Raw genomic sequence first — 115,343 nt, 5'->3', positions numbered from 1 at the left:
TATGTGAAGCCGGGGTGTCTGGCAGCCAGGGGGGCGGTGCGATGGACGAGGGTGGTGGCCGGGGAAAGTGGCCGGGGGAACTTGCCGGGGAATTGGCTTGGGGAGACGGTCGGGGAAGACCGCAGGAAGAGGTAGGGGGCGCGGGGAGGGGTGGGCGCAGCAGGGCACCGGCACGGAGCCGGTGCCCGGGGGGATCAGCGCTTGAGCGCCTGCCAGATGGCGGCGCAGGGGCCGGCCTGGTTCATGGTGTAGAAGTGGATGCCGGGGGCACCGCCGGCCAGCAGCCGGTCGCACAGGTCCACGACCACGTCATGGCCGAAGGCGCGCAGCGAGTCCATGTCGTCGTGGAAGGCGGCCAGGCGCAGGCGGATCCAGCGCGGAATTTCGGCACCGCAGTTGTCCGAGAAGCGCGACAGCTGGGTGTAGTTGAGGATGGGCATGATGCCGGGCACGATGGGGATGGTGACACCGGCGGCACGGGCCCGCTCGACGAAGCTGAAGTAGGCGTCGGCGTTGTAGAAGTACTGGGTGATGGCGGAGTCTGCACCGGCCGCCACTTTCTCGGCGAAGTGCGCCAGGTCGGTGTCGGGCGAGGTGGCCTGGGGGTGCATCTCGGGGTAGGCCGCCACTTCGATGGTGAACCAGTCGCCGCTGTGCTCGCGCACGAAACGCACCAGGTCGGAGGCGTGCTGGAAGTCGCCCAGGGACATGGTGCCGGAGGGCAGGTCGCCACGCAGGGCCACCAGGCGCTTGACGCCCTGGGCGCGGTAGCCGTCCAGCAGTTCACGGATGCTGTCGCGGGTGGCGCCCACGCAGGTCAGGTGCGGGGCCACTTCCGAGCCGGCCGCCGTCAGGTTGGTGACGGCTTCGGCGGTGCGGGCCTGGGTGCTGCCGCCAGCGCCGAAGGTGACGCTGAAGTATTCGGGCTGCAGGGCCTGCAGGGCGCGGTGGGTTTCGAGCAGCTTCTGGGCGCCGGCATCGGTGGTAGGCGGGAAGAACTCGAAGCTGAGCGAGGGGGCTTGTCGGGTCATGGTGTGAGGAGAAGGCGGGGTTCAGGGCCGGCGGGTGGCGATCAGAAAGTACTCCTGGTTGCCGTCGCCGCCAACGAGGGCGCAGCGTTGCCAGTCGTTGACCTGCCAGCCGGCGTCTTCTGCACGCTGGATGACGTCACGGCGCAGGCCGTTCAGGTCGGCGTCGGCCCGGACGATGCCCTGGCGGTTGCGGGCCTGGGGGCCCAGTTCGAACTGGGGCTTGATGAGGCAGGTCAGTCGGCCGCCCGGTGCGGCCAGCGTGGCCAGCTTGTTCAGCAGGTGGCTGGCGGCAATGAAGGAGAGGTCGACGACGATGAGTGCGAAGCCCTGGGCGGGGGCGCTGCCGTCGGGCAGCCGCAGGTCGGCCAGGTGCACGTCGCGGATGTGGGTGTGCTCCAGGCAGAGCACCCGGGGATCGGCGGCCAGGACAGGATCGAGCTGGCCATGGCCGACTTCGATGCCCAGTACCTGCCGTGCGCCACGCGCCAGCAGGCAGTGGGTGAAGCCGCCGGTGGACATGCCGACATCCAGGGCATCGAGGCCGGTGCAGTCGATGCCGGCAGCCTGCAGGGCGGCATCCAGCTTGTTGCCACCCCGCGAGACGAAACGGGTCGTTTCGGATTCCAGGACGCGCAGGGGCTGGTCGGGGAAGATGGGCTGGGCGGCGCGTGTCACGGGGACTTCGCCGCCCGGGCCGTCGGTGAGGACGGCGCCCGCCTCGATCAGCCGTCGTGCCAGCGTGCGGGACCTGACCAGGCCCCGCTCGACCAGCGCGACATCCGCGCGCGTGGACATCAGTAGCGGTAGGTGTCGGGCTTGTAGGGGCCTTCGACCGGCACGCCGATGTAGGCGGCCTGTTCCGGCGTGAGCTTGCTCAGCTGGGCGTTGAGGCGGTCGAGCTGCAGGCGGGCGACCTTCTCGTCCAGGTGCTTGGGCAGCACGTAGACCTTGCCGGGCTGGTAGTAGTCGGGCCGGGTGAAGAGTTCGATCTGCGCCAGCGTCTGGTTGGCGAAGGAGGAGCTCATCACGTAGGACGGGTGGCCGGTGGCGCAACCCAGGTTGACCAGGCGACCCTGGGCCAGCAGGATGATGCGCTTGCCGTCCGGGAAGATGATGTGGTCGACCTGGGGCTTGATGTTTTCCCAGGTGTACTTGGACAGCGAGGCGACATCGATCTCGTTGTCGAAGTGGCCGATGTTGCAGACGATGGCCTCGTCCTTCATGGCCACCATGTGCTCGTGACGGATGACATCCTTGTTGCCGGTGGTGGTGACGAAGATGTCGGCCTTGTCGGCGGCGTATTCCATGGTGACGACGCGATAGCCTTCCATGGCGGCCTGCAGGGCGCAGATCGGGTCGATCTCGGTGACCCAGACCTGGGCGGACAGGGCACGCAGGGCCTGGGCCGAGCCTTTGCCCACGTCACCGTAGCCGGCCACCACGGCGATCTTGCCGGCCACCATCACGTCGGTGGCGCGCTTGATGCCGTCGACCAGCGATTCACGGCAGCCGTACAGGTTGTCGAACTTGGACTTGGTGACCGAGTCGTTGACATTGATGGCGCGCAGTTTCAGCTCGCCGCGCTCGGACATCTGCTGCAGGCGATGCACGCCGGTGGTGGTCTCTTCGGTCACGCCGATGATGGCGTCCAGGTTGCGCTGATAGAACGTGGGGTCGGTCTTCAGGCGCTCCTTGATGGTGGCGAAGAGGATCTTCTCTTCTTCGCTGCCGGGGTTGGCCAGCACCGACGGATCCTTGGCGGCGCGGGCACCCAGGTGCAGCAGCAGCGTGGCGTCGCCGCCGTCGTCCAGGATCATGTTGGAGGGCTTGCCGTCGGCCCACTCGAAGATGGCGTGGGTGTAGCGCCAGTAGTCTTCCAGCGATTCACCCTTCACGGCGAAGGTGGGGATGCCGGCGGCCACCATGGCCGCAGCGGCGTGGTCCTGCGTGGAGAAGATGTTGCACGAGGCCCAGCGCAGTTCGGCGCCCAGGGCCACGAGGGTTTCCATCAGCACGGCGGTCTGGATGGTCATGTGCAGCGAGCCGGTGATGCGTGCGCCCTTGAGCGGCTGGGCGGCAGCGTATTCGCGGCGGATGGCCATCAGGCCGGGCATCTCGGTCTCGGCGATCTTGATTTCCTTGCGGCCCCAGTCGGCCAGGGAGAGATCGGCGATGCTGTAGTCTTTGGCAGCAGGTGCGTTCATGTGGGCTCCGGTATAGGGATGGCACCCGTGGCGGAATGGCTGGGGTGCCGCTGCAGGCAAAAAAAAGACGCCTGCAGCCGTGGGATGGGATGCAAGCGTCGTTTCGTTCTGATCAGGTCGAGCCTGGCCAGGAGGGAATTCCTGGTCGCAACGCTTCTCGACATGACGGGATGGCGGGCATTATAGGCTGCCATCCGCAATTTGGGGACGGCCGCCCCGATCTGTTGCACGGTGATGCCATGTGGCGACTGCGCAACGGCAGGTCGGGGCGGCCGGATGGCCGATCAGAGACCGGCGTCGGCACGCAGGGCGGCCGCCTTGTCGGTGGCTTCCCAGGTGAACTCGGGCTCCTCGCGGCCGAAGTGGCCGTAGGCGGCCGTCTTGCCGTAGATGGGGCGCAGCAGGTCCAGCATCTGGACGATGCCCTTCGGACGCAGGTCGAAGTGCTTGCGCACCAGGGCAGTGAGCTTCTCGTCGGAGACCTTGCCGGTACCGTGGGTATCGACCAGGATGGACGTGGGCTTGGCCACACCGATGGCGTAGCTGATCTGCACCGTGCAGCGCTTGGCCAGGCCGGCAGCCACGATGTTCTTGGCCACGTAGCGGGCGGCATAGGCGGCCGAACGGTCGACCTTGGAGGGGTCCTTGCCGGAGAAGGCGCCACCGCCGTGCGGTGCGGCACCGCCGTAGGTGTCGACGATGATCTTGCGGCCGGTGAGGCCGCAGTCGCCCTGCGGGCCACCGATGACGAAGCGGCCGGTGGGGTTGATCAGGTACTTGATGTCACCCTTGACCAGGTCGGCCGGCAGCACCGGCTTGACGATTTCCTCGATGACCGCCTCTTTCAGGTCCTTCTGGGCGATGTCGGGGTGGTGCTGGGTGGACAGCACGATGGTGTCGATGGAGTGCGGGCGGCCGTCGACGTAGCGCAGCGTGACCTGCGACTTGGCGTCGGGGCGCAGCCAGGGCAGACGGCCGTCGCGGCGCAGGCTGGCCTGACGCTCGACGATGCGGTGTGCGTAGTAGATGGCAGCCGGCATCAGCACCGGGGTCTCGTCGCAGGCGTAGCCAAACATCAGGCCCTGGTCGCCAGCGCCCTGGTCGAGGTTGTCATCTTCGGCACGGTCGACGCCCTGGGCGATGTCGGGGCTCTGCTTGTCGTAGGCAACCTGGACCGAGCAGCCCTTGTAGTCGATGCCGTATTCGGTGTTGTCGTAGCCGATGCGCGCGATGGTGTCACGGGCCACGCCGATGTAGTCGATGTTGGCCTTGGAGGTGATTTCACCGGCCAGCAGCACCAGACCGGTGGTGCACAGGGTTTCGGCAGCCACGCGCGACTTGGGGTCCTGGGCCAGCAGGGCGTCCAGGATGGCGTCGGAGATCTGGTCGGCGACCTTGTCGGGGTGACCTTCGGAGACGGACTCGGAGGTGAAGAGGTATTCGCTCATGATGGGGGCTTTCCCGCAAGAATTTGGATTGGGCCTTGGGTCCGGAATGGCCGGCAGGTGTTGCAACCTGTCGTTTTTCCGGCGTTGCCAGCTTCCTGGGAAGCCGCGACGCTTTAGCGGAACGCAGTAATTTGCTTCAATACGGTCTAGGGCATCCGCCCGGACCGTCGGCCACCCCGCAAGTTGTCCCAATTAACTCGGTGGCCGCGGTGCAAATTATAGCGACGGTGCCTTGCCACGCCATGGAAATCGATCACACCTGCCGCATTTCTGCCGCTCTGGTCCGGACGGTGAAGGGTCTGGGGCGTCTCCCTTTGCCGCTGTTGCATGCCGTGGGAGGTTGCCTGGGGCGGCTGGCCTATGTTTGTAGCGCCGGCCTGCGTCGCAAGACTCGCAATAACCTGAAGACGGCAGGGTTATACAGCCGCCGGCTGGCCTGGGGCAGTGCTGCGGCAGCCGGCAAGGCTGCCATCGAGAGCGCCTATGTGTGGTTCCGACCCGACGCCGACCTGCTGGCGCGCCGTGGTCATGAGGCCATGACCCGTCTGGCCCAGGAGACCCTGGCGCGCCAGGCCGCAGGCGACAACCGCGGTCTGATCATCCTGACGCCGCACATCGGCTGTTTCGAGATGGGGGCGCGGGCCTATGGCCTGACGGCACCCATTACCGTGCTGTACAAGGCGCCGCGCCATCCGGCCATGCACCGGCTGCTGCGGGTGGGACGGTCTCAGACCGGGGTGACGCCGGTGCCGGCGGACACGTCGGGCGTGCGGGCGCTGCTGCGGGCCCTGAAGCGCGGGGAGGCGGTGGGCATCCTGCCCGATCAGGTGCCCTCGGCCGGTGATGGTCTCTGGGCCGATTTCTTTGGCCGGCCGGCCTTCACCATGACGCTGCCGCTTCGGCTGGCGCAAAAGACCGGGGCCCGTGTATGCTTGATGGCAGTGTGGCGCCAGGCCGACGGTCAGGGCTGGGAAGTGGAGGTCGAGGACCTGGAAGGCCTTCCGGATCCGGCCACGATCAATGCCCGCATCGAGGCACTGGTGCGGCGGCGTCCCGAGCAGTATGTCTGGAACTACAACCGTTACAAGGTGCCGGCCGGCATGACGCCGCCGACCCGAAACCCCGAGGTGAACATGGTCATGGGCTGCATCCCGCCCGTTCATCCCGAATCTGGAGGATAGCAACCGGTGAACGTGTCGCGCATTCTGCTGGCAGTATTCCGCATGCTGGCAGCGCTGCCGTATTCCTGGCTGCGTCGTCTGGGCAATCTGGCGGGGGTGGTGCTGTACCACGGGGTACGGCGGCGCACCCACATTGCCCGGGTGAACCTGCGACTGTGTTTTCCGCAGATGCCCGAGCACGAGCGTGAGGCGCTCATCCTGGCGCACTGCAAGTTCTTTGCGCGCAGCTTTCTGGACCGTTTCATGCTGTGGTACCGGCCGGAAGCGTACCTGCGCAAGCTGGTGCAGCTGGAGAATGTCCATCTGATCGATGAGCTGGAGGGCAAGCCGCTCATCCTGCTGGCACCCCATTTCCTGGGGATGGATGCGGGCGGCACGCGCCTGTCCATGGACCGCACCATGTTCACCATGTTCGCCAACCAGAAGAACAAGGTGTTCAACGAGGAAATGCGCAAGGGCCGGGCCCGCTTCAGCGGCGCGATGGTGCTGTCCCGTCAGGACGGGCTGCGCGGCGCGATCCGCAAGATCCGCGAAGGGGTGCCTTTCTATTTCCTGCCCGACATGGACCTGGGCGCGCGCGATTCGGTCTTCGTGCCGTTCTTCGGCGTGCCGGCGGCAACGGTGACCTCGGTGGCGCGGCTGGCGCAGATGACCGGAGCCCGCGTGCTGCCCTGCGTGACGCTGATGACCGACACCGGCTACCGCACGACCTTCTATCCTGCCTGGGAGAATTTCCCTGGGGATGATCTGGAAGCGGCCACGCGGCGGATGAACGAATTCATCGAGGCGCGGGTGCTGGAAGCGCCGGCGCAGTACCTCTGGACGCACAAGCGCTTCAAGACACGGCCGCCGGGCGAGCCGGATCCGTACCGGGTGGATGGTCAGCCCATGCCCGATACCGAGATCGAGGAGGTGCCGCTGGAGGACAATGGCCCGGCCACCGAGGGGAGATCGGCATGAAGCTGCGGCTCACCAAGATGCACGGCGCCGGCAACGATTTCGTGGTGATCGATGCCACCCGTGGCATGCCGCCGGTGTCGCTGGCGCAGTGGCGCTGGCTGGCCGATCGCCATGTGGGGGTGGGGGCCGACCAGATCCTGATCGTCGAGCGTCCGACGGCAGAACAGGTGGCTGCGGCCGGGCCCGAGGGGCTGGATTTTGTCTACCGGATCATCAATGCCGACGGCATCGAGGTGGAGCAGTGCGGCAACGGCGCGCGCTGCTTCGTGCGCTTCGTGCACGAGCAGGGACTGACCGACCGTGACCGGATCCGCGTGCTGACGCGCGGCGGCATCATCTCGCCCCGGTTGCTGCCTGACGGTGGCGTGGAAGTGAACATGGGCGAGCCCTCGTTCGATCCGGGCAGGCTGCCGTTCTCCACACGCGGTCTGGTGCCCCGGCAGCAGGGGCAGGCCATGCTGTGGCCGCTGGCGCTGGAGGCGTCGCCCGGCGAGGTCTTCACGCGCGAGGTGGCGCTGGTGTCCATGGGCAACCCGCACGCGGTGCAGGTGGTCGAGGACGTGAAGCAGGCGCCCGTGCAGACCGAGGGGCGCCTGATCGAACTGCATCCGCGCTTTCCGGCGCGCGTGAACGCCGGTTTCATGCAGGTGCTGTCGCGCGGCGAGATTGCGCTGCGGGTGTTCGAGCGCGGTGCGGGCGAGACGCTGGCCTGCGGGACCGGAGCCTGTGCGGCCGCCGTGGCGGGCATGCAACAGGGGCTGCTGGATCATGAGGTCCGGGTCCGGGCGCTGGGTGGAACGCTTACCATCCGTTGGGAAGGGCCGGGCTCCCCGGTCTTTCTGGCAGGTCCGGCCGTGACGGTGTTCTCCACCGAGGTCGAGCTGCCCGATGACCCGCCCGGGGCGGACGGGGAGGCCTTGCGCTGACGCGGGGTGCCCCAGGCTGGCACGGCCCCGTTCGGATGGGCCGTGTGGCGCCGATGTCTTTGCAGGATTCACGATGAGTTTCACGTCATTGCCGGGGGGCTCTCCCCGAGAGGCCGACGAGCGCCGGCGCGTCGATGCGCTGAGCGCCGACGAGGTGGCTGCCTGGTTGCAGCGCAATCCCGAGTTCTTCGAGTCGCACCACGACATGCTGAGCCAGCTCAAGCTGCGCCATCCGCATGGGGGACGCGCCATTTCGCTGATCGAGCGCCAGGTGACGGTGTTGCGCGATGCCAATCGCATGCTGGAAAAGCGCCTGGCCGATTTCCTGCGCATTGGCCGCGAGAATGATGCGCTGTCGATGAAGATGCAGGGGCTGGCGCATGCGCTGCTCGGCGAGCGCGATCCGGCGCGGCTGCCGGGACTGCTGTGCGCGGGCCTGCGGCGCGGTTTTGACGTGCCCTTCGTGGTGGTGCGGCTATGGGCGGAGGTGAATCTGCCCGAAGCTTCGCAGGGGCCGGTGTCGGCCAGTCTGCAGCAGTGGGCCGACCGGCTGGAGCAGCCCTATTGCGGTCCGGCCACGCAGGACGAGATCCTGGGCTGGTTCCCTGAGCGTGGTCAGGAAGTGGCCTCGATGGCCGCCATGGCCCTGCGCGCGGGCAACGAGATCCGCAGCTTCGGACTGCTGGTCATTGGCAGTCATGATCCCAACCGCTTCCAGGCGGGGATGGGCACCGTGGTGCTGGAGCAGCTGGCCGACATGGCGGGTGCCTCGCTGTCCCGGGCGCTGCCGCCGAAGGAATCGGCCTGAACATCCGCGCCGACATCGACGCCTGGCTGCGGCGGCTGGAGACCGAGCGCGGCTACTCGGCGCATACGCTGGATGCCTATCGGCGCGATCTGGCGACTCTCGTGGTGGGCATGGGGGAACGCACCGACTGGGCAGCCGTGAAGGAGGCTGACATCCGGCGCTGGGTGGCGGCCGCGGCGCGTGACGGGCTCTCGCCGGCCTCGCTGGCCCGGCGGCTGTCGGCATGGCGTGGTTTCTTCGATGCGCTGGCCGAGGATGGGCGGATCCTGGCCAACCCCGTGCAGGGAGTGCGGCCGCCCAAGCGGCCCCGCCGTCTGCCCAAGGCGCTGCCGGTGGACCAGGCCGTGCAGCTGGTCGATGGTCCGGTGGAGGCCGAGCAGGCTTTCACCGCCAGCCGCGATCGGGCCATGGCCGAACTCTTCTATTCCAGCGGGTTGCGTCTGTCGGAACTGACGGCGCTGGACCACCGTTGGTTGCAGGCATCAGGGGACGGAGCCCGTTCGTCGGCCTGGCTGGACCGTCCGGCGGCCGAGGTGCAGGTGCTGGGCAAGGGCGGAAAACGTCGCACGGTGCCGGTTGGCCGTGCGGCACTGGCTGCGCTGGATGCCTGGCTGGAGATTCGTGGCGAGTGGCTGGCGGCGCATCCGGCAGCCGATACCGCGCCGCTTTTCCTGTCGCTGCAGGGGCGGCGGCTGAGCAACCGTTCGGTACAACTGCGGATGGATGCGCTGGCCCAGCGACGGGGCCTGCCACAGCACGTCCATCCGCACGTGCTGCGACATTCGTTTGCCAGCCACATGCTGCAGTCCTCGGGCGACCTGCGGGCCGTGCAGGAGCTGCTGGGACACGCCAGCATCGGCACCACGCAGGTGTACACGGCCCTGGATTTCCAGCACCTGGCGGCCGTCTATGACGCCGCGCATCCGCGTGCGCGGCGGCAGGGTGCGGTGCCCGACGGGACCACAGCCGGTGCTGGCGGGCGGGCAGCCGGCGAAGCCGGCGCGGAAGGCAGCGCAGGAGACGGTGACAGCGCCGGAGACGGCGCGGGAGACGGTGGCCTGGCCGGAAGGCCGGATGTACGCGCACAGGACGCCTTGAAAAAGCCCTGAGCCGCCCCCACAAGAGGCGGCATGCCCGACACGCAGGGTTCGGGCTGAAATACACGCAGGTGTTGCCGGTTTTGCACGGCAGCATGGCCCGTCCGTGAGCAGTTTGCCAAAGCTGTTGCCGATCGCCCCTGTTGTGTCGAATATGAAAAATAAAGTTACTTATCAGGCGTGAAACTGCGCGTACAATCCGCGCTCCTTGGGGGCCTCTCAAACAGTCTTTACAGTCGTTTTCAGGCTCCCGGCACTGCCAAGGAAGGTGTGAAATGGCAAACGATCTCATTCCAACCACGATCCTGACCGGCTTCCTGGGAAGCGGCAAGACCACGTTGCTCAACAAGATCCTCAAGGACGATCACGGTCTGAAAATCGCCGTCATCGAGAACGAGTTCGGCGAGGAGGGCATCGACAACGATCTGCTGCTGCAGGGTGACGAGCAGATCGTCGAGATGAACAACGGCTGCATCTGCTGCACCGTGCGGGGCGACCTGGTGCGCATCCTGCTGGACCTGAAGGCCCGGCGTGATGCGGGCGAGATCCATTTCGACCGGGTGGTGATCGAGACCACCGGTCTGGCCGACCCGGGCCCGGTGGCGCAGACCTTCTTCATGGATGACGAGGTGGCGCAGAGCTACATGCTGGACGCCATCATCACCGTGGTGGATGCCCTGCACGGGAACCAGCAGCTGGACGAGACCAAGGAAGCCCAGGCACAGGTGGGCTTTGCCGATCGCATCCTGATTTCCAAGACCGATCTGGCCAACGAGGAAACGGTGGAGGCGCTGCGCCGGCGTCTGGTCCAGATGAACCCGCGCGCGCAGATCCGCACCATTCAGTTCGGTAACGTGGATGTGGCCGAAGTGCTGGACATCAAGGGGTTCAACCTGAATGCCGTGCTGGAGGTGGACCCGGACTTTCTGGAAAGTGACGAGCACACGCACAGCGATGCGGTCTCGTCCTTTGTCTTCAAGTCGAAGAAGCCTTTCGACGGTACCAAACTGGAGGAATTCCTGGGTGGCATGATCCAGGTCTTCGGCCCCGACCTGCTACGCTACAAGGGCGTGCTCTACATCAAGGGAACGCCGCGTCGCATGGTGTTCCAGGGCGTCCACATGATGATGGGCGCCGACGTGGGAAGAAAGTGGGAACCCCACGAAACGCCGTCCAGCAAGATGGTGTTCATCGGCCGCAATCTGCCGAAGGACACTTTCATCGCCGGACTGAAACAGTGCCTTGCCTGAAAGTACAAGGAGCTCCTATGACAACCGCGAACCAGGCCGTTCTGACCGAAGACGCCATCCTCAAGATGTCCGAGGATGACTACATGAACGACGTGCAGCTGGAATTCTTCCGTGACAGGCTGCGCCAGATGGAAAGAGACATCCGCAACAATGCCGGTGAAACCACCGAGCATCTGCGCGAGACCGTCATCGTTCCTGATCCGGCTGACCGTGCCACGATCGAGGAAGAGCATGCGCTGGAGCTGCGTACCCGCGACCGCGAGCGCAAGCTGCTGAAGAAGATCGAGCAGGCACTGGCCCAGATCGACAGTGGCGACTACGGCTACTGCGAGGAAACCGGTGATCCCATCGGCATTCCGCGCCTGCTGGCACGTCCCACCGCCACGCTGTCGCTGGAAGCACAGCAGCGCCGTGAGCTGCGCCAGAAACTGTACGGTGACTGAGCACCATCCTGTGGCGCAAAGGCCGACGACATGATGTGGTCGGCACACTTTCGCAGAGAAAGGGGGCAATCGCCCCCTTTTTTCTTGTGGGATTCTGCAGGGCGGACGGTCGGGTACAGCTGACTGGCGGTGCTTGAAAGGCCCTTTAACAGGTGTTCCGGCTGGCTGGATACTCTGGCCCGACTGGCGGGGCGCCGATGGGGTGGTCGGCACGGCAGCCGGTGCTACACTGAAAAACGAGCCAGTCAGGGGGCATACGTCCGTGGGATTCTTTTCTTTTTTCAGCAGGAAAAAAAACCGGAACAAGAGCGAAGCCGCTCCGTCGCCGGAATCGACCAGCGGGTTGAGCGCTCGTGAAATCGCCCGTCGCACCGCCGAGAAGATCGACGAGATCGAATCGCAGATGGTGCAGGAGGGGGTTTCGGTTGCCAATCCGGCGTTGATGCAGCAGGAGGCGAAGGCCGGGCAGGCTCAGGCTCCGGCTGCTGCGGCGGAATCGGCCGAGCAGGCTGCCAACGATGTGTCGGGCCGGCCTTCCGTGCTGGCGCGTCCGCGTGAAGGCGCCATCGAGATCCAGAGTTCCGGCCTGCTGCCGGTGCTGGAAGAAGTGTCGGTGCTGTTTGCCAATGGCCAGGTGAGCGAAGCAACGCAGAACCTGCGCCAGGCCATTGATCAGAAGCAGCTGGGCGAGCATACCCGCCTGGGCTGGAAGATGCTGCTGGAGCTTTATCAGGCCAGCGGGCACCGGACCGAATTCGAGAACCTGGCGGTGGAATACGCCTCGTCCTTCGAACTGTCGCCGCCCGCCTGGGTGGACGAACTGGTGCTGCCCAATCAGCAGGAAGAGCAGGCTGCGGTCCTGTCGTCCACGGTGCTGTTCCCGCCGGTGATCGATGCCCAGGTGGTGAAGCAGACCGAGCAGATGACACGTGCCATCCAGCGCAAGCGCCAGCTGCGCGTCGACTTCAGCCGCGTCACCAGCATCGACATGATCGGTGCGGATCTGCTGCTGCGCACGTTCCGTGATTTCCGCAAGGCGCGCCATGAGCTGACGATCTGCGGTGTGGAAGCCCTGGAGAAGGCGCTGTCGGTGATGACCGAGAGTGGCCGCCGTGATCCGGACGAGCACTGCTGGCAGCTGCGGCTGATGGCCCTGCGCATGCTGGGCCGCCAGCAGGAATTCGAGGACCTGGCCATTGAGTATTGCGTGACCTACGAGGTCTCCCCGCCGTCGTGGGAGCCGCTGCCGGATTCCGTGCATGTGCTGCTGGCTGACAGCGAGCCCGAAGAGGAAACCAGCGAGACGCTGCAACCCTACGTGGGCGAGATGTTCGCGCTGTCGGGCGTGCTGACCGGCCGTGCCGAGACCATGTTCCGTCGGCTGCGTGCCTGGGCCGAAGACCGCCGCGAAGTGACGCTGGACTGCCGTCAGCTGGTGCGCATCGACTTTGCCTGCGCCAGCGAGCTGCTCAACGAAGTGGTGTCGCTGCAGGCCGGTGGCAAGCCCGTCACCATCCGCCAGCCCAGCTATCTGGTGGCCTATCTGATGATCGTGATGGGCCTGGGCGACCTGGCCGAGCTGCAGCTGCGTCACGCCTGATGCAGACCCTGGCCGCATGCGGCCAGGCCGAAAAGGGGCCCGGAAGGGCCCCTTGCCATTGAAATCGACCGATGGCCCCCCATATGTCCTGAAACCCCTCCGGCTCCCTCCTGGCGCCGGAACTCTTTCAGGACCATCATGACAACCATCGTATCTGTCAGAAGAGGCGACAGCGTCGCCCTGGGGGGGGACGGTCAGGTCACCCTCGGCAACATCGTGGTCAAGGGCACCGCGCGCAAGGTGCGCCGCCTGGGGGGCAACAAGGTGCTGGCCGGCTTTGCCGGCGGAACGGCAGACGCCTTCACGCTCTTCGACCGTTTCGAGGCACAACTGGAGCGCTATCCGGCCAACCTGATGAAGGCGGCCGTGGAGCTGGCCAAGGAATGGCGCACCGACCGCGTGCTGCGTCGCCTGGAGGCCATGCTGGCCGTGGCCGACAAGCAGCATTCCCTCATCATCACCGGCAACGGTGACGTGCTGGAGCCCGAGCACGGGCTGGTGGCCATCGGGTCGGGCGGCGCGTATGCGCAGTCGGCTGCGCTGGCGCTTCTGGAGAACACCGAGCTTTCTCCGACCGAGATCGTGCAGAAATCGCTGAAGATTGCGGGTGATCTGTGCATCTACACCAACCAGAACCACACGATCGAGACACTATGACGCAGATGACGCCGCAGGAGATCGTCTCCGAACTGGACAAGCACATCATCGGCCAGGACAAGGCCAAGCGCGCGGTGGCCATTGCACTGCGCAACCGCTGGCGTCGCCAGCAGGTGGCCGAGCCGCTGCGCCACGAGATCGTGCCCAAGAACATCCTGATGATCGGTCCCACCGGCGTGGGCAAGACCGAGATTGCCCGCCGCCTGGCCCGGCTGGCCAACGCGCCGTTCATCAAGATCGAGGCCACCAAGTTCACCGAGGTGGGCTACGTGGGCAAGGACGTGGATTCGATCATCCGCGACCTGATGGAAGCCGCCATCAAGGAAGAGCGCGACCGCGCCAAGCAGCGCGTGGATGCACGTGCCCGCGACCTGGCCGAGGAGCGTGTGCTGGATGCGCTGCTGCCGTCGTCGGCCCATCAGCGTGCCCCCACGGACTACCGTGACCTGGAAAAGCCCATCTCCACCGCCGACGATTCGGTGGCCCGCCAGAAGTTCCGCAAGCGCCTGCGCGAAGGCGATCTCGATGACAAGGAAATCGAGATCGACGTGGCGCAGCCGATGCCGAACATCGGCATCATGGGGCCGGCCGGCATGGAGGAACTGACCAACCAGCTGCAGGGCATGATGCAGGGGCTGCCCGGCAAGACGCGTCAACGCAAGATGCGCATTGCCGAAGCCATGAAACTGCTGGTGGACGAAGAGGCCGGCAAGCTGGTCAACGACGAGGAGATCAAGCTCACCGCGCTGGCCAACGTCGAGCAGAACGGTATCGTCTTCCTGGACGAGATCGACAAGATTGCCGTGCGCAGCGGCGTGCAGGGTGGCGACGTTTCCCGTCAGGGCGTGCAGCGTGACCTGCTGCCACTGGTGGAGGGCACGGCCGTCAACACGCGCTATGGTGTGGTCAAGACCGACCACATCCTGTTCATCGCGTCGGGGGCGTTCCATCTGTCCAAGCCGTCCGACCTGGTGCCGGAACTGCAGGGGCGCTTCCCCATCCGCGTGGAACTCAGCTCGCTGTCGGTGGAGGATTTCCGTCGCATTCTGACCGAGACCGATGCCAGCCTCACCAAGCAGTATCAGGCGCTGCTGGCCACCGAGGGCATCACGCTGGACTTCCGCGAGGACGGCATCAACAAGCTGGCCGAGACCGCCTTCCGCGTGAACGAGGGGACCGAGAACATCGGCGCCCGTCGGCTGCAGACGGTCATGGAACGGCTGCTGGAAGAGGTGTCGTTCCAGGGCGATCGCCGCTCGGGCGAGACGGTGGTGATCGATGCCGCCTTTGTCGAGGAGCGTCTGGGCGACATCGCTCGCGACGAGGACCTGTCGCGCTACGTGCTGTGATGCAGCACCGGCCACCCGCCGTTGATGGCGTCGTGGCTGTCCGTCCGGCTGGTGGTGGTTCGCCGTGACATTTCCCCTTGTTTAGATTGCCGATCGGGAGCCGTGTTCATGACACGTCCCGGTCGGGGTCGGGCGTGCATGGCTGTCCAGGGGGCGGCGCGTGCTGCCGGCCGATCGTCGCGGACAGTGTTCCGCGGCCCATCAAGCGAGGTCGGACGGGCAGATGAATTCTGCAGCGCAGCGTTTCGGGTCGGGCAGGGCGGGCGGCAACGTCATGCGCGCGCTCGCCGTGCTGGGCATCGTGGCCTTGCTGGCGGCACCCACGGCCTACTTCCATTACGCCTGGACGTCCGCTGAACACGAGATGCTGGAGACGGCCCGTGCGGATGCCGAGTTCCTGCGCGAGCGCCTGTTGCAGCAGGATGTCAGGGCGCGAAGCAGTTCGGCGGATGCCGTGGATGCAGAGGAAGGCGGATCGTCAACCGCACGCAGCATCAGTGCCTTGCTGCAGCAATTGCCTCCCATGGAATTCGAGGGGCGGCAGATGGTGCGCGATGCCAACGGCGTCATTCTGGCGCAGCGGGGTGGTGTACCCCATGGGCCGGTGTTTTCCGTGACGACGCCGCTGCGTGGCGTTCCGGCGCTGCGGGCCGATATCGAGATCATCCGCAGCAGCAAGCCGCTGCTGTGGCACATGCTGGGTGTGGGTTCACTGGTGCTGGTGGTGGGCGCCTGCATCGCGCTGGTGGCCGTGCAGGGATACCGCCGCACGCGCGGGCAGGGGCGTGAGGTGGCTCGCGTCTCAGGGTTGGCAGAGCAGGGCGTGCTGGATCGCAATGCCTTCATCGAGGGTGTGCGGGATGCGCTGGTGCGTTCGGAACGCGATGGCACCGAATGCACGCTGTTTCATCTGGACCTTGATCATTTCAAGATGGTCAACGGTGCCGTAGGGCAGAGCTGTGCCGACCTGCTGCTGGAGCAGGTGGCCAAGGTGATTCGTGTCCGAATAGATGCACTGGCGCGCGAGGCCGATCTGCCGCCGGTGCTGATGGGCACGCCGGGTGGCGATGTCTTTCTGCTGCTGGTGGAGGCCATGCCCCGTTCGGCCCCGGTGACGGAGGCCTTTGCCCGCGGCGTGCTGGATGCGTTGGGCAACGCCTTCGAGGTGGGGCCCTATCAGCTGTATCTGTCGGCCAGCGTGGGGGCCAGCCATCGGGCGGGCCGTGCCATCACGGCCGAGAAGCTGATCCGCGAGGCGGAGCTGGCCAAGATCTTTGCCAAGAACCAGGGCTCGGGCAGCTATGCCATTCATGACCAGAACATGGATATGCAGGCCGAGGCGCGTGACGAGCTGGGTCAGGCGCTGCGTCGGGCGCTGGCCAACGAGGAATTCCTGCTGTACTACCAGCCCAAGGTGCATACCGTGACGGGCGTGGTGACGGGCGTGGAGGCGCTGCTGCGCTGGCAGCCCGAAGGCAAGCCCATGGTGATGCCGGATCAGTTCATTCCGGCGCTGGAAGAGACTGGCCTGATCGTGCCGGCCGGCGCCTGGGTGCTGCGTGAAGCCTGCAACCAGGTGATGACCTGGCGTGCGCGCGGGTTGCCGCCGGTGAGTGTGGCCGTGAACGTCTCGGCGCGGCAGCTGCAGCAGCGCGGCTTCGTGGACACGGTGGCCGGCATCCTGAAGGAAACGGGCCTGGAGGCGCGCTACCTGGAGCTGGAGCTGACCGAGACCATCTTTGTGGACAACGCCGGCGACAACGTGCGCATGTTGCGCCGCCTGGCGGACATGGGGGTGAGCCTGGCCATCGACGATTTCGGTACCGGCCACTCGTCGCTGAGCTATCTGAGCAACTTCAGCCCGCGCACACTGAAGATCGACCGCTCGTTCCTGTCGGAGGCTGGCGACGGGTCCGACAACATCGCCATTGCCCGCGCCATCATCGCGCTGGGTCATGGCATGGGCATGTATGTGGTGGCCGAGGGGGTCGAGACCGAGGCGCAGGTCGATTTCCTGCGTGGCTATGGCTGTGATCAGATGCAGGGTTACCTGTTGAGCAAGCCGCTGCCGGCGGACCAGCTGGAGCAGTGGCTGCGGGCCCGCATCCAGAGCCAGCTGAGTCTGAACGCGGCACGGCGCGCGGCGCTGGTCTGAGGGGGCTGCCCGGTTTCTTCGATACCGTTCCCCAAAAGGTCTGACGATCTGACGCAGGTGGCGCTCGCATGGCTGGCAGGGGACGGCCGTGTGGTGGCCCGGGCATGTCCGGGGTGCTGGCGGCGGTGATGGCCGCTATCATCGCGGGTGGACGTGGCGCGGCGGCATCCGGCCGCAGGGTGGCGCGTCCCTTCACAGGAGACCCCCGGTCATGACCGACGACAGCCTTTCTCCCGGCGTCAAGGCGCAGATTCTGTCCGAAGCGCTGCCCTACCTTCGTCGCTTCCACGGCAAGACCGTGGTGATCAAGTACGGCGGCAACGCCATGACCGACGAGCGCCTCAAGCGCAGCTTCGCGCATGACGTGGTGATGCTGAAGCTGGTGGGCATCAATCCGGTGGTGGTACATGGCGGCGGTCCGCAGATCGAGCAGGCGCTGACCCGGATGGGCAAGGAAGGCCGCTTCATCCAGGGCATGCGCGTGACCGACGAGGAAACCATGTCCATCGTGGAGATGGTGCTGGCCGGTCAGGTGAACAAGGAGATTGTCGAGCTGATCAACACGGCCGGCGGCCAGGCCGTGGGGCTGACCGGGCAGGACGGCAACCTGATCCGTGCGAAGAAGCTGCTGCTGCCCAGTCAGGAAACGCCCGGCCAGATGGTCGACATCGGCCTGGTGGGCGACATCGAGCAGTGCGACCCCGCCATCATCCGCACGCTGACCAGCCACAGCTTCATTCCCGTGGTGGCGCCCATCGGTTCGGGTGAGACGGGCGAGACCTACAACATCAACGCCGACGTGGTGGCCGGAAAGATCGCCGAAGTGCTGCAGGCCGAGAAGCTGGTGCTGCTGACCAACACCGCCGGCGTGCTGGACAAGTCCGGCAGGCTGCTGACCGGGCTGACGGCTGCCCAGGTGGACGCGCTCTTTGCAGACGGCACGATCTCGGGCGGGATGCTGCCCAAGATCTCGTCGGCGCTGGATGCCGCCAGGTCGGGCGTGAAGGCCGTCCACATCATCGACGGTCGGGTGGACCACTGCCTGCTGCTGGAGCTGCTCACCGACCAGGGCGTGGGCACGATGATCAGCTGCAACTGAGTCGGCCGCACCCGGTTGGCTCGGCAGGCTGCCGGTGTTGCTTTCAGGCCGCACCCGTGCGGATGTCGGGCGGCCTGCCGGACGTGAAAGCCGGCGTTGCAGCCTTTCACGGTCGATCCGGGTGCCGGCTGCGGGCAGGCCCGGCTACAATGGAAGACGCCCGCGGGCACCCTCAGCCTGCCGACCCCCATACCCGCGTCCGCTGTCGTTCTGACTGGCGGACCTTTCGAATGCCCCAGGGCCGTGGCCCTCTGCACCGTCCGTTCGCGCATGACCGATCCCGTCGACTCCCAGTTCCCTGAATCCTCCGGTTCCGCCGTGGGCGGGGCTGCCGCGCTTGCCTCGACACCGGACATGGCTGCTGCCGCGCCGGAAGGGCAGGGGGCGGGCGTGGCGGCGAGCGCGGACGCGAGCGCTGCCGCGTCGCAGGGCGCTGCGCCGGCGCAGGCGTCGGCGGATTCGTCGGGTGAGGAGATCGATGTGCGCCGCCGCGTGCGCAAGCGCCCCAAGCCCGGTGAGCGCCGCCTGCAGATCCTGCAGGCGCTGGCCGAGATGCTGGAGCAGCCCAAGGGCGAGCGCGTCACCACGGCGGCGCTGGCCGCCAAGCTTTCGGTCTCGGAAGCGGCGCTTTATCGGCACTTTGCCAGCAAGGCCCAAATGTTCGAGGGGCTGATCGAATTCATCGAATCGACGCTGTTCGGGCTGATCAATCAGATCACCCGCGAGGAAGAGCACGGTCTGGCCCAGGTGCAGCAGATCACCAACCTGCTGCTGACCTTCTCCGAGCGCAACCCCGGCATGACCCGCGTGCTGGTGGGCGACGCGCTGATCAACGAGGACGACCGCCTGCAGGTGCGCATCAATCAGCTGACCGACCGGCTGGAGCTGTCGCTGAAGCAGTGCTTCCGTACCGCCATGGTGCAGGAACAATTGCCGGCCGACACCGATGCCGGTGCCCGGGCAGATCTGGTGCTGTCCTATGTGCTGGGTCGCTGGGCGCGTTATGCCAAGGGCGGCTTCAAGCGCATGCCCACTGAAAATGTCAGTATACAGATCGGGTATTTTGTGAGCTGACGGAAGATAATCCGTCCCTGCTTCCGTACCAGCATTTGATTTCCCCATGGACGGCGCGATCCATCACGGGCTGCACGCATGGCCTGCCAGATGGGCTGATGGCCGAAGAATGGCTTGCTGTCAGGGTTTTCGGGAGGGATGGCAATATTTTCGGTACGGCATGACACATCCTTCCGTATTGTCGTGTGCTGTCGTAATGAGCGCATGAATTCGATGCGCCATGTATGCAGGCTGTAAATCGCCGTCAGTCACTGTTAATGTGGTGGCAGGATATTTGTAGTGTCTGCCGACATGCCGGGCTAGACTGGCCGTCCCTTTCCTTGTGAATTATCAATGGGACGTTTTCATGTTTCTGAACCGAGATGACTGCCACCTGCGCGCGGTATCCGTATCTTCCAGTCAGGGCCGGCGACCGCTGGCCGCCGTCATTGCAGCGCTGATGCTGCCGTGCGTCGTGGGCAGCGCCCATGCCACCAATATCCCTGCATCGCAGGAGACTACCTCTGTACAGGCCAAGGCAGGCGAAACCGGGACTGCCCAGGCCTCTGGCAGCAGCCAGGGCTCCACCACCCAGGCTCAGGCCGATTCCAGCACGTCGAGCGCCGCCCAGGCGCAAGCTGGTGAACAGGACAGCGGCACCCAGGACACCCCCTCGACCCGGCCGGCCACGTCGGCGGATGGCCAGAGCGCGGATTCCAGCGCAGCGGCCGCAGGCTCGTCGGCTGCGGGTCAGGCGGCCACGACCGGGCAGGCCGGCAGCGCCACCTCGGATACCGCCAGCAACGGAAGCTCGACGGCCGCCAGTGGCGGAACCTCGGCAACCACCGGCGCTGGTGCCTCGACCACGGCCGACAGCGGCAGTTCCACGGCGACCGGCAGCGGCGCCTCCACCGGAAGCAGCAGCACGGGCTCCTCCACGACGCAGGCTTCCTCCGGTAGCGACGCGTCCACGCAGGCCGCCTCGGGTTCGGAACAGACCTCTTCAGCGACCCAGGCGGCTGGCAGCAGCCAGACCACGGGCTCCAGCGATGGCAGTGCCGCCACCACGGGCGGTGCGTCGACCTCGACGGGGGCTGCAGGCTCGACCAGCAGCAATACCGCATCGACCAGCGGCGCGGCCTCGGGCAGCGATGCTGCGACGACCGCTGGTACTGCCTCCGGCAGCGACACCGCGTCCAGCGGCGCCACGACCTCGGCGGCTGACACTGCCTCCGGCAGCAGCACCACGGGCACCACGTCCGGCAGCGACACCTCGTCCACGGGTGGCAGCACGTCCGGCAGCAGCACCGCCTCGACCGGTGACACGGCGTCCGGCAGTGGCAGCACGTCCGCAGCTGGCACCACGGCCGCCAACGACTCGTCGTCCGGCACTGGCACCGCGTCGTCCGGCGACTCCTCCGCCACCAGCAGCAGCACTTCCGGCAGCGGTAGTACGTCCACGGGTGACAGTGCATCCAGCAGCAGCACGGGCCAGTCGGCCGCAGATGGCAGCAGCCAGGCGTCGACCACCGACAGCACCACGCAGTCCGGCGGGCAGTCCAATGTCCAGGGCCAGACTTCGGGCGCCACCAGCGACCAGACCCAGGACCAGGACGCCACCTCGCCCAGCAACAGCAAGACCGAAGGCCAGGGCCAGCAGGAAGCACAGAACCAGTCCCAGACGCAGGGCCAGACCGCCGGCACCACCCAGGATGCCGCCGAAGCCCAGGCCGGCCAGAGCCAGGCCCAGGCTGCCGGGTTCGTTGACCACGGCATTCCCACCCCGGTGGCACAGACCCGGGGCGTGGTGTCCACCGTGGACCAGAGCGGCCAGGACGTGATCCTGACCTGGCTGCAGGACTGGCGCGGCGGTTATGCCATTCTGATGGTGAATGCCGAGACGGGCGCCTCGCAGCAGTTCGATGTGCCGTTCAAGCCGGACGGTGACGAGCCCTCGGCCATCTACCTGTCGTCGAAGAACCGCCTGTACACGCTGTTCAACAGCCAGTTCGTCGAGTTCGACGTGGCCAGCAAGCGCTTCACCTTCCACGGCAAGGTCAACGGCAAGACCGCCATGAGCCTGACCGAGGACAAGGATGGCCGGATCTGGGCGGCCACCTACCCGAACAACCAGCTGGTGAGTTTCAATCCGCAGAATTCATCATTGCAGAATCATGGCCAGCTGGCGAAGGAGTCGTGGACGCAGTATCCGCGCTCCATCGCGGTGGATGCCCATGGTTGGGTCTACGTGGGATCGGGTCTGGCGGCTTCGCAGATCTACGCCTACAACATCCAGAGCCACGCCACCCAGGCGCTGCTGTCGTCCTCGCAGCGTGTTTCGGGCACCGCCGTGGTGACGCAGTCCCAGAGCAACGTTGTCTATGCCCGCAACGGCCAGCAGCAGTTCATGCTGACCAACGGCAAGGCCAGCGGCCTGGGTGCGGGGGCGCGGGTGGCCGAATCCAACCTGAAGGGCGGGGCGCAGAATCTGGTGGACCGCGAGTTCCCGTCGGGTCGTCGCCTGGTGTCGGTGGACATGCACGACCGTACCCTGGTCACGCGTGATGCGTCGGGCCAGCAGAAGACGGTGAAGTTCAACTACACCACCCAGGGCGCTGCGCTGACCTTCGTCTGCGCCACCGGCGACAACAAGGTGTGCGGCGGCACGCGCTTCCCGATGCACACCTTCTACTACAGCGCGGGTGACAACAAGTTCGACAGCAAGCAGCTGCCGCGCCAGCCGAACGTGATGGCCGCACTGGGCTCGCGCCTGTACGTGGCCGCCTATCCGGACGGCAAGCTGTTCCAGGAGAATGAGAACGGCAAGAACGAGTTCTCGGAAGTGCTGAACGCCTACCCGTCCATCAACCGGCCGCACGCCATGCTGATCATGGGGGGCGGTTCGCAGATCGCGCTGGCCGGCACGCCGGAATACGGCACGACCGGCGGCGGCATGATGTTCTGGAACCGTTCCAGCGGTCAGAAGAGCCGGATCGATCATTGGCACCTGGTGCCCAACCACTCGGTGCAGGCGATGGTCGAGCTGTCCAACGGCATGCTGCTGGGCGGCACGACCGTGGCGCCGGGCACGGGCGGTGTCACCAAAGCCACCGATTCGAGCGAGCTCTTCCTGATGGATGCGAACACCCATGAGGTGCGCTGGCGCGGTGCGCCGGTGCCGGGCGCCAAGACCATCACCGACCTGATGGTGGGTGCCGATGGCCTGGTCTATGGCCTGGCCGACAGCGTGGACCTGTTCGTCTTCAACCCGAACAACCGCCAGGTGGTCTCGGTCAACCGCTTCTCGAAGGACCTGGGACCCTCCGTGTACGCCCAGGGTACCCGTGCCTTCGTGAAGGGTGCCGATGGCAGCATCTACGTCCTGCTCTACAACGGCATCGGCAAGGTCGATACCAAGGCCCATACCGTCAGCCGTGTGGTCTCCTCGCCGGTGCGCATCACCGTGGGGGGCGCCGCAGCCAACGGCCGGATCTACTTCGGCTCCAACAACCACCTGTACAGCTGGAAGGCCCAGTGACGGTGAGGGGGCGACCCAGGCATGACCGGCAACCGCCGGCGCTGACCTGAGCCGGTCCCGAGACCGATGTACCCCGGGGCCGGATCGTCTCTTCTCCGCGAGGAGGCGATCCGGCCTTTTTTCACGCCTGAATTACGTAATAAGGAATAATGAATCACTAAAGGGGTTTTACAAATGCGTTGTTGAGAAGCAACACTTGGCAAGTCCATGTTTTTGCGCGCGAAACCTGGACATAGTTGGCACATGGAGGGGCTTTCGTGTTGACTCATAAAACAGGGCAGCTATATTCATAACGGTTCCGTCAGTTTTAGAGATTCGTTACAAACATGTCCAAGACACGCATCTTCTCGGTTGTCGGCGCACGACCCCAGTTCGTGAAGGCCGCCATTGTCAGTCAGGCCCTGGAAAAGTATCCGGACGTCGAGCACGCCATCGTGCACACTGGCCAGCACTACGACCAGAACATGTCCGATGTGTTCTTTGAAGAACTGGGCATGCCGGCGCCGGCCTTCAACCTGCACATCTCGGCCAGCGGGCACGGCGCCATGACCGGCCGCATGCTGGAGGCCCTGGAAAAGCTCTACATCGACGAGAAACCCGATGTCGTCGTTGTCTACGGTGACACCAACAGCACGCTGGCCGGTGCGCTGGCTGCGGCCAAGATCCACCTGCCGCTGGCCCACGTCGAGGCCGGCCTGCGCTCGTTCAACCGCATGCCGGAAGAGATCAACCGGGTGCTGACCGACCACATCACCGACGTGCACTTCTCGGTGACGGACGTCTCCACCGCCAACCTGCTGCGCGAAGGCATCAGCGGCCCGCGCGTCGAGCAGGTGGGTGACGTGATGTATGACTGCGCCCTGCAGATGGCCGAAGTGGCCGAGCGCCGCTCGCACGCGCTGGAAACCTTCGGCGTCGAGCCCGGCAAGTTCGTGCTGTGCACCGTGCACCGCGCCAACAACACTGACGATCCCAAGCGTCTGCAGTGCCTGATGGAAGGTCTGGACCTGCTGGCCCAGCACCTGCCCGTGGTGCTGCCGCTGCACCCGCGCACCCGTTCGCGCGTCGAGGCCCTGGGCTTCAAGCCCAAGTCGCCCAACTTCAAGATCGTCGACCCCATCGGCTACATCGACATCGTGCGCCTGGAGCGTGCCGCGGCCGTCATCGTCACCGACTCGGGCGGCGTGCAGCGCGAGGCCTTCTTCCACAAGGTGCCCTGCGTCACCTTCCGCGACGAGACCGAATGGACCGAACTGGTCGATTCCGGCTGGAACGTGCTGGCCCCGCTGGATGATCCCGAGAAGTTCAAGGACATCTGCCTGTCGCGGGTGGGCACGCGCGGCACCCCGAAAGAGCACTACGGCAACGGCGATGCCGGCGTGAAGATCGCCGCCACGCTGGTGAAGATGCCGCAGATGACGTTCAAGCGCTGAACTGCTCCCGCTGATCATGGAAACCCGTCGTTTGAATATCCTCTTCCTGACGGACAACTTTCCGCCCGAGCGCAACGTGCCCGCCATGCGTACCTGGGAGCACGTTTCGCGCTGGGTGAAGGATGGCCACCAGGTCACCGTCATCACCACCGCCCCCAACTTCCCCCAGGGCAAGCCGCTGGCCGGCTACAAGAACCACTGGTACTTCAAGGAAGACATGGGGGGGGTGAAGGTCATCCGCGTCAAGAGCTACATCGCGGCCAACGAGGGCTTCCTCAAGCGCATCCTGGACTATGTCTCCTTCATGGTGACGGGCGGCATTGCCGCCATGTTCCAGCGCCGCCCCGACATCCTCATCTCCACCTCGCCCCAGTTCTTCTGTGCGGTGGCAGGCTGGATCGTGTCGCGGCTGCGCCGCCTGCCCTGGATCTTCGAGCTGCGTGACCTGTGGCCGGCCTCCATCGTGGCCGTGGGTGCCATGAAGGAAGGCCTGCTCATCCGCATGCTGTACTGGATCGAGATGAGCATGTACCGGGCATCCGACCGGGTGATTGCCGTGACCAAGGGGCTGCGCCAGGACCTGGTGGACCGGGGCATTCCGGGTGACAAGGTGGTGGTGGTGCGCAACGGCGCCGACACCAACCGCTTCACCCCGCGGCCCAAGGATCCGGCTCTGGTGGAGAAGCTCGGCCTGCAGGGCAAGTTCGTGGTGGGTTACTACGGCACCATCGGCATGGGCGCGGGCGTGCAGACCGCCGTCGATGCCGGGGCGCTGCTGCGTGACCGCGACGACATCGTGATCATGCTGGCTGGTGCGGGCGCCGAGTATGCCGAGGTGGAGAAATCCATCAAGGACCAGGGCCTAACCAACGTGAAGCTGCTGCCGCCCTTTGACCAGTCCGAGATGCCGGCGGTCTGGAGCCTGCTCGACGCCGCCATCGTGATGATGAAGGATCGGCCTCTCTTCAAGGCCACCATCTCGTCCAAGACGTTCGAGGCGCTGGCCATGGGCATGCCCGTCATCATGAGCCTGCCGGCCGGTGAGGCCACCGGGCTGGTGGACGAATACGGTTTCGGCATCAATGTGCGCCCCGAGAACCCGCAGGACATGGCGGCTGCCATCCAGCGGCTGGCGGACAATCCGGAACTGAAGGCCGAACTGGGTCGCAAGGCGCTGGAAGCCTCCAAGGACTTCTCGCGCGAGCGCTCTGCCGGCCTGGTGATGGACGTGGTGCAGGACGTGATGGCCAGCCGTGGCAAGTGAGATCGCAGCCCTTCAGGGCGCGTGATACGGAAGCCGTCCCGCAGTCATGACCGGACCGGTGCGCCGCAAGGCGTGCCGGTCCCACCAAGAATCACAACAATGAACATCGACAAGCTTTTTTCGGCCGGGGGTTCCGGCAACGTGCTGGTACTTGCCCCGCACACCGATGATGCCGAGCTGGGCTGCGGCGGCACCATCGCCCGCCTGGTCCGCAGTGGCCACCGCGTCATCACCGTGGCCTTCTCGGCCGCCGAGGACTCCGTGCCCAAGGGCTTTCCGCGTGACGTGCTGCGTACCGAGAACCGCAATGCGGCCCAGAAGCTGGGCGTGAAGCCCGAGGATGCGCTGGTGCTGGACTTTCAGGTGCGCACCTTCCCCGAGCATCGGCAGCGCGTGCTGGACACGATGATCCGCCTGAACCGCGAGTATCGGCCTTCGCTGGTCTTCGTGCCCAGTGCCACCGATACCCATCAGGATCACAAGACGGTGGCCGACGAGGGCTTCCGCGCCTTCAAGCGCACCACCATCCTGGCCTACGAGCTGTCGTGGAACACGCTGGAATTTTCCAACCGCTGCTTCGTGACGCTCGAGGAAGAGGACATCCAGAAGAAGATTGCCGCGCTGTACGAGTACAACTCGCAGCAGGCCTGTCGCACCTATGTGAACGAGGCCTACGTGCGGGCGCTGGCGCTGGTGCGCGGTACCCAGATCCAGAAGCCGCTGGCCGAGGTCTTCGACGTTCCGCGGCTGATTCTGGACTGAGGTCGCGCTGACTCACTCCTGGTGCAGGACCACCGGCCAGTTGGAGTCTGTGCCGCCGTTGCTGTAGTGGTTGAAGTGGTAGGCGTTGATCCAGTTGCCGTTCACGCGGTGCTGGGCGTTGGATTCGGTGAACGCCACCGGCGAGCTGAAGCCGTGGTGCGAACCGTTGCGGAAATCAGCAAACTTCCACTGGCTGCCGCCTTCGGGCAGGAACTCCACATCGTAGGTCTGGCCGGCCTGCAGCGTGATGGCGCCGAACGAGGCGTCATACCAGTAAACCTTGCCCACCCGCGCGGACTTGAGCTGCAGCCCGTAGTAGTTGGCACCCGAGCTGATGCGGCCGCTGGCCAGTTCGCGGTTGCCCTGCACGATACGCCAGCGCAGCGATCCGCCCACCGAGGCTGCCGTGGCAAACGACAGTCCCGAGACCCGTTTGGTGCTGTACGGGCGGAAACGCTCACGCACCGGGTGGCTGGCCGTGGCCGTGAAGATGCGCTGCGGGTCCACGGCACCGCTTTCCATGGCCGACGAGCCCTGCTTCTGGCCATTGCGGGTGGTCAGCTGCAGGATGGGTACATAGTAGTTGCCGCCGGCGGGGCTCTGCGTCATGTCGTTCCACGAGAATCCCCCACCCGACCACGCGTTCCGGGTGCCCAGCAGCGTGGCCCAGTCGGTGGGCGAGACCCAGCGCGAAGGCCGGCCATTGCCCGAATGGGTGATGGTGTTGTTGCTGCTGATGTAGTTCTGGTGCGGCGCCGGGTGGATGTTGTCCAGCACCAGGTGATAGATGCGGCCGGCCACCAGAGGCTGCTGGCTGCTGAAATAGGCATCGTTGAAGATGGGATTGCCGCGGTAGGCTGCCGAACCCGGCGTGAAATAGGCCGTGGCCAGCGGTGTGGCCGACATGTTGGGGCGGTGTGCGCCGCTGCCGTCATCGGGCATCAGCCGCAGGCGGATATTGCCGCCGTTACCGGCCGAATAGCCGCGACCCGGCTGCCAGTAGAGGCGGGCGGTGCTGAGGTGGCCGTTGATGGTGGCCCGGAAGCGGTTGGAGATGATCTGCTCACGCCGGCCGTTGATGCCGACGATGGTGTTGGCCAGCGCATCCTGCCGGAAGACACCCGGACCGTAGAGCCGGCGCACTTCATACGAGGTCAGCGCGTGGTTGCCGCTGCCGGCAGATACCACGGCCTTGGTCTGGCGACGGCCTGGGGCCTGCGTGGTCTTCGCCGGGGTGCTGTCGCTCTGCGTGGCCAGGGTGTTCGGGGCGTGGGAAGAGACGGCCTTGGTGTTCAGATGGGCCGTGTCATCGTCCGAATGCACGCCGCAAGCTGCCAGGGGAATGGCCAGGGCGACGATGCCTTTGCGCAACGAGTTGTATATATATGAATGACTATGAGGTTTTTTGCTGACGTTTATATTGCAATTTGTCATTGAGTTATTCCTAAGTTTGACGGGCGTAATGGTATGTGCCCTTGTCGGTAAAGTAAACAAAAACCCCTGACTGTCGAGTCCCCATTTATTGGGGGATATGACGATTCTGCGCGGATGGACCTATTTCGGCGGAGATGGGCGCCAGATATCGTCATGATGCGCGCCAGCAGAGCGGAATGAATGGCCGCGCCGTGTGCCGGATACGGGAGATGAATTCCGGGCGCAATAGGGGCGAGTTTATGGATAATGTCCGGATAATAAGGTCGGCATGGCGTCAATGATGGTGTGCGACAGATGTGAGGCCGTTATTCGGGGACCAGTGGCCGCTTTGCGGGTACGGAAGGGCAGTACGCGCGGATTGGGCGCGTACCCGTCGTTGGCGTATTCCGGCCGCATAAAGACCCGAAAAATGCTCCTGAACGGATCAAAAACGACCGCCCGGCCCTCATTTCTGAAGGGGCCCCGGTGGTGCATTCCGGCACGAAAGCGGCCGAAATTCCGTGTCAATTTTCTCTTGCAGAGTGTGGCCTGACAGGTACACGAAATCGTTGTACCCGACCCGGACCGCCGGCGAAAGGCTGGCGATCCGGGGATTGGCGGGGGCGCGTGTGCGTTCCGGAACCCTGGCGGGCGTCAGGGCGCCATGTGCAGGACCACGGGCCAGTTGGCCTCGACCTTGCCGGCACGGGTGTGGTTGAAGTGGTCGACGTTGATCCACTGACCATTCACGCGGTGCTGGGCATTGGATTCGGTGAAGGCCGCTGGCCAGCTGAAGCCGTGCAGCGAGCCGTTGTAGAAGTCGGCCACCTTCCACTGGCTCTGGCCCTGGGGCTGGAACTCCACGTCGTAGGTCTGGCCGGCGGCCAGCGTCACGCCCTGGCCGCCATTGATCTCGGCGTCATGCCAGAAGACCTTGCCGACCCGGTTGGCGTTGGCCTGCAGCGCGGTGTAGTTGGGCGCGTCTGTCGTGAACTGCCCGCTGGCCAGCACGTTGCTGCCCTGCAGGATGCGCCACTGCAGCGTGCCCGCAACCGATGCCGCCGTGGCAAACGACAGGCCCGTCACGCGCCGCTCGCGCGTGGGGCGGAAACGTTCCCGGATGGGTTGATCGGCCCCGATGGTGAAGATGCGACCCGGATCGACGGCGCCACTTTCCATGTTGGCCATGCCCTGGCGCTGGCCGTCTGCCGTGGTGAGCTGCAGGATGGGCACATAGTAGTTGCCGTTGGAGGCGCTGCGCGTGTAGTCGGACCACGTGAAGGCATCCGAGGAACCCGCCGCACGCGAGCCCCGCAGCGTGCCCCAGTCAATGGAGGAGACCCAGCGGGAGGGGCGGTCGTTCTGTTCGTGGGTGATGGCGTTGTTGCTGCTGATGTAGTTCTCGCGCGGATCCGGAGCCACGTTGTCCATCACCAGATGGTAGATCTGGCCGGCCACCAGCGGCTGCTGGCTGGTGAACGTGCTGTCGGCAAAGATGGCGCGATCCCCTTGGGCGGCCGAACCCGGCGTGAACTCTGCCGTGGCCAGCGGCGTGGCCGACATGTCGGGTGCATGGGCGTCCGAACCGTCGTCGGGCAGCAGGCGCAGACGGATGACGCCGCCGTTGCCCCGCGAATAGCCCGTTCCCGGTTGCCAGTACAGCCGTGCCGAGGCCAGGTTGCCGCTGATGGTGGCCCGGAAGCGGTTGGAGACGATTCTCTCCTGGCTGCCGTTGATGCCGATCATGGTGTTGCCCAGGGCATCCTGCCGGAACACGCCGGGGCCGTAGAGCCGGCCGATCTCGGCCGAGTTGAGTGCGTAACCTTCGCTGCCGGGCTGGCTGACAATGGCCTTGGTCTGCTGGACAGGAACGTCCGAAGCGCCAGAACCACCGCCGCCACCGCCGCATCCAGACAACACTGCCCCGGCCAGAAGGGCGCTAAATAGCAAAATATTGTTACGCGAAGTGCGTTTATGTACGGTATTAGCAACGTTGCTATTGCTAATTTTCATGAATTCCTCTCCGGATCGGTATCCCGGGATATTAGGGGCAAGCGCCGGGAAAGTAAACACGGTATTTGGGAATAAATTCGGTGGCGAGTTTTATCGGGAGGGAATATATGCGCCGTGCCTGGTGTCGGAATTGCTGCTTTTTACGGTGATATTGACGTTTGGTCCGGATAAGGGCCAAAAATGAACAGTGTATTTACGTCCATCGGGACTTATTGCCATGCTCGGGCTGTCTGGAGACAGCTTTCCCTGCCATTGCAAGCCCCACCATTTTTGGGGGCTGGTGGAGCGGCGGATGGTTGCAAAGGGGAAGCAGGCCTGTGGTGCGTCCTGGCCCGTGGTGTTGCACCTTGCACCATGAGACCGGTTGAAGGCGCTTGAGGCATCGGATGGGGGCGCCAGATGCCTCGGATGGCTGGGTGGGGGAGCTTCTTCCTGCCAAGGGAGGGGCTATCGCGATGTGTATGCAGTTTGTTCTTGAACGTTGTTTGCCTAGTGGGAGGAGGTGCCGGAACGCTATCTGCTTGGTATATAAGCAAAAAATTTCACAATACGAATTGTGTTTACTAATTCGACGTTGTGACATAAAATTACAAATGTCGCAACTGGAGACAAACGCGATGAACACCAAACAGGTAAACCTCGGTAGCAAGCACAGCAATTCCGTATTTGGCCATGGCGCGTTGCGCAGGAGCATTCTTGCTCTTGTCATTCCGCTTGCCGCATGCGGTGCAGATACCCATGAACCCACTGCCGGTCAGGCAGCCAAAGCACTGCCGGTACTGGGCCAGCAGGCCGCCCAGCGTCGTGCCAAGGCGGGTCCCATCGTCCCCGCTGGCAGTGGCAACCTCTCGTTGACCTCAGCCGAGGCCCGCCGACTCTATGGTCCCGGCATTTTCCGGCAGGATGCTCTGAGCAATACCATCCCGGGCATTGTCAACAATCGGGAGCAGGTGGTGTCGAACCGCTTCCGGGCTACCATCAATGGCCATCTGAGTACTGCCCGTCTCTATTGGCAGCCGGGCAAAGGGTATTCGTCCGGCAACGGCGGAACCATCCGCCTCCGGTTGATGCCTGATGACGGCAGTGGTGCTCATCGTCCGAATCTCTCGGCATCTCCGCTGGCCACGGCCTATTTCACCCCTGGTCAGGCGACCTATCAAGGCAAGCCCATCTTTGGTGATGCGCACTTCAGTAGCCAGCAGCCTCTGGTGGCCGGGCATCTCTATCATCTGGTGTTGGACAACGTCGATGGCGCGCCACATCGGAATTACATCAGCAGCAACAATGCCATCAGCAATGCAGGTAATGGGCGTCCGTCACGGTGGATCTCGACGACGGACTGGGCCACGCTGCTGGGCAAGCGTGCGGCCTGGTCAGGAGCTACTTTCTCATGGGAGGATCTGACTCAGAACGCCTCCAGCGGCAATTACTACATTCCTATCCTGCAGTTGACCACTCGGGACGGTCAAAGACAGGGGTCGACGATCATGGAAAGCGGATCGGTTGCACCCAAACGAATCTTCCCGGCCACCAGCAACAGCCCGGTGCGTGAACAGTTCAATCCCCGCAGCAACAAGCGGGTCACAGGCCTGTCATTTGCGACGGCTGCCGCAGTGGGAGGTTCGTTGCGCTGGCGTATCATGCATGGCAGCCAGGAACTGGCCAGTGGCCGGATCAGCTCCGGGGCAAATTACCGTGCTCTGTCGACCAACAACACGTACCAGGTTGGCAAGGTGTATTGGTATGACGCCTCGTTCGGCGCCATCACGTTGCAGGCCGGTCAGACCTATGACGTGGAGTTTCACCCTGAAGGCGGCAGTCGGTGGATGTTCGCCGATTTCCGCAATGGCTCCAGGCATGGGTTTAGCTGGCCCGCATCGTTTACGGAGTCACATGCGCAGCATCGGCTGAATGGACGCTGGATCAACTTCAACCACTTCAATCACAACAGCTCGGGCGACCCCGATTCCAATTGGCCCGTGGTGTTGCACCTTGCACCATGAGACCGGTTGAAGGCACCTGAAGCATCGGATGGAAACCTCTGATGCAGAACGGCCAGCCGCTGCAAGGCGTGCTGGCCGTTTTTCTTCGACTTTCCGGGCAGCGATTGCTCTGGGCGGAAAGCCGGTGACAGGGAGGTGGATGAATCAGGGTGCCAGGTGCAGGACGACAGGCCAGTTGGAGCCGCGCCGTGACTGGGTGTAGCTCCAGTGGTAGGTGTCGAGCCAGCTGCCGTTTTGGAAGTGCTGCGCCTGAGATTCCGTGAAGGCTGCAGGCCACCGGAAACCGTAGCTGGAACCGTTGCGGTGGCCGCCGAATTTCCACTGGCTGCTGCCTTGCGGACGGAATTCCAGGTCGTAGGTCTGGCCGGCACGCAGACGGATGTCCTTGGGCAGCGCGATGTCGTACCAGGTGGTGCCCCCCATTGACAGGCTGGTGTTGGTGCGGATCAGGTGATAGTTGGGGCGCAGGGCTTCGATGGTGCCATTGGCCAGGACCGTCTGCCCTTGAAGGATGCGCCACTCAAGCCGTCCGCCTACCGATGCTGCCGTGGAGAAGGAAATGCCGGAGATGGTCTTGTCCGAGCCAGGCGTGAAGCGTTCACGCACCGGTGTGGCCTGGGTGGCGGTGAAGATCGTCTTCGGATCGACGCTGCCACCTTCCATGTCGGAAACGCCCTGGATCTGGCCGTTGGTCATCGTCAGCTGCAGAATGGGCGAGAAGTAGTTGTTGGTGGTGCCTTTCTCGGTGAGGTTGAGCCAAGTATAGGCATTGCGCGAGCCGCGCGGACGTTTTGCCAGCAGGGTGGACCAGTCCAGGGTGTTCAGCCAGCGCGCCGGACGACCGGTGCCGATGTAGGTGATGGCGTTGTTGCTGCTGATGAAGTTGTCGTTGGGGTGGGCGTCGATGTTGTCCATCACCAGGTGATAGATCCTGCCGGCCTGCAGCGGCTGATTGCCACGCGACACCGGGATGTCCTGGAAGATGGATTTCTTGTCTTCGCCCGGTTTGAGGCCGGGGCGATAGACAGCCTGGGCCAGCGGCTCGCCCTTCATGTCGGGCAGGTGTGCGCTGGAGCCGTCATCGGGGTAGACGCGCAGACGAATGGTGCCGCCCGTGCCGCCTGCATAGCCCAGACCGGTCTGCCAGTAGAGCTTCACGCTGGCCAGATAGCCGCTGTTGAGCGCCATGAAGCGGTTGGAGACGACGGTTTCCAGATTGCGATAGGAGCCGACGATGGTGTTGGCCAGTGCATACTGGTTGAATACGCCAGGGCCGTAGAGACGGTTGAATTCGGGGGAGTTCAGCCGGTATCCATCGCTTGTGACGCTGACCAGACGGTCCTTGGCAGCAGACGGATTCTGGCTGGCGGCGCTGTTATTGCTGGCGCTGTTGCTGCCCGGATTGCCATTGGCGGCGCTGCTGCCGGCCGACGGTTTGGGCTGGCTGGCGTTGCTGTTCTGTGCGGGCTGCTCGTTGCGGCTGGGCTTGTCCCAGTCCCGGGCCCACTCAGGCAGGTTGGGGTCGTTCAGGCGATGCAGGTTGGTGGGGCGCGGATGCTTGGGCTGCAGCGTGCCATGCACGGCGTCCGGATGATCGGCGTCGTTGGCTGTGGCCGCTTCGGCGCTGGCGACCAGCATGCCGGATGCGAGGTCCATCAGTCCGGCCGTCGGTTTGCCGATGCGCTCCATGGCCCAGGCAAGATCATTGGCGAACTCGTCCTTGGGCGCCGAGTCCAGAATGTCGGGCGTTTCTCCGGGTTTCTGGTCGAAGATGAAGGCGGCTTCCGAGGTGATGCTGGGGCCGTCCACCGTGATGGGGGCAGCGGCGATTTCCTGATGCGTCTCGTCCTGGCCCGTGCCACCGCAACCGGCCAGTGTCAGGGATAGGGCAAGACAGGTACTCAGCATGGTCGGATGGCCTGGAAAGCGGCTATGCGGCTTGAAGAGGAAAGACGGAAGGGCAGGGCACATGACTGAAACCCCCACTGGTGGGGGAGGACCGTGGTGGACGAACAGCCGTTTTCCTGTTGTCAAGGAAAACGATCACGGTTTCAGTCTAGGTGTATTGTTGCACAAAAACATCAGTCGGGCGTATCGACGGCGAGGATGCGGCGATCGATGGCAATGCGCACCGGGCGGGGATATGGCAGCTCCCCGCCCTCGTCCGACTGAGGCAGGTGCCCTCAGCTCTTCAGGATCTCTTCGTACAACGCTTCCAGACGCTTGGCCTGGGTATTCCAGTTGTACTGTTCCATGACGGCCTTCTGGCCGTTGCGACCCATCTGGGCACGTCGTTCCGGATCATCACGCAGGGTGACGATGGCCTTGGCGATGGCGTCCACATCCATCGGGTCAACACACAGGCCGATGTCGTGCTTCTCGACGAACTCCACCCAGTCGGGGATGTCGGAAACGATGGAGGGAATGCCGGCCGCCATGTATTCAAGCAGCTTGATCGGTTCGGCGCTGACGTGGTTCGGGGTCGGGTGCAGGGTGCAGAGACCGGCGAAGCTGCGTTGCAGGGCAGCGCGGATGCCGTCACGCTCGACCCATCCCAGTTCGTCGACACGGGACCAGCCGCTCATGGCTGCAGCCTGGTCGCGTTCGGCCTTGGTCTTGAAGGTGCCTGCCAGCACCAGGCCGACGTCGGCCTTTTCCACGGCCGCGACGGCCTCGTAGATGCCGCGGATGCGCGAGATGCCGCCCACGTAGGCCACGTGGGTGGCCGGAGGCAGTTTCTTGACCAGTTCCGACAGTGGCAGGTTGGCCTCTTCCTCGGTGGGAGGGCTGGCCAGTTCCGACAGCAGCGGGTAGTTGTGCACCACCATCAGTCGGCGTGCCACGTCCTCGAAGAAGGGTCCGAGCTTGGAGGCGGCCACGACCGTGCCATCCAGCCGTCGGGCGGCAATGCGTTCCATGCCACGCGCCAGCCGGGAGACCACCTTGCGGATGGGGGCCGGGATCCAGTGCTTGGTCAGGATCTGGTTGGCCAGATCTTCATGCACGTCGATGACGACCTTGCGCCCGCTCAGCTTGAGCAGAAGGCCGAGTGGGATCAGTTCGGGATCGTGGAAGTGGTAGAGCTGGGCGTCGACCGCGCGACATTGGCGCCAGGCGTCGTACATCTTGCGCGTCATGCGCGAGACGCGGCCGGCGCCGGGGCGCTCCTGGAGCGGATGAATGGTGACGCCGAGCTTGGCCGCTTCGGCCACCTCTTCGGGGGTGGCGGCGATGACGGCATGGGCGTCATAGCCGGCGGCAGCCAGTGAGGCCAGTTCCTTGCGGACGATGCGGATTTCGACGCCACGGTGGACCGTGGAGAAATGACAGATGCGGATCGGCTTCATGTCCATCCTTTGCCGAAGCGGAAGCTCAGGGCCTCGCGGATACGGCAGGTCAGTTCAGAAAAGTTCGACGGCCAGTGTGCACGCCAGGATTTCGGGTGCGTGAGAATGCCCAGCGGGGTGACGCCCTGCTCGATCAGCGCGAAGGGTTCGCCCCGCACCCAGTAGTGAGGCGGGTTGCTGTCGGACAGGTAGCAGGCAAAGGGTTTCATGACGTTGTCGTCATAGCATTCACTGCGGATGCCCAGCCGCTCGCGCAGGGCCTGATCCTGCAGTAGCACGTGGTTGGGCATCTTGAGGAAGCGGTTCATCCAGTCGCCATGGGAGCAGACGACGTCCATCGGCACGTTGAAGCGCGTGCGCAGCGTCTGCAGGTTCTGGGCGAACAGCTCGTGGATGGCCGGCATGGCCGCCTGCACGGCTGCCGGTGAACGCAGCCGATGCTGCTTGGCGTATTCGGCCAGTTCCTCGAAGTGGTAGCTGACATGAACACCATCCCGGGCCAGCTGCTGGATGACATCCGCATCCATCGTGCTCTGCCGGAAGTAATAGCTGGCGCGGCAGCCCAGTTCCTGCTCGATCCGGTGCCAGGCCAGCGACAGCTTCGGGTCGGTGTCGATGTCGTGGCGCATCACGAGGACCCGCTCATCGGGGGCCATCGAGCCTTCCAGCTGAAGGGTCAGCCACTGGGCGTTGTCGATGACGCGGTACCCGTGGTCCCGGGCATGCTTCAGAAGCCGCCGGTACTCGTCCTGCCGGTTGGGCAGGATCAGTTCCTCGTAGAGCCGCCAGCCAAGCTTGCGAACGCGGGCGGCCAGGCCCGACTGGCGCTGCATGAGGCCGGGCATGGCGGGCTCAGCCTGAGGGGCCAGGCCCGCCGGGACGTGGTCAACGGAAGGCGATGGGTTCATGGGGCGATGCATCCGGAGAGGTTGCCGTCAGGAAGAGGAACCAGGAGGGAAGAACTTGGTGTGATCCTGGTACTTGGGATGATCCTGGTATTGGTGCCTGCGCACAAACCGAGTGTCGGGTGAAAGCTGCGTCTGGGGCGCGAACTGGGAGTTTGCGAACTGGTTGGGGGCGAACTGGCTGTGCACAAACTGCGAGTCGGGCGAGAACTGCGTGTTGAACTGCGTGTTGAGCTGGTCGGCACGGTGACGGCGGACGACCTGACCAAAACGGGCCTGTTCCAGGGCTGCGGAGGCAAAGCCCACGCAGAAGAACAGCGCCACGAAGGTGACGTTTCGCGCCAGGCACCAGGACAGGACGACGAAGACCAGCAGGGGAGCGGTCTCCTTGGCAATGCGCGGCCAGCGCTCGAAACCGGTCATCAGTGCGACCAGCAGGGCGCCCCAGATGGCCAGGAACAGCAGGAAGGAGATCAGGCCCGTCTGTGCCCAGATGTCCAGGATGTTGTGGATGTAGAGACCGGCGAACTTCATCTCGCCAAGCTGGAACGCCCATTCACCGGTGAATGGCCGGCTGGTGAGCACGTTCATGCCGTGATTCATGATTTCCTGGCGGGTGCTCCAGGAGCCGTCTTCGCTGCCGGGGGTGAACGCAATCTGGAAGCGCGTACCCTCGAACAGCTGGGCGAACAGCCCGGTCTCGTAGCCCAGGCCAATGGCCACCACCAGGCCGATCACCACCACGCGCGTGAAGAACCCGCCGAACAGCACGATGACGGTGAGCAGCGAGGCCGTGCCGAAGAACGCGGCACTGCGGGACGGGATGATGAACATGAGGCCGATGGCGGCCGCAATGAAGAGCCAGCGCTGCGGCGCCTGGCGAATGCGGGCAGCCAGGATGGTGCTGCAGATGGCGAACGAGTCACCCAGCTGCTGATAGGTGAGCTTGTTGCCGGTCTCGGTGGCTGTCTGGTAGAGGTTCTCGACGGAGAAGTTCTTGGCGTTGAGCAGGACATAGCACGCCATCAGCAACCACGTCATCCAGATCGTCCGGTAGATGCGGTGGCTGCGGGCGGCTGCGCCGGTCAGATAGAGCGCCAGGCCCAGCAGCATGATGGGCAGCGTCTGCAGCAGCATGGTCTCGCGTTCGCCGCTGTACTGGCCCCAGGCCTTGTAGCTGATCCAGCCAAAGATGGGATAGGCGAACAGGAACGTGATGGTGCAGATGGAGACCTTGCGGCTGGTGATGCTGCTGTGTCGCGCGGCCAGGGCAGCCAGACAGAGCAGGCCGGTCGAGGTACCGGTCCAGACGATGCTGGGCACGCTGGTAGCCACGTTCCACAGGATGGGCAACAGGCCGAAATGGAAGAAGAAGGCCGCACTGACCAGCATCGTGCTGAACGACGAAGGACGCTGGGGCCGACTTCCGTAGCCGAAGGTATCGAAGAGGGTCGGTTGGTGCGACCGTGTTTTCTTGAGAAGGTGAGCCGCCATGTGGGTTCCTTGGGCCGTTCCGGTTCGTTGCCCGGCCAGGGCGGCGGGGCAAGAGGCTCGATCAGGCGCTGGGTGGGGTATGGCGATTGCCTTGGCCCCCAGCCGCACGCCATTGTAGTAGCAGATATACCACATAGAGTGCGGTATATCCCACAGAGAACCACTTGATGGCCGTCATTGCCTCCTGGGGCAGGGTGAAGGCGGCCAGGCTCACGGCCAGCAGCCCGATCTGCCAGTACAGGTCCAGCTTGGCCTGCCGGGTGATGAGCAGCGTGTAGCCCAGCGGGCTGGCAAAGAAGCGGATGAACAGCAGCGGCGCGAAGACCTGGGCGATCTCGCCGGCGGCGCGGAATTTCTCGCCAAAGACCAGGGCAAACAGCGGCGGCCCCCAGAACAGCAGCACGGCCGACGGGAAGATGCCCAGGAAGGCCAGCAGCCGCAGGGTCTGCTTGTAGGCGGCCCGGCACTGGCCGGTGCGGTTGAACTCCTCGGCGGCCTTGTTCTTGAAGACGTCCTGGGCCGAGTTGGAAATGATGGACATGGGCGCCGAGATGGTGCGCCATGCCGTGCCCAGCAGGCCGGCGGCGTGCTCGCCGAAGCGGGTGCCGGTAAGCAGCAGCGGGATCTGCTGGGCCACCGTGTTGATGAGGGCGGCGGGCAGGGCGATCATCGGCGTCTTGCCGTGGGTGCGCATCAGCTCGCCGTAGGTCTGGCAGGGCTTGTGGCGGCCGCTCGGATCGGGCAGGTCATGCGCCAGCAGGAATTCCTTCAGGCCCAGCCAGGCGGCCCAGCTGCCCATGCTGGTGCCGATGACGAAGCCCAGCATCAGCATCATGCCGTTGGGCCAGAACAGGACCAGCACCACCTGCAGCAGCGCCGTGAGGCCGGCCGAGGTGATGCGGATGCGGTTGACCACACCAAAGGCGCCGGAGGTGACGGCCATGGCCAGCCACAGCGTCTGCATGGCCAGCGCCCAGGTGCCCAGCCCCACCAGGACCGAGGCCGAGAGGGGCCAGCCGGGCAGGCGCTGTTCGATGAAGCCGTGTGCCAGCACCGCCACCAGTGACAGCAGCAGGCCCACGCCGATGCTGCTGAACAGCCCGATGCGGAAGGCCTTGCGGCGGTCGCTGGCCAGCGGCAGTGCCACCAGCAGGATTTCCATGCGGGCCGTGGCCGGCACGATGGCGATGTAGATGACGGCCTGCCAGATGGCATAGACCCCCAGCGCCTCGACGCTGACCAGGCGGGCCAGCAGCAGCATGACCAGCAGCGGGATGGCCTGGGCGGCCGCACTGCCGGTCAGCACCTTCAGGACGGTGCGGATGTAGGAGGACTGGCGCGGTGCGGCCGCAGCCGGCGGGGTGGCCGGCGCGGTGGGCGCCGGGGACGCGGAATGGTTGTCCGCGTCCGGGGCGGGGCTGGGGGTGGACTCGCTCACGGCAGGATCAGAGCGTGCTTTCGACGGCGGCGACCAGGTGATCGATGATCTGGGCCTGCAGGGCGTGGTCGATGTCCGGGTACATGGGCAGGCTCAGCACTTCGTCGGCAGCCTTCTCGGCGTGCGGGAAGCTCTGGGCGGCCAGCGGGGTGCTGGCATAGACCGGCTGCTTGTGCAGGCACATGGGATAGTGCACGGCGGTGGGCACGCCGTTGGCCTTGAGCACCTCGATGACCCGGGCGCGGTTGGGCACGCGCACGGTGTACTGGGCGTAGACGCTGGTGTTGCCTTCGGCCACCGTCACGGGGCGGATCTGCGGGTGGGCGGCGTTGGCCAGCAGGCGGGCATAGCGGGCGCCCGCATCCGCGCGCAGCTTCACGTCCTCGTCGAAGTGATCCAGCTTGACCAGCAGCACGGCGGCCTGCAGGGTGTCCAGCCGGCCGTTGACGCCAATGGCCGAGTGCACGTAGCGCTTGGACTGGCCATGCAGGCGGATCTGCGACATCTTGCGGCCCAGCTCGTCGTCGTTGGTGAAGCAGGCGCCGCCGTCACCGTAGCAGCCCAGCGGCTTGCTGGGGAAGAAGCTGGTGCAGCCAATGGTGGACAGACTGCCCGAGCGTTTGCCGTGACGGGTGGCGCCAAAGCTCTGGGCGCCGTCCTCGATGACCGGCAGGCCATGGCGGGCGGCAATGGCGTTGATGGCTTCCATGTCGGCGCACTGGCCGTACAGGCTGACCGGGATGATGGCGCGGGTGCGCGGCGTGATGGCCGCTTCCAGCAGGTTGGCGTCCAGGTTGCAGGTGTCGGGATCGATGTCGACGAACACCGGCGTGGCGCCCAGCAGGCTGATGGTCTCGGCCGTGGCGATGAAGGTGAACGGGGTGGTGATGACTTCGTCACCGGGGCCGATGCCCAGGGCCATCATGGCCACCTGCAGCGCCGTGGTGCCGTCGCTGATGCCGATGGCATGGCGCACGCCCACGTATTCGGCCAGGCGCTTCTCAAGCTCGGCCACTTCCGGCCCCATGATGTACTGGCCATGGTTGAGCACGGCCTGCATCCGCTCGTCAATGGCGGGTTTCAGGCGGCGGTACTGTTGCTTGAGGTCGATGAAATCGATGTGTTGCAGGGGGGCGAGCATGATGGCTTCTTCTTGCGGCTTGGACTGGCGCCTTGCTGGCGCCCAGGGGCGGTGCCGGGCTTGCGGCAGGGCACCGCCGTGACGGGGTTGGAAATCAGGCCTCGGGCTGGGTGGGCTCGCAGGCGTGTGGTGTGATGTTATAGCCGGTGTGGCACTCGGGGCAGTGAACGATGGCACTGTCCTGACCATGCGACAGGTTGGGCAGCTTGACGCCGCACTGACAGACCCAGCCGGTGCGGCGTGCGGGCACGCCGACCATCAGGGCGTGGTCGGGCACATTGCGCGAGACCACGGCGCCGGCGCCGATGAAGGCGTAGCGGCCGATGGTGGTGCCACAGACCACGGTGGCGTTGGCGCCGATGCTGGCACCCTTGCGCACCAGGGTGTTGCGGTATTCGTGCTTGCGCGAGACATGGGCGCGGGGGTTGAGCACGTTGGTGAAGACCATGCTGGGGCCGCAGAACACGTCGTCTTCCAGGGTGACGTTGTCGTAGATGGAGACGTTGTTCTGCACCCGGACGTTGTTGCCCAGGACGACGCGGTTGCCCACGTAGACGTTCTGGCCCAGCGAGCAGCGCTCGCCCAGGACGGCGCCGCTGCTGACGTGAGTCCAGTGCCAGACCTTCGTGCCTTCACCGATCTGTGCGCCTTCGTCGACGAGGGCGCTGGGGTGAATGGTGGTGGGAGCGGTTTTGGTCTTTTCCATGTTCTTGGCCTGTTGTCGGTGGTGGGGGCCTTCGTTACATCTACAGAGAATGATAGCGGTGGCCGCCATTCACCGGAAGGCAGGAATGAGCACTGGTGAGGAATTGGACACTGAGCTGGCACATTGTGCGTATCTCTTGTGTCTTAACATGACGAAAAGCTTCAGGCCTTTGTGAATGTAGGTATTTGGCCGTGGGGTATCCGGGACGCTGATAAAATCCCCGACGCCGCTGGCACATACCTTAACCTGATTCATTTGGCGATACAGTCTTGAAGCGTGCTCTTCTCATTGGTGCAATGGCCGAATCCCTGATCGAGTTTCGCGCCGATCTCATCCGGGACCTGGTGGCCAGGGGCTACAAGGTGACGGGCGCTGCCGCCGCGCCGCTCACGCCTGAAGTGCTGGACCAGATCCATGCGCTGGGGGCCGATTTCGTGCCGCTGCCGCTGCACCGTACCGGCATCAACCCGCTGCGCGACATGGTCACGATGCTGGCCATCCGCAAGCTGCTGCGGCGGGTCCGCCCCAACGTGCTGATCTGCTACACCATCAAGCCGGTGGTCTATGGCGGGCTGGCCGTGCGCACGGCGGGGGTCCGGAATCTGCGCTTTGTGCCGATGATCACCGGGCTGGGCTTTGCCTTTCATGGCGGCAGCGCCAAGCGCAATGCGCTCAAGGGCCTGGCTTCGCAGCTTTATCGCCAGGCCATGGTGCCGGTGCACAATGCCATTTTCCAGAATCCCGATGATCGGGCGCTCTTCGTGAAAAAGGGCCTTGTGCCCATGAAGAAGACCCGCATCGTCAACGGCTCGGGCGTGAACCTGACGCAGTTTGCGCGGGTGCCGCTGCCCCCGGGGCCGGAAGTGACCTTCCTGCTGGCCGCCCGGCTGCTGAAGGCCAAGGGCATCCGCGAGTACGTGGAAGCGGCCACCCAGGTGAAGCAGAAGTACCCGAATGCGCGCTTCATCATCATCGGCTACAAGGACTCGTCGCCCGATGCCATCCCCGAGTCGATGATCGAGAGCTGGGCCACGTCCGACGTGATCAGCTACGAGGGGGGGGTGAAGGATGTGCGTCCCTTCGTGACGCGTGCCAGCGTCTGCGTGCTGCCGTCGTATTCCGAAGGGCTGCCGCGTACCGTGCTGGAGGCCCTGGCCATGGGCCGGCCCGTCATCACCACCGATGTGCCGGGTTGCCGCGAGACGGTGACGCAGGACGTGAACGGCTGCCTGATTCCGGCGCGCAATGTGCCGGCCCTGGTGGCTGCCATGGAACGTTATCTGACCGAGCCGGGGCTGATGGAGCGCCACGGCGAAGCCAGCTACCAGCTGGCACTTGAAAAATTTGACGTCAGAAAAGTAAACGTCGATATTCTTGCCGCTACAGAGTAACTCCGGTCACGTTCTCTGATTTTATCTGGCGCCTGTCCGATTCTGGTGGTTGAATCGGGGGTTTGCCATTTTCCCTCAGTGAGGAACAGCCAGATGGCTGCTCAGAATAACGCCAGATCGGCATGGCTGCCGATCTGTTTCCGTTGGTCCTTCGTCATATTGCTGTTCCTGACGATGGTCGTGCCCAACTCCATCAAGCCGGTGTCGGTGAGCTTTCTGGCGCTTACCGCTGCGCTGGGCTGGCCGCTGACCAATTTCTCGCCCGCCTTCATGCGGGTGGTCTGGATGCATGCGGCCTCGTCGGCCGTCACGCTGCTGTATCTGGTGGTGGGGCTGGTCAACGGCGCCAGCAACGAGGCGCTGCTGCAGACGCTTTTCATCTACATCGTGTCGCCTGCGCTCTGGATCCTGGTGGCCGGCGGCGTGCTGGCCACCTTCGAGAGCGACTCGCTCGAGAAGATGATGGAGAACAACGCCATCTTCGGCGCGGCCAGCGTGGGCCTGTTCTTCTACCTGTTCCTGAACGGTGGCCCTGAGGCAGTCAGCTTCTTCATCGAGCCCGAGAACGCCAACGTCAACCTGGTTGACGGCTATTCGGGCGCCACGATGCACGTCTATGGCACGCTGCTCTTCATGTCCAGCGCGATGTTTGCCATGCTGGCCGTCGGCGAGATGGGCACCAAGCTGCTGATCACGCTGGGCATCCTGGTGGTGGTGGCGGTCACCTCCGGCCGTTCGGCCCTCATGCTGTCGGTGCCCGTGGGGCTGGTGCTGGGGGCGCTGCTGCGCCCCGGCATCCACGGCCAGCGCGCCGGCACCATTGCCTGGGCGCTGGGCAAGCAGGTGGGCATTGCCGTGCTGGCGGGTATCGTCTTCATCATCCTGCTCAGCAGCTTCACCGAGGTGGACGTGCTCTACATCATTGGCGGTTTCTGGGAAGAGCTGTCCGGCGGTGGCGGCTCCGAACGTACCAACCAGGCCAATGCGCTGTTCGATGGCATCATCTCCTCCTTCGGCATTGGTGCCGGGCACGGCATCGGGGTCAATTACATCCGTAGCGAGATGTATCCCTGGCGTTATGAGATCGTGCTGCTGGCAACCATCTATCGCGTCGGTTTTGCGGGTGCGCTTGTCTATGCCTGGCCGTTCATCCGCTATGGCTGGGGCGTTTTCGAGACCTGGAAGCACAAGCGGCTGACCAATTTCGATGTCTTCCTGTTTGCAGGTTGTGCCAGTGCGTTCATTGCTGCCGCCACCAACCCGTACATCGAGGCCTACACTTTCCACTGGATGTATGTACTTCCGGTGACGATCTTCCTGGTGCGCCATCCGGGCACGTCGATGTTTGACGCACGGGTGCGGCGCCGGGGCTCGCGCGTGGTGCGCGGCCCGATGCCGGCTCCCGTCATGCCGGGTGCCATGGCGGCGCGGCAGGGCGCGGCCGCCGGTCAGCGCGGGATGCAGCAGTACCCCGCCGGCAAGCGTGGCATGCAGCAGTACCCCGCCGGCCAGCGCGGCGTGCAGCAGTACCCGGCGGGGCAGCGACCGGTGCAGCAATACCCGGCCGGCCAGCGCCCGATGGGACAGTACCCGGCCGGCCAACGTCCGGCGGGACAGGTCTACCCGGCCGGCCAACGGCCCGCCGGTCAGCGGGCTGCTGGTCAGCAGGCCATGGGCCCGCGCCCCGTGCGGGGCAACCCGGGGCGGCTGCGCTGAGGGCCTTGCGGCAGGCGCCGTGCCCAGCATGATCCGGCACGGCAGCCTTGTGCGGACGTTCCTGCAGCCTTGCGGGACGCCCGGGCTCCGGGGAAGGTCGACCGATCTGGCGGGCGGGCCGTTGCTCGATGAGTGGGCGGATCGATCACCGCGAACCTCGGAGGAAAAATGAGAAGGGAGTTTCTGAAGACGCTGGGGGCCGGTGCCGCCACGTTCCTGATGGCCCAGCAGCTGCGGGCCGCCACGCCCACGGGGCCCGGTCGCCTGGATCGGGTCGTCTCGCCGCTGGAGTACGGGGCAAAGGCCAACGGACGCGATGACGACACGCTGGCGGTGATCCGCGCTGCCCAGGCGGCCGCGCGGCAGGGCATCTGGCTGGTGTTTCCGGCCGGTGAATACGTCATTACCGACCAGGTGAGCTTCTCGGGCGCCATGGCGGGCGTCAAGGGTGAGAAGGGCAGCCTTATCCGCTTGCAGAGCAGCTCGAAACGGGCGGGCTTTCTGGTGCGGGAGCTGGCCGAGCGGGACCCGATCAAGGATCCTTTCTTGGTCTCCGGCCTGTCCATCGAGTGCCAGGTGACCTACCCGGACCAGGCGGCCGCCATCTACCTGATCGACACCCAGGGTGTGCATGTGGTGGACAACCGGATCCGCCATGTGCAGGTGGGTCACGGCATCTATGTGCGGGGCATGAGCAACGGCATCAACAGCACGCGTGCCGTGGCCTACAACGTGTTCCGCAACAACGTCATCGAGGTGGAGCCTCTGCCCGACCACGACTGCTTCGGCATCGAGATCGAGGCCGAGCGGTTGCTGCCGGCGGGGGAAAGTTCCCCGCGCGAGAGCTGGCTGCGGCGCTTCGTGCTGCCGGACATTCCGGTGCCGGCGCACGACAACCTGCTGGAGGGCAACCAGATCAGTGGTGCCTACTACGGCATTTCGTTCCTGGGCGTGCGACGCAGCCTGGTGCAGGACAACAAGCTGCAGGGCCAGATCCGCTGCATGTCGATCCAGCACCAGTCCCACTACAACGTCATTACCGGCAACGAGCTGACGGATTCGCTGTCCTCGTCCATCCATCTGGCCTACGGCTCATCGTTCAACACGGTCAGCTACAACCGCATCCGCAACAACCGGGCGCGGGGCGAGGGGCTGCTGCAGGCCTATGTGGGGGCGTCGAAGAACGACTTCTACATGAACGAGGTGGAAGTGGGCAGCGAGGGGTTGCCCAAGTACATGATCTACTGCGCGGTGGTGGCCAACGAGAACTCCTTCTGGGGCAACCGGCTGTCCGGGCCGGCAGGCCGCGCCTACATTGCGGTGGAGTCGGCCTTCAACAGCAAGTTGCGGCGCAAGAGCCACCGGGGCTATGGGCTGCGCGGGGCTGACGACCATTTCACCGATCGCGGCATGTACGGTGTGCGCATCGTGGGCAACGAGATCCGGGCCACGTCGATGAACGTGCCGGTGTACGTGCTGGCTCAGGTGGGCGACGATCGGGGGCAGTATCCGCTGCTGATGTGCGAGCTGTCCGGCAATCAGGTGCAATGGACCGGCCGGGGGCCGCTGCTGGAGTTGTCGGAAAGTCAGGCGGGGTTGCTGCGGCAGATCAAGCTGGTGGGCAACGAGTTTGCGCCGGTGCCGCGCCGTGACCAGCTGGTGCTGCCCCGGGGGGGCAAGCACTTCAGCGAGATGGTGGACCGCGCCATCATCCCGCAGATCGAAGGGATCTGAACGTCCCCAGGGGGAAGGAGCCGGGGCGGCGTGCCCCGGCATGCGGCGTCAGGTGGCCGCGGAGACCGGTGTGCTGGCCGGCCGGCGCGAGACCCAGGCCAGGGCCACGGCGTCGAAGATGGCGCGTGCCACCCAGCAGATGGCGGCGCCCTGCAGGCCGAAGAAGCGGGCCGACAGGTACAGGGCCGGAATGTAGACGGCCAGTTCAATGAGCTGGATGGTGGCGCAGGCGCGCACCCGGCTCTGGGCGTGCAGGTACGATGTGTAGATGACCGAGACGGTGTAGAAGAAGGCGCCCAGGCAGATGATGCGGCCCAGCGTGGCGGATTCCGGTCCCACCTTGTCGCCCATCCAGAACTGCAGGATGGTGGGGAAGGCCAGGCACAGCACGATGTACATGGCGGCCGAGATGAGCAGCAGCCGGTTGCGCCACATGACGAAGATGCGGTGGCCTTCGCCGGCGTCATGCTGCAGGCGCGCGGTCAGCATCGGGAACATCACGTTGGTGATGGCCGAGGCGATCATGGTGCTCTGCAGGATGATCTCGTTGGGGATGTAGTAGGCCGTGACGGCCGCCGCCGAGATGGCCGAAGCGATGATGAAGCGGTCGGACTGCATCAGCAGCGGATGGGCGATGTTGCTGACCGTCATCCATTTGCCGAAGCGGTTGAGCTGCACGCGGATGCTGCGTCGCTGGGCCGGCGTGCTGGCCTGGAGGGCCTGGCTGCCCAGATTGGTCCGCAGGGCGTGCATCTTCTTGCGCACGTTGAAGTACAGCATGAACAGCCCGACGGCGCGGCTGATCAGGATGGAGGCCACCAGCGGCACCAGCGACTGGCTGAAGAGCGACACCAGCATGGGTGCCACGAAATTGGCCACGCCCAGGTACATGCGCACGATGCTGGGGACGCGGAAGTCCTCGAAGGCCTCGATGATGCCGCGATAGAGCGCGCTGAGCACCTGCACCGGCAGCGTGAAGATGAGGATGATGGTGGCGATCTTCAGTTCCTGCGCGCCGATGTTGCGGTAGGTGATGAGGCTTTCCACGTCGAAGCCGACCGCCACCAGGAAGAGCGCCACGCCGATGGCACTGTAGGTGATGGACAGGCGCCAGGCCACGTCGATGGCCGGCGGGATCTGGGCCAGGTCTCCCTTGCCGCGCAGGGCGGACACGTACTGGGTGGTGGCCCGGCCGATGCCGAGGTCCAGCGCCGAGGCGTAGCTGAGCAGCGTCCAGGCCAGGGCGATCATCCCGAAGCGCTCGTTGTCGATGCGCGAGAGCAGCAGCGGAATGAAGAAGAAGGCCGCAAGCGGCGTGGAGAAGAGGCCGGCGAGCGACCACAGGATCTTGGATCGGTACATGCTTGTCTGTCGAGGGCTGCAGGCGGGTCAGGCGGTGCGCGCGGCGGCAGGGCCGGCGGCCTGCTTGAGCAGCTGCACCAGCTGCGGACCCACGGCGGCGATGCTGTAGGTGCTCTCGGCGGCCTTGCGACCTGCGGCACCCATCCGCGAACGCAGCTCCGGTGAGGCGGCCAGTGTCTCGATGGACTGCGTCCATTCCTCGGGGCCGCTGACCAGAAAGCCGTGGACGCCGGACTGCACGATGTCGATGTTCATGCCGACCCGACTGCCGATGACCGGCAGGCCGGCCGCCATGTACTGGATGAGCTTGAAGCCGCACTTGCCCTGTTCCCAAGGCGTGTCTTCCAGCGGCATGATGCCCAGATGGGACTGGTTGAGTTCCCTGGCCTCGGTGTCGCTGGCCCAGGGGATGTGCACGCTCTGCACGCCGGGCCACTGCCGTGCCTCGGCGCCGATGACGCGCAGCTCCAGCGGGTAGCGGCTGGTGAGCTGCTCCAGCACCGGGCGGATGATTTCCAGATACTTGGAGGTGGAGGGCGAGCCGATCCAGACGATGCGTAGTGGATGGTCGGCCGAGATGACCGGTTGCTGCGGCGCTGGCAGGGGGCGGTACTTCTCGAAGTCGATGGTGCTGGGCAGGATCTCGACCCACGGAGCGCCGGCATTGCGGGCGCGTGCGGCCAGATAGCCGTTGCCGCACATGACCAGGCGGGCCCCCGCCATCAGGCGGTCGATCTTGTGGCCCAGCAGACGCCGCACCAGGGGATTTCCGGACTGGTCGTAGTTGTGGAAGATGGCGTCATCGAAATCCAGCACGTAGGGCACGCCATTGTCCAGCAGCCACTTTTCCAGTCCGAAGGGCAGGTAGGGCAGCAGCTCCTTCTCGATCCAGAGCAGGTCGAAGCGCCCGCTGCCGGTGATGGAGGGCATCTTCAGGATGCGCCGGGCCAGCAGCTGCAGGCGCTGCAGATTGATGCTCTGCCCGCCATACATGCGTTTCAGGTAGTCGTTGTCGAACAGCGGGAAGTGTTCGGTCTCGATGCCGGCCTGATGCAGCACGGGCAGGTACTGAAGGGTCCTGACGCGGGAGGAGGCTCCCTGGGTGTCGTAACGGGTCAGCAGCGCAATTCTGGGCATGGGAAACGCGGTCTCTCCGGCCTGGCGATCCGTGCGGAGGGCATGCGGCACGGATTGTCGTGAAGCGACGCCAGAGGAACCGGAAGAGAAAGATGTGTCGGTTCTTTTACTATGAAAGCATACCCTACGGATGTGCAGGGGCAACGACATGATGTATAGGATCTGTTACCCGGAATGACAATTCTGAAATGCCGGGTTGCATGTGTGTCACCCCATGAAAAACGCCCCTCGCGGGGCGCTTTTCATGGGGCGCATGGCAGTGTGATGCGGCCTGCCATGCGCGCCGGGTGCCAGGCAGTGACCTTCCGGGAAGGTCACTGCCTGAGCGGGCTGAAGGATCAGCCCTGGTGGCCTTCGCCGTAGAAGCCCTGGCCGTAGGTCTCGCCGTAGGTGTTGTACTCGCCGTAGTAGCGGCCGGCCTTCTCGAAGTCGTGGTTGTTGAGGATGACGCCGAGAATGCGGACGTTGGCGGCGGCGATGCGCTCCAGACCACGACGTGCCATGGGGATGAGCGTGGAGTTGGCCTTGACCACGTAGATGAGGCCCGTGGCGTTGGCCCCGATGGGCAGCGCGTCGGACACCAGCTCCAGCGGCGGGGTGTCGATGACGATCAGCTCGAAGTGCTCCTTCAGCTGCTCCAGCACGTCGGTGAAGCGCGGGCTCATGACCAGGTCATGCGCATTGCGGGCGCGGGTACCGGCCACCAGCACCGAGATGTCCAGGTCGTTGAGCGGCAGCACGCAGTTCTCCATGGGCTCGCCATGGAACAGGTCGCTCAGGCCCTTGGTGTTCTCGGGGATGTTGAGCATGCGGCGCACGGCGGGCTTGCGCATGTCGCAGTCGATCAGCAGCGTGCGCTTGGTGCGGCCCTGCTCGATGGCGAAGCTGGCCGCCATGGTGGACTTGCCCTCGCCCGGCAGGGTGGAGGTGAAGGCCACCACCGGCCGCTCGACGTTCATGAGGGACAGGCGCACGCCGGTGAGGGCAGAACGCACCGACTCGGAGAACAGCGACTGGGGCTGCAGGTGCTGCAGCATGGGCAGCTGCTTGGCATCTTCGCCGGTCAGCTTGGGCACGGCCACCAGCAGCGGGGCGCCCAGTTTTTCCTGGACTTCGTCACTGGAGCGGATGACGGCGTTCTTCTGCTCGCGGCTGATGGCCAGCATGGCGCCCAGCAGCGTGCCGATGAGCGCGGCCAGCAGGATGAGCTGCGGCTTGGGCGGCTTGGCGGCCAGCAGCGGCGGCACGGCCGGGTCGACCACGCGGGCAATCGGGTTCTGGAAGTCGGCCGTGGCGTCGGTTTCCTTCACCTTGGCCAGGAAGGTCTGGTAGATCTGCTGGTTCGTGGCCACTTCACGCTGCAGCACGTTCAGCTTGCCTTCCTTGCGGTTGATCTCCTGGATGTTGCCCTTGGAGGAAGCCACTTCCTGTTCCAGCGCACGCTCGGTCTCGCGGGCCACTTCATAGGCCTTGGAGATGCTGGAGATGACGGCCTCGGACTGCTTGCGCAGGCTGCTGCGGGCCAGTTCCAGTTCGCTCTGGGCCTGCTTGTAGGCCGGGTGCGAGGCACCCATGGAGCCGGCCACCTCGGCCATGCGCTTCTCGGCGTTGGCTTCGGCTGCACGGGCGGCCACCACGGCCGGGTTGTTGAAGACCTCGGGCACCTCGTAGCGGTTGCGGGAACCGCGCTGGACCTGGTGATAGACCTGTTCAAGGCGCTGGCGCTCGACGCGGGCCGCGATCAGGCGGTCGGAGGAGTTGTCGAGCTGACGCTCGTTGCCGCCCAGGGCCGACGTGGGCGTGGCCACCAGGCCGATCTCTTCACGATAGGCCTGCAGGTTGGCTTCGGCGTTTTCCAGGTCGGTGCGCAGCTGGTTCAGACGGTCGTTCAGCCAGCGGCTGGCGGTCTGCTGCATGTCGAAGCGCGCGTCCAGGTCGGCCGTGATGTAGGACTCGGCCGTCTGGTTGGCGATCTTGGCGGCCAGCACCGGATCCGGGGACTCGAAGCGGATCTCGACCAGCTGGCTGTTCTTGATGGGCGAGATGTCCAGGCCCGCCTTGTAGCGCATGAGGACCTGCTCTTCCAGGGCTTCCTGGGACAGTTCCTTCACGTTGCCCTCGGCGGCCTGTTCCTTGCCTTCGGGGGTGAGTTCGGGATTGAAGTAGGGGTTGTTCTCAAGGCCCAGTGCCTTGATGACGCGGATGCCCACTTCGCGCGAACGCATGAACTCGGCCTGCGTCTGGAAGAACTCGCGGCTGCCGGCGGGCACGCCATAGATCTCTTCCAGCGGCACCACGCTGCGCTTGTTGTTCTCGATGAGGATGGTGGCGCTGGCCTGATAGATGGGCGTCATCAGGTTGACGGCCACGGTGGCCAGCACCGTGACGACGGCCGCCGTGCCGAGCACCAGCCATTTACGTTCCCGGACGATGCTCAGATAGGTGCCGAAGGTGGGCGCCGCGCTGCGGACGAGTGCGACTCCGGGCCGTTGTGCGACCCCGACCGGCTCGGCCATGGGCAGGTCGTCGTCAACGGGAAACGGATTGGACATGTTCATAGTGGAAGGTTGCCGCGGTTCGATGGATATCGGAGGCAGACCGCTACGAGCGGACTGCGGGCTGTTTGTCTGGGGGTTGGCAGGGGCTCCGGGGGGACGTGAGGTCCATGGCGGGGCTCTTCCGGATGCCTGCGCGGGGCAGGCAGAGCCCCCGACGGGCGGGCGCCGGCCACGAGGGCTGACCCGGTAGACGGGCAGCATAGGCGCAAGCCCCTGTTTCTGCCAACACGGAATTATGCCGTCATTGACAAAAGTCTGTTGGAGATCGGCTTTGTCAGCGGGGTTATATAACCTTGCCGTGACATGGGTCACGCGCAGCGGTCCGGTGTGTTCCGGAAAGTGATGTCTGTCGGGCGGTCATTTCGGAGGTGCAGGCGGTCGAAGTGGAAAGTTTTCTGTCGTTTTCTTGGCCATCGCCACTATTTGAAACGTATGTGTAACCGAAACATGCGGATGGTTGGCACTTTTGAAAGAACCTATGTAACCTGCCGACACATGGCCACGTGGAGGCAGCGTGCATCATGTAGGGGTTCCGCGGCGACGGATTGCTGCTTGAAGCTATTGCATGGTGTTTTCGTTAGTGGCTGACTATGGTGAGATGCTCATCACCCTGGCTGTTGGGTGATCTGTGCGTTTCTTGGTCCCTGGCATGACGCGAACTGGCTATGCTTGGCTTTCCCGCGATGTTGAGCGGATGGTTTCCGACGGAGGGACCCGGTGCAAGGTGCAGCCAGAAGCTGCGCGGCCTGCCGGGCCTGTCCGGAATCGTTGGCAGCAACCCGCGAGCAATGGCCGATGTGCATCGATGTTCGCAGCACAACGCCGAGTGTTCGTGAAGGAGTCTTACCCTTGGTCTCAAATACCGTAAAAGTCCCAGACAGCCGCAAGATCCGCTTCGCGCTGGTGGGCTGTGGCCGCATTTCGGCCAATCACTTCGATGCGCTGGAAAAACACGCCGACCAGGCAGAACTGGTGGATGTCTGTGACATCGATCCGGAAGCCCTGCAGAAGGCGGTGGCGCGTACCGGCGCCCGGGGTCATGCCTCGCTGACCGACATGCTGAAGGAAACCACGGCCGACATCGTGGTGCTGACCACGCCTTCGGGCCTGCACTCGGAGCAGGCCATCGAGGTGGCGCGCAGCGGGCGTCATGTCATCAGCGAAAAGCCCATGGCCACCCGCTGGAAGGACGGCCTGGCCATGTACGCCGCCTGTCAGAAGGCCGGCGTGTACCTGTTCGTGGTGAAGCAGAACCGCAAGAACGCCACGCTGCAGGCGCTGCGCAATGCCATCCGTCAGGGCCGCTTCGGCAAGATCTACATGGCGGTGATCAACGTCTTCTGGACGCGGCCGCAATCGTACTACGACGCCGCCCCCTGGCGCGGCACCTGGGCGCTGGACGGTGGTGCCTTCATGAACCAGGCCAGCCACTACGTGGACCTGCTGGACTGGATGATCGGCCCCGTCGACCGGGTGCATGCCTACACGGCCACGCTGGCACGTGACATTGAGGCCGAGGACACCGGCGTGATGAGCGTGCGCTGGAAGAACGGTGCGCTGGGCAGCATCAACGTCACCATGCTGACCTATCCGAAGAACATGGAAGGCAGCATCGTGGTGCTGGGCGAGAAGGGCACCGTGAAGGTGGGCGGTGTGGCCGTCAACAAGATCGAGCACTGGGAGTTCGAGGACAAGCGTCCCGAGGACGAGCAGATCCTCAATTCGAACTACGAGACGGCTTCGGTGTATGGTTTCGGCCATCCGTTGTACTATCACAACGTCATCGAGGTGCTGCGCGGACGCGCCACGCCGGATACCGACGGCTCGCAGGGCCTGCGCTCGCTGGCACTGCTGTCGGCAGGCTATCGGTCGGCCTGGGAAGGCCGCGAGGTGGCCATCGATGAATTCAGGCAGGATGCCGTGGGCTCGGTCTGAGCGCTGCCCCGGCATGGCCGGGCCGGGCGCTCTGAGCCCGGCCGCCTGAACGCATGAGGAACCGGCCATCTGGCCGGTTTCGTTCTTTGGGCCGGGCTGGGTGCCGGGGGCCGGTGTTGCAACCGGGCCAGGCACGGGGCACGGCATAGGGTTTGGGCCGGCACAGGCCGGGAAGGCTGTCGGCCCCAGGCCGGCACGAACTGAGGACGGGATGATGATCGATCTGCATTGCCATTTGCTGCCGGGCGTGGATGACGGGTCACGGACGATGGAGGACGCGCTGGAGCTGGCGCGTGCGGCCGTGGCCAACGGCATCCATACGTCGGTGCTGACGCCTCATGTCTACCCCGGCGTGTTCGACAACCAGCGCTCGTCGCTGCTGCCCGTGTTTGCCGAGTACCGGCAGGCGCTGTGGGAAGCTGGCATTCCGCTGGACGTGCGGCTGGGCGGCGAGGTTCACCTGCATCCGGACGTGTTCGACATGTTCGCCCGGGGCGAGCTGCCCATGATCGGCGGGCTCAACGGCAAGAAGATGATGCTGCTGGAGTTTCCGGATGGGGCCATTCCGCACGGTTCGGATGTGGCCTGCCGGATGTTCGCCGATCAGGGGGTGCACTGGCTCATTGCCCACCCCGAGCGCAACAAGGCGGTGATGCGCAACCCGGACATCATCAAGCCCTTCGTGGACATGGGCTGCATGCTGCAGCTGACGGCGGCCTCGGTGGTTGGCGCCTTCGGGCGTTCGGCGGGGCAGACGGCGCACACGCTGCTGACGCGCGGGCTGGCGCATGTGGTGGCCAGCGATGCGCACAATCTGGCGCATCGGCCGCCGCGCATGGGCGAGGCACGCCGCTATCTGTCCCAGCATTTCGGCATGGGCATTGCCTACCGGCTGACGGAAGAAAACCCGGCGCGCATTCTGGCCGAACGGGTGGCCGAGCCGGGTGAGGAGCTGCCGCTGGCGCAGCCTCAACAGGCCACGCCGGCGGCTGCGCCGCAGGGCGTCATCCCGCAGCGCATGTACGCGAACTGAGCCCCCGTCAGGCCGCGCCCGGCTCCGCTTCAGGGGCCGGGGGCTGGGCCTGGAAGTGCTGAAGCCAGGCGGCCATGCCGCGGATGAGGTGCCGACGGGCCTCGATGCGGGTGAAGACGTGGTCGGTGTGGGGCACCATCTCGACGGCGAAGTGCGCCGGCTGGCCCAGGCGGCTGAAGATGTGGTGGTGATGGTGGCGCAGGTCGTAGCGGCCCATCAGCGTGTTGGCGTAGACCAGCCGGATGTTGACGCCGCGCTTGAGCAGGACCTCCAGGTCGTGCGCAAAGCGTGCGGGTGAAGGGGCCTGGCGCACGGTTTCCTCGGGAGCCGGCAGCGGCAGGGCGCTGGACTCGTTGGAGGCGTGTGGGGCACCCGCAATGCCCAATTTCTGGGCAATGCGGATCACGGCCCGGCGCAGGCCGTATTCGCGCAGCCGGCGCAGGGTGCGGAACATGCGCGAGAAGCGGTTGGGGAAGTAGTAGGGCTCCATCATGAAGAGCCCGACGATGCGCGGATCGTTCTGGGCCATCTGGAAGCCCGCGTCTGCGCCGGAGCACAGGCCAGCAATGAGAAAGCGGTCGGGCGCAAAGGGCGTGGTGGCCAGCAATGCCATGGCGTCCTCGATGGCAGCGCGGGTCTGGTCCTCGTGCGAGAGGCGGCTGCTGGTGAAGCCGCTGTCCCCCAGGCCGGGCAGGTCGAAGCGGATGGCGGTGAGTCCCTGGGCGGCGGCGGTGCGCGCCAGTTCGACGTTGAGCCGGTGGGGGCCCACGCGCGGCAGCATGCCGGCGTTGAGCAGGATGAGGCCGGGCTGGCTGCCGGGCCGGGCCGGCCTGTCGGCGGGCTGGGTGATGGTGCCGATCAGGCGCGCCTCGGGCCCGAAGCAGAGGGTTTCTTCACGATAGGGAATGACGGATGCATCCATGCCGGTCTCTCCGTGTTGGGAACTACTGCGCCTGGGGCGGGGCGGCCAGGGAGCTTTCCTTGGCCGGGGTGCCGGCGGGCTGGCTGCAGATTTCCAGCAGGGCAGCAATGGCTTCGTCGGGCACCCACTGGCTGTCCAGGGCGGTGTTGGAGGTCCATTCGACGGTGCTTTCGAGCAGGAGGTCCTGGAGCGGCGCGTCGTGGCTGCGGCAGTGGCCGATGAAGGTGTTGCGGCCCGGCAGGTCCTTGGTGCCCAGCAGGTCCAGCATGCTGCCGGCCGGAAGGGGAAGACCGTTCGGCCGGATGGCCTCAAGGTGCCGGCGGATGCGGGTGGTGAGGGCAAAGCCCAGGGCTTCGCTGGTGACGTTGCGCTGGCGGGTCCAGAACTCGTTCATCCGGGCCAGGTGTCCCAGGTACTGTTCGCCGTCCAGGACGGGTTCCCACAGGATGATGCGGCGCGGCCGGGGCAGGTCGCCGATGAGTTCGGCCGCCTGCAGGGCCAGGGTGGCGCCCAGGCGCAGTCCCATCCAGATGGTGGTCTGGCAGCCGCTGAGCTGGCGCAGGTGGACATCGGCCAGCAGGATGTCCTGCCGCCAGCGGGTGAGATGGCCGCTGCCGTCCTCGCCGGGGGAGTCTCCGGTACCGAAGTAGTCGAAGCGCAGCGAGGGCACACCCTGCCGGGACAGCCGTTCGGCCACCACGCGCAGCGAGCGCTGGGCGCGGATGGCTTCCTGGCCGAAGGGGTTGCAGATGAGCACGGCGGTCTCGGGCCGGGGCTCGGCAACGGGCTGGTAGATGCCGGCCAGCGCGCCGGCGTCACGTCCGATGCGCACCGGCCGGATGAAGGGCGGGCGCTGTCGTCGGGGCGCACCTGTGCCCGTACGGGGTGGGGTGGCAGGGGCGGGCGTGGCGGGCAGGCTGTCCGGCGGGGTCATCTCATTGGGCAAACAGGGGAGAGTCGACGATCACATCGAGGATGCGTTCGGCAGCGCGTCCGTCCCACAGCAGCGGACGCTTGCCCGAGGCTGGCTGCGAAAGGGCAGCACGAGCCACTTCCAGGATGTGGGCGGGGTTGGTTCCGGCCAGAACATTGGTTCCGTCGGTGATGGTGACGGGGCGCTCGGTGCTGTCACGCAGGGTGACGCAGCGCACGCCCACGGCGCTGGATTCCTCCTGCAGGCCGCCACTGTCGGTGAGGATGATCTGCGCATCCTTCCAGAGGCTGAGGAATTCCATGTAGGACAGCGGCGGTGTGGTGCGGATGTTCGGGCCGAGTTCGATGCGGTGCCTTTCCAGGCTGGCGCGGGTGCGCGGGTGCACCGGGAAGACCAGCGGCAGGTCCTTGGCCAGCGTGCGCAGCACGCCCACCATGCCGGCCAGCTTCTCGGGATGGTCGACGTTGGAGGGGCGGTGCAGTGTGACGACGCCATAGGGCGTGCTGCCCAGTTCGGCACGCAGGGCGGCGCCCCGGCCGCCGCTGGCAGGGTTGGCCTCCAGCCGCTGGATCTGATGGAAGAGGTTGTCGATCATCACGTTGCCGACGAAGTGGATGCGATCGGCGGGGTGCCCCTCGCGCAGCAGGGCCTCGTGGCCGGAGGGCTCGGTGACGAAGAACAGGTCGGTGATGGCGTCGGTGGCCAGCCGGTTGATTTCTTCAGGCATGCCGCGGTCGCCGCTGCGCAGGCCGGCCTCGACGTGGATGAGCACGCGCTGCAGCTTCTTGGCGGTGATGGCGGCGGCCAGCGTGGAGTTGACATCGCCCACCACCAGCACGCCGTGGGCGGGATGCTCGGTGAGTTCCCGCTCCATGGCCACCATGACCCGGGCGGTGACCTCGGCGTGGGTGCTGCCGCCGGCTTCGAGGCGGGTGTCGGGTTCGGGGATGCCCAGTTCCTCGAAGAAGATGCGGTTCATGCCCGGGTCGCTGTGCTGGCCGGTGTCGACCAGTCGGTGGCGCACCTTCCCGGCCCGCTTGCCGAATGCACGGATGAGCGGGGCGATCTTCATGAAGTTGGGCCGTGCGCCGGCAACCAGGGTGATGTCGATGGGGGTCATGTTGGACGGAGCGTGAACGGGAGCGTGAGCGTGTGGCGGTGGTGGACAGGGCTTCCGGCAGGGCCCGGGGGCGGAACCCGTGGGGCAGCCTGCCGGCGTCAGGGATGGCGTCAGCCGGTGAGGGTGGAGGGCGAATGGGCGCTGCCATGGCCACCGGTGAGGGTGGGGGAGGCAGGCACGTTGCCGGTGCCGCTGCTGCCGTCATGGCGCTGGGACGGAGCCATCTTCAGGCGCATGACGAGGCTCAGGTAGCGAGGCAGTGCCATCTGGCGGCGCCACCGCTTGGGGTTCTCCATGAGGCGGTAGAACCATTCCAGGCCCAGGTTGCGCCAGAAGGGGGGCGCGCGTCTGGCCACGCCGGAGAGCACGTCGATGGTGCCGCCCACGCCCTGGAAGAGGCCTACCGGCAGGTGGGTGCCGATGTCGGCCATCCAGCGTTCCTGGCGCGGGCTGCCCAGGCCCACGAACACGATGTCGGGGCGGGCCGCGGCAATGCGGGCAGCCACGGTGTCGGCGGCCTCGGGGCTGTAGAGGCGCGAGAGGTCTTCGAGGGTGCCGGGCGGCATGAAGCCGTGGCTGGCACCGGCAATGCGCAGGCGGGGCCAGGTGGCGCGGATGGTCTTGAGGGCGCCCGCGTTGGATTCGGGCGAGGCACCGTACAGGTAGATGGACAGGCCTTCGCGCTCGGCGCGGGTACAGAGTTCGGGCATGAGTTCCGAACCGGGCACGCGCTTGATGCGCACGCCGTTGAGGATGCGGGCACCGATGCAGGTGCCAATGCCGTCGGGGATGAGCACATCGGACTGCTGCAGCAGCTGGCGAATGACAGGATCCCGGTGCGACTGCATGGATTTCTCGGGATTCATGGCAAAGACCAGCGCCGGGCGACGGCCCGTGCTGCGGCATGTCTCGACCAGGTCGATACAGTGGTCGGCGATCTGCTCCATGGGCTGGATGATGACGTCCTGATGGAACAGCCGTGTGGTTCGGGGTTTGCTGGGCATCGGTTTCTCTGGCGGAAGCTGAAACGCCCTTGGGAAGGCCTGGACGGATACCGCCCCTTGCGTCCCGCCAGAGGACGCACCGGCTTGCGGGACGTTTTCAGGCCTTTCCTGGCAGCGGGCGCCGGACTTTCGGATTGCCCCAATCTCTCATGTTTGCCCCGGCCGGATCATCCCCAGATGTAAGTGTCTTCTCGCGGGTCTGTAAGTGAATATGGCTGTCTTTGTAAGGGATCGGCCCGAGAGACTGTCCCGTAGACAAACTTTTTCAAACCCGATGGAGACTGTTAGTTTGTAAGAAAGTTCCGAATAAATAGTGTGAGCTATTTCCTTGTGTGCTCAAGCTCTTGCGGTTTGATTCTGTTTGATGCTGGCGGCACGTGTTTCCAGCACCAGCAGCATGCCGATGAGCATGTTCTGGAACGAGTAGTCCATGGCCTGCAGGCTGCCGAAGACGCATAGCGCCACCAGGCAGGCCAGCCCGGCCGGATAGCCCAATCGGGCGTTTCGCCAGGCCAGTCGATAGGCCATGAAGAGGGTGATCATCAGCGACATGAAGCCGACGATGCCGTAGGCGCTGAGTTCATCGACGAAGGCGCTGTGGGCAATGAGGTGGCTGCCGTTCAGGCGCAGGTTGTTGTTCTTGGTGCCCTCGCGGCCCACGCCGAAGATGAGTTGCAGGGGCTCGCTTTCGGCCCAGCCTTGCAGGGCGCCGGCCTGCAGCGTGAGGCGGCCGCTGGTGAGGGTGTCGGCACTCGGGCCGCGGGTGTAGAGCGTCTGGCCGGTGAGCCGGTTCTGCACCATCTGGATCATCTCGGGCTTGACCATGGCGGTGACGAGCAGCGCCACGAAAACCAGGGCGACCGGGGCGGCCAGCAGCTTCAGCTTGCGGGTGAAGATGGCCACCAGGATGAGGCCGAGGATCATGCCCAGCAGGCCGGCGCGGGCCGTGGTGAGCACGCACAGGGCCAGGCAGCCCATGGCCAGTGCCAGGTAGAAGAGCGAGCGCTTGCCGGGAAAGCGCGCGGCCAGGGTGAAGGCGCTGATGCCGGCAATGGCGTGGGCGAGCGAAGCCGAGTGCTGGTTCTGGAAGACGCTGTTGTAGGCGGTGAGATCGATGCCCGAGACGGCCGCCAGCGACCACTGCAGGCCCACCGGCGGCAGGATGCCGGCCAGCAGCGGAATGGAGATGAGGCACAGAAAGAGCGGGAACACCCGCACGGCCAGATCGGCGACGGGGTACCAGCGCAGGGCCATCAGCGCCATCAGCATGACGGGCACGAACATGCGGTTGGACGACAGGTTGACCGAGTAGGCGACGTCGGGGATGCCCAGCGCGATGCCCCAGATGGGTCCGAAGCAGAAGAACAGATAGGCCCAGAAGAGCGAGGCCAGCGCCCGCGCCCCCATGGGCAGCGGGTGGGTCCAGATGATGAAGAGGGCCGGCAGGAAGACGGCGCTGCGCCAGAGCACCGCATACTTCACGCCCCCTACGCTCTGGGTCTCGAAGTAGGTCAGGAAGAAGTACAGGACCACCCAGAAGGCCCACGGCAGCCAGCCCTGCACGCGCTGCGGCGTGCGCAGGGACAGACCGGGGGCGACGATGAGGTCGGGGGTGGCTGCAGTGGATGCCATGGATTCGGTTCGGGGTGTGTGGGTGCCGCAAGCGCCCCGGTGTCCGCGTTGGCCGGACGGGGCGAGGTCCGGGCCGATGCAGGGTCAGCGGGGCGCAGGTTCAGGCAGGCATGGGTCCGGGCAGGTTGTCACTGGGGGGCGTCAGCAGCCTCGGCCACGGCTTCGGTCACCGCGACGGCTTCAGCCTCGGCTTCCCGGGCGTTGGCCGGGGCCGGCGGCCTGCCGATGCCGTACAGCTCGGCCGCGCGGCGGCGCAGTTCGTTCAGGTCGAAGACGATGAGCGTGAGATAGCCGATGTAGGCGCCGGCGCTGATCCAGGTGTAGTGCTCGTGGTGGGCGGCCCAGCTGGCCACCACCACGCCCAGCCCGAAGGCCGTGACGGCCTTGGTGACGTGGTAGGTCTTGGTGGCGCGGATGAGCAGCGGGGCCTGCAGGATGGCCTGGGCAAAGACCAGCGGCAGCAGGCCGGCGGCAATGCGCAGGTAGGTGGCCGAATCGGCGTACCGCTCACCGTAGATGCCCGTCATGAGCGGGTTGGCGATGAGATCGAGCATCAGCGTGAGCGCCAGGCCGATGCCGGCCGCAAACAGGGTGATGCCGATGTGATGGTTGCGGTTGATGAGGCCAGGCTTGAAGAGCGTCTTGGCGCCCACCACCACGGCCAGCATGGCGGCAAAGGCAAAGGCCGCTTCCAGCAGCGTCATGGCGGCGGCGTACTGCGACAGCACGTCGGCCGGCATGGTCTTGCCCAGCGTGACCCGGTCGATGCGCGACAGCGCCACCGAGGCGCTGGAGGCCACGGCCAGCGCCGCCCCCTGGGCGAACAGGCCGCGCATGAGCTTCCAGTCCACGAGGCTGGGGCGGATGCGCGCGTCGGAGAGCCAGTTGCGGCACAAGAGCGCACTCATGACGAGCATCTCGATGATCCAGCCCCAGACCACCCAGGTGACGGGACCGTTGACCCACATGACGATCATCACGATGCCCAGCCGCGAGAACATGGCCAGGATGCGGGCAATCTGCGGGAAGCGGAAGTTCTCGTGGGCATAGTATTCATGGACGGCCAGCGACACCGGCTGCCCGATGACCAGCTGCACGGCCCACAGGATGGCCAGCTGCAGGATGGTGGGATCGGGCATGGTGGCGCACCACAGCACCAGCGGCACGGCCGTGAGCAGGCCGCTGATGAGCTTGGCCGCCAGTGCGGTGTTCCAGAGCCGGGGCATGGTCTCGGCCGGCTCGGCGCAGATGCGCGGCAGCAGCACGCGTTCGCCCGAGATGCTGCCGATGGTGCCGAACACCAGCCACAGCGACATGGCAATCTGCCAGTTTGCGAAGGTGGCGTGGTCGAAGCGGCGGGCGATGTGGCTGGCAATCCAGAGGCCGATGAACATCTGGAGCACGCGCTCGGCCGCCAGCATGACGAAGGTGTAGAGCGAGGACTGGTGGGTGCGGTAGAAACTCTGCAGCTTGGTTTTCAGGCGCGCCATGGAGGAGGTGGCACGGACCGGCCGTGGCCGGCAGGGTGCCTGGCAAGAGTGAGGGAACGATGGCATGCGGCAGGTGACGGACCGGCATGCAACAGGCATGAAGGCTCCGGGCTGTGCACGATGTGAAAGCACGATACGGGCAGGGCGGAGTCCGGGCCGCAGTGCGGCACATGCGGGAAAGCGCCCGAGTATTGCTGAACGCCAGTCAGATGGGCAGGCAGGAAATCACCCGAGAACGTTGATATTAAGGGGGCTCCCTGTTAACGAGGGCGCGACGGTGTAAGAAGTGCTGCAATCTGCAAAATTGATGTGAACTCTGTCCTGCGAGGCTGCACGCGTCCGGCCGGGGCTCGCCTACAATCTTTATCCTTCATGTCGTGCTCTGAATGCCCATTTTCAGGGCATGGCGTAAAATTGTTCGACGCGCGGTAACGGGGTATCTTCTGCGCGTGCGCGTTCTCCTCACTTCCCAGTCACAGTTGCACTTCGTTCCGGTGTCCTTCCATGCCTGATCTTGACCTGGGGGCCTTCCTGGCCTCGTTTCCCTGGACGACATTCCTGGTCGGAGCGTTGCTGTCCCTGTTCCTGATGCTGGCGCTCAAGCCGGTGGCTCGCCGCACCGGCTGGGTGGACAAGCCCAACTTCCGCAAGGCCCACAAGGGCGAGATCCCGCTCATCGGCGGCTGGTCCATCCTGGCCGTGGCCGTGCTGCTGCAGCTGGCGGCGCCGGCCGGACAGCGCGCCCCGCTGGGCTACTGGGTGGGCGGCATCCTGCTCTTCGTGGTGGCCATGCTCGACGACCGCAACCCCATCCGGGCGCGCTATCGCGCCATGGTGCAGCTGGGGGCGGCACTGGCCGGCGTGACGCTGGGCGGACAGATCCTGCCCTCGGTGGGCGACGTGCTGGGCATCGGCAACGTGTCGGCCTGGTGGATCATGTTCCCCGTCAGCATCATCGGCACGGTGGCGGTCATCAATGCTGTCAACTTTACCGACGGCGCGGACGGCCTGTGCGGCGGTCTGGGCTTCATCAGCCTGTTCTGGTTCATGGTGGCGCTGATGATCTCCTCGCGCCATGCCGCCATGCTGAGCGTGGAGCCGACGCCCTACGCGGGCAGCATGATCCCGCTGGCCGCGGCGCTGCTGGGCGGCATTGCGGGCTTCCTGTGGTTCAACCTGCGCAGCCCCTTCCGGCGCAAGGCCGCCGCCTTCCTGGGCGACAGCGGCAGCATGCTGCTGGGCTTCACGCTGGCCTGGTATGCCATTCACGTCACCTCGGCCTACGGTGCCGCCAGCGTCAAGCCGGTGGTGTGCCTGTGGGTGGTGGCCGTGCCGCTGGCCGACTCGGCTTCCTGCATCATCCGCCGCATCCTGGCCGGCGTCACTCCCATGACGCCCGACATGAAGCACCTGCACCACCTGGTGCAGCGGCTGGGCTGCACGGCCGGTCAGGCGGTGTTCGTCATCCACGTGGCGGCCTTCTGCTGCGGCTTGGTGGGTGTGACCGGCTGGGCGCTGGGCGTGTCCGAACCGGTGCTGTTCGGCACCTTTGTGGCGGCGCTGCTGGCCTTCATCGGCTGGACCAACTGGATCTGGCGGCGCATCGACCGCGAGGATGAAGCCGCGGGCCGCCCCGTCAGCGGCCGGCCCACGACGACGCAACCGGCGGCTGCTGGCGCCGACACGCCGGCACAGGCCGCTTCCGACAAGAAGGCAGGTGTGCTCTGAAAGGTAGACCTGCCCCGGACGCGGGCCAGCCTCGCGTTGCCGTCATCGGTGGCGGAACCGGCCTGCCGGTGATCCTGCGCGGGCTGAAGACGCTGGACGTGGACATCTCGGCCATCGTGACGGTGGCCGATGACGGCGGCAGCAGCGGCATCATCCGCGACTACATCGACGTGGTGCCGCCGGGCGACATCCGCAACTGCATCTGCGCGCTGGCCGATCTGGACCCGCTGATGCTGGAGCTGTTCCAGTATCGCTTCGACACCGACGATGCCTTCCTGTCGGGCCATGCCATCGGCAACCTGCTCATTGCCGCGCTGAAGGAGATGCGCGGCTCCATTTCCGAGGCGCTGGCGCTGCTGTCGGCCTGGATGCAGGTCAAGGGACGGATCCTGCCGGCTGCGCCCGAGCCGCTGGTGCTGCATGCCACCTTCGCCGATGGCAGCTGCGTCAGCGGTGAATCGAAGATCGGGCTGTGCCGCAAGCCCATCCGCCAGGTGGCGCTGACCACCATGCAGGGCGAACCCGCCCGCAACGCTTCGCCCCAGGTGGCGGAGGCCATCCTGAATGCCGACCTGGTGGTGCTGGGGCCGGGCAGTCTTTATACGAGCATCCTGCCCAATCTGCTGGTGGAAGAGATTGGCGAGGCCATCTGCCGTACGACGGCCGAGGTGGTCTATATATGTAACATAATGACCCAGTTGGGCGAGACTGAGAATTTTACCGACGCCGATCATGTTAACGTGTTGCATGAACATTTGAAGCGTCCGTTCATCGATACGGTATTGGTGAATATCGGCGAAGTTCCGCCCGATTACCTGGGCAATCAGCCCAATGATGAAAGCTGGCGACAGGTCGCTCATGATCCCGATGCGCTGCGTCACGCCGGATGTCGGGTGGTTGCCGGCAATTTCTTACGCATGCAGGACGGCGGCGCTTATCACGACACGCATCGGGTGCTGCAAGAGTTACGTCATTTACTAGAAGCGACAAACGGGTTTCGAAAAATCCAGTAAAACTATCCCGTTCGGGGCTCCTTGTGGCCCCTGTCCCACAATTAGGGGAAGACCTGAAAGCGTTCGGGCCTTCCCCTGATGCTTTTTCCGATGGGGGCCGTGCCGTGGCAGCGGCCCGATTCCGTCATTCCGTCACACGGTGCCGTGCAGGCGGCGCTGCGCTTCGCACAGAGGGAGTTTCATGGCAGATTCGCCATCCATCGTGGTTTCCACCGGGCCCGCGCGCGGCCTGGTGGGCGGGGTTGCGCGTCACATGCTGATTCTGGAAGAAATCGCGCAGCATCTGCCGGTCCGGCTGGATTATTTCCAGATCGGACGGCGCCCCGAAGAAAAGGGTGCCTGGGCGCAATTGCGTCGGCTGGTGGTCGATTACCTCGAATTTGCACGCCGCCTGAAAAAGGCCAAGGCCGAAGGCGGCCCGGTGGTGGCGCACGTCAACAGTTCGGTGCGCCCGGTCTGCGTGGTGCGTGACGGCGGATTCGTGCTGCTGTCGCGTCTTCTGCGCGTGCCCGTCATTTATCAGGTGCATGGCTGCATGCTGCATGGCCCCGATGACGGCCGCACCTGGCTGCGGCGCATCACCCGCTGGGTGCTGAACCTTTCTGACCGGGTGGTGGTGCTGAGCCCGGCCCAGTCCCGGGCCATTGGTGGGCGGGCGGCCATGGCCGCCGTGGCTGTCAATAATGCCGTCTTCATGGAACCGGTGCCCGAGCGCACGCCCGGCGGGCATGATCCCTTCCGCATCCTGTACCTGGCCCGCTTCGTGCCTGAAAAGGGCGTCATGCAGTGTCTGGACGCCATGAAGATCCTGCGGGATCGTGGCGTGCAGGTGCGTCTGCAGCTCTGTGGCGCCGGTCCGCTGGAATCCGAGATTCCCGGGCGCATTGCCGCGCTGGGGCTTCAGGACTGCGTGGAGCTGGTGGGCCGGGTGCCGGCCGAGCAGACCCGTGCGAAGCTGGCTGAAAACGACCTGCTGTGGCTGCCGTCGCAGCACCCGGAAGGGCAGCCCTATGTGCTGATGGAGGCCCTGGAGGCCGGCATGCCGGCCATGATCTCCCGGGCCGGCGAAGTGGTGGGCGACATGATTGACGGTGCTGCGAAGCGCGGCGGCGCGCTCATCGAGGCGCAGCCCACCGGCGCATCGTTTGCCGAGCTGACCGAGGCGCTGGTGCGCGACCGCGCCCGCTATCAGGCGCTGGTCGAGGCTGCGCGGCGCGAGGCCGAGGCCACCTACTCGATGGAGGCCGTGCTGCCCAAATGGCAGCAGGTCTGGAACATGGCGCAACCGGTGGGCGCCGCGCCCGCCCGCGCCTGAGGGCCATGCGTTCGGCCCTCGAAGGCATCACATCGGCATCGGGCACTCCACCGGGGGCGCTCGGCGTCCGCATCACCCGGTCCTGGGCCGGGCCTGGCCGGCGCAGGGGCAGCGCCGCCGCTGGATGACCCTGATACTCATTTGGAGCGGCCCCAGCCGCATCGACTGACTGTGAACAATCCTGATCGCAACCAGATGGTGCCGGTGGCACCTTCCTTTCTTTCCCCCTTCGACGTGGCCCCGTCAACCACCCATGTGGTGCCCGAGGCCGCCAACAGCACGCCCGTCATCGTCGACTACTGGCGGCTGATCGTGCGCGAGCGCCGCCACCTGCTGGTGCCGGTGCTGCTGGCGGCCCTCATCGCCCTGGTGGTGGGCCTGCGCACCACGCCGGTCTATGAGGCGACCTCGTCCGTCACCTTCGAGTCCACCAAGGGCCCCGTGTCCATTCAGGATGTGGGCGGCGGCCTGGCCAACGTGTCGGTGGAAGATGGCGCGTCCGAGTTCCTGGAGACCTCGGATGTGGCGCTGCGCGTCATCCGTGACCTGAACCTCACGTCGCGCCCCGAGTTCGTGGCCTCCGGCCCGCTGCAGAACCTCATTGCCGACATCCGTGCGGCCTGGTCGGCCAAGGAGCCGACCACCGAGAACCAGCTGGAAGAGCGGGCGCTCAACTACTTCCACGACCACCTGAAGGTGGTGAAGGTGCACCAGCGGCCGCTGGTGAAGGTCTCGTTCCAGTCGCAGGACCCGCAACTGGCGGCGGCCATCGTCAACCAGGTGCCGGCAGCCTTCATCCGCGCCGACATGGATGCCCGCTATTCCGCCACCCGTGAGGCCGACCAGTGGCTGAACGAGCGGCTGGCGCAGCTCAAGGCCAATCTGGACCGCTCCGAGCAGGCGCTGGCCGAGTACCGGCGCGTCAACGGCATCGTGGCACGGGACAGCGACGAGGGTTCCGATCGGCAGATCTCCATCCTGAACCAGCGGCTGATCGATGCGCGCGGCCGGCTGGCAGCCGCCCAGGATGCCCAGAAGCAGGCTTCCAGCAGTGACTGGGGGCGCGTGATGGGCACGCCGGCCATTGCCAACAATCCGGCCGTGGCCCGTGCCCGCGAGCTTCAGAGCGGTGCCGAGGCGCGCCTGGCCGAGCTGCGCAGCCAGATGGGCGAGGCGCACCCGCAGTACCGCAAGGCGGCCTCCGAGCTGACCCAGGCCCAGGACGACCTGCGCCGGCAGGTGGAAGCGGCCCGACGCGAGATCGGTGGCGAGCTGGAAGCGGCACGTGCCAACGAGCGCCAGATTGCGGCCAGCCTGGCCGCGGCCCGCCAGACCTACCAGAACCTGGGCAGCAAGGAGATTGCCGCCCGCCAGATGGAGCAGGAGGTCCAGACCAACCGCCAGCTGTACCAGACCTTCCTGGGACGCCTGCGCGAGGTGACGGCCGCCGGCGACTTCGTGAAGCCGCCGGCACGGCTGGTGGACCCGGCCCAGGTGCCCACCTCACCGGTCAAGCCGCAGCTGGTGCTGATGACCGCCATCGGCGCGCTGCTGGGCCTGCTGGTGGGCTTCTTCGCCATCGTGCTGATGGACCAGATCCGCAACACGCTGCGCCGCACCGATGATGTGGAGACCAAGCTGGGCCGGCCGCTGCTCACCGCCATTCCGAAGCTCTCGGGGGCGAGCACGAGAAAGATCGCCCGCATGCAGACGCTGATGCCCGATTCCCTCTATGCCGAGGCCATCCGCACGCTGGCCACCTCGGTGGCACTGGCCGGCATGGAAAAGGACATGAAGGTCGTGGCCATCAGTTCGGCCATGGACGACGAGGGCAAGACGGCGGTGGCCTGCAACCTGGCCGCGGCCCTGGCGACCACGCGGCGAGTGCTGCTGCTGGATGCCGACCTGCGGCGTCCGTCGGTGAGTGCAGCCATGGGGCTGCCCCCGGGCACGCCGGGTCTGGTGCAGCTGCTGACGCGCCGCGCATCGCTGGATCAGTGCATCAAGAGCGTGCGCAGTTCACCGCTGCGGGTGCTGCCGGCAGGCCGCGCTGCCAGCAATGCGCTGGACCTGCTGATGAGCTCCCGCTTCGACAAGCTGATCGCCGAGCTGAAGAAGCACTTCGACACCATCATCATCGACTGCCCGCCCGTGCAGTTGGTTTCTGACACACTTGTACTGGGCCGTGCAGCCTCCAGCATGATCTTTGTTGCTCGTTCTGACAGTACGCCGCTGCAAGTTACGCGTCGTGCGTTGCATCGCATAGACAAAGCCGGTATACCAGTACTGGGGGTTGCGCTCAACGCTCACGACTTCGCTCAGGCCGACCGTTTCTACGGTGAAAGCTCGGGTTACGGTCACGATTACGCCTATGCCTATGGGCGTAGCGGGGAAAGGCGGCGCAGCAGCGGTAGCAGGTCTTCTTCGGTTCCAACAGTCACTCAGGTTGCCCCCGATACCCAGACAACCTGATGGCGGACAGGTATGAAGGGTGATAGATGTACATTGCCATTATCTGCCGGCGGTCGATGATGGTGCACAGGACTGGCAGAGCGCGCTCCGGCTGATTCGCCGGGCGCGTGCTGAAGGTGTCACGCAGATGGTTCTCACCCCGCACATCCGTGCCGGGCAGTGGAACAATTCATTGGGGTATCTGCGGCCCCGTTTCGAGGCCTTTCAGCGGCTGGTGGCGTCCAAGGCCATTGATGTCAAGCTGTACCTGGGGTCGGAGGTCAGCCTGCAGCCTGAATCGCTCAAGCTGCTGTCCGAAGGGCAGATTCCCTTCGTGGGGGGCTGGGACGGCATGAAGGTGATGCTGCTGGATTTTCCCGATACCCGCATTCCGCCCAATGCCATTGGTGCCGTGCGCTATCTGGTGCGCCAGGGGGTGCTGCCCATGGTGGCCCACCCCGAGCGCAACGAGGCCGTGATACGCAAGGTGGATGCGCTGGTGCCCTTCGTGGAGGAGGGGTGCCTGTTTCAGCTCACGGCGGCTGCCGTCATTGGCGAGTTCGGTCGTCGGGCCTTTCGCACCGCCCAGGCCATCCTGGAGCGGGGCTGGGACAGCGTGGTGGCTTCGGATGCGCATGACACGCACCTGCGGCCCTCGCGGATGCGCGAGGCCTTCAAGTTCCTGAAAGCACATTACGGCCGGCAGACGGCCGAGCGGCTGATGGTGCAGGGCCCCGAGCGCCTGCTGGCCGAGCGCGCGATGCTGCGGCTGGATGGAGGATGGCTGCTGGCGCATTGAGCGCGCAGCCGCACGAGAAGACTTATCGGGCCTGATGGGCCCGATGCGCGCACACCGGGCAATCCGGGTCGCGCGGCACGCGGATCTCGGTGAAATGCAGCGTGCGGCCGTCCAGCAGGTGCAGGCGGGCCACGCTGGGCGTGCCGAACTGGCCGGCCAGCTTCAGGGCCTCGCTGGCCTGCATGGTGCCGATGATGCCGGTGAGCGGCGCAAAGACGCCCATCTGCGAGCAGCGCACTTCTTCCACGTTCTCGCCGTCCGGAAACAGGCAGTGATAGCAGGGGGAGGTGGGCTGGCGCGTGTCGAAGACGGCCAGCTGGCCGTCGAAACGGATGGCGGCCCCCGAGACCAGCGGCTTGCCATGGCGCACGCAGGCGCGATTGACAGCGTGGCGGGTGGCGAAGTTGTCGCTGCCGTCCAGCACCACGTCGGCCTGCGAGACGGCTTCATCCAGCGCCGCGTCGGTGTCCAGCCGGGGCAGCGGCACGAACTGCACGTCCGGATTCAGCGACGCGAGCGTGAGCCGGGCGGATTCCGTCTTGGCCATGCCGATGCGATCCTGGCGGTGCAGGATCTGCCGCTGCAGGTTGGTGAGGTCCACCGTGTCGTCGTCGGCCAGCATCAGCGTGCCCACGCCGGCAGCGGCCAGGTACAGGGCGGCGGGCGACCCCAGGCCGCCCGCGCCGACCACCAGCATGCGCGAGGCCAGGAGGCGTTCCTGGGCCTCGATGCCGATCTCATCCAGCAGGATGTGACGGCTGTAGCGCAGCAGCTGGTCGTCGTTCAACGGCTTACTTCCTGGCCGGAGCCTTGTCCGTCTGGGGGGCGCTGGCCTTGGGGTCGGCAGCCTGTCCCTTGGCGTCCTTGCCGGCGGCATCCTTCGCGTCGACCGACTTGCCGTCGACCACGCCCTGCACCGGCGGTGCCTTCTGGATGGTCTTGCCGTTCAGGTAGTTCAGCGCCTGCTGCAGCTGGAAGTCGTTGGCCGGCACGCCCAGCTCGATGGGCTTGTAGTTCTTCAGCCGTTCCTGGTCGGCCGACGACGGCGCCGAGGACTTCACTTCCGGCGTGGTGTCGCGGTCGTTGCTCAGGTGGCGCTGCAGATCGGCCTCGCGGATGCGGAAGCCGTTGATGTCGCCGTCAGCCGACTCCTCGACCACATAGTCGGGCACGATGCCCCGGGCCTGGATGGAGCGGCCGTTGGGCGTGTAGTAGCGGGCCGTGGTGAGCTTGATGGCCGTCTTCTGGCCGGCCAGCGGCAGGATGGTCTGCACCGAGCCCTTGCCGAAGGTCTGCGTGCCCAGCACGACGGCGCGCTTGTGGTCCTGCAGCGCGCCAGCCACGATCTCGGAGGCCGAGGCCGAACCTGCGTTGACCAGCACCACCATCTTGGCGGTCTTGGTCCAGGCCGGCAGCGAGGAGATGCGGTCGGTCTTGCCGCTGCCCGTCATGTAGTCCTGCGGGCTGGCGTAGAAGCTGCGTTTGGCGTCGTCGGTGCGGCCGTCGGTGGAGGTGACTTCCATGCCGGGCTGCAGGAAGGCGGCCGAGACGCCGATGGCGCCGTGCAGCAGGCCTCCCGGGTCATTGCGCAGGTCCAGCACCACGGACTTGAGCGCGCCGTTGTTCTGCTTGGCCAGCTGCTCAAGGTGATTCACCAGGTTGTTGACGGTGTGTTCCTGGAACTGCGAGATGCGGATGTAGCCCACGCCCGGTTCCAGCAGCTTGCTGCGAACCGACTGCACCTGGATGATGTCGCGCACGATGGTGAGCACGATGGGCTCGGGCACGCCCTTGCGCTGCAGCGTCAGGGTGATGGGGCTCTTGGGCTTGCCGCGCATCATCTTGACGGCTTCTTCCAGCCGCATGTCCTTGGTGGGGGTGTCGCCGATCTTGATGATCAGGTCGCCGGCCTTGACGCCGGCCTTGGAGGCCGGGGTGCCCTCGATGGGCGAGACCACCTTGATGAAGCCGTCTTCGGTGCCGATCTCGATGCCCAGGCCGCCGAACTCACCCTGGGTGTTGACCTGCAGTTCCTTGAAGGCGTTCTCGTCCAGATAGGCCGAGTGCGGATCCAGCCCGGTGAGCATGCCGCTGATGGCGTCGGTGATCAGCTTGTTGTCCTTGACGGGCTCGACGTAGTAGGCCTTGATGGTGCCGAAGACTTCGCTGAACTGGCGAAGCTCGTCCAGCGGAAGGACGTTGCGGCCGGTGTTGCCGCGTTCGGCCAGTGCGGAAAGGCCCAGGCTGAGCGCAATGCCGGCGATGGCACCGATGCCGACGAGGCGGGCAGATCTGAGATTGGACATGAAGGATGAGATCCTTTTGGCAGGCGATGCTGCAGGAACGCTGCAGGCCACCCGGCGGAAGCTTCCCACCAGGACAGCAGAAACGGGCAGACCCGGCAGGCCAGGGCTGCATGCTCGTCACCGGTCGGGAGAAAGGACTGGACGCAGGAGGGCCTGGGCTTTCCCCAAAGCGGCGCCGATGAATCTTTCAGTATACCGGCGCAGAATGCAAAACGACACCACCGGTTGCAACCGATGGTGTCGAATTCCTGACTGAAGGCAGGGCCGGGGCCGTCACGGGACGGCCCGGGGAAGGGGATCAGCAGGGGATCAGCCCTTCTTGGCGCTGCCCTGCTTGGCCACGGCGGCCATGGCGGCCTCGATCTCGGCCTGGTTGCCCAGGTAGTAGTGGCGGATGGGCTTCAGGTTGTCGTCCAGCTCATAGACCAGCGGGCGGGCCGTCGGGATGTTCAGCTCGACGATGTCGTCGTCGGAGATGCCGTCCAGGTGCTTGACCAGGGCGCGCAGCGAGTTGCCGTGCGCGGCGATGATCACGCGCTTGCCGGCCTTGATGGACGGGGCGATGGTCTCGTTCCAGAAGGGCAGCACGCGGGCTACCGTGTCCTTCAGGCACTCGGTGCGGGGCAGCTCGGCGCGCGGCACGCCGGCATAGCGCGGGTTGTTGAGCTGCTCGACCAGACGGGGATCGTCCTCGGCCAGCGGCGGGGGAGCGATGGCGTAGGCGCGACGCCAAATCTTCACCTGATCCTCACCGTATTTCTCGGCGGTCTCGGCCTTGTTCCAGCCCTGCAGGTTGCCGTAGTGGCGCTCGTTCAGGCGCCAGCTGTGCGTGACGGGCAGCCACATCCGGTCCATTTCACCCAGCACCGTCCAGAGGGTGCCGATGGCGCGACGCAGCACGGACGTATAGCACAGGTCGAAATCGTAGCCTTCCTGCTTCAGCAGCTGGCCGGCACGGATGGCTTCCTGGCGACCATTGTCGGTCAGATCGACGTCGGTCCAGCCGGTGAAGCGGTTTTCCAGGTTCCACTGGCTTTCGCCGTGGCGGATGAGCACGAGTTTGTGGGTCATGGCGTGACTCCGAGGCGGGAAAGCTATAATTCTCGCCTATTTTTCAGAGGCGGACCCCGTGAACTTCATCAGCCAGAATGTCTTTCTGATCATCATCGCCCTGGCATCGGGCGGCATGCTGCTCTGGCAGGCCATCCGCGGGGGCGGCGGCACGGCCCTGGGCGCACTTGCAGCCACCCAGCTCATCAACCAGAAGGGGGCCCAGGTGGCCGATCTGCGTGATGACCGCGACTTCCGCGCCGGCCATCTGCCGGGCGCCCGCCACGTCATGCCCGACAAGGTGCAGACCTTCGCTGCCGGCGTGGACGCCAGCAAGCCCATCCTGCTGGTCTGCGCCAACGGCGTGCAGTCGGCCAAGGCTTCCAAGGCCCTGAAGGCCTCGGGCCGCTCCGAAGTCTACAGCCTGGAAGGCGGCATCGATGCCTGGCAGCAGGCCGGCCTGCCGCTGGTCAACCCCAAGGACAAGGCCTGAGCCCCTGTCGCTGATGCGGCAAACCGACGAAACACCGCCCGGCTGGCCGGGCGGTTGCGTGGTCGGGCGCTGGATGGTTCACAATCAGCGCTGAAGAATCCTTTCCCATGCTTTTCCGGGCAGGCTTCGGGGCAGGCCTGCCGCCTGTCTCGCCCGCCCGGATCCCTTCCCGAAGAACGGAGAAACGAGATGGCCGCACATGTCGTGATGTATGCCAAGCGCACCTGCCCCTACTGCCACCGCGCCGAGCGCCTGCTGCGCGAGCGGGGCGTGAACGATCTGGAACTGATCTTCATCGACCAGGATCCCTCCCGCCGCCCCGAGATGATCGAGCGCGCCAACGGTCGCACCACCGTGCCGCAGATCTTCATCGGCGGCCAGCACGTGGGGGGCAGCGACGACCTGGCCGCCCTGGACCGGGCCGGCAAACTGTCGCCAATGCTGGCATGATTCAGGATATGGGGCGCTGAGCCCCTTCCCATTTCCCTACACCAACCACCGAGCCCAGCATGGCAGAAGAAAACAGCAACCCGGTCTTCCAGATCCAGCGCATGTACCTGAAGGATCTGTCCCTGGAGATCCCGCACGCCCCGCACATCTTCCTGGAACAGGCCCAGCCCACGGTCGAAGTGGCCATCGACAACGGCCACGAGAAGCTGGCTGACGGCATCTACGAGGTCACCATCACCGTCACCGTCACCACCCGCATCGACGAGGAGCGTGTGGTGTTCCTGGTCGAGGGCAAGCAGGCCGGCATCTTCGAGATCCGCAACATCCCCGAAGACCAGATGGACGTGGTGCTGAACATCGTGTGCCCCAACACGGTGTACCCGTACCTGCGCGCCAACATCGCCGACGTGATCCAGCGCTCCGGCTTCCCGCCGATCCACCTGGCCGAGATCAACTTCGAAGTGCTCTACCAGCAGCGCCTGGCCGCTGCCCAGCAGCAGGATGGTGCCGCCAACCAGGACGGCGCTGCCCAGCTGGAGAAGGCCGAGAACCCCTCGGGCACCACGCACTGAGCACGCACTGAGCGGCAGGCTGCCCCGCAGGGCAGTCGCTTCATGCCGGGGTACGGTTCCCTGACCGTACCTTGCCCGACGGTGTGGGGTTGCCGCGTGCCGGGCGGCAGACCGGACGGTGGCTTGCCCCCCGTCCGCCAGAAGCTTCCGGCGCTTCGGGCAGAAACGATTCGGCTGGCCGCGCCGGGCGCGTCTGGCCGCTACAGAGCAGGCAGATGAAGACGAGACAGACACGAAGCGCAGCCGCCCTGGCCGGGCTGCCATCGACCGGAGGGGCAGCCGCCCGCCAGGCCCATGATGCTCAAGGCCGACTGGCCGGGACCGCCGCCGGTCATTCATGCCCGGATGCGCATGGCACGCGCCAGCAGAGCCTGTGGAAGGTGTCTGGTACGCTGTGGGCCGGCATGAGTGCCGCGGTGCTGAGTGCCAGCCTGCTGCTGGCCGCCTCGCCTGCCACTGCCGCCGACAAGGCCGGCGCCAAGGCTGCGCCCATCAAGGCCGCCACCCGTGCGGCCGCCGGCAGCGCCGCTGCCCAGGGGCCCATGAACCCCAGCGAGACCCTGGGGCCGGCCAGCGATGATGACAAGGCCAGCAACAACGCCCCGAAGAGCACCAAGGCGCCGCCCCCCTCGCGCATTCCGGGCATGGCCCGCTTTCGTTCCATCGGCACCGACGACACGGTGATGTACGACGCCCCGTCCGACAAGGCCAAGAAGCTGTATCAGGCGCCGCGCGGCATGCCGGTGGAGGTGATTGCCGTGCTGCAGGGCTGGGTGAAGGTGCGTGACATGGAAGGCGATATCGCCTGGGTGCTGCGCGATGACCTGTCCGATCGTCGCACCGTGGTGGCTTCCACCACCGTTCCGCTCTACCAGGAACCCAACGCCGACGCGCCCCAGTGGTTCGAGGCCGCCCGTGGCGTGGTCTTCGAGCTGGAAGACGACAAGCCCGACGATGCCGGCTTCGTGCGTGTGCGTCACGCCGACGGCCAGTCCGGCTATGTCGAGCTGGGACAGGTCTGGGGCATCTGAGTTGCCATGAAGATCGCCATTCTGGGAGCCGGCGCCTGGGGAACGGCCTTGGCCATCCATGCCGCACAGCGGCACGACGTCACGCTGTGGTCGCGCAATGCCCAGGTGCTGGAGTCGCTGCGCACCGCCGGCACCAACCAGCGCTACCTGCCCGACGTGAAGGTACCGTCCTCCATGGGCTTCACCGACCGGCTGGATGAGGCCGTCCGCGACGCCGACCTGCTGGTCATGGCCACCTCGGTGGCCGGTCTGGAACCGGTGGCGCAGGCCGTTCAGGCCCTGCAACCGGGGGACGGATCTGCGCTGCCCGGCGTGGTCTGCCTGGCCAAGGGCCTGCAGGCCAGCACCGGCCGCCTGCCGCACCAGGTGCTGGGCGACGCCCTGCCGGGCCGCGCCGTGGGGTGCCTGAGTGGCCCCAGCTTTGCCCAGGAAGTGGCCGCCGGCCTGCCCGTGGCGCTCACCGCCGCCTCGACCGATGAAGCCCTGTCGCACCGCATGGTGCAGGCCTTCCACCACGGCGCCATGCGCGCCTACCGCAGCGCCGACCTGGTGGGCGTGGAGATCGGCGGCGCCCTGAAGAACATCATGGCCGTGGCCACCGGCACCTGCGACGGCCTGGGACTGGGCCTGAATGCGCGCTCCGCGCTGCTGACCCGCGGCCTGGCCGAAATCACCCGCTTCGGGATGGCGCAGGGCGCGCAGGCCGAAACCTTCCTGGGCCTGGCCGGCGTGGGCGACCTCGTGCTCACCTGCACGGGCGACCTGTCCCGCAACCGGCGTGTGGGCCTTTTGCTGGCCAAGGGCCAGTCCCTGACCGACATCCTGGCCACCCTGGGCCACGTCGCCGAAGGCGTGGCCTGCTGCCCCGCCGTCGTGGCCCGCGCCCAGGCGCTGGGCGTGGACCTGCCCATCAGCCGCGCCGTGCTGGCCGTCATCGAAGGCCGCCTCTCGCCGCGCGAGGCCGTGGCGGCGCTATTGGCGCGGGAGCCTCGGGCGGAGTAGGGGGCGATGCCTACGGTCTTCAGGTACAAGGGGATTCGGTTCCTCTTCTACTCGAACGAAGGCAGTCCTCGGGAGCCGCTCCATATTCATGCTCGGGGTAATGGTGGTGATGCAAAGATCTGGCTGTTTCCCGATGCTCGTATAGCCTCTAGTGATGGCTTCAGCAGATCGGAGCAGCTGGAGATCATTCGAGTCGTTGAAGAACACCGAGATGAAATCAGGAGGGCATGGCATGAACACTTCGGCCAGGACGGTGCGGTTTGATGACGTCACGATGTGGGTCGACCTTTCGGATGGACGGACGCTGGGTGTACCGCTAGCTTGGTTTCCCCGCTTGTTGAACGCAACGCCAGCGCAGCGCGAAAGTGTGGAGATAGGGCGTCATGGGTTGCACTGGGAGTCCATCGACGAAGACATTTCTATTGAAGGGTTGTTGGCCGGGCGGGGAGACATGACGCGGCAGGGGATGGCCGCATTGCTTCCAGCCTGATACTAGGCTGTGCGTCGGCCGCTAGTCTTGTTATTGATACGGCCGCGTACGTCATAGCGCCGCCCCCTCAAACCCCTGCTGCCGCCATGCCTCGAAGACGGTCACGGCCACTGCGTTGGACAGGTTCAGGCTGCGGTTGTGGGGGCGCATGGGCAGGCGCAGCAGGTGGTCGGTGCCCAGGCTGTCCTGCACGTCGTCGGGCAGGCCGGAGGTCTCGCGGCCAAAGACCAGGCAGTCTCCGGGCAGGAAGCGATGGTCGTAGGGGCTTTTGTGGCCGCTGGTGCTCAGGCCGTACAGGCGGCCGGAGAAGGGGATTTGTCGCGCGTTGCTGTGGGGTGTCTGGCTGGGCGCGGCCTGCGGGTAAGAGCCGGATGCTGCGGCCATGGAAGCCCGCATGCTGTCCAGGAAGGCTGCCCAGTTCTTGTGCACGGTTATGGCCGTGAATTCATGATAATCCAGCCCCGCGCGGCGCATCTTGGCGTGGTCGATGGGAAAGCCCAGCGGTTCGATGAGGTGCAGGGCGCAGCCGGTGTTGGCGCACAGGCGGATGACGTTGCCGGTGTTGGGCGGGATTTCGGGCTGGACAAGGACGACGTGGAACACGGTGGCTGGGTCTGAAGGATGGATGGTGTTGGGGGCCGGTTCTGGGGCTGGGGTGCTTTTGGTGCTGTTTCGGCACCGTAATTTCACAGCGATTAGGGCCGAAACGGGTCTTGGGCCGTCATATTTGAAGCGATCAGAATTCATGATTCTGAATAATGACGCTGTTTCGGGTTTCTTCGCTCAGAAGTTTCGGTCGGTTCAGCGCCTCAGGCGCTTCACCGCCCCCTCATGCAGGATGATAGGTCGGATTCGGCGCGTGTCGCCCGTCATGGGCCGGCGTGTCCCGGGGCTACGGCGCGCGTCGCCCCCTCATGGGACAGCATGCGTTGGCCTACCACCTACCACCTACCACCTACCACCTACCACCTACCGCCTACCACCTACCGCCTACCACCTACCGCCAACCGCCAACCGCCAACCGCCAACCGCCAACCGCCCACCGCCAACGGCCTACGGCGTGCGCGCCACCACCAGCGCCATGACCGAGGCTGCGCCGGCGGCCAGCAGGGTCTGGGCGGCTTCGTTCAGTGTGTTGCCGCTGGTCATCACGTCATCCACCAGGGCCAGGTGCTGGCCGGACACGCGCTTGGGGTCCGGCACGCTGAAGGCGCCGCGCAGGTTCTTCTGACGTTGGGCGCGGGGCAGGCTGGACTGGCGGGCGGTGTCGCGCATGCGCAGCAGCCAGTCGGTGCGGATGGGTGGGCAGGTGCTGGGGGCGTGGGCGCGCATGCCGCGGGCCAGTTGCAGGCTCTGGTTGAAGCCGCGTTCGGCCAGGCGCGGGCCGGACAGTGGAATCGGCACCAGCGCGTCCACCTGTTGCAGCGGCTGGGCGGGATTAGCCAGCAGGTGCTCCATCAGCAGCCCGCCCAGGGGGCGAGCCAGTTGCAGTTGCTGGCCGAATTTCAGGGCGACCAGCGTCCGGTCCAGCGGCGGCAGATAATCGGCCAGCGCAAAGGTGGCGGTCAGCGCCAGCGGGTGTTGCTGGCACTGGGGGCATGGCAGGGCGGGGCTGGTTGAATCTGCTGAAAGGGGCCGCGCAGAAAGGGGCAGCGCACAGCGCGGGCACCGCAGGCGCCCACGCCCCGGCAGCGCCTCCCGGCAGTGCGCGCACAGCGGCTGGTCCAGGCAGGGTGCTTCGCACAGCAGGCAGGCGCGGGGCAGCAGCCGGGCGGTCAGCTGGCCCAGCCAGTGGCGGCCTTGCTGCCAGATCACGGCATGAGGAGAGGCTGGCATGTCCATTGAGAAGGCAAGGATGGAATGACACCGGGGGCTCTTGGTTCCATCCTATCCAAACGCCCCCCATCCGCCGCGCATCCTCTTCTATACTCGCCGACATGCTTAAGCCAGTCGGTCTGGACCGTGCCGCCTTGCGCCGGTCGTTCAATGAAAAGCGTTCGGGCGCCCAGCGGGCAGATTTTCTGCTGGCCGAGGTGGAGCGTCGGCTGGACGAGCGGCTGGAGCCGATGCGTCTGGACGGCGTGGAGACGGTGCTGGATCTGGGCTGCGGTCTGGGCCGGTCGCTGCCGGTTCTGGCCCGGCGTTTTCCGGAGGCGCAGGTGCTGGCGCTGGACATGGCCGAGCAGCCGCTCATCGAGCAGCACCGGCTGGACATGCGGGCGCGGCGCGGCCTGCAGGGGCTGCTGGCGCGCATCCGGGTGCGCGAGAAGCCCCAGACCCGTCCGCCGCACTGGATCGCGGCCGATGCGCATCGGCTGCCGCTGCCGGCCAACAGTGTGCAGGTGGTCTGGTCGAACCTGGTGTTCCACTGGTTCGACGATCCGCTGGCGGTGCTGAAGGAGTGCTATCGGGTGCTGAAGCCGCATGGGCTTCTGGTGTTCTCGGCCCTGGGGGTGGATACCTGCCGCGAGCTGCGTGCGCTGGTGCCGGATTCGTCGGCACAGAATCTGGGGCAGCACGGGGCGCAAGGGCAGTGGCCGTCGCTGCAGGACATGCACGACTGGGGCGATGCCATGGTGGAGACCGGCTTCGATGCGCCGGTGATGGACACCGAACACATCCAGCTGGCCTATGAATCCACGGCTTCGCTGCAGGCGGATCTGGCCGGAATGGGTTTTCCGGCGGCGCCGGAGGCGGGCGTGCCTGCGCTCACGGTGGAGCTGGTGTTCGGTCATGCCTGGGTGCCGGCGCAGAAGGCGCGGGCCGACGGGCTGGCGCCCATCAACATCCTTCGCCGGGGCGCCCATCCCGGCTGAGGAGGCGTCGCGCCCCGTGGGCAGGCGCGCTGCCTGCAACGCGGTCTTCACAATTTCCGTGGTGACCGCCTTCCTGCGTTAATATTTGTCGCTTGCAGCGTCGAGGTGGCCGGCGGTTCGCATCCGGCCCCTGTTCCGCGATGTCGACAGGGCCCGCATCATGCCGGCATGGGCGCGTGTCCATGCCCGGGCATCCCTCTCCTTCGCAAGCCGCCTGGTCACCCTCCATGGTCATGAAATCACCTGAGTCCTCTCCCGGTCGTCTTCCCCTATCCGTCGATCACGCCTTGGGCACGCCGCACCTGTCGCGGCGGCGTGTGCTGTCGTCCGTGCCGGCCGCAGCCCTGTGGCTGGGGGGCGGCGCCCTGATGGGCAGTCTGGCTGCCTGCTCGAAAGAGAAGGGCATGACGTTCAAGTCCACCGACCTGGGCGGCGCCGACTACGGCAACGAGCTGTCGCTGACCGATGTCAGCACCGGCAAGCCCGTGACGCTGGCCAGCTTCAAGGACCACGTGGTGCTGCTGTTCTTCGGCTTCACGCAGTGCCCGGACATCTGCCCCACCACGCTGCTGAAGGCCAAGGAAATCAGGGACGCACTGGGCCCGGACGGCAAGCGGCTGGACGTGGTGTTCGTCACGCTGGATCCCGAGCGCGACACGGCCGAGGTGCTGCCGGCCTACGTGCATTCCTTCGACCCGTCCTTCATCGCCCTGCGCGGCGACATGGCGGCCACCAAGAAGGTGGCGCGCGAATTCCGCGTCTTCTTCCAGAAGGTGCCCAATCAGGACGGTTCCAGCTACACGCTCGATCATACGGCCGCGTCCTATGTCATCGACAAGACCGGCAAGCTGCGCCTGCTGGTGCGCTACACTGACCCCGTCGATAACGTGGTCAGCGACCTGAAGCAGTTGCTGGCGGCCTGATGCCGGCGTCCTCTCGACCGTTTCGTTTCCACCTGAAGCCCGTGCCACACGCATCGCACGGGTCCGGAGGCTCTTTCGCATGAACGCACTGGGTTGGCTCGTCCTTGGTCTGCTGATCGGCTGGGCCATCGAATTCGCCATCGACTTCCTGTACTGGCGCAAGAAGGCGCAAGAAGAGGCCGAGGCCCTGGCCCAGCAGGAAAGCGTGCTGCTGGCCCAGCAGACCGAGCTGGGTCATCGCCAGGCCACGCTGCGCCTGCGTGAAAAGGAAATGGCCGATCTGCAGGCCTCGCTGGCCAGCCGTGATGCCGAGCTGCTGCAGCAGGCTCGCCGTGTGGAAGAGCGCTCCGACGATCTGTCCCGCGTGGAGCAGGCCATCGAGAAGCGCCGTGCCGACCTGGACCGCATGGGCCTGACGCTGAACGAGCGCGAAAAGGAAATCGCGGCCCGTGGCGAGCAGCTGCGTTCCAAGGAAGTGAATTACAACCGCCGCCTGGACACGCTGGAAAGCACCGAGGCCGAGCTGGCACGCCGCGTGGCGGTGGTCAGCAACCGCGAGGAAGCCATGCAGAGCTGGGAAGGGCGCATCCTGTCCCGCGAGCATGATGTGGCCGACCGCGAGGCTTCCGTCAATTACCACGCCAACCGCATTGCCAATGACGCGGCCGGCTACGAGGCCGTCAAGCACCTGCTGAAGCAGCACTATCGCACCGCCGAAGGGCGTGACCGTCTGCAGGCGCTGGTGGGCATCGATGACCGCACCGTCGAGCTGCTCAACCAGGCCGGCATCCGCACCTTCGAGCGCTTGGCCGAGACCTCCATGGGTGAACTTACCCGCCTGATGGAAGCTGCTGGTCCGCGCTATGCACTGGCCAACCCGCTCAGCTGGGCCGAGCAGGCCGGCCTGTTCCTGGCCGAGGACTGGGTGGCACTGGACGAGCTGCAGGCCGAGCTGAAGGGCGAGAAGCGCGAGAACGTGGCCGCAGGGCTGCTGGCTGCCATGCGCCGCCGGCCGGGTGCCCCCCAGGCCAACGATACGCAGGAAGCTGCCCAGCAGGCAGCTGAGATGCCTGCCGCCGAAACGCCGGTGGCGGAAACGGCTGCCGCCGGGGTGGCTGCAGCCGCGGGTGTCGCCGTAGGCACGGTGGCTGCCATGGGCGCCACGGCGCAGGACACGTCGGCCGATGAGGCCTCCGAGACCGTTTCGACGGAAGCTGCTGAAGCCACGGTGCAGTCGGGTGACGATGCAGCCGCCGGCGAGGCGCAGACCGCGCATGATGCGCACGCTGCCGACGACGAAGGCGCCGAGACCGCCGAGTCCACGCTGGACCAGGAAGCCATGGTCTGGGGATCGGACGCCGGTGATGAATACGAGGCTGAAGCCGACGAGGGACTGGCTTCCGTCTTCGTCAACCCGCGCCGCGAGCGGACGGTCGAGCACGTCGTGGCCGAAGTGGTCGACGCGGAGCAGCACGAGCAGGGCTGGCGCTCTGGAGGCGATGTCTCCGACGCCCACGTGCTGTCCGAGCATGCGTCCGGCTCCTCCGGACACACAGCCGCGGCCGACCCTGCCGGCACCCCGCCGGAAAGCCACCCCTACGGCCAGGCCCACAGGCCCTGACCGCTCCGATCTGTCCGCCCTCGACTCGCCCCTGACGCAGGAACGCCATGCCATCACCTTCGCCACTGCATCCGCCCGAGTCCGTGCGCCGCTTCACCTCGCTGAAAGTGGGCGTCCTGTTGCTGTTCGTCCTGCTGCTGACGCTGTTCGGCGTGCAGGAGGGCGAGGGCGATGCCCAGCACGAGGCGCAGCAGCAGCTTGCCTCCGCCTCCGGCAACACGCATACGGAATCCATCGAGCTGCCTCTGGGCAGGCAGGCTGCCCAGGCAGCCGGATCGGCGCAGGGCCAGGATGGGCAGGGCGCAGGGCGGCAGGCCAATGTCCAGGGCGCCGGCCCGTCGGATGACCGCCGGGCGGCCCCTGTCTCGAAGGACAATGCTCCGCAGGACAAGGCTGCCGCATTGTCGGCCGGCGTTGCCGCCACGAACGGGACACCGGCCGATGCCATGGCCGACAGCCAGGCAGGCCCGGCCGTTCCCGCTGGGGAATCGGTGATGGCCCCCGAGGACGATGATCAGCCACCCAGGCCCGCCACGGGCGACGCGATGATTGAGCTGCCCGGTCCGCCGAGCTTCTCGCTGGCGCACGATCCGGCAGGTGGCATCCGCCTGGCGGGCGAAGTGCCCGACGACGACACCCGCAACCAGTGGATGAATGCCATTCGCCTGGGCGCCCGGGGCGAGCCCGTCGAGGGCAGTCTGCGCCTGCGCCACATCGATGGTCATGCCGCTGCCCGCTGGGAGCCGCAGCTGACCGCCCTGGTGGCCCTGGTCCGTGAACGCAACATCAGCGAACTGCGTGTGCGCAGCGACGTGGTGGAAGTGTTTGGCGGTGCCCAGACGCCCGCCCAGGGCCGCGAAACGCTGGAGCTGATCCGCGCCCAAGTCCCCAACGGTTACCGCGTGCTGGCCCGTGATGAGGCAGGCGCTGCCGGAGCATCCCGTCTGGCTGCCGCCGGTGCAGCAGCCCAGGGTGCCCAGCGTCTGGCCGATGCCAACCGCCTGGCAGGACGGGACGCCCGTGCCCAGGCCGACGCGCAGAAGGCTGCCGATGCACGCAATGCTGCCACCAAGGCACGAGATGCCCGCAACAGCCGCGACAGCCGCAACGCGCGCGATACCCGCCAGGCCGCTACCGACAGCCGCAACCTGCGCACCGTTGCAGCCGGAAGCTGCCCGCGGTCGCTGAAGCAACTGTCCGCGCCGATCTTCTTCAAGTCGGGCAGTTCCAGCCTGTCGCCGGCCGAGACGCGCCGCCTGCAGCAGCTGGGCGCCTGCCTGGGCCGCACCGCCTGGGTGCGTGTCACCGGCTACGCCGATCCGCGCTACTCCGCCGCCTACAACAAGACCCTGTCCGAGCGCCGTGCGCGTGCCGTGGCAGGCGCCATCAGCGAAGGGGGCTTCTCCTCGGCCCGCATCACGGTGGTGGGTGCCGGCAAGACCTCCCCCCGCACCAAGGTCCGCGCCGACAAGGCCACGCTGCAGCGCGCCCGCCGGGTGGACATTCTGGTGGGTTGAGACAGGAAGGTCAGGGGCGGCGGGCGACGCCCTGAACCCGCGCACGACACGCTGAACGCAAAAGCCCCCCGCCCGTTGCTACCGGGCGGGGGGCTTTTTTCCGGGCTTTTCAGGGCCTTCAGAGCGCAGGGTGCGTCGTTTCCCACGGCTGCTGGGTGCCCAGCAGCGTGTTCACCGTGGCCGTGCTGCTCAGTGCGGTGGCGCTGGACTCCACGGCCGTCGCCACGTCCGTAGCGGCCGCTGCGGCGGGGGGCGTCCCCGTGCCTGCCGTGCTGCCGGCAGCCGATGTGGCGGCATTCGACCCGGCGCTGGATGCCTCACCCGGCAGCGACAGCGTCTCGCTCTGGTCCAGCAGCTCGTTCAGAGACAGGCGGCTGCCCTGATGGCTGGGCAGCGCCTTGGCCGTGGCCAGCGATTTGCCCAGGGTATCCCCCGCGGCGATGCCGAGGGCGGACGGCTGCGCTGCCGGGGTAGTGGGCTGGGCGGCCGCATCCGCTGCGGGCGCCGCTGCAGGTGTGGTGGGTGTGGCCGGTTGCGCCGCGGCACCGCCTGCCGCGTCGGCATCTGCGTCCGGAGTGGCGGGCGTGAGTGCCGCCGTTGTGACGGCGGCGGGCACCGGCGTTGCCGGCTTCAGGGCGGGGCCTTGCACCTCGATCCGTTCGGCCCAGCTTTGCGGCTTATTGCCGGCGGCATCGGCCACCGTCACGGTGACCGAATAGGGCTGCGAGCCACCCGGGGTGACGGCTGGGGCCGGCAGCGTGGCCGAGAAGTGCCCGGCAGCGTCGACGTCTGCCGGCCGAGTGGTTGTGCCCAGCTGGACCTGCACCTTCGATCCCGGTGCTACATCGCCCGTGACGGTGACGCCATCGGTGGCTTCCGCCCCTGTGATGACCTTGCTGGCGTGGCCGTCGAACTGCAGGTTGGTGGGTTTGGCCGGTGGGGTCTTGGCCAGCGTGACCGTGTGGGTGCCCACGGATGTCGAGGTGCTGCCAGGCTGGGAGGCGGTGGCCTCGATGGTATGTTGGCCATCCTGCAGACCAGTGAAGTTCAGGGCCGCTTTCCAGAGGCCATCGGCGCCGGACCGGACGGTGGTCGCAACCTTCGTGCCCGGCACCTGCACGCGGATGTCGGAGTTGGGCTCGGCCGTGCCCGACACTTCCACGCCATTGGCTTCCACGGCGTTGATCACGTCGTCATTTGCGACCTTGCCGTTCACGGTGGTCTGGCGCGTGACGGCCGGTGCACCCTGGATCGTCACGTCCAGCGTGGTCTCGGCCGTGTTGCCGGCCTTGTCGGTGGAAGTCACGACCAGCGCGGCTTTGGCCGTGCCATTGGCGGGCGCGGGGGGAATGTCGGCGGCAGGAACCGTGACCCTCCAGAATGAACCCACCGTGTGGCTGATGGGGACGGGCTTGCCGTTCCAGGTGGCCGACAGCGTGGTGTTAGCCTCCCCCGACGAGCCACGGAAGGTCAAGTCGCCCTTCGCAGCTTCAGGTGCGATGGTCTGAGTCTTTGCGAAACCGGAGAAATGCAAACTGGGCGGTGTCTTGTCGACCGTGAACTCGTGGTTGGCGGGAGCCGACGTCGTGCCCCCCGGAGCAGTGGCGGTTGCCGACATGATGTACTTGCCGTCGGGCAGCCCACTCATGTTGAGGCCCTCAATGATCCACTTGCCCTGGCCATCGGCCGTCACGGACTGAGGGGGCCGAGTGCCGATGACCACTTGGAGCGTGGCGTTGGGCGCCGCCGTACCCGAGATGTTCACGCTACCCGCCTCGGCCTTATTGACGATATCGTCCTGGGCGACGGGGTCGAATGTCGGGGCCAAGGATGGCAAGGCGCTGTTCTGCACCGTGATGGTCTGCTTGGCGGTGGTGCTGTTGTTGCCCGCCTTGTCGTGGGCCACCACAGTCACGTCGGCCGTGGTGCTGGCCTGGCCGGCCGGTACCGAGGGCACCGAATCGAAGTCCACGCTCCATTTGCCGTTGGTGACGGTGCCCGGTTTCGACACTCCGTTCCAGGTCACGGTCACCGTATCGGCATTCTGGGCGCCGGTCGGCGTATCGCCCGTGAAGGTGATCTTGCCGGTCTTGGCCTCTTCAGCGCTGATGGTGGTGTCGCCACCGTTGGTCTTGATGTTGGTGGGCTGACCCGGAGCGGTCTTGTCGAGGGTGACCTTGTGCGCGGCGGCGACCGAGTTTGCGCGCCCTGGCTGCGAGGCGACTGCCGTCACGTCGTAGCTGCCGTCGGGTACCTTGGACAGGTTCGTCAACTGGGCGGTCCAGGCGCCATTGATGCCGGCCGTGACCGTGTCCGTGCTGCTGCCCAGCTTGACATGGACGATCGAGCCCGCGTCGGCAATGCCGGATACCGATACGGCACCTTGGGCCTCGGCGGCGTTGATGATGTCATCGCCGGCAATCGTGCTGATGAGGGGGGTGGACAGCGGTCTCAGCGGGCCCTGCAGCGTCACGTTCTGGGTGGCAACGGCACTGTCGTTGCCGGCCTTGTCCTGCAGCACCACGTTGAAGGCCGTGTTGGTGCTGTTCCCCTGGCCGGGCATGGGCAGATCGCCTTCCTTGAATTCCACCTTCCAGCCGCCGTTGGCGCCCACCGTGGCGGTCTGCGTCTTGCCGCCACCGATGGAGACCGTCACCTTGGTGCCGGCTTCGCCCGTGCCGCTCAGGCTCACGCCGTTCTTGGCTTCGAGGCTGGTGATGGTGGTGTCGTTTCCTTCCAGCTTCAGGTTGGCAGCCGGTGCGGGCGGCGTCTTGTCCAGCGTGAACTCGGCCTTGCTGGTGGCGGTGTTGCCCTGGGCGTTGGTGGTGGTGACCGACAGCGCATGCTTGCCGTCGGCAAGCCCTGCCGGTAGCGGCACGCCCGCTTCCCACTTGCCGTTGGCATCAGCCTGGACCTCGGCCAGCGGGTTCTTCTCGTCGGTCAGCCACAGCGCAACCTTGCTGTTGGGCGCGGCCGTACCCATCACCTTCACCGGCGCAGCCGCTTCCTTGGCGTTGACGTAGCCGTCTTCGCTGATGGTGCCGATGATGGCGGCGGTGCCGGTGGTGTTCATGATGACCTTGCTGGTCACTTCCGGCGCGCGGTTGCCGGCGGCATCAATGGCGGTCGCGCTCAGCGTGTAGGAGCCATCGGCAGCGGGCAGGTCATCGGCTTGCAGCGTGGTGCTCCAGTTGCCGTTGGCGTCCACGGCCACCAGGCGGGTCACCGTGCCCAGCTTGAGTTCCACCGAACCGTTGGCCTCGGCCGTGCCACTGATGGCAACGCCTGCGGCCTTTTCCGGGGCAGTGATGATGTTGTCACCGGCCACGGACGCCACTTCGGCGCTGGCCGGCGGCGTGTCGTCGAAGTGCAGCGTGGTCAGCGGCAGGGTGCTCTGCACGCCCTTGTTGGAACCCACCACTTCCAGGCTGTTGGTGTCCGACAGGCCGGTGGCGGGCAGCGTGCCGCTGCTGGGCGTGGCGGTCTTCAGGTCTACCGCCCAGTTGCCGTTTTCGTCGGCCTTGGTGGTGTAGGTGACGTTGGCGTGCTGGTCGCCATCAGTGTCGATGCGCACCTGCACTTCGGAGCCGGGTTCGGCCGTGCCGTTCAGCACGGGGAAGCGCGTGTTGAAGTAGGTGGCGGATTTGAGCGTGAGCGAGATGTTGCCCTGGGGCGCCTGACCATCGCCGCCGCCCCCGCCACCACCACCGGCTGCGGCCAGGCCCAGCACGGCCGCGCCGCCCAGGCCGTACAGCAGCGGCTTGGTGGGCACGTCACCCAGCACGGGCAGGATGGGGGCCTCGAACTTGGGGTCATACAGCACGAAGGTGCCGTCGTTCAGCGCGCCCAGCGGCTTGGTGTTCACGTCGGCCAGCAGTACGGCGCCCCCGGCACCTTCTGCCGCGTCCGGAATGCTCACAGTCTCGTCGCCACCGGCCGTCACGGCACACTGGTCCGAGGCGCTGCAGATGCGGTAGTAGCCTTCCAGAATCACTGAGGCGGTGCCGGCATCGCCGTCCAGCGGCACGTTCTCGATCACCAGATCGCTGTCCACCTGCAGGACTCGCAGCTGTTCGGCGTCCAGGTTGGAATCCTGTAGCCGGAACTGTCGCCCGGGCAGCACCCGAACCCGGTTCTCGCCGGGCCTGAGCCGCAGCTGTTCCACACCGCCGTCCTGCGTCCGATAGATCTCGAATCGTGCTGCCATGATGCTCGTTCCGTAGGGATGTATCCTTATCTTGCAAGCCTATCAAAACGGTTTACATCCGCCCACATGTCCTACGCGCCGACAGGGATAGATTGCGAGTTCAAGTGTCAGGTAAAGCGGCAGTCGTTGTTTTTTACAGACGATCTCACCTGTCGGGTGAGCCATCGGGCTGAGCGGGCTGGCCAGTCATCATCGGCGGGATGCCAGACAGCGGGATGGCAGACAGAAAAAAGCCCGCCATGAGGCGGGCCTGGTGAGACGGCGGGGGAACGGCCTGGGCCGTTCCCGTTGGCGTCATACCGTGGGGTGATGATCCCAGGGCTGCGTGCCCACCAGCGAATCCACGGTGGCCGTGGTGCTGACTGGTGCCGGCGGCGGCGCCGTCGGCGTGGGGGCGGCTGCGGGGGCGCTGGAAAGCGACTCCTCGGCGCTGCTGCTGGTCAGATCGTCCAGGGTCAGGCTCTTTTGCGACGTGCTCGACGTGTCCGTGGAATCATCCGTGTCGGTCAGCGACTTGGTGGCCAGCGAGCGTGTCGGGGCACTGCTGCTGGCGGCAGCACCAGCGGCCGGGGAGCCTGCCGGGGTCGCTGCGGGGGCTGCTGGCGGGCTGGTCGTGGTTGTCGTCGTGGTCGTGGTCGACGAGTTGGTCGCGTCGGTGGCCGCGTCGGCAGCCGGTGCTGCGGCGCCTGCAGTCGCGCCGGTCGTGGTCCCGTCGGTCGGGGTCACGGTGTCGTTGGCGCCGGTCGCACCCGGCGTCGCAGGTGGGGCCGAGGGCGATGCAGCTGGCGGGGTGGCGGCTGGCGGCGTCGCGGGATCAGGCGTGTCGGCGGTTGGCGGCGTGGTGGGCGCAGGGTTGGCCGCGGGTGGAGCGGTGGGCGATGGGTTGGCGGGGGCAGGCGTCGTGGTGTCACCCGTGCCCGGATTCGCAGGCGTGGAGGGCGCTGGAGCGGGTGACGGATTGGCGGGTGCCGGTGCCGTGGTATCGCCTGCGCCTGGATTGGCAGGCGCTGGGGCAGGTGACGGGTTGGTGGCTGGCGGTGCCGAGGTGTCGCCCGTGTTGGTGTCCGGATTGGTGGGTGTGGCCGGTGCCGGGCTGGGCGAGGCAGGGGGCTGTGCGGGTGTGGTTGGCGCCGCGGGAGCTGGCGTGGCCGGCGCAGGTGCGGACGGCGACGGCGCGATGGTCGGTGCCGGGGCACCCTGCACCGTCACGGCGTGGCTATCTGCCCCGCTGGTGTTGCCGGCAGCGTCCGTCACCGTCACCTGGTAGGTGCTGCTGGCGGTGGCACCGGCGGCGGGCTTGGGCAGCTCGGAGGGCACGAACTGCACGTCCCAGCTGCCGTTGCTGCCGACAGTACCGGTGTGGGTGTGGCCGTTCCAGGTCACCGAGACCTTGGAGCCCGCTTCGGCGTTGCCGGTGAAGTGCACGCCGTCCCGTGCCTCGGCGGCGGTGATGACGTTGTCGCCACCGTCCAGCTTGATGTTGGTGGCCTTGGCCGGTGCCGTCTTGTCCACGGTGAAGGCGCGGGTGGCCGAAGCCGTGCCGCCGGCTGGCGAGGTCACGGCGGCCGTCAGCGTGTACTTGCCGTCGGCGATGCCGGTGGCTGGTGCCGTCACTTCCCAGTGGCCGTTGGCGTCGGCGGTGGCTGCCACCTTGTTGGTGCCGAAGGTCAGCTCCACTTTCGAGCCGGCCTCGGCCGAACCCTGCAGCTTCACGCCGGCAGCCGCCTCGGCGGCATTGATGATGTCATCGCTGGCAATGCTGCCGATGACGGGGGCCTTGCTGTTGGTGTGCAGCGTGACCGAGGAGGTGGCGGCCGGACCGCGGTTGCCGGCTGCGTCGATGGCCGTGGCCGTCAGCGGGTACTGGCCGTCGGCGGCCGGCAGTTCGGCGGCAGACAGCGTGGTGTTCCACTTGCCCTCGGCATCCACGGCCACCAGCTTGGTGGTGCCGCCGATCTTGAGTTCGACCGTGCCGTTGGCTTCGGCCGTGCCGGAAACCGCCACGCCGGCCGTCTTCTCGGCGGCGGTGATGATGTTGTCACCGCTCACTGCGGCGATCTCGGCGCTGGCCGGCGGGGTGTTGTCATAGGTGAGCGTCACCACGGGCAGCGCGGCACCCTGCACGCCATCCAGCGCGCCCGACACTTCCAGCGTGTTGCTGTCCGACAGGCCGGTGGCCGGCAGGTTGCCGGTAGCGGGCTTGGCGGACTGCAGGTTCACGCTCCAGTTGCCGTTGGCGTCGGCCGTGGCGGAGTAGGTGACGTTCTCGCGCTGGTCGTTGTCGGTGTCCAGGCGCAGGGTCACCACGGTACCGGGCTTGGCCGTGCCGGAAATGGTGGGGAAGCGGTTGTTGAACGAGGTGGCCGACTTCAGCGCCAGTGGCACGTCGCCCAGGTTGGGGGCGCCGGAGGGATCACCGCCGCCGCCACCACCACCGGCGGCCAGGGCCACCACGGCCAGACCGCCTGCACCGTACAGCACGGGACGGATGGGGAAATCCTCGGTGGCTGGTTGCTCGGGGGCCTGGAAGCCGGTGTCGTACAGCACGAAGGTGCCGTCCGAGAGCGCGCCCAGGGGCTTGGTGCTCACGTCTGCCAGCACCGTGGCCTGGCTGTTCTCGGTGGTGCCCAGATTCTCCTGGCCTTCGGCACCCTGGGCGACGGCGGCGTCTTCACCGCCCACGCTGACCGTGCAACGGTCAGTGGCGCTGCACACCTGGTAGTAGCCTTCCAGTGTCACCGAGGCCGTTTCGGTGCTGCCTTCCACCGGGATGTTCTCGATGATCAGGTCGTTGTCCACCTGCAGCACGCGAAGCTGGGACGGATCAATCGGCTGGCCGTCCGGATCCTGCAGGTTGAAGGTGCGCCCGGGCACGACCCTGAGCTTGTTGTTGCCGGGCTTGAGCTGGAGCTGCTCGACCCCGCCGTCACCCGTGCGCTGGATGTTCAGTCTTGCTGCCATGATCCTGTCTTCCGTCCTGTGGTCTGACGAAGGCCGGGCCGGGCGGTTCCGACATGGCCGCCTGGCACCCGTTCATGAGGTGCCCAGGGGGCGAATACATGGCCCGGTGTCGCCGAGTGTCATGCAAACCGACGCTTCAATGAGACATCGGATGCAGTCCGGCGGCCGGATTCGACCATTCGTCAAAAAAAGGTGTATTGAAACAGGTCATTGTGGCATGCACAAACCGCATTTTTTGTGTGCGTCTCGTGACGGCTTGTTACGTGTGCGCACCTGCGGGCCGGACCACGGTCTCCTTTTACGTCCCGCCATGTGCCCCACCGCCCGGCGGAAGAAACCGCCGGGCATCAGGGTTCAGAGGTGCGCTAGCCCCTGCTGCAGCTCGTCCTGCGAAAGCAGCAAGGAGAGCTGCTGCGCGCTGCTGGGCGCGATTGACGATGCAGCACTGGCGGTGGCCGGCAGCGGCGTCGAAGAGGGCTCGGTCTGTGCCAGTGGTAACGAGAGCGCATCACCGGTCGAGGCCTGGGCCTTCTGGATGGCGTCGCCTTCCGATCCGGTCGTCAGTGCCTTCAGGGACAGCGTGTTGCTGCCCGCTGGAGCCGTTCCGAACGGGAAGCTCTGCGACATGATCGCGAAGGTGTGATCCACGGCAGAGACGTTGCCGGCCTTGTCGGTGGCCGTGATGTGGATCGTGGTCTGCTTGGCGCCGATGGGGTTGCCCTGCGCCACGATCGGTGTCGGCAGGGTCCAGTTGGCCGAGTCCGGGCCGGTGTCGGTCACCACGGCCGTCTGGACCTGCTTGCTGCCGTCGGCCAGCGTGAACTCCACCTGCACCGAGGCACCAGCTTCGGTCTTGCCCGTGATCAGGAAGGGGACCCCGCTCAGCACGCGATCCGTGCCGCCGGCGTGCGTGTCGGTCAGCACCGGGGGCTTGGTGTCCACCACCATGGGCGTTCCGGCGCTGGGTGCGGAGGCGTTGCCTGCCTTGTCGGTGGCCACGGCCGTCACCAGATGGGTGCCGTCAGCCGGCAGTTCGGCACCGGCAAAGGCCACGCTCCACTTGCCGTCGGCGCCGGCCTTGGCGTCATGCGATACGGTGCCGACCGTCACCTTCACCGTGCTGTCGGCTTCGGCCGTGCCGGCCAGCGTCACGCCGGCAGCCTTCTCGGCGGCGTTCACATAGTTGTCGGTGCCGCCGGTGAACTGGATCGTCGGTGCCGGGGGCGGCGTGGTGTCGACGGTCAGCGTCTGCGTGGTGGCGGTGGAGACGTTGCCGGCCAGGTCGCTGGCCGTGACTGACAGGGTGGCGTTGCCCGTGGCGGGCAGGGCATTGGCCGGCAGCGTCACCGCCCAGGTGCCGTCCGCGCCCACCACCGTTTCCAGGCTCTGCGCGCCCAGCGTCAGCTTGATCAGGCTGTTGGCCTCACCGTGGCCCGAGACCGCCAGCGGCTTGCCGACAGCAGCGGCGCCCAGCAGGCCATCCGTACCGACCGGCGAGATCGTGGGGGCCGTCGGGGGCGTGTCGTCGGCCGTCAGCTTGAAATCGGGCATCGTGGCCGTCTTGCCGTTCACCGTCTCGGTCAGCGACAGGCTGGTGGCCGTGCTCAGCCCGCCCGCGGGCAGGGCGCCCGTGGTGGGCTTCAGCGTGGCCAGGTTGGCCGACCACTTGCCGTCAGCCCCTACCGGCACGGTATAGCTGGCGTCCACCGCTGCGCCGCCGCCGGCATGCACGTCGATCTTCACCGTGCCGCCGGCGGTGCCCGTGCCCGTCAGCGTGGGCACCTTGCCCTTGGCCACCGACGAATGCGTCACCGTGAAGCTGGGGTCCGTGACCGACGGCGGTACCGTCGGCGTGGTGGGTGCCGCAGGGGCGGCGGGTGTTGCGGGTGTGGTGGGCGGCAGGGCAGGGGTCGCAGTCGTATTGGCAACCGGGGCTTCACCGCCCCCGCCACCACCGCCGCCCCCGCCAGCCAGTGCCAGGCCCAGCACGGCTGCGCCGCCCAGGCCATAGATCACCGGGCGGGCAGATTCGGACAGCAGGGGGCCGGATTCGGCGGCATGATCTGCGCCCGCTGCGACTGCGGGGGTGGCACCCTCCAGCCCCTTCGTGGCGGCTGCGCCTGCGGCCGCACCGCTGGTCTGGGCCAGATCCACCAGCACGAACGAGCCGTCCGACAGTGCGCCAATGGCGCCCGTGGCCGGGGTGATGTCCACCGTGCCGGACGTCGTTTCGGGAAGTTCCAGATGGCAGGGCGAGCTGACGCTGCACGAGCTGTAGAAGCCCAGCAGTTCCACGGCCTGCGGTTGATCGGCCCCCTGGGCGCCGTCGGCCAGGTTGTCGACGAGAATGCTGTTGTCCAGCTGCTTGACCACGGCCTTGGCAGGCGCCTTGCCGGTGTCCTCGTCATAGAGCCGGAAAGTGTCGCCCGGCCGCACGACGACGCGGGTGGTGCCAGCCCGGAGATGGGTGCGCGAGACGGACCCGTGCGAGGAACGGGTTTCGATGACGAGAGCCATGGGATATGCGGTATGCGCCGTTCAGCGGCGATGACAGAGCGTCCGTCGGGCCGACGTTGCCAGACTGGGACTGTCTTATTATCGCCGCGCTGTGGCTGACGCGCCACTGTCGGCACACCCATCAATCCCGGCGTGCGTGCCGGGGCCCGGGGCCCCGGCGAGGGCGCGTCAGGCGTAGCTGGCCAGCGCCGCCTTCATCTTCTTCATGGCCTGCGCCTCGATCTGGCGGATGCGCTCGGCCGACACGCCATACTCGTTGGCCAGGTCCTGCAGCGTGCGCGACCCGCCTTCGTCCTCATCACGCAGCCAGCGCGACTGCACAATGTTGCGGCTGCGCTCGTCGAGCGTGGCCAGCGCGTTGGACAGGCCTTCGGTCTGCAGCCAGTCGCGCTGCCGATCCTCGATGATCTCGGTGGGCTCGCTGCCGGGGGCGGCCAGGTAGGCGGCCGGACCGAAGCCCGCGCCTTCCTCGTCGTCACCCTGCGGCTCCAGCGCGATCTCGTGGCCGGTCATCCGCGTTTCCATCTCGGTCACGTCCTTCTCGCGGACGTTGAGCTGTTCGGCGATGTCGGTCACGGCCTCGGGCGTCAGCGTGTCCAGGTCCTTCTTCATCGAGCGCAGGTTGAAGAACAGCTTGCGCTGGGCCTTGGTGGTGGCCACCTTCACCAGCCGCCAGTTCTTCAGGATGTACTCGTGGATCTCGGCCTTGATCCAGTGCAGCGCGAATGACACCAGACGCACCGAGCGATCGGGGTCGAAACGCTTGACCGCTTTCATCAGGCCGATGTTGCCTTCCTGGATGAGGTCGGCATGCGGCAGACCGTAGCCCAGGTACTGGCGAGCCACCGACACGACCAGCCGCAGGTGGGAAGTCACCAGCGTGCGGGCAGCGTCGACGTCCTGATGCTCCTTGAAACGCCGCGCAAGGCTGGACTCCTCCTCGGCGGACAGCATGGGCATGCGATTGACCGCAGAGATGTAGGCGTCCAGGTTGCCCAGTGACGGAACGGCAGGCGCAACGACACCGGTCTGGCGAGTGGCAAGTGCAACGGAGTGAGTCGTCATCGTGGCAGTTGTTTCCTGTAAATGACTAGCGGGTTAGATACTAGCACTTCACCGTGGGGAGTGCCAGCTTTTTTTGTTTCAAAAATGTCGTGGGTTGTCAAGCCCCTGCGGCTCCTGCAGAAAACGCGGGAGGGCGGGGTTTCGATGACAGGATGCGCGGCCTTCTGTGGAAAGGCCCCGACAGCCGGAGCTGACGGGGCCTTCGGGGGTGATGCCTGCGCGGTCTCAGTAGGCGTTCGGGTCGCGGAACGACACCAGGATGGTCTTCAGGATGATCTTCAGGTCCAGCCGCAGCGACCAGTGCCGCAGGTACTCCAGGTCGTAGCGGATGCGCAGCTCCATCTTCTCGATGGTGTCGGTCTCGCCGCGCGCCCCGTTGACCTGGGCCAGGCCGGTGATGCCGGGCTTGACCTTGTGGCGGATCATGTAGCCCTTGATCAGCTTGCGGTAGGTCTCGTTGTGGGCCACCGCGTGGGGGCGGGGACCGACCACGCTCATGCGGCCCTGCAGCACGTTGAAGAACTGCGGCAGCTCGTCCAGCGAGGTCTTGCGCAGGAAGCGGCCCACCGGCGTGATGCGGTCGTCGTTCTTGGTGGCCTGGCGCACTTCGGGGCCGTTTTCCTGCACCCGCATGGAGCGGAACTTGTAGACGTTGATCTCCGAGCCGTCCAGGCCGTAGCGGCGCTGCTTGAAGATGATGGGGCCCTTGGACGTGAGGCGGATGGCCAGCGCGATGGTCAGCGTGATGGGCAGCGTGATGATCAGCGCGATGGAGGCGATGACGATGTCCGACAGGCGCTTGAGCACGCCCGTGGTGCCGTAGAACGGCGTCTCGCACACGGCCACCACCGGCAGGCCGCCCACCGAATCCACCCGTGCCTGGATCAGGTCGAACATGAAGATGTCGGGCACGAAGTAGATGGAGGCCGTGGTGTCACGCAGGTCTTCCAGCAGCTTCAGGATGCGCGGCTGCGAGGCCATGGGCAGGGCGATGAAGATCTGGTCGATCTTGTTGGCGCGCACGAACTGCGCCACCGCGCTGAAGCCGCCGGCCACCGGCGCTTCCGTCACCTCGCCCAGACGGTCCGGGGTGCGGTCGTCGAAGAAGGCCATGATGCGCGTCTGCGACAGCGGGTCGTCCTGGATGGACCGGGCCAGCGTGCGGCCCAGGCTGTTGGCCGCCACCACGATGGCGGTCTGCTCGGGACGCATGGAGATGACCTTGTGCAGCAGCATGGGCGAGAGCCAGTGGCTGACGGCCTGCACGACCGGGGTGGCGATGACCCAGGTGGCCAGCACGTTCTGGTCGAACTGTCGCAGTGCGTCGATCATCAGGCCGAAGACCAGCAGCAGGCCCACCACCAGGCCCCAGCTGCCCAGCAGGTGACGCAGGTAGCCGGCCTGGTAGACCCGGAAGGGGACGCTGCCAGGGTAGCTCAGCACGAAGGTGAGGACGGCCAGCACCATTTCCTGGGCGCGCAGGGGGTGCCCGGCGGCCACGGTGACCACCAGCAGGCAGGCCACGGCCAGGATGGGATCGATGACTGACTTGACCAGCGACAGGATGCTGCGATTGCCGGTCCGGATGGGAACGATGGAAGAAGCGAAGGTGGGGCTGTTCATACCGCTTGCCGGGGCGCCGGGAATGTGGCGAGCCCGGATCAGGAGTCTGCTGGGGGTTATTTATACAACACCGGCCGGCTGGGGGCAGCCGTCCGATGGTAATCGGTTTGGCGCTTCTGTGTCAGGGTTCACGAACGAGGGCTCGGGAACCGGCGGGATCGGGACGTCGACAGAGGCAACAGCTTTGGGAATCCGGGCAGTGTTCACACGGCAAGGGTCGGGGGCTTGGCATGTTCGGCTCAATGCATTAGTGTGGAAGCAGAGCAGGACCGTCGGTGGCGGTACCATGCCCCATTCTGAGCTTTTTAAGACAGGGTAGTCATGAAAGAAATCATCGGAACACAAAAAAAAGCCGCACGGCGCCCGGCACTGCGCGCAGCCAGTGCTGCCGTGGCAGCCATCTTCTGTGGCCTGGCGGCCAGCGCTGCCCAGGCACAGGCTCAGCTGGAAGTGCCTGATCAGGACTGGACCCCCAACGCCGAGGCTGACGTCATCAAGCTCACCGGCCGCGTCGGTGTTACGCACGATAGCAATATGTTGCGTCTGAACAACCAGTCCCAGGCTGGCATCTACAGCAACAAGAAAGCAGGCGACACCTACCTCACGGGCGCCATGGGCATTGAGTTCGACCGCCTGATCAGCCAGCAGCGGCTGCGCGCCAACGCCGAGGTCGAGGGCTTCAAGTACAAGGAATACGACGATTTCGACCACGTGGGCTACAACGTCGGCTCCACGCTGGACTGGGTCGTGGGCCGTCCGCTGTTCGGCCGTGCCGGCATCAAGCTGGACCGCCGCCAGCCCACGGTGCAGGACCGTATCTACAACCAGACCACCAACGTCTCGGGTGACCGCAACAACATCAGCACCCAGAACCTGTTCTTCAACGCCGGCTTCCGCTTCACGCCGGCCTGGTCGGTCATCGGTGGCGTCGACTACGTCCGCAGCCGCAACTCGCTGGAAGTCTACAAGGACACCGACTATGACCTGAAGTCGGGCGAAGGCGGCGTGCGCTATGCCCCGGGCACCGGCATCGAGGTCGACCTGGTCTACCGTGCCACCAGCGGCGAGTACAAGTCGGCCCAGCGCTATGGTGACGACGGCTCCGCCCTGCTGTGCAACAACAACTGCCGCAAGAACGACTACGACGAGGACTCGCTGCAGGCCCGCGTCCAGTATCGTCCCAGCGAGGACAGCAGCCTGGGCGGCTTCGTCGGCTACACCCGTCGTGACTACGACCAGGGCAACCGCCACTTCCGTGGCCTGACCGCCGGCTTCGACACCGAGTGGGCCGTCAGCGGTGCAGTGCAGATGCGCGCCTCGCTGGGTCGCTCCATCGAGCCGGATGACGACGCCGTGACCGGCTCCTACGCCGACACCTGGTCGCTGAACTTCAGCCCGACCATCCAGGCCACCGGCAAGATCACCGTCGAGCCGTACCTGCGCTTCTACGACCGTCGCTACAAGGGTGACCAGCTGGCTGCCGGCCAGGTCGAGCGCAAGGACAAGATCTACATGGTCGGTGCCGAGGCTGACTACGAGTTCCGTCGCAACATGTTCCTGATGGCCAGCATCTCCCGTGAGCAGCGCGACTCCAACCGTGCCAACCTCGACTACAAGGCCAACGTCTTCGGCGTCGGCCTGAAGGTTCAGTTCTGACCCTTCCCTGCCTTTCGGCCCGGGCCTGACCCGGGCCACGTCACCAGGCCCCGGTTTCCCCCGGGGCCTGGTCGTTTCAGGCACTCCTTCCCATTGCACCTGCTGTCAGCTCGCCTTTGCTGGACAATCTTACGAAAGCAAGGGATATCATTCACGCTGGCGCCACAAAGGCCGGTCTAGAATCGGCGTTCACGGCCTGTCGGCCGCTTGGCGTGCCCGGGCGTTTGATTCTTGCGCGGGGCAACTCCCCTTTCCGTTCGCAGCCCTTCGGGCAAGCTGATCTCCCTTCATAGGACGGCATCCATGTTTCTTTCTCGCTTCAAGAAGTTCGTGCTGGGGCTGATGGCCCTGGCCACCATCGGTCTGGCATCGTCCCAGGCCGTGGCCCAGACCGCCCGCAGTGACTACCTGCTCGGGCCGGGCGACGTGCTGCGCATCCAGGTCTTCCAGTCCCAGGATCTGACCGTCGAGGCACGTATCTCCGAAAGCGGCGTCATCTCCTACCCGCTGCTGGGCGTGGTCAAGCTGGCCGGCCTGTCGCCGCAGCAGGCCGAGAACCTCATCGCCACCCGCCTGCGTGAGGGCCGCTTCCTGCAGAACCCGCAGGTCACCCTGAACGTGCTGCAGTTCCGCAGCCAGCAGGTCTCGGTGCTGGGCAACGTGGCCAACCCCGGCCGCTACCCGCTGGAGACCACCGGCATGCGCCTGTCCGAGATCCTCTCGGTGGCGGGCGGCGTCAATGAGACCGGCTCCAACAACGTGCTGCTCATGACCACCCGCAATGGCCGTCCGCAGCGTCTGGAAATCGACCTGGTCGAGATGTTCAGCACCGGCGACCTGAGCAAGGACGTGGTCCTGCAGGCCGGCGACACCATCTTCGTCAACAAGGCCCCCAACTACTACGTCTATGGCCAGGTCCAGCGTCCGGGCCAGTACGTGCTTGACCGCGGCATGACCGTGGCCCAGGCCGTGGCCAAGGGTGGTGGTCTGACCCTGCGTGGTACCGACCGTGGCATCCGCCTGCACCGTCGCGTGGGTGACCGCAACATCCAGGTGCTGGAGCCCAAGCTCGACGATCCGATCCGTCCGGACGACCTGATCTTCGTGCGCGAAAGCATCTTCTGATCGGCCTTCGGTCCGATCCCTCACGATGCCGGCCACGCTGGTCGGCATCCTGGAAACGGCGCCTTCGGGCGCCGTTTTCTTTTGTGTGCGGGCTGCCACCTTCCCATTTCCGCGCCTTTCCACGTTCGCATCGCGGGAACCGGGCAGTCCTCACATCGCCAGAACCCGAACATTTGCCGTGTTTTCCCGACGAATGGCGTCTTTCGTCCCCCGGAAGAAGCCAAATGCCAAGTCTGTCGTCGACGGCTCTCCCGGCAGTGTGGTACGTTGCAGGCATCGTGATCAGGGCCCGCCGGGCCTGGTCGCCGCTCACCCTGGAAGCCACCGCGTGTGGTCGTGACCTTCGCCGGTCTTTCTCCTCTCCTTCATCACCATGTCTGCAACCCAAACCTCTTCCGTTGCCGATCGCAAGGATCTGGCCGCTCTGGCCGCCACCCACGCCAAGTGCCGTTTCTGCGGTACCCAGCTGCGTCACACCGTGGCCAACCTGGGCATGTCGCCCATGGCCAATGCCATCCGCAAGCCGGAAGACCTCAACAAGATGGAGCCGTTCTTCCCGCTGCATGCCTATGTCTGCAGCAACTGCTTCCTGGTGCAGCTGGAGGAGTTCCAGAGCGGTGAAGCCATCTTCTCGGACTACGCCTACTTCTCGTCCTATGTGCAGGCCATGCTGGACCACGGCAAGCGCTACGCCGACGACATGACCGAGCGCTTCAAGCTGGGCGCCCACAGCAAGGTGGTCGAGATCGCCGCCAACGACGGCTACCTGCTGCGCTGGTTCCTGCCCAAGGGCGTGCCCGTGCTGGGCGTGGAGCCTGCCGCCAACGTGGCCGAGGAAGGCCGCAAGCTGGGCATCCCCATGGAGGTGATGTTCTTTGGTCGTGAAAGCGCCCGCAAGCTGCGCGACATGGGCCATGCCGCCGACCTGATGGCCGCCAACAACGTGGTGGCCCACGTGCCCGACCTGAACGACTTCGTGGCGGGCTTCTCCATCCTGCTCAAGCCGCAGGGCGTGGCCACGTTCGAGTTCCACCACGTGCTGAACCTGCTGCAGAAGAACCAGTTCGACAACATCTACCACGAGCACTTCTGCTACCACTCCTTCCTCACCTTCAGCCGCATCCTGGCCCACCACGGCCTGTCGGTCTTCGATGTGGAAGAGATCCCCAACCACGGTGGCTCGCTGCGGGTGTACTGCCAGCCTGCCAAGACCGGCAACCAGCCCGTCAGCCCGCGCGTGGCCGAGATGGAGGCCCGCGAGCGTGCCGCCGGCCTGGACACGCTGGAGCCGTACCTGGCCCTGGAAGAGCGCATCCGCGCCAGCAAGCGCAGTCTGCTGCGCTTCGTGCTGGATGCCCACCAGCAGGGCAAGCGCATTGCCGCCTACGGTGCACCCGCCAAGGCCGCCACGCTGCTCAACTATGCCGGTGTGCGTTCCGACTACATCGAGTACACGGTCGACCGCAACCCGCACAAGCAGAACCACTTCCTGCCGGGCACGCAGATCCCCATCTACGGCCCCGAGCGCATCCTTGAGACCAAGCCCGACTACCTGGTCATCCTGGCCTGGAACCTGAAGGACGAGGTGATGAAGCAGATGAGCGCCATCCGCGAATGGGGCGGCCGCTTCGTCATCCTGGTGCCCGAAGTCCAGATCTACGACTGACCGTCGGCAGGGCAGGCCATGCAAAGGCCTGCCCGCCACCCGGGCATCCCGTCCCCTTCCCAGATTGCCATCCCCGTCACCATGACCCAAGCCATCGTCGTCGAATCGGCCGCTGCCCTGGCCCGCCAGGCCGAAGGGCAGGGCGCTGCCATGCACGCCTTCTGCACGCAGCTCTACCCCATGCTGCGCAGCATCACCGGGCAGGGCGTGCGTGACACGCTGGCCGCCATCGCGCAGCACATCCCGCTCACCGTGACCGAAGTGCCCACCGGCACGAAGATCTTCGACTGGGAAGTGCCGGCCGAGTGGCAGGTGCGGGGCGCCTGGATCAAGGGGCCGGACGGGAAGAAGATCGTCGACATCGCCGAGCACAACCTGCACCTGGTCAACTACAGCGCCCCGTTCCGGGGCACGCTGTCGCTGGAAGAGCTGCGCCCGCACCTCTTCTCGCTGCCCGACCGGCCGGACTGGATCCCCTACCGCACGCAGTACTTCAAGCGGGACTGGGGCTTCTGCCTGACCGATCGCCAGCTGCAGTCGCTCCCGCCGGGCAACTACGAAGTGTGCGTGGACACTGACCTGGTGCAGGGCTCGCTCACCTTCGGTGAATGCGTGCTGCCCGGCGAGAGCGCCGAGGAAGTGCTCGTCTCCACCCACGTCTGTCACCCCTCGCTGGCCAACGACAACCTGTCGGGCATCTCGACCGCCACCTGGCTGGCGAAGACGCTGGCCGCACTGCCCAAGCGCCGCTACACCTATCGCTTCGTGTTCATTCCGGCCACCATCGGCGCCATTGCCTGGCTGTCGCAGCGGCAGGACGTGACGAAGCACGTGGCGCATGGCGTGGTCATCTCCGGCGTGGGCGATGCCGGCGACTACCACTACAAGCGCAGCCGCCGGGGCGATGCCGAGATCGACCGCATCATGGCGCTGGTGCTGGCCGAAAGCCGCGAAAAGCACCACCTGCTGCCCTTCATGCCCTACGGCTATGACGAGCGGCAGTTCTGCTCGCCTGGCTTCAACCTGCCCATGGGGTGCTTCTCGCGTTCCACCTACGGCAGCTACCCGCAGTACCACACCTCGGCCGACAACCTGGACTTCATCCGCCCCGAGCACCTGGAGCGATCGCTGGGCCTGCTGCTGGCGGCGTTCGGCATCGTCGAGCGCAACCTCAGCTTCAACAACCTCAGCCCCTTCGGTGAGCCCCAGCTGGGTCGACGTGGCCTGTACTCGCTCATCGGCGGCCACAATGAAGGGCAGAAACTGCAGCTGGCGCTTCTGTGGGTGCTGAACCAGTCCGATGGCAGCAAGAGCCTTCTGGACATCGCCGAGATGGCCGGACTGCCCTTCGATCTGGTCCATCAGGCCGCCGAAGCGCTTCTGCACAACCAGCTGCTGGAAGTCGTTGTAAGGTAGCCTCAGATCTCGTTGTTTCGTTGCAGTCGATGCCGTAATGTTCAGAATACGCTCCGACTTCCCTATCTCCTCGCCGGTCGACATCCCATGAACAGCAACCAGAAGCCGAACGTTTCCGGCATGGTGGAACGCACCTGCTTCGACAAGTCCGCAGCCCTGCGCAAGAAGGTTCACGACACCATTCCGGGTGGCGCACACACCTACGCCAAGGGCGATGACCAGTATCCCGAGCGCTCGCCCGGTTTCATCGAGCGCGGCAAGGGCTGCCACATCTGGGACGTGGACGGCAACGAATTCATCGAATACGGCATGGGCCTGCGCGCCGTCACCCTCGGCCACGCCTATCCGTCCGTCATCGAGGCGGCCTACCGGCAGATGCAGCTGGGCAACAACTTCAACCGCCCGGCCCCCATCGAGCTGGAATGCGCCCAGATGCTGCAGTCGCTGGTGTCCAGCGCCGAGATGGTCAAGTTTGCCAAGGACGGCTCCACGGTGCTGACCGCCGCGCTGAAGCTGGCTCGCGCCTACACCGGCCGTGACCTGGTGGCCATCTGCAGCAACAGCCCCTTCTTCTCGTACAACGACTGGTTCATCGGCACCACTGCCATGGACGGCGGCGTCTCGCGCGTTGAAGTCGAACTCACCGTCAAGTTCAACTACAACGACATCGACAGCCTGCAGAAGCTCTTCGAGCAATACCCGAACCGCATCGCCATGGTGCTGCTGGAGCCGGCTCGTACCGAAGAGCCCAAGGACGGCTTCCTGCAGAAGGTCATCGACCTGGCCCACCGCAATGGCGCCCTGGTCACGCTGGACGAGACCATCAGCGGCTTCCGCTTCCATCAGGGCGGGGCCCAGACGCTGTATGGCGTCACGCCCGACATGTCGTGCTTCGGCAAGGCGCTGGCCAACGGCTTCTCGCTGTCGGCACTTACCGGCAAGCGCGAAGTGATGGAACTGGGCGGCCTCTTCCACGACAAGGAGCGCGTCTTCCTGCTGTCCACCACCCACGGTGCCGAAGGCCCCAGCTTGGCGGCTGCCATCGAGACCATGCGCATCTACCGTGATGAGCCGGTCATCGAGCACCTCTACCACGTGGGCGAGCGCCTGCGCGCCGGCATCGAGCAGGTCACGGCAGACCTGGGCGTCAGCGAATACCTGTCGGTGGCCGGCCGGGGATGCAACCTGCTCTATTCCACGCACGACCACGAGCACAAGCCTTCGCAGCCGTTCCGCACCCTGTTCATGCAGGAACTCATCCGCTGGGGCGTGCTGGCGCCCAGCTTCATCGTCAGCTACTCGCACAGCGAGGCGGACATCGACTACACCATCGAGGCCTTCAGCCGGGCCGCCAAGGTCTACAAGAAGGCCCTGGAAGCCGGCAGCACCGATGGCCTGCTCATCGGCGCACCCACCAAGGTGGTCTACCGCCGCTACAACTGATGTCCGTGCCCATGCGTCATCCCGATGACGCATGAACCACACAAAAGGCCCGGCCTGCCATGCAGTGCCGGGCCTTTCGTTTCAAGGGGGGAGCTGTCAGGCCGTGACCGGCTCCAGATACATCTTCTGGATGTCCGGCGGCAGATGCTCCAGCGTGGTGCCCTGCAGATAGTCATTGATCGGCGAGCCCGTGCAGCGCGAATCCATGTTGGGTGCACCGTCACGCGCACGCAGGTCCTTGCGGTTCACCACCCGGAAATCGATCGAGAAGCGCGTCTCGCCCGTCTGGTTCGGAATGGACGAATGCAGGTGTGCGGCGGCAAACAGCAGCATGCCGCCCGGCGGTGTCACCACCGTCACGTTCGGCTCCAGCTTGATGTCTTCCTGCAGCTTGGGCTGCGGGCGCGTGTCCTTGTTCACGTGCGTGACCGCATTGAAGCGCTGCTTGGCATTCCATTCCTGGTAGTTGTAAATCTCGGAATTGTTCGGCGTCTCGCGCGCGAACCACTCCGGATGGAAGGTCATGGCGTTGCCGCCGTTCACCTCGAAGATCGGAATCCACCAGTTGATCTGGCACATCGGCGCCGAATACCAGGTGTCGCGGTGCGCATGGAAGGCATAGGCGATGCCGCTGGTGAGGTAATTGTGGCTGGTGGACGTGCGCATGCGCGGCACGTCGAAATAGGTCTCTTCCAGATCACAGCCGATGTACTCCATCATCTTCGGGATGATGCGCTTGCATTCCGGATGATGGATGAAGGCCGGCTTGAGCTTCGAGAGAATCTCGGCGAATTTCTCGACCGGGTAGTGATCCTGCGCCGTGCGCGGATCCAGACCGGGGAAGGCCTCGACAATCAGCTTGCGGGCCAGCTCGATCAGCGCCAGCGAATGCTCATTGGCGGAATACACGAACAGGTCGCCGTCGTAGATCATCCTGCGGCGGCTGTCGTCGTCGATCTTCCGGTCAAAGTAGACAGTGGTCATGGGGCATGTTGTTGCAATTCACGCGATGCCCAAATTCTATGAGTGAGGTCTTCGGTGTTTATTGTTACGCCATGTACAGCGTCATCAAGGGCAAGGCAGTACTTGAATATCTTCCGTTAACCTGTTGAAGAAAAAGCGTCTATTCCGGCTGCTTGTCTTGCGCAAGCAGGGTCGGTCTATGCCCGTAGGCGAAAACGGGTATCAAGCCGGAAACCTTTTTCAGGGCAGGGGACCTGCCAAGAAAAAGGGGCGGTATGCCCGCCCCTTTCACTCACGCAATGGTTGTCCGGCAGATTACCAGGACTTCCAGGGCGCCTTGCCCGAAGCCCACAGCTCTTCCAGCACGTGCTTGTCGCGCAGCGTGTCCATCGGCTGCCAGAAGCCGGTATGGCGCCAGGCCTCCAGCTGGCCATCGGCCGACAGCGAACGCATCGGCTCCTGCTCGAACACCGAATCATCACCGTGGATGCGGTCCAGCACCTTGCGATCCAGCACGAAGAAGCCGCCGTTGATCCAGGCGCCGTCGCCCTGCGGTTTCTCCATGAACGAATCGACCAGCGTCTGGTCGGCCTGCAGACTGAACGCCCCGAAGCGGCCCGGGGGCTGAACGGCCGTCACCGTCGCTTCCTTGCCGTGCTTGCGGTGGAACTCGATGGAGGCGGTGATGTCGACGTTGCTCACGCCATCACCATACGTGCAAAGGAAGGTGTCACCCTTCACATACTTGGCAGCCCGCTTGATGCGGCCTCCCGTCATCGAATCCTGGCCCGTCTCGACCAGCGTCACCGACCACGGTTCGGACTCGTTGCGGTGGATCTGCATCTCGTTCGTGCCCAGGTTGAACGTCACGTCCGCACGCGAGATGGCGTATTCGTGGAAGTACTGCTTGATGATGTGGCTCTTGTAGCCGCAGCAGATCACGAAGTCATTGATGCCGTGCGAGGCATAGATCTTCATGATGTGCCAGAGAATGGGCTGCCCGCCGATCTCGACCATCGGCTTGGGGCGTACCGCGCTTTCTTCGCTGATCCGGGTGCCGAAGCCGCCGGCAAGAATGACCGCTTGCATGGTGAGCGTAGTCCTCGTTTGTCGATGCAAATGACATGGTCGCCCGACACTGAAAGGGCGTCAACCAAAAGCGACACACTTCCGCCGGAATGCAGCCAGGAAGCGATGAAATGCGTACTCAGTCCAGAAGTGCCGTGGCAAATTCGCGCGCGCTGAATGCCTGCAGGTCTTCCACGCCTTCGCCCACGCCGATGAAGTACACCGGCAGCGGGTTGTCACGCCGCGTGTGCGCCAGGGCCGCAATGGCGCCGCCCTTGGCCGTCCCGTCCAGCTTCGTCACCACCAGACCCGTCAGCTGCACCGCCTCGTCGAAGGCCTGCACCTGCGCCAGCATGTTCTGGCCGGTATTGCCGTCCAGCACCAGCAGCACCTCGTGCGGCGCACCGTCCATCGCCTTGCCGATCACCCGACGGATCTTCTTCAGCTCGTCCATCAGGTGACGCTGCGTGGGCAGCCGGCCGGCCGTGTCCACCATCACCACGTCCACCTTGCGCGCCTGCCCGGCCTTGATCGCATCGAAAGCCACCGCGGCCGGATCGCCTCCCTCGTTGGCAATCACGTGCACCTGGTTGCGCTCGCCCCAGCGCGCCAGCTGCTCGCGTGCCGCCGCCCGGAACGTGTCGCCCGCCGCCAGCAGCACCGACTGATCGATCTGGTGCAGATGGCGCGCCAGCTTGCCGATCGACGTCGTCTTGCCGGCCCCGTTCACCCCGGTGATCATCATCACCAGCGGATCGGCCCGGTCCACGTCGATGGGCTTCTCCAGCGGCGACAGAAGCTCCGTCAGGATGTCGATCAGCGCCGTCTTCAGCGTCGCCGCATCGTTGATCCGGTCGCGCTGGGCCCGCTCGCGCAGCTCATCCAGCAGCCACGTCGTCGTGCCATAGCCCGTGTCACTGGCCAGCAGCGCCGTCTCCAGCTCCTCGTACAGCGTCTCGTCGATCCGGTTGCGGCTGAAGATGCTGCCCAGCTGCGAGCGCGTGCGCGCCAGCCCCCCGCGCAGCCGCGCGAACCAGCCAGCCCGCGCCGGCCGCACCGCTTCCGGCATCGCTTGCGTGGGCGGCACGATCTCGCTTTCGCCATAAGTTGTGGCCTCGCCGGAAGTCGGGGCGCTGGCATCCTCGGACACCGCCGGAACGGACGGCGCTTGCTGTGTGGGCGCCTCCACCGTCGGTGCAGACACCACCGCTTCAGGCGGGGGTACCTCCACCACCGGCTCGGCCGGTACCTGGGGTGCCACGGCCTCGACCGGGGCAGCGGCTTCCTTCGCGGCAACCGTTTCCTTCAGAGCAGGGGCTGCCTCGACCGGCGTGCTCTGCGGCCGTGGTGCTTCGGAGACCTCGGCCGATGGCACATGCGGCACACCCGCCAGCGGCGCCTCGGCCCTCGGCGTCGGCATGGCATTCGGACCTGCTTGCGGCAAGGCCGAAGAAACCTCGGCGGGTGCCGCCGCTGGCTCCGCAACGGTGACATCCCCGGCAGTACCAACGCCAGATGTTTCCGCCGCTACAGCCTGTCCGGCCTCGGGCTGTGGCTGGGCAACGTCCCGCGGCTGCAGCGCTTCGGGGGCCTGTGTGCCGCCCGCTGGCTCACCGCCTTCGGCCGATTCCCCGGCCGGCTCGGCAGCAGCCTCTTCATTGGCCGCAAACTCGGCCGCAGCGGCCTGGGCTGCGGCTGCATCTTCCTTCTCTTTCTTCTTGCGACGGAAAAAACCGAACATGTCGTGCGTCCTGTATGAGTCTGCTGCAGTGTGGGTTGCTGCAATTCTAGAGCCTGTCCGCACCCGCCAGCCTGCCGGATATCGGCACCCAGGGACAAAGCGGGCCCATGGGGCAGAGCCGGTAAACTAACGGCTTCCTTCCGAGTACCCCTCCATGTCCTCCCGCATTCGCATCATCGGCGGCCAATGGAAGCGCCGCCTGCTGCCCGTGCCCGACTCGCCGGGCCTGCGGCCCACCCCCGACCGCGTGCGCGAGACCCTGTTCAACTGGCTGGGCCAGGATCTTTCCGGCTGGCATTGCCTGGATCTCTTCGCCGGCTCAGGGGCCCTGGGCTTCGAGGCCGCCTCGCGCGGGGCCGCCCGCGTTCTGATGGTCGAACAGAACCCTGCCATCGCCCGTGGCCTGAATGCCAGCGTCCAGCAGCTCGGGGCAGGGGGCTGCATCGAGGTCATCCGCGCCGACGCCGCCCGCTGGCTTGACCAGCGCCCGCCCATGCTGCAGGATTTGATCCTGCTGGACCCCCCCTTCCGGGCCGGCTGGCTGCCGCGCATCCTGCCCGCCGTCCTGCCTTGGCTGGCGCCCCACGGCCTTGTCTACGTCGAGGCCGATCACGCCATCACCGACGACTGGCTGGCCCAGCAGGGCTGCAACAGCCTGGCCGTCATCCGCGCCGGCAAGGCCGGACAGGTCCATTATCAGCTGCTTACTTCCGAACCATGTCCCTCGTCGTCTACCCCGGAACCTTCGACCCGCTGACCCTGGGCCACCAGGACGTCGTGAACCGCGTCGCTGCCCATCACGAATCCGTCGTCGTCGCCATCTCCGACAGCCGCACCAACACCCTGTTCACCATGGCCGAACGCGTCGACATGGCCAAGGCCATCCTGGTGGGGCTGCCCAACGTGCGCGTCATGTCCTTCTCCGGGCTTGTCACCGACTTCGCCCGCGACATCGGCGCCAACCTCATCGTGCGCGGCCTGCGTGACGCCAGCGACTTCGACTACGAGCGCCGCATGGCCAGCCTCAACCGCATCCTGCAGCCCACCATCGACACCCACTTCATCATCCCCGACGACCGCTACCAGTCCATCACCGGAACCCTGGTGCGGGAAATCGCCATGATGGGCGGCGACGTGCGCGCCTTCGTCAACCCTGTGGTGCTTGCCGCCCTGCAGGAAAAATACCTCAAGCGCCAGCAGGAACCGCGCAAGGAGAGCCGCTGACATGGCCCTCATCATCACCGACGAGTGCATCAACTGCGACTGCTGCGAACCCGAATGCCCCAACGAAGCCATCTCCATGGGGCCCGAGTACTACATCATCGACCCCAACCGCTGCACAGAATGCGTCGGCCACTTCGATGAACCCCAGTGCGCCCAGATCTGCCCCGTCGAGTGCATCCCCATCAATTTCGACCTCAACGAGAGCCGCGAACAGCTCCACGCCAAATACCTGCGCCTGCAGGAAGAAAAAGAGGCACTCAAAGGCGCCGTCCTGACCGGCGCCGATGGCCAGCCCGGACGGATGCCTGCCGACAACCCGGTCAGCGGTTGATCAGCGTGCTCTTGCCAAACAGGCTCTCCACCAGATCCACCACCAGCTCTGCCGTCTGATTGCGGATATCCAGCGCCGGATTCAGCTCCACGATATCCAGCGACGCCAGCCGGCCCGTGTCCGCAATCATCTCCATGCACAGCTGCGCCTCGCGGTACGTCGGCCCGCCGCGCACCGCCGTCCCCGTCCCCGGCGCAATCTCCGGATCCAGAAAATCCACATCGAAACTCACGTGCAGATGCGTGTCCGCATCCACATCCGCCAGCGCACGGTGCATCACCTCGCGCATCCCCAGCTCATCGATCGCACGCATGTCGAACGCCCGCAGCCCCAGCTGACGGATCATCCGCTTCTCGTGCTCATCCACCGAGCGCAGCCCCACCTGACAGAAATGCTCCGCTGACAGCGCCGGCGTCTGCCCCGAAAGCCCGATCAGCGGCTGCGGCCCCAGACCCAGCAGATTGGCCACCGGAATCCCGTGAATATTGCCACTGGGAGAAATATCCGGCGTATTGCAGTCCGAATGCGCATCCAGCCACAGCACCCGCAGCTTGCGCCCCGACTCGCGGCAATGACGCGCCACCGCACTGAGCGAACCCGCCGCCAGATGGTGATCACCCCCCAGCATGATCGGCGTGCGCCCTTCCTGCAGCTGCGCCAGCACCGCATCGTGCACCGCCTGCGTCCAGAAAACCGCCTCCGGCAGATTGCGCAGCCCTGCCGCCTTCGGATCACGCCCGCCACGCGGATTCACCGGCCCCGCCAGATTGCCCGTATCCACCACATCCACCCCCAGCGCCCGCAGCGCCGCCGGCAGCTGCGCCACCCGCAACGCATCGGGCCCCATCGCCGCCCCCAGGCGGCTGGCCCCCACGTCCGTGGGCGCGCCGATGAGCGCGACCCGGTGGGGGGTTTGAGGGGTGAGGGAGGAGTCCGTGGTGGGGGGAGGGGCGTGGGCATGGTGCTTTCTGCGAAGGGAGGAACAGAGGCCAGAAACCGTTGCGGCGCCTGCCGCCGGGCTCTGGATCCATCCTGGCGGCCGAATGGGCCGGGGTGACTGGGAACATAGCACGGAAGGGGGCTGGTGGCAGACCGGGGCGTGGGGAGGGCGCCTGAGAAGGGTAAAAAGCAACGGGCAGCAGGGGCTGGTGGTGGGGTGTGGGCCTGCCGGGCCAGCCTGTCTTGTCCGGGTATCGTGAGGGTGAGGCTTGGGGAGGGGCGAGCCTTGCATGCCTATCTGAGAGCCATGCAATTAAAGATCTCATGAGGTCTATACAATAAGATAAGCACTCTGTTTGGAGTGCTAAAGGTAGTTGCTCCGTATGGGAGCCCATGTCAGGCATCAGTCTTGCTGGTCATTGAATTTAACATCCTGAATGGATATATTGAGCGTTATAAGCATCTCCAACAGGCTGCTAATTCATGTCAGACTTCATGCCCCTCCCGGTCGAGCGCGCCGTTCGCAAGCTGGGCCACGACCTGTCGCTGGCCCGCCGCCGCCGCCGCATCTCGCAGGACTCCATGGCCCAGCGCATGGGGGCATCCGTCTCCACCGTGCGCCGCATCGAAAAAGGCGACCCACGCATCCCCATCCACTTCATTGCCCGGGCGATGATGATCCTGGGTGACCTGAAGGCCCTGGAAAACCTCATGGATACCGCCAACGACGACATAGGCCTGTTGCTGATGGATGAGCAGCTGCCCAAGCGGGTACGGATGCCCAGGAACGTGTCGGGAGGGTTGTGATGGCTGCACCATCGAACACCCTTCGCCAGCACGTGCAGGTGTGCGTGGGGCAGAAAGGCACCCCCATCGGATCGCTCATCTACACCCGCCAGGGAAGACGCGAAAGCACGGCCTTTGCCTACGACGCCAGCTGGCTGGCCAGCCCGGATGGCTTCAATGTTTCAGCCGACCTGCAGTGGACATCCGGCCACCAGCCTCACAAGGCCGCCACCTCGCATGACTCGCCCTTTCATGGCGCACTGGCCGACACGGCACCGGACGCCTGGGGAAGAAGAGTCATCGCGCGGGACCATGCCAAGCGCCGCCAGAAAGACTCGACCCTGGGCGCACTGACCGAACTGGACTACCTGCTGGCCGTGGACGACAGCGCCCGTGTTGGTGCGCTGAGGCTGAAAGGTGCGGATGGCCAGTGGCACCGTTCCGTTGAGCCCGGCCGCCGGACCACGCCGCCCCTCATCGCCCTGGAGCGCGCCTTCCGGGCCAGCCATGCCATCGAGCGCGGAGACGAGACCGACGAAGACCTGCGCTACCTGCAGGGCAGGGGTACCTCCCTGGGCGGCATGCGCCCCAAATGCACCCTGGTGGACGAGAGCGGCCGCCTGGCCATCGGCAAGTTTCCCAGCATTGGCGACACCCGCAGCGTCACACGTGGCGAAGTGCTGGCCTTGAAGCTCGCCCAACGTGCCGGCATCCAGGTCGCCGAATCGAGAGTCGTGCAGCTGGCAGACATTCCCGTCGCCCTCATCTACCGCTTCGACAGACAGCCGGATGGCGGGCGCATTCCCTACCAGTCGGCTGCCACCATGCTGCAGGCATCGCGGGATGATGAAAGAAGCTATCTGGAAATCGCCGAAGTCATTCGCCGCCATGCGCTTGACCCCACCGCCGACCTGCAGCAACTGTGGCGACGCCTCATCTTCAATCTGCTCATCACCAATGTGGATGACCACCTGCAGAACCACGGCTTTCTGCATGCCACGAACGGCCATTGGCGTCTCTCGCCGGCATTCGACATCAACCCCTTTCCTGACAAGGACAGAGAATCCAAAGTGTGGCTTTCGGAAGAGGACGGCCCCATCACCAACACCCGCATGTTGCTGGCTCGCTCCCGGGAATTCGCGCTGACGCCGGAGGCTGCGCAGAAGGTACTGGATGAAGTGCGCGCAGCAGTAGCCGGGTGGCGTGAGGTGGCACTGTCACCAGAGGTGGGATTGACGCAGAAGGAGTTGCGGGGGTTTGAGGGGGCGTTTGTGGCGGAATAGGGGTGTGGGTGGGGAGACTGCCGTACAAGAAGGGAAAGCTGCCGCGCATGACCTGAAATCGACCGCCTGTCGGAGAGGCGAGAGCCGTTTGTCGGGATAAAACAGCAATATCCAGGCAGCGGTGGACACACAATATTGCGTTTCGTATCGCAGTGGCAGTGTCCATCTGCACCTGAATGTAGACTTCTCTCGTCCAGTTGGCGGGTTGAATACCTTGGCAGCCATCGCAGGAGACAAGGCATCCAAGGCAGAGTCGTTGGAGGAGGGGGCTGACGCAGAGGGCTGTTCATATGCGCCAAAAAAAGGGCTCGGAATGGCTGAATCGTACTTTTTCTACTGGGGTAAAGCCTCTTCTCAGGACAAGGGGGAAGACGCCTATCACCTGCTGCCATTCCACGCTCTGGACGTGGCGGCATGCGCCAGAAAGCTTCTGGACCTCCCTCATTTTTCTCTGCGTCTGCTTGCAGAAGAACTGGGCTGGCCTCAGCGGCAGGTCGAAGCCCTGTTCGTCTTTTTCATGGCCCTGCATGATCAGGGAAAGTTCGCCCGTGCCTTTCAAGGGGTGCTGCCTGAGCCCATCCCGGGACTGGTTCCTCCCAATTCCGCCAAAAGCTACGAGCCATGCCATGACACGCTCGGGTGGTGGCTGTGGATGGAGCTTGTCGATACGGAGGCTGTCCCTGAGGGAATACCGTCGCCAGACCATGGTTTCTGGGAGATCTGGATGCGGGCAACAGCTGGGCACCACGGCAGGCCGCCGCTGGACAGTGAGGGGGGAGGGATTGTCGGAGCGAATGTGGAAAAAGCCTTCATGGCCGAAGACCTGGAGGCTGCACGGCGCTTCATGTCGGATGTGAAGGACCTGATCCTGCAAGATGTCCTTCCCCTGCCGAAACCCGGCAGTTCGCATACAAAGATACTGAAGAAGCACTCGTGGCGCCTGGCCGGTCTGGGCGTTCTGGCAGACTGGCTGGGCTCCAACCAGAGCTTCTTCCCTTATCGCAGTCAGCCCCTGGTACTGTCCGAGTACTGGCCAAAGGCGCTTGAGTTTGCAGACAAGGCAGTTGCCAGTACGGGCCTGGCCTGGAGTCCAGTCAAGAATTGGGATGATCCCACCAAGCTGTTCGACTATCTGAAGTCACCCACGCCCTTGCAGAACTACGCTGCAACCGTCGAACTGGAGGACGGGCCACAGCTCTTCCTGCTTGAAGACGTGACCGGTGCGGGCAAGACCGAAGCAGCGTTGATTCTGACCCAGCGGCTGATGCAGGCCGGTCTCGCGCAGGGCCTGTACTTTGCCTTGCCCAGCATGGCAACCTCCAACCAGATGTACAGGCGGGTGGGAGAGGTCTATCGGCGTCTCTACAGGGAAGGCAGCAATCCATCGCTGGTGCTCTCTCACGGTGCCCGGCAGCTGGTCAAGGAGTTCAAGGAAAGCGTACTGCAATCCGAGGATCAACCCGGCGACCGTAGCTACCAGCCGGATGAAAGCAGCGCCAGTGCGCAATGCAACGCCTGGTTGGCGGACAATCGCAAGAAAGCGCTGCTGGCAGAGGTGGGCGTCGGTACGCTGGACCAGGCCTTATTGGCTGTTCTGCCTGCTCGTCACCAGTCGTTGCGCCTTATAGGCCTGAGCGGCAAAGTGCTGTTGGTGGACGAGGTGCATGCCTACGACGACTACATGATGTCGTTGCTGCGGAAGTTGCTGATGGCCCATGCCAGTCAGGGCGGCAGTGTCATCCTGCTGTCTGCCACCCTTCCGCTGGAGACACGGGAGAGGCTCATCGACGCCTATCGGCGCGGCTTGGGAATCGACGAAGACTGTGAACTGGATGACAACAGGTATCCCCTGGCAACGCAGATCGGCAAGGAGATTCGGGTCCATGCGTGCGAGACGCGTCCACAGTTGAAGCGTCGCGTGCAGGTCAGCATGGTTCATGACGAGAACGCCGTACTGGCAAGGATCTCGGAAGTTACCCAAAAGGGTGGATGTGTCGCCTGGATAAGAAACACGGTGGCTGATGCGCGCAAGGCGTACAGCCTCCTTCAGGATGCGTCGCCCGACCAGAAGCTCATGCTGTTCCATAGCCGCTATGCCATGGGCGACCGGCTGGAGATCGAAGAGCGTGTGCTGGACAGGTTTGGAAAGCGATCAGGCAGCCAGGATCGCGCAGGCTGGGTGCTGGTAGGTACGCAGGTGCTGGAGCAGAGTCTGGACTTCGATGTCGATCTGATGATCTCCGATCTGGCGCCCATCGATCTGATCATCCAGCGGGCTGGCCGTCTGCATCGCCACCTCCGCCAGGCAAATGGGGATCTCTCCCTGGACGGCCGGGAAGGCAGATCAGAGCCCGAGCTGATCATTCTCTCCCCTTCACTGGAGGGAAGTCCGGATGCCTCCTGGTACAAAACGCTCTTCCCGACGGCGGCCTATGTGTATCCCGATGCCGGCAAGCTTTGGCTGGGGGCGAATGCGCTGAAGGAAGCCGGAAGCATCACTACACCGGGTGAGCAAGGTGAGCCCGGTGCTGTGCGCCATCTGGTGGAGGCGGTCTATGGTGCCGATCTGGACCGTATTCCGGACGAACTGCGAGCGTTGAGCCTGAAACAGATCGGTCAGTACATGGCCATGCAGAGCCAGGCCAACTTCAATGCCCTGGAAATCGGGAAGGGCTACTGCATGGGAAGCAGCGCCCGCTGGTACGAGGACGACCAGGTGCCGACCCGATTCGGCGACGAGACCCTGAACATCTACCTGGCAGTATGGCAGGACGGTGTGCTGCGCCCCCTGCGCGCTGAAGACGACAACCCCTGGGAACAGTCCGCCGTCCGCGTTCGGGCAAGCGTTGCCCAAAGGCTTGCTGATTCCTGGCAGACAAGATTTGCCAGCGCCATCGAGACATTGAGGGAGAAGACCTCGTTGCTACGGGATCATTCGTTCATCCTTCCCTTGGTTTCTGAGCGCGAAGAGCTTGTTGGCAGGGTGGTCGATGAAAGGGGGAAAGAGCTGATCATGAAATACAGCGCTGAGTCCGGTATGGCCTGGTAGTAATGGTCATGCGTACATGAGTGAACAAGGTAATGCTGTTCTGGAAAGGGCATGTGGTTGAAAATTTCTTCTTTCTCCAATCACTTTGTGCTGAAATGATTGATGGGGAGGAGGCGAAGTGAATATGAATCTGATTACAGAAGGCTGGCTAAAAGGGGTTTCGAGCAAGGGGGGTCGTGAAACCATATCGCCTCTGGATATCACGGGTAATTGGATTGATATCGCTGAACCACGTCCGGACTTTCGTGGGGCGATATACCAATTCCTGATTGGGCTTCTGCAGCTTTCCATAGCGCCTGAAGACGAGGATGAGTGGAAGGAGCTTTACCAAGATCCTCCAAGTCGAGATGACCTTGCCGAGGCGTTCTGCACGTATCAGAGCGCTTTCGATCTGGAGGCAGAAGGTCCTGCTTTCATGCAGGACCTTCTGCTTCTGAAGACAGCCGGTCTGAAGCTGAACCAGAACTCGGTACGCAGTCTTCTGATCGATGCGGGGTCCAGAAGTAACTTGTACTTCAGCGTTCACCAGGAAGACTTCGTGCTATGCGAAAGCTGCCTTGCTAAAGCACTGTTCACGTTGCAAATAAATTCGCCGACGGGGGGGAGGGGAACGAGAACATCACTCCGAGGTGGTGGGCCTCTAACTACCTTAGTTGTTCCTGTCGATGACAATCCTGAAAAGCCGTCCACGCTGTGGCAGAAGCTATGGCTCAATGTGTTGCCAAAGAACGCTCTGAATGACAGCTATTCTGATATCAAGAGGATCGGCGACGTATTGCCATGGATGGTTGCTACCCGGACCAGTGATGGTAGTGATGGCGTAGAGACGACACCGGAATCGGTCCATCCGCTTCAGGCTTACTGGAGCATGCCCCGTCGTATCCGTATCGACAAATCGACCATTGACGACCACGGGAGCTGCTCCATCTGCGCGGCAAAGGGTGTCCGAACGATCCGTCACTATCTGACCCGACATGGTGGGACGAACTATACCGGGAACTGGTTGCATCCCCTGACGCCATACAGTCTTGATCCTGAAGGGCAGAAACCACCCATCTCGTCTAAGGGTAGGCAGGCCGGAAAGGGTTATCGTGATTGGCTTGGGCTGGTGCTGGGGAATGATGATCATCAGCCGGATGCTGCAAGGGTGGTCCGTTACTTCAATGAAAACCGTGCAAGAAAGGAAAGGCGGAAGGGCTGTCGGCTATGGTGCTTCGGTTATGAGATGTCGAACATGGATGCCATGTGCTGGTGTGAAAGTACATTGCCGATTCATGAGGTTGATCTCAGCAAGAGGGCAGTTTTCATTGGTCGGGTGAAGGAAGTTCTGGACTCGGCTGATGGGATGGTTAGGATGCTACATGAGCAAGTCCAGTCGGCATGGTTCAGCAAGCCGGGGAGAGTTGATGAGCCTGCCGTAACAGATAGCTTCTGGGAGGCAACCGAACATTTGTTCTACGAGGTGCTGAACGGTCTGTCGGTTCTTCACAGGAGTTCACCAGAACAAACCGGTGAAGCCAAGGATGAGAAAGAAGAGATAAGTGCGCTTATAGACGTGTATAAGGTTTGGCTCAGAGAAACAAGGTGCATGGTCTTTCGCCTGTTCGATCAATGGGTTCTCAGTGCCCCCATCGAGGAACAGAACATGAGGAGAGTTGTCCAAGCTCGAGCGACTCTTGGAAGGTACTTGAATAGTGATGAGAAGTTGAAGCCGTTGTGGGACATCGTGGATCCGAATCGGGGCAAGAAAGCCGAGGCGAGAGGGAAATCGAAATCATGACACCTAGAAAGTTCAGAATGAGCGAGAAGCAGCGTCAATGGGTTCGAGACTGGTGGAGGTCTCTGCACCGCAGGGATCAGGACAAGGACGCCCTGATTGGTGAACTTCGTGGCCAGGGTCAGGCAGATGGTGCCCGTTTGCGGCGTTGCATGACCGCGGAAGAGTTGCTGTCCAACAGTGCGACGCTACTTTTTGCCAGACGCCTCATTGTCTTGGGTGCGGGAAATAAGTTGTTCT

Annotated in this window: 88 protein-coding genes, 1 pseudogene and 1 riboswitch (1 of these 90 cut by a window edge); of the genes and pseudogenes, 52 read left to right on the top strand and 37 right to left on the bottom strand. The window is 65.4% G+C overall.

Translation table 11 applies throughout. The features are described 5' to 3' along the window. Positions 1 to 194: 194 nt before the first annotated feature. From metF to metK, 4 genes are all read right to left on the bottom strand, one after another. Positions 195 to 1,031, bottom strand: coding sequence for a methylenetetrahydrofolate reductase [NAD(P)H] (gene metF / locus EL249_RS01680; protein WP_005674758.1), 837 nt, complete (start codon positions 1,029 to 1,031; stop codon positions 195 to 197). A 21-nt stretch (positions 1,032 to 1,052) separates the two neighbouring features. Beyond that, positions 1,053 to 1,826 (bottom strand): TlyA family RNA methyltransferase, encoded by a 774-nt coding sequence (locus EL249_RS01675; protein WP_005674759.1) that lies wholly within the window; start codon positions 1,824 to 1,826, stop codon positions 1,053 to 1,055. Then, positions 1,826 to 3,235, bottom strand: a complete 1,410-nt coding sequence (gene ahcY / locus EL249_RS01670; protein WP_005674760.1) for an adenosylhomocysteinase — start codon at positions 3,233 to 3,235, stop codon at positions 1,826 to 1,828. Before ahcY ends, EL249_RS01675 begins: the two co-directional genes overlap by 1 nt. 86 nt (positions 3,236 to 3,321) lie before the next feature. Continuing rightward, a riboswitch (S-adenosyl-L-homocysteine riboswitch) is annotated at positions 3,322 to 3,400 on the bottom strand. 119 nt (positions 3,401 to 3,519) lie between these two features. Continuing rightward, a complete protein-coding gene (metK, locus tag EL249_RS01665) occupies positions 3,520 to 4,686 on the bottom strand; it encodes a methionine adenosyltransferase (RefSeq protein WP_148669032.1) in 1,167 nt (388 codons plus the stop codon). A gap of 239 nt (positions 4,687 to 4,925) precedes the next feature. Here metK and EL249_RS01660 point away from each other — a divergent pair, with 239 nt between their 5' ends. The 13 genes and pseudogenes from EL249_RS01660 to slmA all read left to right on the top strand — a co-directional run bounded on the left by EL249_RS01660 (position 4,926) and on the right by slmA (position 19,282). After that, complete coding sequence (locus EL249_RS01660) at positions 4,926 to 5,864, top strand: lysophospholipid acyltransferase family protein (RefSeq protein ID WP_005674763.1); 939 nt, start codon at positions 4,926 to 4,928, stop codon at positions 5,862 to 5,864. Positions 5,865 to 5,870: 6 nt separating this feature from the next. Then, entirely contained in the window at positions 5,871 to 6,824 is a 954-nt protein-coding gene (locus EL249_RS01655) for a lysophospholipid acyltransferase family protein (protein ID WP_005674764.1), read from the top strand. Further along, positions 6,821 to 7,750, top strand: coding sequence for a diaminopimelate epimerase (gene dapF, locus EL249_RS01650; RefSeq protein ID WP_005674765.1), 930 nt, complete (start codon positions 6,821 to 6,823; stop codon positions 7,748 to 7,750). Before EL249_RS01655 ends, dapF begins: the two co-directional genes overlap by 4 nt. A gap of 73 nt (positions 7,751 to 7,823) precedes the next feature. Continuing rightward, a complete protein-coding gene (locus EL249_RS01645; protein WP_005674766.1) occupies positions 7,824 to 8,558 on the top strand; it encodes a DUF484 family protein in 735 nt (244 codons plus the stop codon). Continuing rightward, positions 8,549 to 9,499, top strand: a pseudogene (gene xerC, locus EL249_RS01640) (tyrosine recombinase XerC); the annotation flags it as partial. The gene EL249_RS01645 and the pseudogene xerC, both read left to right, overlap by 10 nt. 431 nt (positions 9,500 to 9,930) lie before the next feature. After that, positions 9,931 to 10,905, top strand: a complete 975-nt coding sequence (locus tag EL249_RS01635) for a CobW family GTP-binding protein (RefSeq protein ID WP_005674768.1) — start codon at positions 9,931 to 9,933, stop codon at positions 10,903 to 10,905. Between the two features lie 17 nt (positions 10,906 to 10,922). Beyond that, positions 10,923 to 11,348, top strand: coding sequence for an RNA polymerase-binding protein DksA (dksA, locus tag EL249_RS01630; protein ID WP_005674771.1), 426 nt, complete (start codon positions 10,923 to 10,925; stop codon positions 11,346 to 11,348). Positions 11,349 to 11,691: 343 nt separating this feature from the next. Then, a complete protein-coding gene (locus tag EL249_RS01625; protein WP_005674772.1) occupies positions 11,692 to 12,948 on the top strand; it encodes an STAS domain-containing protein in 1,257 nt (418 codons plus the stop codon). Between the two features lie 138 nt (positions 12,949 to 13,086). Next, positions 13,087 to 13,605, top strand: a complete 519-nt coding sequence (gene hslV / locus EL249_RS01620; RefSeq protein WP_005674773.1) for an ATP-dependent protease subunit HslV — start codon at positions 13,087 to 13,089, stop codon at positions 13,603 to 13,605. After that, positions 13,602 to 14,954, top strand: a complete 1,353-nt coding sequence (gene hslU / locus EL249_RS01615) for an ATP-dependent protease ATPase subunit HslU (RefSeq protein WP_005674774.1) — start codon at positions 13,602 to 13,604, stop codon at positions 14,952 to 14,954. The genes hslV and hslU overlap by 4 nt, the downstream gene beginning before the upstream one ends. 223 nt (positions 14,955 to 15,177) lie before the next feature. Then, positions 15,178 to 17,109, top strand: a complete 1,932-nt coding sequence (locus tag EL249_RS01610; protein ID WP_005674775.1) for a putative bifunctional diguanylate cyclase/phosphodiesterase — start codon at positions 15,178 to 15,180, stop codon at positions 17,107 to 17,109. Between the two features lie 211 nt (positions 17,110 to 17,320). Continuing rightward, positions 17,321 to 18,208 carry an acetylglutamate kinase gene (gene argB / locus EL249_RS01605; protein ID WP_005674776.1) on the top strand — a complete coding sequence of 296 codons (888 nt, stop codon included), beginning with the start codon at positions 17,321 to 17,323 and terminating at the stop codon, positions 18,206 to 18,208. Positions 18,209 to 18,562: 354 nt separating this feature from the next. After that, positions 18,563 to 19,282, top strand: a complete 720-nt coding sequence (gene slmA / locus EL249_RS13700) for a nucleoid occlusion factor SlmA (protein WP_050782099.1) — start codon at positions 18,563 to 18,565, stop codon at positions 19,280 to 19,282. A gap of 729 nt (positions 19,283 to 20,011) precedes the next feature. On the opposite strand, the gene EL249_RS01595 is transcribed toward slmA, so the two are convergent. Next, entirely contained in the window at positions 20,012 to 21,037 is a 1,026-nt protein-coding gene (locus tag EL249_RS01595; protein WP_050781976.1) for a hypothetical protein, read from the bottom strand. A 10-nt stretch (positions 21,038 to 21,047) separates the two neighbouring features. Between EL249_RS01595 and EL249_RS01590 the strand changes: the two genes are divergently transcribed. The 4 genes from EL249_RS01590 to EL249_RS01575 all read left to right on the top strand — a co-directional run bounded on the left by EL249_RS01590 (position 21,048) and on the right by EL249_RS01575 (position 26,258). Next, positions 21,048 to 22,799, top strand: coding sequence for a hypothetical protein (locus EL249_RS01590; protein WP_040530189.1), 1,752 nt, complete (start codon positions 21,048 to 21,050; stop codon positions 22,797 to 22,799). A 326-nt stretch (positions 22,800 to 23,125) separates the two neighbouring features. After that, positions 23,126 to 24,232, top strand: a complete 1,107-nt coding sequence (wecB, locus tag EL249_RS01585) for a non-hydrolyzing UDP-N-acetylglucosamine 2-epimerase (protein WP_005674780.1) — start codon at positions 23,126 to 23,128, stop codon at positions 24,230 to 24,232. 31 nt (positions 24,233 to 24,263) lie between these two features. Further along, positions 24,264 to 25,496, top strand: a complete 1,233-nt coding sequence (locus tag EL249_RS01580) for a glycosyltransferase family 4 protein (RefSeq protein ID WP_040530191.1) — start codon at positions 24,264 to 24,266, stop codon at positions 25,494 to 25,496. Positions 25,497 to 25,595: 99 nt separating this feature from the next. After that, complete coding sequence (locus tag EL249_RS01575) at positions 25,596 to 26,258, top strand: PIG-L deacetylase family protein (protein WP_005674782.1); 663 nt, start codon at positions 25,596 to 25,598, stop codon at positions 26,256 to 26,258. A gap of 12 nt (positions 26,259 to 26,270) precedes the next feature. On the opposite strand, the gene EL249_RS01570 is transcribed toward EL249_RS01575, so the two are convergent. Further along, positions 26,271 to 27,629: a hypothetical protein gene (locus tag EL249_RS01570; RefSeq protein WP_005674783.1), complete on the bottom strand. Its 1,359-nt coding sequence runs from the start codon at positions 27,627 to 27,629 to the stop codon at positions 26,271 to 26,273. A 696-nt stretch (positions 27,630 to 28,325) separates the two neighbouring features. Then, positions 28,326 to 29,591 (bottom strand): hypothetical protein, encoded by a 1,266-nt coding sequence (locus tag EL249_RS01565; protein ID WP_126348038.1) that lies wholly within the window; start codon positions 29,589 to 29,591, stop codon positions 28,326 to 28,328. A gap of 710 nt (positions 29,592 to 30,301) precedes the next feature. On the opposite strand from EL249_RS01565, the gene EL249_RS01560 reads away from it, so the two are divergent. Next, complete coding sequence (locus tag EL249_RS01560; protein ID WP_005674788.1) at positions 30,302 to 31,687, top strand: hypothetical protein; 1,386 nt, start codon at positions 30,302 to 30,304, stop codon at positions 31,685 to 31,687. A gap of 144 nt (positions 31,688 to 31,831) precedes the next feature. Here the strand turns inward: EL249_RS01560 and EL249_RS01555 are convergent, their stop codons facing one another. The 7 genes from EL249_RS01555 to EL249_RS01525 form a co-directional block, all read right to left on the bottom strand. Then, positions 31,832 to 33,595 carry a hypothetical protein gene (locus EL249_RS01555; protein ID WP_005674790.1) on the bottom strand — a complete coding sequence of 588 codons (1,764 nt, stop codon included), beginning with the start codon at positions 33,593 to 33,595 and terminating at the stop codon, positions 31,832 to 31,834. Positions 33,596 to 33,870: 275 nt separating this feature from the next. Further along, on the bottom strand, positions 33,871 to 35,034 hold the full coding sequence (locus EL249_RS01550; protein WP_040532068.1) for a glycosyltransferase family 4 protein: 1,164 nt from the start codon (positions 35,032 to 35,034) through the stop codon (positions 33,871 to 33,873). Next, entirely contained in the window at positions 35,031 to 35,942 is a 912-nt protein-coding gene (locus EL249_RS01545) for a hypothetical protein (protein WP_005674792.1), read from the bottom strand. Before EL249_RS01545 ends, EL249_RS01550 begins: the two co-directional genes overlap by 4 nt. 27 nt (positions 35,943 to 35,969) lie before the next feature. Continuing rightward, positions 35,970 to 37,433 carry an O-antigen ligase family protein gene (locus EL249_RS01540; RefSeq protein ID WP_005674793.1) on the bottom strand — a complete coding sequence of 488 codons (1,464 nt, stop codon included), beginning with the start codon at positions 37,431 to 37,433 and terminating at the stop codon, positions 35,970 to 35,972. Between the two features lie 61 nt (positions 37,434 to 37,494). Further along, positions 37,495 to 38,871, bottom strand: a complete 1,377-nt coding sequence (locus EL249_RS01535; protein WP_005674794.1) for a lipopolysaccharide biosynthesis protein — start codon at positions 38,869 to 38,871, stop codon at positions 37,495 to 37,497. A 7-nt stretch (positions 38,872 to 38,878) separates the two neighbouring features. Further along, positions 38,879 to 39,991 (bottom strand): DegT/DnrJ/EryC1/StrS family aminotransferase, encoded by a 1,113-nt coding sequence (locus tag EL249_RS01530; RefSeq protein ID WP_197721617.1) that lies wholly within the window; start codon positions 39,989 to 39,991, stop codon positions 38,879 to 38,881. 115 nt (positions 39,992 to 40,106) lie between these two features. Further along, complete coding sequence (locus EL249_RS01525; RefSeq protein WP_005674799.1) at positions 40,107 to 40,718, bottom strand: acyltransferase; 612 nt, start codon at positions 40,716 to 40,718, stop codon at positions 40,107 to 40,109. 269 nt (positions 40,719 to 40,987) lie between these two features. Here EL249_RS01525 and EL249_RS01520 point away from each other — a divergent pair, with 269 nt between their 5' ends. The 3 genes from EL249_RS01520 (at position 40,988) to EL249_RS01510 (ending at position 45,559) form a co-directional block, all read left to right on the top strand. After that, positions 40,988 to 42,109, top strand: a complete 1,122-nt coding sequence (locus tag EL249_RS01520; protein ID WP_040530197.1) for a glycosyltransferase family 4 protein — start codon at positions 40,988 to 40,990, stop codon at positions 42,107 to 42,109. Positions 42,110 to 42,202: 93 nt separating this feature from the next. Further along, complete coding sequence (locus tag EL249_RS13300; RefSeq protein ID WP_005674801.1) at positions 42,203 to 43,825, top strand: hypothetical protein; 1,623 nt, start codon at positions 42,203 to 42,205, stop codon at positions 43,823 to 43,825. A gap of 168 nt (positions 43,826 to 43,993) precedes the next feature. Further along, positions 43,994 to 45,559, top strand: coding sequence for a NosD domain-containing protein (locus tag EL249_RS01510; protein WP_005674802.1), 1,566 nt, complete (start codon positions 43,994 to 43,996; stop codon positions 45,557 to 45,559). Between the two features lie 48 nt (positions 45,560 to 45,607). Here EL249_RS01510 and EL249_RS01505 read toward each other — a convergent pair whose 3' ends face one another. The 3 genes from EL249_RS01505 to EL249_RS01495 form a co-directional block, all read right to left on the bottom strand. Next, positions 45,608 to 46,921, bottom strand: coding sequence for an oligosaccharide flippase family protein (locus EL249_RS01505; protein ID WP_005674803.1), 1,314 nt, complete (start codon positions 46,919 to 46,921; stop codon positions 45,608 to 45,610). A 27-nt stretch (positions 46,922 to 46,948) separates the two neighbouring features. Continuing rightward, complete coding sequence (locus EL249_RS01500; RefSeq protein ID WP_005674804.1) at positions 46,949 to 48,058, bottom strand: glycosyltransferase family 4 protein; 1,110 nt, start codon at positions 48,056 to 48,058, stop codon at positions 46,949 to 46,951. Between the two features lie 338 nt (positions 48,059 to 48,396). After that, positions 48,397 to 50,610: a GumC family protein gene (locus EL249_RS01495; RefSeq protein ID WP_169311702.1), complete on the bottom strand. Its 2,214-nt coding sequence runs from the start codon at positions 50,608 to 50,610 to the stop codon at positions 48,397 to 48,399. Between the two features lie 855 nt (positions 50,611 to 51,465). On the opposite strand from EL249_RS01495, the gene EL249_RS01490 reads away from it, so the two are divergent. Together EL249_RS01490 and EL249_RS01485 are read left to right on the top strand one after the other, a co-directional pair. Beyond that, positions 51,466 to 52,551 (top strand): Gfo/Idh/MocA family protein, encoded by a 1,086-nt coding sequence (locus tag EL249_RS01490; protein WP_005674807.1) that lies wholly within the window; start codon positions 51,466 to 51,468, stop codon positions 52,549 to 52,551. Between the two features lie 211 nt (positions 52,552 to 52,762). Next, positions 52,763 to 53,584: a tyrosine-protein phosphatase gene (locus EL249_RS01485; RefSeq protein WP_005674808.1), complete on the top strand. Its 822-nt coding sequence runs from the start codon at positions 52,763 to 52,765 to the stop codon at positions 53,582 to 53,584. Positions 53,585 to 53,591: 7 nt separating this feature from the next. On the opposite strand, the gene EL249_RS01480 is transcribed toward EL249_RS01485, so the two are convergent. The 6 genes from EL249_RS01480 to EL249_RS01455 form a co-directional block, all read right to left on the bottom strand. Beyond that, positions 53,592 to 54,506, bottom strand: a complete 915-nt coding sequence (locus tag EL249_RS01480; RefSeq protein ID WP_005674809.1) for an alpha/beta hydrolase family protein — start codon at positions 54,504 to 54,506, stop codon at positions 53,592 to 53,594. A gap of 22 nt (positions 54,507 to 54,528) precedes the next feature. Beyond that, a complete protein-coding gene (locus EL249_RS01475) occupies positions 54,529 to 55,440 on the bottom strand; it encodes an alpha/beta hydrolase family protein (protein WP_050781980.1) in 912 nt (303 codons plus the stop codon). A 1-nt stretch (position 55,441) separates the two neighbouring features. After that, a complete protein-coding gene (wecB, locus tag EL249_RS01470) occupies positions 55,442 to 56,560 on the bottom strand; it encodes a non-hydrolyzing UDP-N-acetylglucosamine 2-epimerase (RefSeq protein WP_005674811.1) in 1,119 nt (372 codons plus the stop codon). Between the two features lie 110 nt (positions 56,561 to 56,670). Continuing rightward, positions 56,671 to 57,564 (bottom strand): WecB/TagA/CpsF family glycosyltransferase, encoded by an 894-nt coding sequence (locus tag EL249_RS01465; protein WP_005674812.1) that lies wholly within the window; start codon positions 57,562 to 57,564, stop codon positions 56,671 to 56,673. Between the two features lie 336 nt (positions 57,565 to 57,900). Beyond that, positions 57,901 to 59,196, bottom strand: coding sequence for an O-antigen ligase family protein (locus EL249_RS01460; protein ID WP_005674813.1), 1,296 nt, complete (start codon positions 59,194 to 59,196; stop codon positions 57,901 to 57,903). A 128-nt stretch (positions 59,197 to 59,324) separates the two neighbouring features. Then, entirely contained in the window at positions 59,325 to 60,686 is a 1,362-nt protein-coding gene (locus tag EL249_RS01455; RefSeq protein ID WP_005674814.1) for an MATE family efflux transporter, read from the bottom strand. A 504-nt stretch (positions 60,687 to 61,190) separates the two neighbouring features. Here EL249_RS01455 and EL249_RS01450 point away from each other — a divergent pair. The 5 genes from EL249_RS01450 to EL249_RS01430 all read left to right on the top strand — a co-directional run bounded on the left by EL249_RS01450 (position 61,191) and on the right by EL249_RS01430 (position 67,992). Further along, a complete protein-coding gene (locus EL249_RS01450; protein WP_005674815.1) occupies positions 61,191 to 62,414 on the top strand; it encodes an MraY family glycosyltransferase in 1,224 nt (407 codons plus the stop codon). Beyond that, the gene (locus tag EL249_RS01445; protein WP_040530199.1) at positions 62,411 to 63,427 is read left to right on the top strand and encodes a uridine diphosphate-N-acetylglucosamine-binding protein YvcK; all 1,017 of its coding nucleotides are present in this window, start codon (positions 62,411 to 62,413) and stop codon (positions 63,425 to 63,427) included. Before EL249_RS01450 ends, EL249_RS01445 begins: the two co-directional genes overlap by 4 nt. A 181-nt stretch (positions 63,428 to 63,608) precedes the next feature. Continuing rightward, positions 63,609 to 64,742: a glycosyltransferase family 4 protein gene (locus tag EL249_RS01440; RefSeq protein ID WP_040530201.1), complete on the top strand. Its 1,134-nt coding sequence runs from the start codon at positions 63,609 to 63,611 to the stop codon at positions 64,740 to 64,742. A gap of 171 nt (positions 64,743 to 64,913) precedes the next feature. Further along, a complete protein-coding gene (locus tag EL249_RS01435) occupies positions 64,914 to 67,214 on the top strand; it encodes a GumC family protein (protein WP_126348036.1) in 2,301 nt (766 codons plus the stop codon). Between the two features lie 19 nt (positions 67,215 to 67,233). Beyond that, complete coding sequence (locus EL249_RS01430) at positions 67,234 to 67,992, top strand: tyrosine-protein phosphatase (RefSeq protein WP_005674819.1); 759 nt, start codon at positions 67,234 to 67,236, stop codon at positions 67,990 to 67,992. 22 nt (positions 67,993 to 68,014) lie between these two features. Here the strand turns inward: EL249_RS01430 and EL249_RS01425 are convergent, their stop codons facing one another. The 3 genes from EL249_RS01425 to gpmA all read right to left on the bottom strand — a co-directional run bounded on the left by EL249_RS01425 (position 68,015) and on the right by gpmA (position 71,369). Further along, on the bottom strand, positions 68,015 to 68,779 hold the full coding sequence (locus tag EL249_RS01425) for a HesA/MoeB/ThiF family protein (RefSeq protein ID WP_005674820.1): 765 nt from the start codon (positions 68,777 to 68,779) through the stop codon (positions 68,015 to 68,017). Between the two features lie 4 nt (positions 68,780 to 68,783). Continuing rightward, entirely contained in the window at positions 68,784 to 70,298 is a 1,515-nt protein-coding gene (locus EL249_RS01420; RefSeq protein ID WP_005674821.1) for a S41 family peptidase, read from the bottom strand. 309 nt (positions 70,299 to 70,607) lie between these two features. Continuing rightward, a complete protein-coding gene (gene gpmA / locus EL249_RS01415) occupies positions 70,608 to 71,369 on the bottom strand; it encodes a 2,3-diphosphoglycerate-dependent phosphoglycerate mutase (protein ID WP_005674822.1) in 762 nt (253 codons plus the stop codon). Between the two features lie 58 nt (positions 71,370 to 71,427). Between gpmA and EL249_RS01410 the strand changes: the two genes are divergently transcribed. The 7 genes from EL249_RS01410 (at position 71,428) to EL249_RS01380 (ending at position 75,386) form a co-directional block, all read left to right on the top strand. Next, positions 71,428 to 71,841, top strand: coding sequence for a rhodanese-like domain-containing protein (locus tag EL249_RS01410; protein ID WP_005674823.1), 414 nt, complete (start codon positions 71,428 to 71,430; stop codon positions 71,839 to 71,841). Between the two features lie 189 nt (positions 71,842 to 72,030). Further along, on the top strand, positions 72,031 to 72,291 hold the full coding sequence (gene grxC / locus EL249_RS01405; RefSeq protein WP_005674825.1) for a glutaredoxin 3: 261 nt from the start codon (positions 72,031 to 72,033) through the stop codon (positions 72,289 to 72,291). A 59-nt stretch (positions 72,292 to 72,350) separates the two neighbouring features. Then, positions 72,351 to 72,863, top strand: coding sequence for a protein-export chaperone SecB (gene secB, locus EL249_RS01400; RefSeq protein ID WP_005674827.1), 513 nt, complete (start codon positions 72,351 to 72,353; stop codon positions 72,861 to 72,863). 215 nt (positions 72,864 to 73,078) lie between these two features. Next, positions 73,079 to 73,894 carry an SH3 domain-containing protein gene (locus EL249_RS01395; RefSeq protein WP_050781985.1) on the top strand — a complete coding sequence of 272 codons (816 nt, stop codon included), beginning with the start codon at positions 73,079 to 73,081 and terminating at the stop codon, positions 73,892 to 73,894. A 6-nt stretch (positions 73,895 to 73,900) separates the two neighbouring features. Next, on the top strand, positions 73,901 to 74,896 hold the full coding sequence (locus EL249_RS01390) for an NAD(P)H-dependent glycerol-3-phosphate dehydrogenase (RefSeq protein WP_005674829.1): 996 nt from the start codon (positions 73,901 to 73,903) through the stop codon (positions 74,894 to 74,896). Positions 74,897 to 74,902: 6 nt separating this feature from the next. After that, positions 74,903 to 75,160, top strand: coding sequence for a DUF4160 domain-containing protein (locus EL249_RS01385; protein ID WP_083799577.1), 258 nt, complete (start codon positions 74,903 to 74,905; stop codon positions 75,158 to 75,160). Continuing rightward, the gene (locus EL249_RS01380; protein WP_232002027.1) at positions 75,093 to 75,386 is read left to right on the top strand and encodes a DUF2442 domain-containing protein; all 294 of its coding nucleotides are present in this window, start codon (positions 75,093 to 75,095) and stop codon (positions 75,384 to 75,386) included. Before EL249_RS01385 ends, EL249_RS01380 begins: the two co-directional genes overlap by 68 nt. A gap of 51 nt (positions 75,387 to 75,437) precedes the next feature. On the opposite strand, the gene EL249_RS01375 is transcribed toward EL249_RS01380, so the two are convergent. Both EL249_RS01375 and EL249_RS13090 read right to left on the bottom strand, forming a co-directional pair. After that, on the bottom strand, positions 75,438 to 75,989 hold the full coding sequence (locus EL249_RS01375; protein ID WP_005674831.1) for a tRNA (cytidine(34)-2'-O)-methyltransferase: 552 nt from the start codon (positions 75,987 to 75,989) through the stop codon (positions 75,438 to 75,440). A 450-nt stretch (positions 75,990 to 76,439) separates the two neighbouring features. Then, positions 76,440 to 77,222: a ComF family protein gene (locus EL249_RS13090; protein WP_169311703.1), complete on the bottom strand. Its 783-nt coding sequence runs from the start codon at positions 77,220 to 77,222 to the stop codon at positions 76,440 to 76,442. A gap of 101 nt (positions 77,223 to 77,323) precedes the next feature. Here EL249_RS13090 and EL249_RS01365 point away from each other — a divergent pair, with 101 nt between their 5' ends. From EL249_RS01365 to EL249_RS01350, 4 genes are all read left to right on the top strand, one after another. Further along, positions 77,324 to 78,202: a methyltransferase domain-containing protein gene (locus EL249_RS01365; RefSeq protein ID WP_083799580.1), complete on the top strand. Its 879-nt coding sequence runs from the start codon at positions 77,324 to 77,326 to the stop codon at positions 78,200 to 78,202. Between the two features lie 233 nt (positions 78,203 to 78,435). After that, on the top strand, positions 78,436 to 79,125 hold the full coding sequence (locus tag EL249_RS01360) for an SCO family protein (protein WP_083799646.1): 690 nt from the start codon (positions 78,436 to 78,438) through the stop codon (positions 79,123 to 79,125). A gap of 79 nt (positions 79,126 to 79,204) precedes the next feature. Further along, on the top strand, positions 79,205 to 80,746 hold the full coding sequence (locus EL249_RS01355) for a coiled-coil domain-containing protein (RefSeq protein ID WP_005674834.1): 1,542 nt from the start codon (positions 79,205 to 79,207) through the stop codon (positions 80,744 to 80,746). 47 nt (positions 80,747 to 80,793) lie between these two features. Next, the gene (locus EL249_RS01350) at positions 80,794 to 82,263 is read left to right on the top strand and encodes an OmpA family protein (protein ID WP_040530206.1); all 1,470 of its coding nucleotides are present in this window, start codon (positions 80,794 to 80,796) and stop codon (positions 82,261 to 82,263) included. 118 nt (positions 82,264 to 82,381) lie between these two features. Here the strand turns inward: EL249_RS01350 and EL249_RS01345 are convergent, their stop codons facing one another. From EL249_RS01345 to EL249_RS01315, 5 genes are all read right to left on the bottom strand, one after another. Next, the gene (locus EL249_RS01345) at positions 82,382 to 86,470 is read right to left on the bottom strand and encodes an Ig-like domain-containing protein (protein ID WP_005674836.1); all 4,089 of its coding nucleotides are present in this window, start codon (positions 86,468 to 86,470) and stop codon (positions 82,382 to 82,384) included. 294 nt (positions 86,471 to 86,764) lie between these two features. Further along, complete coding sequence (locus EL249_RS01340) at positions 86,765 to 89,431, bottom strand: Ig-like domain-containing protein (protein ID WP_005674837.1); 2,667 nt, start codon at positions 89,429 to 89,431, stop codon at positions 86,765 to 86,767. Between the two features lie 354 nt (positions 89,432 to 89,785). Continuing rightward, positions 89,786 to 91,948 (bottom strand): Ig-like domain-containing protein, encoded by a 2,163-nt coding sequence (locus EL249_RS01335; protein WP_005674839.1) that lies wholly within the window; start codon positions 91,946 to 91,948, stop codon positions 89,786 to 89,788. A 168-nt stretch (positions 91,949 to 92,116) separates the two neighbouring features. Beyond that, positions 92,117 to 93,013 (bottom strand): RNA polymerase sigma factor RpoH, encoded by an 897-nt coding sequence (rpoH, locus tag EL249_RS01320; RefSeq protein WP_005674840.1) that lies wholly within the window; start codon positions 93,011 to 93,013, stop codon positions 92,117 to 92,119. A 225-nt stretch (positions 93,014 to 93,238) separates the two neighbouring features. Further along, on the bottom strand, positions 93,239 to 94,636 hold the full coding sequence (locus EL249_RS01315; protein WP_005674841.1) for an undecaprenyl-phosphate glucose phosphotransferase: 1,398 nt from the start codon (positions 94,634 to 94,636) through the stop codon (positions 93,239 to 93,241). A 321-nt stretch (positions 94,637 to 94,957) separates the two neighbouring features. Between EL249_RS01315 and EL249_RS01310 the strand changes: the two genes are divergently transcribed. The 5 genes from EL249_RS01310 to EL249_RS01290 all read left to right on the top strand — a co-directional run bounded on the left by EL249_RS01310 (position 94,958) and on the right by EL249_RS01290 (position 101,942). Then, positions 94,958 to 96,292, top strand: a complete 1,335-nt coding sequence (locus EL249_RS01310; protein WP_040530209.1) for an outer membrane beta-barrel protein — start codon at positions 94,958 to 94,960, stop codon at positions 96,290 to 96,292. A 303-nt stretch (positions 96,293 to 96,595) separates the two neighbouring features. After that, positions 96,596 to 97,417 (top strand): polysaccharide export protein EpsE, encoded by an 822-nt coding sequence (gene epsE / locus EL249_RS01305; protein ID WP_005674844.1) that lies wholly within the window; start codon positions 96,596 to 96,598, stop codon positions 97,415 to 97,417. A gap of 373 nt (positions 97,418 to 97,790) precedes the next feature. Further along, on the top strand, positions 97,791 to 99,083 hold the full coding sequence (locus EL249_RS01300; protein WP_005674846.1) for a class I SAM-dependent methyltransferase: 1,293 nt from the start codon (positions 97,791 to 97,793) through the stop codon (positions 99,081 to 99,083). 18 nt (positions 99,084 to 99,101) lie between these two features. Beyond that, complete coding sequence (locus EL249_RS01295) at positions 99,102 to 100,499, top strand: DUF4910 domain-containing protein (protein ID WP_005674848.1); 1,398 nt, start codon at positions 99,102 to 99,104, stop codon at positions 100,497 to 100,499. Positions 100,500 to 100,586: 87 nt separating this feature from the next. Beyond that, entirely contained in the window at positions 100,587 to 101,942 is a 1,356-nt protein-coding gene (locus EL249_RS01290) for a glutamate-1-semialdehyde 2,1-aminomutase (protein ID WP_005674849.1), read from the top strand. Positions 101,943 to 102,038: 96 nt separating this feature from the next. Here EL249_RS01290 and EL249_RS01285 read toward each other — a convergent pair whose 3' ends face one another. The 3 genes from EL249_RS01285 to ftsY all read right to left on the bottom strand — a co-directional run bounded on the left by EL249_RS01285 (position 102,039) and on the right by ftsY (position 105,393). Then, a complete protein-coding gene (locus tag EL249_RS01285) occupies positions 102,039 to 102,926 on the bottom strand; it encodes a 2OG-Fe(II) oxygenase family protein (RefSeq protein ID WP_005674851.1) in 888 nt (295 codons plus the stop codon). 294 nt (positions 102,927 to 103,220) lie between these two features. Next, positions 103,221 to 103,994, bottom strand: coding sequence for a glucose-1-phosphate cytidylyltransferase (gene rfbF / locus EL249_RS01280; protein WP_005674852.1), 774 nt, complete (start codon positions 103,992 to 103,994; stop codon positions 103,221 to 103,223). Between the two features lie 118 nt (positions 103,995 to 104,112). Then, positions 104,113 to 105,393, bottom strand: a complete 1,281-nt coding sequence (gene ftsY / locus EL249_RS01275) for a signal recognition particle-docking protein FtsY (protein ID WP_126348267.1) — start codon at positions 105,391 to 105,393, stop codon at positions 104,113 to 104,115. Positions 105,394 to 105,868: 475 nt separating this feature from the next. On the opposite strand from ftsY, the gene rsmD reads away from it, so the two are divergent. From rsmD to EL249_RS01260, 3 genes are read left to right on the top strand one after another with little or no spacing between them, the layout of a single operon-like run. Further along, entirely contained in the window at positions 105,869 to 106,471 is a 603-nt protein-coding gene (gene rsmD / locus EL249_RS01270; RefSeq protein WP_005674854.1) for a 16S rRNA (guanine(966)-N(2))-methyltransferase RsmD, read from the top strand. Next, complete coding sequence (gene coaD, locus EL249_RS01265) at positions 106,432 to 106,938, top strand: pantetheine-phosphate adenylyltransferase (protein WP_005674855.1); 507 nt, start codon at positions 106,432 to 106,434, stop codon at positions 106,936 to 106,938. Before rsmD ends, coaD begins: the two co-directional genes overlap by 40 nt. A 1-nt stretch (position 106,939) precedes the next feature. Continuing rightward, complete coding sequence (locus EL249_RS01260; RefSeq protein WP_005674856.1) at positions 106,940 to 107,269, top strand: YfhL family 4Fe-4S dicluster ferredoxin; 330 nt, start codon at positions 106,940 to 106,942, stop codon at positions 107,267 to 107,269. Here the strand turns inward: EL249_RS01260 and rocF are convergent. Then, entirely contained in the window at positions 107,259 to 108,116 is an 858-nt protein-coding gene (gene rocF / locus EL249_RS01255; protein ID WP_232002051.1) for an arginase, read from the bottom strand. The two genes, EL249_RS01260 and rocF, sit on opposite strands and share 11 nt — an antisense overlap. A gap of 587 nt (positions 108,117 to 108,703) precedes the next feature. Here rocF and EL249_RS01250 point away from each other — a divergent pair. The 5 genes from EL249_RS01250 to casB form a co-directional block, all read left to right on the top strand. After that, positions 108,704 to 109,015: a helix-turn-helix domain-containing protein gene (locus tag EL249_RS01250; RefSeq protein WP_126348030.1), complete on the top strand. Its 312-nt coding sequence runs from the start codon at positions 108,704 to 108,706 to the stop codon at positions 109,013 to 109,015. Then, entirely contained in the window at positions 109,015 to 110,277 is a 1,263-nt protein-coding gene (locus tag EL249_RS01245; RefSeq protein ID WP_005674861.1) for a type II toxin-antitoxin system HipA family toxin, read from the top strand. Before EL249_RS01250 ends, EL249_RS01245 begins: the two co-directional genes overlap by 1 nt. 121 nt (positions 110,278 to 110,398) lie before the next feature. Further along, positions 110,399 to 113,326: a CRISPR-associated helicase Cas3' gene (cas3, locus tag EL249_RS01240; RefSeq protein ID WP_232002026.1), complete on the top strand. Its 2,928-nt coding sequence runs from the start codon at positions 110,399 to 110,401 to the stop codon at positions 113,324 to 113,326. Between the two features lie 124 nt (positions 113,327 to 113,450). Continuing rightward, positions 113,451 to 115,106, top strand: a complete 1,656-nt coding sequence (casA, locus tag EL249_RS01235; RefSeq protein ID WP_126348029.1) for a type I-E CRISPR-associated protein Cse1/CasA — start codon at positions 113,451 to 113,453, stop codon at positions 115,104 to 115,106. Between the two features lie 17 nt (positions 115,107 to 115,123). Further along, positions 115,124 to 115,343, top strand: partial view of a type I-E CRISPR-associated protein Cse2/CasB gene (gene casB / locus EL249_RS01230; RefSeq protein WP_005674865.1) — the 5' portion only. The gene runs 401 nt beyond the window's last position; the window shows 220 of its 621 coding nt (coding positions 1–220); it begins with the start codon at positions 115,124 to 115,126; the stop codon falls past the right edge of the window.

Origin of the sequence: Lautropia mirabilis (assembly GCF_900637555.1) — a bacterium.
GTDB classification, from domain to species: domain Bacteria; phylum Pseudomonadota; class Gammaproteobacteria; order Burkholderiales; family Burkholderiaceae_E; genus Lautropia; species Lautropia mirabilis.
The sequence above is the reverse complement of the archived record's forward strand: the minus strand, read 5'-3'. Positions and strand labels throughout refer to the sequence as shown.

Excerpts from the sequence above, each read along its gene's own strand:
- rfbF (WP_005674852.1), bottom strand. The coding sequence starts at position 103,994 with ATGCAAGCGGTCATTCTTGCCGGCGGCTTCGGCACCCGGATCAGCGAA.
- casA (WP_126348029.1), top strand. The coding sequence starts at position 113,451 with ATGAATCTGATTACAGAAGGCTGGCTAAAAGGGGTTTCGAGCAAGGGG.
- EL249_RS01460 (WP_005674813.1), bottom strand. The coding sequence starts at position 59,196 with ATGGCATCCACTGCAGCCACCCCCGACCTCATCGTCGCCCCCGGTCTG.
- epsE (WP_005674844.1), top strand. The coding sequence starts at position 96,596 with ATGTTTCTTTCTCGCTTCAAGAAGTTCGTGCTGGGGCTGATGGCCCTG.
- EL249_RS01500 (WP_005674804.1), bottom strand. The coding sequence starts at position 48,058 with ATGCCCAGAATTGCGCTGCTGACCCGTTACGACACCCAGGGAGCCTCC.
- EL249_RS01295 (WP_005674848.1), top strand. The coding sequence starts at position 99,102 with ATGCAAAGGCCTGCCCGCCACCCGGGCATCCCGTCCCCTTCCCAGATT.
- EL249_RS01525 (WP_005674799.1), bottom strand. The coding sequence starts at position 40,718 with ATGGAAAAGACCAAAACCGCTCCCACCACCATTCACCCCAGCGCCCTC.
- ftsY (WP_126348267.1), bottom strand. The coding sequence starts at position 105,393 with ATGCCGACGCCGAGGGCCGAGGCGCCGCTGGCGGGTGTGCCGCATGTG.
- metF (WP_005674758.1), bottom strand. The coding sequence starts at position 1,031 with ATGACCCGACAAGCCCCCTCGCTCAGCTTCGAGTTCTTCCCGCCTACC.
- hslV (WP_005674773.1), top strand. The coding sequence starts at position 13,087 with ATGACAACCATCGTATCTGTCAGAAGAGGCGACAGCGTCGCCCTGGGG.
- EL249_RS01440 (WP_040530201.1), top strand. The coding sequence starts at position 63,609 with ATGGCAGATTCGCCATCCATCGTGGTTTCCACCGGGCCCGCGCGCGGC.
- EL249_RS01675 (WP_005674759.1), bottom strand. The coding sequence starts at position 1,826 with ATGTCCACGCGCGCGGATGTCGCGCTGGTCGAGCGGGGCCTGGTCAGG.
- EL249_RS01510 (WP_005674802.1), top strand. The coding sequence starts at position 43,994 with ATGAGAAGGGAGTTTCTGAAGACGCTGGGGGCCGGTGCCGCCACGTTC.
- EL249_RS01365 (WP_083799580.1), top strand. The coding sequence starts at position 77,324 with ATGCTTAAGCCAGTCGGTCTGGACCGTGCCGCCTTGCGCCGGTCGTTC.
- grxC (WP_005674825.1), top strand. The coding sequence starts at position 72,031 with ATGGCCGCACATGTCGTGATGTATGCCAAGCGCACCTGCCCCTACTGC.
- EL249_RS01395 (WP_050781985.1), top strand. The coding sequence starts at position 73,079 with ATGAAGACGAGACAGACACGAAGCGCAGCCGCCCTGGCCGGGCTGCCA.
- coaD (WP_005674855.1), top strand. The coding sequence starts at position 106,432 with ATGTCCCTCGTCGTCTACCCCGGAACCTTCGACCCGCTGACCCTGGGC.
- EL249_RS01335 (WP_005674839.1), bottom strand. The coding sequence starts at position 91,948 with ATGGCTCTCGTCATCGAAACCCGTTCCTCGCACGGGTCCGTCTCGCGC.
- wecB (WP_005674811.1), bottom strand. The coding sequence starts at position 56,560 with ATGACCCCCATCGACATCACCCTGGTTGCCGGCGCACGGCCCAACTTC.
- EL249_RS01560 (WP_005674788.1), top strand. The coding sequence starts at position 30,302 with ATGAACACCAAACAGGTAAACCTCGGTAGCAAGCACAGCAATTCCGTA.
- EL249_RS01575 (WP_005674782.1), top strand. The coding sequence starts at position 25,596 with ATGAACATCGACAAGCTTTTTTCGGCCGGGGGTTCCGGCAACGTGCTG.
- EL249_RS01555 (WP_005674790.1), bottom strand. The coding sequence starts at position 33,595 with ATGCTGAGTACCTGTCTTGCCCTATCCCTGACACTGGCCGGTTGCGGT.
- dapF (WP_005674765.1), top strand. The coding sequence starts at position 6,821 with ATGAAGCTGCGGCTCACCAAGATGCACGGCGCCGGCAACGATTTCGTG.
- EL249_RS01635 (WP_005674768.1), top strand. The coding sequence starts at position 9,931 with ATGGCAAACGATCTCATTCCAACCACGATCCTGACCGGCTTCCTGGGA.
- EL249_RS01455 (WP_005674814.1), bottom strand. The coding sequence starts at position 60,686 with ATGGCGCGCCTGAAAACCAAGCTGCAGAGTTTCTACCGCACCCACCAG.
- EL249_RS01355 (WP_005674834.1), top strand. The coding sequence starts at position 79,205 with ATGAACGCACTGGGTTGGCTCGTCCTTGGTCTGCTGATCGGCTGGGCC.
- EL249_RS01450 (WP_005674815.1), top strand. The coding sequence starts at position 61,191 with ATGCCTGATCTTGACCTGGGGGCCTTCCTGGCCTCGTTTCCCTGGACG.
- EL249_RS01290 (WP_005674849.1), top strand. The coding sequence starts at position 100,587 with ATGAACAGCAACCAGAAGCCGAACGTTTCCGGCATGGTGGAACGCACC.
- EL249_RS01350 (WP_040530206.1), top strand. The coding sequence starts at position 80,794 with ATGCCATCACCTTCGCCACTGCATCCGCCCGAGTCCGTGCGCCGCTTC.
- EL249_RS01300 (WP_005674846.1), top strand. The coding sequence starts at position 97,791 with ATGTCTGCAACCCAAACCTCTTCCGTTGCCGATCGCAAGGATCTGGCC.
- EL249_RS01345 (WP_005674836.1), bottom strand. The coding sequence starts at position 86,470 with ATGGCAGCACGATTCGAGATCTATCGGACGCAGGACGGCGGTGTGGAA.
- EL249_RS01385 (WP_083799577.1), top strand. The coding sequence starts at position 74,903 with ATGCCTACGGTCTTCAGGTACAAGGGGATTCGGTTCCTCTTCTACTCG.
- EL249_RS01485 (WP_005674808.1), top strand. The coding sequence starts at position 52,763 with ATGATGATCGATCTGCATTGCCATTTGCTGCCGGGCGTGGATGACGGG.
- EL249_RS01390 (WP_005674829.1), top strand. The coding sequence starts at position 73,901 with ATGAAGATCGCCATTCTGGGAGCCGGCGCCTGGGGAACGGCCTTGGCC.
- EL249_RS01495 (WP_169311702.1), bottom strand. The coding sequence starts at position 50,610 with ATGTCCAATCCGTTTCCCGTTGACGACGACCTGCCCATGGCCGAGCCG.
- EL249_RS01480 (WP_005674809.1), bottom strand. The coding sequence starts at position 54,506 with ATGGATGCATCCGTCATTCCCTATCGTGAAGAAACCCTCTGCTTCGGG.
- rpoH (WP_005674840.1), bottom strand. The coding sequence starts at position 93,013 with ATGACGACTCACTCCGTTGCACTTGCCACTCGCCAGACCGGTGTCGTT.
- EL249_RS01420 (WP_005674821.1), bottom strand. The coding sequence starts at position 70,298 with ATGTCCAATCTCAGATCTGCCCGCCTCGTCGGCATCGGTGCCATCGCC.
- EL249_RS01245 (WP_005674861.1), top strand. The coding sequence starts at position 109,015 with ATGGCTGCACCATCGAACACCCTTCGCCAGCACGTGCAGGTGTGCGTG.
- EL249_RS01260 (WP_005674856.1), top strand. The coding sequence starts at position 106,940 with ATGGCCCTCATCATCACCGACGAGTGCATCAACTGCGACTGCTGCGAA.
- EL249_RS01645 (WP_005674766.1), top strand. The coding sequence starts at position 7,824 with ATGAGTTTCACGTCATTGCCGGGGGGCTCTCCCCGAGAGGCCGACGAG.
- rocF (WP_232002051.1), bottom strand. The coding sequence starts at position 108,116 with ATGGGGCCCGATGCGTTGCGGGTGGCGCAGCTGCCGGCGGCGCTGCGG.
- EL249_RS13090 (WP_169311703.1), bottom strand. The coding sequence starts at position 77,222 with ATGCCAGCCTCTCCTCATGCCGTGATCTGGCAGCAAGGCCGCCACTGG.
- EL249_RS01540 (WP_005674793.1), bottom strand. The coding sequence starts at position 37,433 with ATGGCGGCTCACCTTCTCAAGAAAACACGGTCGCACCAACCGACCCTC.
- EL249_RS01465 (WP_005674812.1), bottom strand. The coding sequence starts at position 57,564 with ATGCCCAGCAAACCCCGAACCACACGGCTGTTCCATCAGGACGTCATC.
- EL249_RS01315 (WP_005674841.1), bottom strand. The coding sequence starts at position 94,636 with ATGAACAGCCCCACCTTCGCTTCTTCCATCGTTCCCATCCGGACCGGC.
- dksA (WP_005674771.1), top strand. The coding sequence starts at position 10,923 with ATGACAACCGCGAACCAGGCCGTTCTGACCGAAGACGCCATCCTCAAG.
- EL249_RS01340 (WP_005674837.1), bottom strand. The coding sequence starts at position 89,431 with ATGGCAGCAAGACTGAACATCCAGCGCACGGGTGACGGCGGGGTCGAG.
- gpmA (WP_005674822.1), bottom strand. The coding sequence starts at position 71,369 with ATGACCCACAAACTCGTGCTCATCCGCCACGGCGAAAGCCAGTGGAAC.
- EL249_RS01545 (WP_005674792.1), bottom strand. The coding sequence starts at position 35,942 with ATGAACCCATCGCCTTCCGTTGACCACGTCCCGGCGGGCCTGGCCCCT.
- EL249_RS01595 (WP_050781976.1), bottom strand. The coding sequence starts at position 21,037 with ATGCCGTGGTCAACGAACCCGGCAGCCTGGGCCTGGCTCTGGCCGGCC.
- EL249_RS13300 (WP_005674801.1), top strand. The coding sequence starts at position 42,203 with ATGGCTGCTCAGAATAACGCCAGATCGGCATGGCTGCCGATCTGTTTC.
- ahcY (WP_005674760.1), bottom strand. The coding sequence starts at position 3,235 with ATGAACGCACCTGCTGCCAAAGACTACAGCATCGCCGATCTCTCCCTG.
- EL249_RS01505 (WP_005674803.1), bottom strand. The coding sequence starts at position 46,921 with ATGTACCGATCCAAGATCCTGTGGTCGCTCGCCGGCCTCTTCTCCACG.
- EL249_RS01550 (WP_040532068.1), bottom strand. The coding sequence starts at position 35,034 with ATGAAGCCGATCCGCATCTGTCATTTCTCCACGGTCCACCGTGGCGTC.
- EL249_RS01250 (WP_126348030.1), top strand. The coding sequence starts at position 108,704 with ATGCCCCTCCCGGTCGAGCGCGCCGTTCGCAAGCTGGGCCACGACCTG.
- wecB (WP_005674780.1), top strand. The coding sequence starts at position 23,126 with ATGTCCAAGACACGCATCTTCTCGGTTGTCGGCGCACGACCCCAGTTC.
- slmA (WP_050782099.1), top strand. The coding sequence starts at position 18,563 with ATGGCTGCTGCCGCGCCGGAAGGGCAGGGGGCGGGCGTGGCGGCGAGC.
- EL249_RS01610 (WP_005674775.1), top strand. The coding sequence starts at position 15,178 with ATGAATTCTGCAGCGCAGCGTTTCGGGTCGGGCAGGGCGGGCGGCAAC.
- EL249_RS01360 (WP_083799646.1), top strand. The coding sequence starts at position 78,436 with ATGAAATCACCTGAGTCCTCTCCCGGTCGTCTTCCCCTATCCGTCGAT.
- EL249_RS01660 (WP_005674763.1), top strand. The coding sequence starts at position 4,926 with ATGGAAATCGATCACACCTGCCGCATTTCTGCCGCTCTGGTCCGGACG.
- rsmD (WP_005674854.1), top strand. The coding sequence starts at position 105,869 with ATGTCCTCCCGCATTCGCATCATCGGCGGCCAATGGAAGCGCCGCCTG.
- EL249_RS01475 (WP_050781980.1), bottom strand. The coding sequence starts at position 55,440 with ATGACCCCGCCGGACAGCCTGCCCGCCACGCCCGCCCCTGCCACCCCA.
- hslU (WP_005674774.1), top strand. The coding sequence starts at position 13,602 with ATGACGCAGATGACGCCGCAGGAGATCGTCTCCGAACTGGACAAGCAC.
- argB (WP_005674776.1), top strand. The coding sequence starts at position 17,321 with ATGACCGACGACAGCCTTTCTCCCGGCGTCAAGGCGCAGATTCTGTCC.
- EL249_RS01310 (WP_040530209.1), top strand. The coding sequence starts at position 94,958 with ATGAAAGAAATCATCGGAACACAAAAAAAAGCCGCACGGCGCCCGGCA.
- EL249_RS01285 (WP_005674851.1), bottom strand. The coding sequence starts at position 102,926 with ATGACCACTGTCTACTTTGACCGGAAGATCGACGACGACAGCCGCCGC.
- secB (WP_005674827.1), top strand. The coding sequence starts at position 72,351 with ATGGCAGAAGAAAACAGCAACCCGGTCTTCCAGATCCAGCGCATGTAC.